We start from the raw sequence: 102,495 nt of genomic DNA on the forward strand, positions 1-102,495 counted from the left end.
ATCACGCAGGCGCCGCGCCGGCTGCAGCGCCGGGAAGGACGCCAGCTGGGCGCGGATGTCCGGGGAGGCGTTGCAGAGAATCCAGTTCGCGCCGTCGTCGGACAGCGCGATCGACGACTGGGTGCGTGGCTGCGCGATCACGCTGCCGTCGCGCACGCCCCGGCAGTTGCGGCAATTGCAGTTCCACTGGGGAAAGCCGCCACCGGCGGCCGACCCGAGAATTCGGATGTGCATGTTGGGAGCCCTGCGCTAGCCATGAGAAAAAAAGGCCCTGAAAATCAGGGCCGAAACGGCGCTAGTGGAGGCGTGGAAAAGCGCCGCATGGAGAATCAGCGGTTAGCGAAGTACAGGGTCACTTCGAAACCAAGACGCAAGTCGATGAAGCTGGGTTTAGTCCACATAGTGCTGTCCTCTCTCTTGTTCTTTCGCTGAGTGAATTTAAGAAATCTTCTGCGGCGCTGATTTGGTAACGCCTCGGAAGGTCAACCCCGTTTAATCTGACCAGGCCCAGCTACGGGGAGGCTTTCACCGCAGTCGGTTGTTGCTCCTTGGTGTAGTCCACATATTCGCGGCTCATGACATAAAGCTTGATCTTCTCCACGTCTTCTGCAGACAAGGAATCACCAAAGGAGGGCATGCCCAGGGGGCGCAGTACGCCTTCACGAACGATTTGCTGGAACATGCTGCGGCGTGAGTCGTCGGTCTTGCGCAAGTCAGGCACCAGACCTCCACTCATCGCCCCAACGCCGTGGCACACGGAGCAGTAACTGCCGTACAACTGCTGACCGGTTGCCAAGTCGGCGGCACTCGCGACGACGGGTTTCGGAGTGCGGGGAGTTGTAGCAACCGCCTTCTCCGGCAAAGGCGGGAGCGTGGCTTTTCCGTCCAGCTTGAACACCAGCAGGCGGCTGACGTTGCCGACCCCCGGCGCCTTCGCCGCATCGCCACCAATCAGAGGGGCAACACCGCCCCAGCCGGCCATGATCGCAACATACTGTTCACGCTTGTAGCTGTAGGTAATAGGGGCCGCGACGATTCCGGTCTGGGCCGAAAATGACCAGAGTTTCTCACCTTTGTCAGCCGAGTAAGCCATCAGGTTGCCGGCTGCAGTACCTTGAAATACCAAGTTGCCGGCCGTGCTCAGGGTGCCTCCATTCCAGTAGTGGGGATAGGGTACGCGCCAGGCTTCCTTCTGCTTCACCGGGTCCCAGGCAAGCAGAGCGCCGGATACCGCCTCGCGGGGGATTTCGGTGGTATCAGAGAAGGCGGCACCGGTGTTGAAACCCTTGCGACGTTGGAAGTCTTTGCCCTCATTGCGATAGACACCCGGGAGTTCCTGGTAGGGGATGTAGACTAGCCCTGTCTGTGGGTTATATGACATCGAGTGCCAATTGTGGGCGCCGAAGGGACTGGGCCACATTACGATGGGCTTTTTCTCGTAACGCACGCCAGGTGCTTCTACCGGGCGGCCCGTGGCTAAGTCGATGCGCTCGGCCCAGGTCACCTTGCCAAATTTCTCGGCAGACAGAAGCTTGCCCGTCTCACGGTCAAGTACGTAGAAGAATCCGTTCTTCGGCGCCTGCATGATGACCTTGCGTGACCTGCCATCGATTTCCAAGCTGGCCAGAGTAAGCTGCTGAGTCGCAGTGAAGTCCCAGGAATCGCCAGGAGTGACTTGGTAGTGCCACGCCAGTTTTCCGCTATCCGGGTGAACAGCGAGGATCGACGAAAGATAAAGGTTATCGCCGCCGCCAGGGCTGCGCAGCTCGCGGTTCCAAGGTGAGCCGTTGCCAGTACCGACATAGAGCAGGTCCAACTCTGGATCGTAAGCCATGCTGCCCCATGCGGTGCCACCAGCACCGCCTTTCCAGTACTGGTCGCCCTTCCATGTCTTGGCTGCCTCGGCCAGCTCAGGGTTCTCAAAGGGCTTGGCTGGGTCTCCTGGTACCGTATAGAAACGCCATACCAGTTTGCCGGACTCAGCGTCGTAAGCGGAGAAGTAACCGCGCACGCCGTATTCGGCTCCACCATTGCCGATAATGACCTTGCCCTTCACGACGCGCGGGGCGCCGGTGATGGTGTAGGGCTTGCTATTGTCGGTGGTCTGCTGGCTCCAGACTTGCTTGCCGGTCTTGGCATCAATAGCGATCAAGCGGCCATCCAGTGTGCCGATGTAGACTTTTCCGTTCCATAAAGCGACACCACGATTCACTGCATCACAGCAGGCATCGCGCGCCTTCCCCCGGTCTATCTGAGGGTCGAAGGTCCAAAGGACCTTTCCCGTCGATACATCGACGGCAAAAGCGCGGCTCCAAGACAGCGAAGCGTAGAGCACACCATCAGAGAACAAAGGAGTCGATTCCAGTCCACGGTGGTTGTCGAGATCGATGTACCAAGCTAGACCGAGCTTACCAACGTTGTAGCTAGTGATCTGCTTTAGCGGGCTGAAGCGCTGTTCGTCATAGGTACGGCCGTGACTGAGCCATTCGCTACCATCTTGTTCGCTGGCAATAATGGCGGCCTGGTCGACGGGGGCGGCGTAAGATATAGGCGCCAATAGGGCAATGAGCAGGGCGGTAGCAAGGCGGGTACGGCAACGGGATACGGGCTGCGTCTTGGTCATTTACGCAGGTCTCCTTGGTTTGCTTGTTATAGGCGGAGTATTTCGCTCACCCAACGTGAATCAGGTGACCGGACGGCGAGGGTCAGAAGATCTGCATGAGTCGCAGGTTGACACGGTTGTCTTCCTTGAAACCGTTCTCCACGGACAAATCCCGCCCGTAATTAACCATTAGCTGGGTGCCGTCAGTAACGAAATAGGAGGCGCCGACGGTGAATTTGCTGGTCTCGGGCTCATCATTAAGGTGGACACCGGCAACCTCACTTTCCCCGCCCCATAGTTTCGAGTAGCCGGCGCGAACGTCGAAGCGTTCGGTGAAGTTGTAGCGCAGGAAAACTTGTCCTTGGTACAGCTCGGACTGCTTTTGAGTCTGGCTCGCAGGGCCGAAATCATTGTTGTGCCCAAAGAAGGTCACATCTCCAACCAAATCCAGGGTGAGCTTGTCGGTTAGGCCGGTGATATAGCCGGCTTGGAGAGCTAACTTCCACCGATTCTCACCAAGGTTCACAGCCCGATCTTTGTCGTAACTACCGGTGGGCACATAGAGGAAAGGCGTGATGCCGAAGAAACGGCGATTGGCCGGATCGTTCAGCAGCCAGATTGTGGCGGCGAGGATCAAATCACCGGTGCCACTATCGCTGCCCAGGTCCTTGGTATCATCCTTTGCCTGAAGATGACCGAAGGGTAAGAGGAACTGTGGATCGACAATGTAATCGCCGAGCTTCATGAAGTGGACGCCCCGCAAAATGCCGACGTCCGAGTCCAGGCGGGCGTTGATTGGCACCTTGTGGCCATCGGAGTAGACCGTGTTGCGCTCAGCGTGCTGGTAGTAAAGCAGACCAAGGTTGGTGCCTTCAGGCAGCGCAGTGTAGTCGCCAGCATCAACATCGACTGCCTTAGCCATGGGGGAGAGGCTCACCGACAGCCCCAGCATGATTGCAAGGGAAAGTGTATTTACTAGTTCGGTCTTGTACGGTTTTGGGGAGTTGGTAATGCAATTTTTACCGCTGTTTGTCATGTAATCACCTGTATTGTTTTTATTAACATTGGTGCTGTTTCTGCCCTCGAGTTCAGGGGAGATCCGAATGCATTGCGGTATTGCACTGGTCGTGCCATGTTTTTTGTTTTTTCCTGTTTTCCTTTTACATTAATAAGTTATTGTCTAGATGCTGGGGATGTTGGGGCGTTTCGCGAAGTCGCGAAGTCTCGCTGTCTCACTCTGAGCAGCAGATCCGTATCGCACTGAGACAGATGGCTTTATTGCAACATTGGGTGCTTGTGTCCGGCCTTATGCGTATTAAGTGTTAAAGGCTGATTGGATCGTCCCCAAGTTAAAAACTGGAATGATGCGTCGACGGGTGTTTGTCCTATCGCTGACGGTTCATGAGGCTGGCCTATGCAAGCTGAGTTCGTGTCGATCTCCAGCGGCAGATTTGGTGCGCATGGCCTTATGATTGCCTGCCAGCCCATCGTTTTCCTGGCCCAGACGCATCTCTACGAGGCGAAATCGCCGCTGCTCTTCCGCCAACACCAACAGATTGAGCTTGCCCTTGCTGACTACCGCCTTACTGGGGATCTGCGACACATTGCGCTGGCCGATCAGCCGCTCTGGTGTGTCTCGTTAGATTCCCGGCATTGGCACGAATCCAGGCAACTGCTTGATCCTGTCGATCCAATGCACAATGTGTGGGTAGGGCTCAAGGTCGATACCCCCTTCTGGCGCCAGCGCAACATAGGGAAACACCGCGCAATCGGCGATGGTCGGGCGGGAAAGCGCCAGCCAGTCGTGTTTCGCCAGGTGCGCCTCCAGCAGTGGCAGGATGCGTTCAGCCCGGGCGAGGGCATCGCTCTTGTCGATACGGTAGCCGAACTTGTCTATGAGCCGTGCAGCGCATGGACCGTTCTGGATCTCGTTGGCCGCCGTCGAAAGCCATTGCATGATTTCCGCTTGTCGCTGGGGTTCTACCGGCCACCATGCCGCACCACCATAGGTGCCAGCTAGATACAACAGGATTGCCTGTGAATCGCGTAGCACCTGCTGGCCATCTACCAAGATAGGCAACTCACCCCAGGGGTTGAGGTCGATTAGCGGTGCTCGCTTGTGCTCACCCCCTAGAAAGTCCACTGAGATGATTTCCAGTTCCAAGTTCGCCAAGTGTGCGAACAGGCGGACCTTATAGCAATTACCGGAAAGTTCCAGGTCATAGAGCTTCATGGCGTTTCCTTGTTATAGGCAAATGGCTGTGGAATTCTAAGACGTTGCCGTCGGGTGCATGTATGAACGACACAACGCGACGTGACCCGATCCGCTTTGGCCGTCCGATGGTGGTGATGCCTTTTTGCGACGCACAGCGCTACAGTGACTCAAGGTTTTCCACAACGCAGGCCGACTCGGCGATACCGGGAAGTTTGATGGGCGCATCCAGCAGCACATTGTGGGCGCTGACCCAACGGCACAGTTGAAGTTCGGGTTTATAAGTGCGTCGCTGGGGATAAGCTGCTCATTCGCTTCGTAGTTGCTGAACCGCATGCTTTCGACGAACCACTGCGACTCGTACATCGCAACGGCTCGGCTGCGGTTACCGACGCGAATATTGATGTGATCACACGCTAGGATAGGTGTCGGGTTGCGGGCGCTGGTTGAAACATCGAAATTCATGGCGGTAGACCACACACACTTTGGATGCGCCCAGTGTGTCCATTGACCGCTGTTTTACCAATGCCTGTAAGCTGACAACACTATTGCAGTTGCTGCACAGACGAGGCCTGACGTTGGACCGATTGAAAGCTATGGCAACTTTGGTGCGGATTGTGGACAGCGGTAGCCTCAGTGCTGCGGCGAACATCTCCGGACAGTCCACGGCCTCAGTGGTCCGGACACTTGCGGCGCTGGAAAAACACCTTGGTGCGCGGTTACTCAATCGTAATACCCGGCGACTGGCCTTGACCGACGAAGGGGCTGAATTCGTCGCCTGGAGCCGAAGGATATTGGCGGAATTCGATGAGGTCGAACATGGCTTTGATGCTCGGCGCAAGAGCCCGGGGGGACTGTTGCGCATCACTGCACCAGTGGAGTTCGGGCGCCGGTACGTTGCGCCACTGGTCAACGAATTCCTGGCTTTGCACCCCTCTATCCAGGTGGAGCTAATCTTGCTCGATCGCTTGGTCGACTTGCTGGAGGAGGGCATAGAGCTGGCGATTCGCATCGGGCAGTTGCCGGACTCTTCTCTGGTAATGACGTCGTTGGGGTATACCCGCTATGTACATTGCGCAAGCCCGGAATACTTGTGTGCCAATGGCACGCCCCAGCAGCCGACGGACCTGCTGGATCATGCCTGCATTGCCCTTGCCCCCATAGGCAAGCAGTGGCAATTCCTGGAGCATGGCAATGTTGTGCCTCGGGCTGTTCCTGCGCGCATGACCACTAATCAGGTTCAGGTCGCCAGTTTGGCCTGCCAGCAAGGTGTCGGTATCAGCCGGTTGCTGCATTACCAAGTCGCCGACGAGTTGGCCAACGGCCGGCTGGTGCGGTTGCTTCAGACATTTGAGCTTCCTGATATTCCTATTCAGATGGTGTATCCACACGCTCGGTTGTTGTCGGCGAGGGTGCGGCAGTTCATTGATTGGGCCTCTCCGCGGTTGGGATCATCGATTCCTAAACCTGCATTATTCGGGGGATAGAGTCTCACAACGAGAGAGCGCATCCTGCTATGCCATCGCGAGTTTGAGGCCGCTACCGACCCAAAGCAGTCGTTGCCATGTTTATCCTGTATGCGGGGAGAGGCTGACCGGACTAAGAATGTGAACTTAGGCGCGGCAGCGCTTTCCACCGGTACACGTACAGGAGAACTGGCATGGAAACGCTCCGAGGTCCGCCCGCTAACTGTGCCTCGTTCGTACTGATCCTTGACGATGATCCAACCTTGGCCAGAGTTCTTGGCTTGGCGATGGAAAATTACGGCATTCCCGCAGTCGTTCTTGGAAACGCCGACAATGGTCTCGATTGGATCAATGCTAACCCTGGTCAACTGGCCCTTTTGCTCACTGACGTCTTAATGCCTGGTGAGATCGACGGTCTGGATTTAGCGCGTAAGGTTGCAGATCGCTCCCCAGACATCCCCATCATCATCATGTCTGGCGGCTCCTGGAGTCGGGATTTCCCGGCCTACCTCATTCTCGACAAGCCATTTGATCTCACGGCGCTCATGACTGTTGTTAGAGACGCCCTAGCGCTCCCCCACTGAGTAAATAGGACGCATGGTTAATGCAACACTGATATTGCAGTCCCCTTCTGGCCGATTTGGGTCATCCGCGAATGGCTGCAATTGGCCGGTAGCTGCCCTAGCGAGACGCTGCAACCGAATGGCGGACTTAAATGTTCAGGTCGTAGGCACGATCCTCAGCGTTGCGCGAAGCCCGCCGGTAGAGAGATTGCTCAACTGCACACTGCCTCCAAGTCGCTCCATGATCATCGCCACAATGGACAGGCCCAGTCCGGCGCCGTTTTGGGAACCTTTGCTGAAGAAGCGTTCGAAGACACGCTCCAGGTCTTCTTGGTCGATGCCAGGCCCCTGGTCTTCTACGTTGAGTACAATCCCATTACCTTCACGGCGCAGCGTGACATTGACTCGACCACCAGTTGGCGAGTGATTTACTGCGTTCGCGACCAGGTTCTGCAGGGCAATCCCCAAAGCGCTCGCGTCGCTTTGCAGCCAGTAGCTGCCCTCGGCGATGTCCAGCGAGGGCTCCAGGCCCTGGTCGAGGATCCAGGGCGTCATTTCCGCCAGGGTTTGCGTGGCGACCGCGGCCAGATCGACCGCCTGCCAATGGCGCTGCCCGAGGCGCGGCTCGATGCGCGCCATGGTCAGCAACTGGTTGACGACCCGGCTCAGGCGGTCGACGCCGCCCACCAGGAACCCCAGGGCCTTGTCGCGCTCGGCGGCGCTCTTTGCTTCCAGGGCGTTCTGCGCATGCAGGCGGAGGATCGCCAGGGGCGTGCGCATCTCGTGGGCGGCGTCGGCGATGAAGCGGTGCTCCCGGCGCAGCAGTTCGTCGATCTGTCCCAGCAGGCGGTTGAGCGCTGCCTGCATGGGTTCCAGCTCCCGAGGCAGCGGTACCAGTTGCAGCGGCTCCAGCGACTCGGCATGCCGCGCGCGGATGACCCGCGTCATGTTCTGCAGCGGTTGCAGCCCCCAGCCGATGGCCAGCCACACCAGTAACGCCAGCGCAAGGCTGCCGATCAGGAAGGGAAACAGGGTGTGGCGAACGATACGGCCGATGAGGTCGTCGCGCACGTCGTTGCGCTCACCGACCCAGATCACCAGCTGCCGCTCCGGCACCGGAAGCACGAAGCTGCGCCATTGCTGCTCGCCAACCTGGATATTGGAGAAGCCCGGCTCGCTGATCGGGCGGGTGAAGCTCGGGGCGCTGGCCGTGTGCACCAGCACTTCGCCGTTGATGCGCCAGACCTGGAAGGCGAGTTTGCTCTCGTAGGGGTGGCCGCCCCGATCCTTGCCCGCCTGGTTCAGCGCGTCGTTGAACGCGAGATACAGTGCATGGCGATCCCTGTCGTCCAGCGGCATGCTCATCACGCCCTGCAGGAGCCGGGCGTTCTGCGCCAGGTGCGCGTCGTAGATCTCGTCGATCTCGTGGCTGCTGTCGTGGTAGTTGTAGAGCGCGAGCAGGCTGGTGCCGACCAGCAACAGCAGCATGACCCGCCAGAGCGTGCGCTGGCGCAGCGAACTCATGCCTTGCCTTCCACCAGGTAGCCGATGCCGCGGACGGTGCGGATCAGGTCGTTGAAGAGCTTCTTGCGCAGGTGGTAGACGTTCACTTCCAGCGTGTTGCTCTCGGGTTCTTCATCCCACCCGTAGAGAAGCTGGGTCAGGCGCTCGCGCGTGAAGACCTTGCCGGGCTGGGAGAGCAGTTCATGGAGCAGGCGATACTCTTTGGGCGTCAGGATGACGGGATGCCCCTGGTAGCTGACCTGCCGGGTAGTCGGGTCGAGGGTCACCCCGGCGTGTTCGATCACCACCTTGGCGCGCCCGGCGCTGCGGCGCAGCAGGGCCCGCAGGCGAGCCTTCAGTTCGTTGAGGTCGAACGGCTTGACCAGGTAATCGTCGGCGCCGGCATCCAGGCCGGCGATGCGGTCATCGGTGGCATCCCGCGCGGTGAGAATCAGAACGGGCACCGCATCGCCCGCCGCGCGCAGCCGCCGCAGCACCTCGATGCCGTCCAGGCGGGGAAGCCCAAGGTCCAGTACGACCAGATCGAAGGTCTCCTGCTGCAAGGCGTGCCATGCGCTTGCGCCATCCTGCAGCCAGTCGATGGTGTAGCCCTCCTGGCGCAATCCGGTGCAGATACCTTCTCCCAGAGCGGGATCGTCTTCGACCACCAGCAGCCGCATGCTCAGTCCTGCTTGTCCTTGATGGTCTTGAGTAAAGCATCGATTTCGCCGCGGCGACCCTGATCGGCCATTTCGCGCCCGGGCCGTGGCGGTGCCTGGAGCGCCTTCTGCAAGGCAGCGCGCGCCTCGGCGTAATGCCCCTGGCGATAGAGGTGGTCCCCCCAGAAGTAATTGCTGTCGATACCGTCGGGGTTCAATTGCAGCGCCTTGCGCAGCAGGCCGTCGGCCTTGTCCGAATCGCCGAACCCGATCGGCCAGCCCGGTACCCGGTCATACAGTGCCCCGAGGCTGGTATAGGCCGAGCCCTGAAGTGCGCTCGGATCGAGCGCCAGGGCCTTCTCCAGGCTTGCGCGGGCGGCCTTCACCTTGCCCAGCGCACCCAGCCCACCGGTGGCGCCGGCCCAACTGCTGGTGACGATGCCGCTCCAGATCCAGGCTTCCGCGGCCTGGGGCTGCTCGCGTGTGAAGGCCTCCGCGTCGCTCGCCAGCTTTTCGAAGGCGGCCGCGCGCTGTGCCTCGGGCAACCGGTACTGGATCTGCGCCCAGCGCTGCTGGATCGCGCCGAGGTGCTGGCTGCCGGCCTGATCGAGTGCCCAGGTAAGCGGAGAGAAGGCAATGAGGCTGGCGAGTATCAGGCGTTTCATTTGCTGTGCTCCTTGGCGTTGGCATCGCTGTAACGGCGGATCAATGGGAGCTGCTTGCGCAACGCGCGGTCGACCAGGCCGGGCAGCATGCCGTTGAGGCGCACGAAGAGTTTTTCCGGCCAGCCCAGGTACAACTCGCTGCGCTGGCTCTGCACGGCCGCGAGCACGGCCCGCGCGACGTCGACCGGGTCATCCATGCCCACCTTCAGCGCCTGGTTGAGCGCGTTGGCGGCGGAGGTGTTCATCGCGGTGCGGGTGGCGCGCGGGGCGGCGTAGAGCACGTCGACCGTGGTGTCGGCCAATTCCCGCCGAAGCGCTTCGGAGAATCCGCGCAGGGCGAACTTGCTGGCGCTGTAGGTGGCGTACCCCGGATAGCCGATGGAGCCGTAGATGGAGCCGACGTTCACCACCAGCGCATGGGGCTGCTCGCGTAGCAACGGCAGCAACAGGCGAGTCAGTTGCAGCGGGGCCTTGATGTTGAGATCCAGCAGGTCGTCCAGGGTGTCCTCGTCGATCTGCTCCAGCAGGGCGAAGCGGTTCACGCCTGCGGCGTTGATCAGCACGTTCACACCACCCATGGCCCCGGCGGCGGTGACCACGTCCTGCCGCCCACTGCGGGTCCGGAGGTCGGCACACTGCCAGCGAAGCTGTTCGGGGTAGCGCTTCATGAGTGCCGCCAGGCCACCTATCTGCCTGCTGACCGCCAGCACCCGCGCGCCGCCTGCGCAGAACTGGCTGGCCAGCTCCAGGCCGATGCCGCCGCTGGCGCCGGTCAACACCACAAATGACTCAGGCAAGCGCATGCTGCACCTCGGCCTGGTGGGCTCGCGGCAGGCCGCGGAACATCTCGGTATAGAGTTGGTAGACGACCTTGGCGGAATGAATCACCGCCTCCTGGTCTTCCGGGCGATCCAGACGGTTCATCAACCCGCGATAGGTCGCCATGTGGTCCTGGTCCAGCGCGCCATGGGAGCTCAGGTAGCTGAACGCGTTCGGCGGCAGGCGCAGCCCCTGCTGGATGCTGCCGGCGGCCTGCGTGGCGAGGGCGATGCTGGTGCCCTCGAGGACATTGACCATGCCGAACAGCCCGACGGGATTGTCCCGGGCGATCAGGTCGTAGAGGAACGCCACCATCAGCTCGATCGGCAGGCTGGGACGGCTGTTGCGCACCTGCTCCAGGTCGCCGCCGCAGGCTGCGATGTCGCTGAGGATCCACTGCTCGTGGCCGTATTCCTCCTCGATGTACTCGCAGACCGCGCCGCGCAGCCATTCAAGCCGGCTGGGCAGACGAGCACCGCACGCCATCATCAGCGGCACGGTATGGCGAACGTGGTGATAGGCCTGGGTGAGGAAGGCGATGTAACCCTCCAGGCTGACAACGCCACCCAGGGCGTCGCGAATGACAGGGACGCTGAACAGCGCCTGGCGCTCCTGATTAGTGGCTGATTGGAGAGAGTCGAAGAAGTTCATGGCAGGCCTCAGGGTTGCGAGAGTTCAGTGATGAGGGGCTGGTGGCGACGGAGGATTTCCTCGCGGCGCGGCCGGCCGTTACTGGTAAGGGTTCCGTCAGCACTGCTAAAGGGGCTGGGTAGGCGTCTCCAGGCATGAACCCGTGCGTAATCGGGTAATCCGGCGTTGCATTGCTGCACGGCCTGCTCGATGACTTCGTCGCTGATGCTTGGGTCGATGGGCCAGAGCAATGCGAAGTTGCGCGGCAGCCCCTCGCCGTGAACGAAGGCCTGGAGGATTACACCTGTCTGGGAAAGCTCGGCCTCGATCCACTCGGGATTCACGTTGCGACCGAAACTGGTGATGAACTGGTTCTTCTTGCGGCCCGCCAGGTAGAGGAATCCAGCAGCGTCGAAATGGCCGAGATCGCCGGTTGGCCACCATTCCCCGTCGAAAGAAGGTTCGCCCAAGTAGCCCAGCAGAGTAGAACCGCGAACCAGCACTTCCCCGTCATCAGCGATACGCACCTGGACGTGCGGCAGAGGGCGGCCCACGCTGCCTGGATGCTGATTACCAGGGCGGTTCAGGCAAACCACGGAGGCGCATTCGGAGAGCCCGTAGCCTTCGAAGACCGGAAGCCCCACTGCTTCGGCGCGCTCCAGCAAGCTGCTCGCGACTTTGGCACCACCTACTGCGACGAATCGCAGGGGGCCGACTTTCATCATGCCGCGTTCGATGGCGGTGACCAGGCCAAGCAGGAGTTGCGGTACCAGAATCAGGCTCTCGGCGCCGCTGAGTGCAATGGTGCCGAGGAAGCGTTTCCAGTCGACCTGACTGGCGCCACCGATACCCATCTGCGCTTGCGGATAGAGCGTGATGCCGGCTCCCGCCAGTAGGGCAGCATAAATGCCGAGGTTCTCCAGCAGGACGGCCAGCGGAAGCACTGCGAGGTACTTCGAGGGCTCGGTGGGACGGCTCGCCGCTTCGAGCTCCTGTGCGACGCACAGCAGTGAAGAGGCGCTCAGGCATACGCCCTTGGGCGACCCGGTACTACCGGAGGTGTAGGTGATCTTGGCAGTGCCTGCCGGTAGATCGGCGTCGACAACGGCCGGCCGCTCCCAGAAGCGCTTGCCTGGTGTAAAACCGGCTGCTTGCAAATCTTCCGCGAAGGCGTCGTTGGCAACGGCCAGTGTCGCCTGGGTCTGCATCAAACAATGCAGGCGCTGTGCGGCACTAAAAAAGGGCGGGAGGATGACACAGGGGCGCTCAGAGAAAATTGCGGCCAGATCCCAGAAGAGCGCTTCGGGGCCGTTCTCCAATGCGAGGGCAAACGGCCCTTCGGGTTGCTCTCGCAGCCAGGCTTCGCGACGTTCAACTTCAGCCAGAAGCTGGGCATAGGTGACGTTGCCCGTGAGTCCGCGTACAGCCACTTTCGACGCATGCTCCGTGGCGTGCGCCTGCAGCACCTCACGAAAGGCATTCAGTTCATGCGGCATGGCCGGCCTCCTGCAGCAGCATCGGGAAACCCATGCGCTTGTACACACCCGTGCGCTCCAGTTCTTCATGGCCGTAACCGATGTTTCCTGCGTAGACCAGTGGATGCTGCGCGTAATAGCTGCCCCAGCTGGCCAGTTCGCCATTCAGACGACGCGGATCTGCTTCGGCGATGACGGTTGGTTCCAATCCCAATCGGTGGAAGCTGTTGACCAGGGTGGAGGCGCCGGTAAAGGCGACCCACTGCAGGTCGCGCGCAGCCAGCAGCCAGGTCACGGCAGTGATGATTACGCGCGCACTGCCAGCACTCAGGGCAGCAAGGTTGCCTACCTCGACCAACTGATCACGCGCCACAGCGCGGCCGGCAAGACGCGACACCACGCCTTCCAGCGGCTCGTCGAGGTAACGTTCGAGAAACAGCGCCCCCTGGCTGGCCGGACGCATGCCGGCCGCGGCGATCAGCCGTCCATGGCTGTCCTGCAGGCCGATCAGTTCCGGTAGAAAGTGGTGGACGTCCGCGTGGTGGATGGACTCGAAGCGCGCATGGATGAAGGCTTCAAGCTCCCCACGGTCGGAGTCGCCCTCGCGGCGCAAGGTCAGACGAGCCTGCCGCTCGATGACGGATCCAAAGTGGAATGGAAACAGTGCGCTCCATTCTTGCTGGGTCATGGATGATCCCCCCGGGGTCGTTCGATGAGGGGGATTATCAGCAGCGAATCTGAACGTAGTCTGAAGTGGCGGTACGCCGGCTCGGCGGACTGAATCAGCGGCTTGCCGGCTGGCCGGCCAATCCGGCCCCGGGTGGCGACCGAGGCGGTGTCGGTGCGCTTCAGGTTCCTTTAAGGATTGCGCGCGCAGTCTGCGTGTACAGCGCGGTTGAGGATGGCAGGAGTGCCAGGCTGGAAAACTCGGGTTCCTTTTGAGCCGCAGTGCGAAGGCTCAGGCGGAGCCACATGAGGGTGTGAAAAGAAGGACGCCGTTGTTCTGCCCTGTTTATTGGCGTACTGCTGGCAGAGTATTCAATTGGACAGTCAACTTGGCTCGGGTCGCCCGCCGACCTACCTGGTCACCGCCATAGGCTCGCTTTGCGCCGAAGCGGTCATTCAATCGCTGCGCCGGGAGCCCCGGGCCAGGGTGATCGGTATCAACACCCTGGCACGGGAGTGGAGTGCGGCCTCGGTCCTGCTGGATGCCTTCCACCAGGTTCCACCCGCCCGCGAGATTCCCGCCTATATCGCGCGGGTGCTGGAGATCTGCCAGCTGGAGCAGGTGACCCATGTGCTGCCGTTGATCGATCTGGAGGTCGATGCCTTCAACCCGCACCGGCAGGCGTTTTCCGAGCGGGGTATCACCCTGTGCATGGCACCGCCGGAAACCGTCCGCATCAGCCGGGACAAATGGCGCGTCTACGAGTTTTTTCGGGACCACCCCGTCGTACACCCCATCCCCACCTGGCGCATGGACGATCCGGACGTGGAACAGCTGCCATTCCCGCTACACGCCAAGCCGCGCGATGGACGAAGCAGCGAGGGGCTGGCGCGCATCCTCGATGCGGACGACCTGAGTTACCTTCGCCAGAAGCTCAGGAGCCGACCCTACGTGGTCCAGCCTTTGCTCGACGGCGATGTGTGCGTCGTCGACATCGTCCGGCAGCGCAGCACCGGGCAAACCGCCGCCATGGCGCGCCAGGAACTGGTGCGAACCTCCAACGGCGCTGGGGTAACAGTGCAAATGCTGAACGAACCGGCGCTGATCGATGCTGCAGCTCAGATCGCCTCAGCGCTTGATCTTGATGGCTGCATTAACATCGAGTTCCTGGTCGGTGGCAGCTGGCCTTTAGTCATGGACATCAACCCGCGTTTCTCGGGTGGGGTTGGGTTCACTCATCTTTCAGGTTACGACATGGTGACCAATCACCTGCGCTGTTTTGCAAGCGAGCTGCTGGATCCTCCGATTATCCCGACGCCCGTCATTCATGCCCGGCGATATGTGGAGACCACATTTGCAGTACCCGAAGAACGGTAAGGGTGTCACTGTTGACCAACTGATAGGAGGACAGTGGAGTTCCTAACGCTGTGCATGCATTTCCCGGCGAAGAGCACCACTAGTTAAGTACTGGATCCATCACCTGTGAAGCCTTGCCAGCAATCCAGACCTGGCGACACTCATCCTTGTCTCGAAGCACGGAGAGTGCGCTCAGAGACCATATTCTTTGTCACTGTCGCGCCGTGCTCTAGCCGAGTGCAATTGTTCATCCGAAGGGCCGGTTCGATAGACCGGCCCTTCGCTTTTTCAGCGGTCAGATGCTCGTCGAATGAATCCGATCTTCTGGGGTATCAACACCGCCGCTAGAGGCGGTTACCACCTCATAATAGCCGGTCGGGAGTAACCGCCTCTGGCCGTCTGCTGCCTTTGGCGAGAGGCAGCTACCGACCCAAAGCGGACATCAAGCCTGCTCAAGCGAAACACCGGCATATGCGACAGGCTGCTGCGCCACGGTGCGCGAGCGCAGAAGCGCACCGGCCATCGCCGTGAGACCAAGTCCGGCCGCGACAACCCAGTTCTGGTGGAGCCCGACGCAGGCCAGACTGAAGGCGATGCCCGCCCAGAAGATGCAATATGTGACCACTGTATCGCTCGCGAAAGAATGTCCGAATGGGGCGAACGATAGTGATCGGACGATCTGTGGAAAATCTGGGCATCCCCTACGCGACATAGGGGATGGCGGCACGGGGCTCAGGTTCACCAAGCGTAAAGTGCTAAGGGGCCCGGCTTTCTATCCGCCAAAGCCGGGCGGGGTCTGACGCCGTTCTGAAAGGCACCTCGACCGAATTTTTTGAGCGTAAGCGAGGGACTGAAATTGCCTTCAAACCCTCGAATTTGGCAGCTTGCCTTGTAGCAAAATTAAGGGATCGATTCGTAGCCTGGAGCCATTCGTCGGCTGGTGGCTTTTTGGTATCATATCCCTGCGTAAAATGTGCCTATAGGAATGTCTATTCAAGGAGAGTGCCACTGTCGGGCCGAACCACGCCAGAGAACTAGCGGCCAGCCATGCGCTAACTTTTCCGTTTCTTTGAGTTTGCTTTATGCCGTGCAGGCCCGTACCTAGAATCAATCTGCGCACACTGATTCTGCTATTTGCTCTACTGGCGATCCTCGCAACGCTGTTGAACGATCTCTATGCGACCTACCGGATCCAACGGGAGACGCTGGTTCACAATTCTCTGGAGTTTAATCGCGCTTACGCCGCGAAGGTTGCGCTGACTATTGGCCAGAGTTTAGGAGATGATCTTGCCCGCTTGGAGTACAGCTCCCGGATCATTGGCGAAGATTTTGATCACGAAGCCCAACGAGGTGCTGAAGCTCGCCGGCTGGCCGAACAGGACAACAGTTTTAACACCGTGATCATTGCCGACTCTCAAGGACGCATCGTTTCTTCCTTCCCCCCCTCGCTCAGCGTGAACGGACAGACCCTTCGCTCCAAAGAGCCGCTAGAAGAACGTAAGGCGATGATCAGCCCTGCGTTTAGTTCACTGGTGGGGAATCTGATCGTGTTCGTCTCGCAGCCAATATGGAGTCAAGAAGGAAAATACCTTGGCCTAGTAGGTGGGACGATTTACTTGCATAAAGACAATGCGCTCAACGAGATCATTAGCAAGCATTTCCACCAAGATTCGTCCTACGTGTACCTCGTTGATGAAAAACGCCAGCTACTCTTCCACCCAGACCCGAACCGCATCGGTGAACAAGTCGGAAGCAACGCTGCGGTTGATGCGGTGCTGCGTGGAGAAAGCGGCGCAGCTTCTGTGCGCAGTTCTACAGGCAGGGATATGCTTGCCGGTTACGCGGCTGTGCCTCACAGTGGTTGGGGAGTCATTTCACAGCAGCCACTAAGCGTACCCCTCACCACTCTTCGTACTCTGATGTGGCGAGTAGTGGTAGGCATCATCCCGATGAGTTTGCTCGGCCTGATACTGTTGTGGTGGGCTGCAACGCACATAAGCCAGCCGCTTAGCCAACTTGCTGAGTATGCGGAGCAAAGAGCTAGCGAAGAGGGCATTCGCAAAGTTCGAGCATGGTATGTCGAAGCTTGGAGAATTCGCCGAGCGATGATCATTGCTGCCATATTGACGCAGGAGCGCATAGGCAAGCTCAACCATCAAGCATACAGCGATCCGCTCACTGGTCTCGGAAATCGCCGCGTTATGGAGAGAGCGCTAGAGGATTGGCGCCTATGCGGGAAGTGCTATGCGGTAATAAGCATGGACATTGATCACTTTAAGCGGGTCAATGACATGCATGGGCACGCAGTCGGCGACAAAGTCTTGCAGGCCTTCGCGAGGCTACTTAAGCAGAACTGCCGTGACGACGACCTGGCGTGCCGGATAGGTGGAGAGGAGTTCATCTTGTTGCTCCCGCAAACCGACCTAGTTGCCGCAGCAGAGGTTGCCGAGCGCGTGCGCCATTCGTTGGAGAGCACTCCCATCCCTCCTGCTGGTCAAGTCACTCTATCTCTCGGCGTAGCCTGCTCCGAGGACGGCCAGGCTGATCCGATACAGATTCTTGCTCGCGCCGACAAATTGTTGTATCAGGCTAAGAAGGCAGGCCGCAATCGTGTGGTTGCTACTAACTCAGTTGTAGCGGGCATAGAAGTTTGAACTGTCATCGGTCATTCAGCTCGCTCGTCCGTTAATGGCCGCTATTGGCCGTTAGCTGCCGCCTTCCAGGTGCCGGTGGTACCGCGTCCAACGCTGCACATGTCATGTACTGACCAGCATGCCGAGCCGATAGTGAAGGCGCTCCTTCCCTCGCCGGAGAGCGAGCGGTTCCCGCGCGGTGATCCGCCAGCCCTCGCTCAGTAGTTCCTCTACGTGGGCGCGCAGCCCCGTCAGTTTGCGTTGTTCCTTCATCGCGAGCCCTCCAGTTGGCGGGCTCAAGAGTAGCAAGTCGCACCCAACCCAGCCCGCCGATACGCGGGCTTTTTCATGCCCGGAGAAACCCATGGACCTTCGTACCGTGCGCCGCTCGATGATCGACCCGGCGCTGTTGCTGCTGCCTGCCAAGATGGAAAGCCCGGAGGCAGTCGTCATGCTGCTGGCCATCGGGCTGCAGGAGTCGCGCTTCGAGCACCGCCGCCAGATGGGCAACGGCCCGGCGAAGTCGTTCTGGCAGGCGGAGCAGGGCGGTGGCATGGTCACCGGCCTGCTGCGTTACCGCGTGGAGGACATCCGCGACTTGGCCACCGGTTTGTGCGCAGTGCGCGGCGTGGCGCCCGCAGCGCCGGACGTGTGGAACGCCATCGAGCGCGACGACGTGCTGGCGGCCGGCCTGGCGCGCCTGCTGCTGTACACCGATCCCGCCCGCTTGCCGGATCTGGGTAAGGAATCCGCTGCCTGGGACCTGTACCTCCGGACCTGGCGGCCGGGGGCCTACGATCGCGGCACTCCAGCCCAGCGCGCCGAGTTGCGGAAGAAGTGGGCCGCGAACTACACCGCGGCGCTGGAGGTGGTCAAGTGATGGGCGGCTGGAAGTTTCTCGCCGTGGGTCTGGCTGCCGCGCTGCTACTCGCCGCCGGCGCGGGCCTGGGCGCGTGGCTAGCTGCTGGCCACTACCGCCCGCAGCTCGACGCAGCCAACGACGCCAAAGGCAAGTGTGTAATCGCCCGCGGCAACCTGGAAGAGCTGGCCAAGGAGCAGGGCACCAAGCTCGGGGAGTTGGCGAATCAGGCCGAGCAGCGGCAGGCCAAGGCAGCTCAGGCCGTCGCCGCCGCCCAGCAGCAGGCCGGCCAGCACTATGCCTCCGCCCAGCGCCTGCAACAGGAGCGCGCTGAGGGCGACCCGGCCGCCGTGGCGGAGGCACTGATCGACAAGGAGTTGGGGCTATGAAATGGCTTCTGGTGTTGGTGGTCGCGCTGGCGGGATGCGCCGGCCAGGTCGAGCCTGAGCCGCGCACGGTGCGCGTGGAGGTGCCGGTGCTGGTCCCATGCCGGGCGCCAGCAGTAGAGGTACCGATCTGGGCGACGGCATCGCTGCAGAAGGGTGACAGTTTGCAGACCAAGGTACGGGCGCTGCTGGCAGAGCTTGAGCAGCGGAAGGGCTACGAGGTGCAGTTGCTCGCGGCCATGCAGACCTGCCAGTAGTGTTCAAGTGCCTGTCCGGCGGCGTTCCAATTTGCGGAGTTGCACAAGATGCTTGGCAAAATCGACCGGTTCGAGGCCTGCACGTTGCGCGGAGGAGCAAATCCCCGCCCATGCTTTTTGTTCCTGTATCGAGCGGCGCTCTTCTAACGATGTCCCTTCAGGAATTTGGCTTTCAATCTCATCTCTAAGGGAGGGTACAAAATACAGGAAGGCCGAAGCCGCTTCTTTAAGGAATTCGTCCGGCAGCTTATTCATCGCTTGCTCCCTTTTCCTCTCTCATCCTGAGATTAGATCACGACACAAAATTGACGATCAATTCATGGCGGTACCAGCTTAGATCGTGCTGCGGGCGCTCACGGGGGCATCGATAGGAGGACAAACAGTTTTGAATGTAAACGCGCTGGACGCCCGGAAAACGAGAAGCCCCGCTGGGGAGGCGGGGCTTCAAGACATCTGCTCACTGTAAGGAGATTCATGGCTAAGCCGATCCGTCGGCTACAACTCCATGGTAGCCAGAAAGCGGCGCTCCGCCAGTTTTCCTGACACAAAGGCTAGGTGCGCCTTTCGGTTATGATCGCCACCTCGATCAATAGGTCATCGGTTTTTTTGCTGTCCAGAACGGGCGAGGCGGGGCGCGTTCGGAATCCTGATCACCTCTGTCGAGCCGACTACTGTAGGAATATCCAACGCTAAGTTATTGATTCTTATAGGGTGGACTGACCGTTTTTCAGAGAGTGTTTTTGGTCTGAAAAATATTTAGAATCAATGGGATACGCTAGTCTTGCAGTCACCTTGACATGGTGGGGGTCGTTGGTTCGAGTCCAATTGTGCCTACCAAACATAATCGCTTCGGCGATTTCAAAAAGGGCGATCCGAAAGGGTCGCCCTTTTTGTTTTGGCGTATTTTCTGCGGGCGCCCTCGGTGTAGGTAGTTCGCGTATCGCGCCGTTGCGTTCTTCCTGCCCACCCTGTCGTTCCTTTATTCCTCGATCCGGTGGCGACTCGGTCGTTGCGTTGCTGGCGGGGTGCGAGCGGGCTGTCCGGGCGCTGCTAGTTCATCGCATTCCTGCGTTCGCTGTAGGCTTCGTACTGTCGGCATTTCTGTTCGGCGTTGGCATACGCCTCATCGGGCGTCTGATCGCCGTGGTAGCCGAAGCGCACGAAATACCTGACGACGACCTGGGTATCCGCATCGAGCTTGGCGCTTCCTTCGTGGACGGCGGCAATTGCCTGCTGTTCGGTTTTGCCTTCGTTTCGATACAGGGCGCCGGCGCGTGCGAAGAGGCCTATGCCTGTGCAGAAGTCGGAAGCCTGGGCGCCGCTGGCAAGCGTCATGAGCAGGAACAACGCTGTGAGCTTCTTCATGTGACCTCACTGAGCCTGCGATCGGGTGCTCTGTCCTCCTCAGTATGGTGCTTGCGCTTGTCTTCTGCCTGCCGGGTGCGGGCGCTGGGAGGGTTTTCTCCGGCTCCGGGTTTCTCGGTGGGCCTCAGGCGGTGAAAGCGAAAAATCGCCGCGCCAAATCGTGTGGGGCGGCGATGCGCTGCTGAGTTGTCGATTCTCGTGGGGTGATTCGGGCGCGCCTGCTATGGTGGTCGTTGTCTGTGCTCGGAGGTGATGATGGGTGGTCTGCGTTCCTGGCTGTTCCTTGGTGTGTTGCTGGCGCCGCTGCCGGCGTTGGCGGAAATGCAGGTGATCTGGCCGCAGGGGTGGGAAGTCTCGCGGTCGCCGGCAGATTCGTCAGTCGATGCGCCGGTGGTGCGTCAGCGCGGTGTGCGCATGGCGCAGGACGGCTCCCAGGACCTGGTGATGGAGGTGACGCGCAGTCGACTGGCTTCCGGCGTGGCGGTCAGTGTCGAGAATGTCATCGTCGAAATGCGCAAGGCGTTGCAGAAGGATTTCATGCGTCAGGGGTTTCAAGCGGCATGCAGCAAGCCGCTGACCACCAGGCTGGGAGGGCTGGACGGTCTGGAGGTGCATTGCGGCATCAGCCAGAACGGCACTGAGGTGCTCAAGCAGACGCTGCAGGTGGCCCTGGGTGATGGCGCGGCGTATTCGCTGACCTATGCGGCGCCGGCGCAGCGCTACGCGGCGCTGATGGCAGAAATCGAGTCGGTGAAGGCAGGCATCAGCCTGAACTGAGGTGCTGCCTTTATATAGAAGGCAGAAAAGCAAAAGCCCCGCTCAGGCGGGGCTTTTTCGTTTTCAGGCTCATGCAGCGATGGTGGCTTGCACTCGCTGGATCACCGCGTTCAGCGGCGCCTCGCCCTGGTACTGCTGGGGGTAGAGGCGCTCGGTGTGCTTGGCGATGCCATGCTCGTTCACCAGGGTGAAGCTGAAACCATGCTTGCGCTTGGCCTGGATGACGCAATTCAGAGGGGCGAAGGCCGCCGAGAGGGTGCGAATCGCCTCCTGGATTTGCAGGGAGGTTTTCATTGTCTTGTCTTTCCAAATAGGTAACGGTCCTATGACCGTCGAAATCGTCAAAAGCTCCGGGTGCGATCTGAGGATGCAGAAAGCGTATGACCGGAATATGGCAGCGATTGAAAACTTGAGGTTCGGTTCGCGTCAGACTGCGGCGTTGGGTCGGGCAGATGATCTGACGTAGGCGTTATCGCTCGGGCAAATGTTCCTGGCGCGGTTGGCGTGCTCTGGAATCGATGCGGAGGATGCGCTGGCCGTGGCCCTGTAGAGCCCAGCTTCTGCCCTGGATCAGGTAGGGAGTGCTGGGAGGGGCGACCTTGGGTTTGGTGTTCGCTGGGTGGATTATAAGGATTTACGCTAACGATGGCTAGTTTTTATACAGCCGTCGGTCAGATCTTGCCGGGTGGAGCAGGTATACCGCGGAGCGGGAGCGCTCCGCGGTACCTCGATATTACTGCAGCCAGGATTCTACGGTGTCGCCGCCGTATTGTTGTTTCCAGGCTTTCAGGGTCTTGTGATTGCCGCCTTTGGTTTCGATGGTTTCGCCATTGTGCGGATTCTTGTAGACCTTCAGTTGGCGAGTGCGACGCGGTTGTTGCGCGGCAACCGGCTCGGCGGAAGTCTGCGGGTCGAGAATCTCGACGACATTGCGCAGGTTCATGCCGTACTGGTCCATCAAGGCTTGCAGTTGATCCTTGAACTCCAGTTCCTTTTTCAGGCCGCCATCGCTCTTGAGTTTTTCAAGCAGAGCGAGTTGTTCCTGGAGTTTGCGCTCGGCTTCGCGGAATTCCGCAAGTTTGGACATCTGGGTGCTCCCGTATACAGGGTGATTAGTTCGGTGCGATTCTGTGTGCTTGTGATTGTTCGCGTCAACTGAATATATGAATTGTTGCGATTGGGAAATACACACTTGCGAGGTGGGTCGTGCACAAAGGGGTAGGGGATTAAGAAAGCAGTGGACCATAATGCGCGAGCTAAAGGGCATGGTTCGGGTTTTCGTGGACTCGTCGCCCTTGTGCAATCGGTGTGCTTTATTGTGGTGCGTTGCGTGCGGGTTGTAGATGAATAACGAAATAGTGCAATACCGGGTCAATAATTATGAACTGACGTGCCAGGTCGCCGGCCAGGGCGCGCCGTTGCTGCTGGTGCATGGGTCGCTCTGCGACTATCGCTACTGGCAGGGGCAGTTCGACGCATTATCTGCCCATTACCGGGTGATAGCGCCCAGCTTGCGCCACTACTTTCCGGAAGTCTGGAATGGAGATGGTGCGGGGTTTACCACCCAGCAGCATGTGAATGATGTGTTGGCATTGCTTGATCAATTGCCTGGCCCGGCTCATCTCGTGGGGCATTCACGAGGCGGTAATATTTGTTTGCGCGTGGCGCTGGAGGCGCCTCGGAAATTACTTTCGTTGACACTGGCGGATCCTGGGGGCGACTTTGCCGATGATGTATTCGCCGCGGTAAATATCGAAAAGCCAGCATCTTCGATGGCGCGCAATCAGTTTCGTCAGCAGGCATTGGAAATGATTCGCGCGGGGTCGGTGGAGGAGGGCTTGCGACTCTTTGTCGATACCGTCAGTGGCGTGGGAGTCTGGTCGCGTTCTTCGCGGCAGTTTCGCGAGATGGCGGCCGCCAATGCCATGACCTTGATCGGACAGGTGGTTGATCATCCAGTCCCGATCAACCATCAGCAGATTGCGCAGTTGCAATTGCCTGTGTTGCTGATTGGCGGAGCCAGAAGTCCGGAACCGTTTCCGCGTATTCTGCAGGCCTTGCAGTCGACGCTCGCCGATGCGCGGTCGATCATCATTCCTGGTGCGTCGCACGGCATGAATGTGATCCGTCCCGCGTCCTTCAATCGTGCGGTTCTGGAATTTGTCGAGCAGTACTGAGTGAAGTCAGGCTTGCCGCTCGTCAGCTTCCCCAACTTGCAGTAACATCGTGCGCCTTGCCCGCTATCGTTTGCGGGCACGTTTCGATTTCTTCCAGTGATCTACGTCCGCGCGCGACTGCGCAGGGTGCCGACAAGGCGCCTGCCACTGTGAGGCAGGCTTGCCCGGCGGACGACGCTTACTGGCACATCCCAACCCATGTGGCCTTTCGTAGGGGTCACCACTAGGAGAGGAGGCGCCATGCCCATCATTACTCTTCCCGACGGTAGTCAGCGTTCCTTCGATCATCCGGTCAGCGTGACCGAGGTGGCGCAATCCATTGGCGCGGGCCTGGCAAAAGCCACCCTGGCCGGCAAGGTCAACGGCCGCCTGGTCGATGCCTGCGACATCATCGACAGCGACGCGACCCTGCAGATCATTACCCCGAAGGACGAGGACGGGCTGGAGATCATCCGTCACTCCTGCGCTCACCTGGTGGGTCACGCGGTCAAGCAGTTGTACCCGACCGCCAAGATGGTCATCGGCCCGGTGATCGACGAAGGCTTCTATTACGACATCGCCTTCGAGCGCCCCTTCACGCCCGAGGACATGGCGGCCATCGAGAAGCGCATGGCCGAGCTGATCGACAAGGACTACGACGTCATCAAGAAGATGACGCCGCGCGCCGAAGTCATCGAGACCTTCAAGGCCCGTGGTGAGGAGTACAAGCTGCGCCTCATCGACGATATGCCGGACGAGAAGGCCATGGGCCTGTACTTCCACGAGGAGTACGTGGACATGTGCCGCGGCCCGCACGTGCCGAACACCCGCTTCCTGAAGGCCTTCAAGCTCACCAAGATTTCCGGCGCCTACTGGCGCGGCGACTCGAAGAACGAGCAGCTGCAGCGCGTCTACGGCACCGCCTGGGCGGACAAGAAGCAGCTGGCCGCGTACATCCAGCGCATCGAGGAGGCCGAGAAGCGCGATCACCGCCGCATCGGCAAGCAGCTCGATCTCTTCCACCTTCAGGAAGAAGCGCCGGGCATGGTCTTCTGGCACCCGAACGGCTGGACCGTTTACCAGGTGCTCGAGCAGTACATGCGCAAGGTACAGCGCGAGCACGGCTACGTGGAAGTGCGCACCCCGCAGGTTGTCGATCGCATCCTCTGGGAGCGTTCCGGCCACTGGACCAACTACGCCGAGAACATGTTCACCACCTCGTCGGAGAGCCGTGACTTCGCGGTCAAGCCGATGAACTGCCCATGCCACGTGCAGATTTTCAACCAGGGGCTGAAGTCCTACCGCGACCTGCCGCTGCGCCTTGCCGAGTTCGGTGCGTGCCACCGCAACGAGCCGTCCGGCGCGCTGCACGGCATCATGCGCGTGCGTGGCTTCACCCAGGATGACGCCCATATCTTCTGCACCGAAGAACAGGTGAAGAAGGAAGCGGCGGACTTCATCAAGCTGACCCTGCAGGTCTATTCGGACTTCGGCTTCACCGATGTCTCGATGAAGCTGTCCACGCGTCCGGCCAAGCGCGTCGGTTCCGAGGAGCTGTGGGACCGCGCCGAAAGTGCGCTGGCCGACGCGTTGAACGAATCCGGCCTGGAGTGGGAATACCAGCCGGGCGAGGGCGCGTTCTACGGTCCCAAGATCGAGTTCACTCTGAAGGATTGCCTGGGCCGTAACTGGCAGTGCGGCACCCTGCAGTACGACCCGAACCTGCCGGAGCGTCTGGATGCCAGCTATATCGCCGAAGATAACAGCCGTACCCGCCCGGTCATGCTGCACCGCGCGATCCTCGGCTCCTTCGAGCGCTTCATCGGCATGCTGATCGAGCACTACGCTGGCCAGTTCCCGGCCTGGCTCGCGCCGACCCAGGCCGTGGTGATGAATATCACTGACAAGCAGGGCGAATGGGCCGAAGAAGTGGTGCGTCAGCTCGAGCAAAGCGGATTCCGTGCCAAGTCTGACTTGAGAAACGAGAAAATTGGCTTTAAAATCCGCGAGCATACTTTGCTCAAGGTTCCCTATCTGTTGGTTATCGGTGATAGGGAAGTTGAATCGCAGGCCGTCGCCGTACGTACGCGCGAAGGGGCAGACCTCGGCTCGATGCCGGTCGCCCAGTTCGCTGAGCTGCTCGCTCAGGCGGTTTCCCGGCGTGGTCGCCAAGACTCGGAGTAATCATTATTAAGCGTGAAATGAGACAGGATAAGCGGGCTCTCCCGAAACCGCCGATCAACGAGAACATCACCGCCCGTGAGGTTCGTCTGATTGGTGCTGACGGTCAGCAGATTGGCGTGGTCTCCCTCGACGAGGCCCTCCGTCAAGCCGACGAGGCCAAGCTGGACCTGGTGGAAATTTCTGCTGATGCGGTGCCCCCTGTCTGCCGCATCATGGACTACGGCAAGCACCTCTTCGAGAAGAAGAAGCAAGCCGCTGCTGCGAAGAAAAACCAGCACCAGCAACAGATCAAAGAAATCAAGTTTCGTCCAGGGACGGAAGAAGGGGATTACCAGGTAAAACTACGCAACCTGGTACGTTTCCTTAATGAAGGGGACAAGGCCAAGGTATCGCTTCGATTCCGTGGTCGTGAGATGGCCCACCAGGAGCTGGGCATGGAGCTGCTCAAGCGAGTCGAAAACGACCTCGCTGAAATCGGCACCGTGGAACAGCATCCTAAGCTGGAAGGACGCCAGCTGATGATGGTCATCGCTCCCAAGAAGCGTAAATAACCTCCCGGGCACTGGCAGGCCTGATGGTTATCAGTTGTTAACGAATGCGGAGTACTAAACATGCCAAAGATGAAAACCAAGAGTGGCGCCAAAAAGCGCTTCAAAGTGACTGCTGGTGGCATCAAGCACAAGCACGCTTTCAAGAGCCACATCCTGACCAAAATGACCACCAAGCGTAAGCGTCAGCTGCGCGGCACTTCGATGCTCGCTGCTTCCGACGTTCGCCGTGTAGCACGCTCCCTGCGTCTGCGTTGATTTCTGGTAGAGGATAAATAAATGGCTCGTGTTAAGCGTGGCGTGATTGCCCGTCGTCGTCACAAAAAGATTCTGAAGCTCGCAAAAGGCTACTACGGCGCGCGTTCGCGCGTGTTCCGTGTTGCCAAGCAGGCGGTAATCAAGGCTGGCCAATACGCCTACCGTGACCGTCGTCAGCGCAAGCGTCAGTTCCGCGCCCTGTGGATCGCCCGTATCAACGCTGGTGCTCGTCAGAACGGTCTGTCCTACAGCCGTCTGATCGCTGGCCTGAAAAAGGCGGCCATCGAGATCGACCGTAAGGTCCTGGCCGATCTGGCTGTGAACGAAAAAGCGGCGTTTACCGCGATTGTCGAGAAAGCGAAGGCCAGCCTGGCTTAAGCCCCACGACAGTTACCGGATCTCGGTCCGGACGTAACGTCACCGATAGGGGAAGAGCCTTACCGCTCTTCCCCTATTTTGTATCTGGAGTTGGTACATGGAAAACCTGGACGCGCTGGTTTCGCAGGCCCTGGACGCCGTGCGAAACACCGAAGACGTCAACGCCCTGGAGCAGATCCGGGTTCACTACCTCGGCAAGAAAGGCGAGCTGACCCAGGTCATGAAGACCCTGGGCGACCTGCCGGCCGAAGAGCGCCCGAAAGTCGGCGCGCTGATCAACGTCGCCAAGGAACAGGTTCAGGATGTGCTGAACGCCCGCAAGGCCGAGCTGGAGGGCGCTGCCCTCGCCGCCAAGCTGGCAGCCGAGCGTATCGACGTGACCTTGCCGGGCCGTGGCCAGTCCTCCGGCGGCCTGCATCCGGTCACCCGCACCAAGGAACGCATCGAGCAGTGCTTCACCCGCATCGGCTATGAAGTGGCCGAGGGGCCGGAAGTCGAAGACGACTACCACAACTTCGAAGCGCTCAACATTCCGGGTCACCACCCGGCTCGTGCCATGCACGACACCTTCTACTTCAATGCGAACATGCTGCTGCGCACCCATACCTCGCCGGTGCAGGTCCGCACCATGGAAAGCCAGAAGCCGCCGATTCGCATTGTCTGCCCGGGACGCGTCTACCGTTGCGACTCCGACCTGACCCACTCGCCGATGTTCCACCAGGTCGAAGGTCTGCTGGTCGATGAAGACGTCAGCTTCGCCGACCTCAAAGGCACCATCGAAGAATTCCTCCGCGCCTTCTTCGAGAAGGAATTCTCCGTCCGCTTCCGTCCGTCCTTCTTCCCCTTCACCGAGCCTTCGGCGGAAGTCGACATCCAGTGCGTGCTCTGCAGCGGCAAGGGTTGCCGCGTCTGCAAGCAAACCGGCTGGCTGGAAGTCATGGGTTGCGGCATGGTCCACCCCGACGTGCTGCGCATGTCCGGCATCGACCCGGAGAAGTACCAGGGCTTCGCCTTCGGCATGGGTATCGAGCGTCTCGCCATGCTGCGCTATGGTGTGAACGACTTGCGCCTGTTCTTCGACAACGATCTGCGGTTCCTCGGCCAGTTCCGCTAGCCCGCACGACCGTCAACGCATTCAGGAGAGCAGGATGAAATTCAGTGAACAGTGGCTGCGGAGCTGGGTAAATCCGCAGGTATCCCGTGACGAGCTGTTGGCTCGTCTGTCCATGGCGGGCCTCGAGGTCGACGCCGTGATCCCGGTTGCCGGCCAATTCAGCGGCGTCGTCGTGGGCGAAGTGCTGTCGACCGAGCAGCACCCGGACGCCGACAAGCTGCGCGTCTGCCAGGTCAGCAACGGTTCGGAGACCTTCCAGGTCGTCTGCGGCGCGCCCAACGTGCGCCCGGGCCTGAAGATTCCCTTCGCCATGATTGGCGCCGAACTGCCGGGCGACTTCAAGATCAAGAAGGCCAAGCTGCGCGGCGTTGAATCCAACGGCATGCTTTGCTCGGCCAAAGAGCTGGAAATCAGCGAAGAGAACGCCGGCCTGATGGAGCTCGCCGCGGATGCGCCGGTGGGCGCCAACATCCGCGACTACCTCGAACTGGACGACGCCTCCATCGAGATCGGCCTGACCCCGAACCGTGGCGATTGCCTGTCCCTCACCGGCCTCGCTCGCGAAGTCGGCGCGCTGTACAGCGCCGAGGTCAAGCCGGTGGTGGTCAGCGCCGTTGCCCCGCGCATCGACGAAGTGCGCAGCATCGAACTGCTGGCGTCCAAGGCCTGCCCGCGCTACTTGGGCCGCGTCATTCGCAACGTCGACCTCAGCAAGCCGACCCCCCTGTGGATGGTCGAACGCCTGCGCCGTTCCGACATTCGCAGCATCGACGCCGCCGTCGACATCACCAACTACGTGATGATCGAACTGGGCCAGCCGATGCACGCCTTCGACCTCGACGAGATCAAGGGCGGTGTGCGCGTACGCATGGCGGAGGAGGGCGAGAATCTCGTACTGCTCGACGGCCAGGAAGTCACCCTGCGTGCCGATACGCTGGTGATCGCCGACCATGAGCGCGCCCTGGCTATCGCCGGCGTGATGGGTGGCGAGCACAGCGGCGTCAGCGCCAAGACTCGCGATCTGTTCCTTGAAAGCGCCTTCTTCGACAATATCGCCGTTGCCGGCAAGGCCCGTTCCTATGGCCTGCACACCGATGCCTCGCACCGCTTCGAACGTGGCGTGGACTCGCAGCTGGCCCGCCGCGCTATGGAGCGCGCCACCGAACTGCTGCTGCAGATCGTTGGCGGCGAAGCTGGCCCCATCGTCGAGCAAGTCAGCGAAGCCGACCTGCCGAAGGTCGCGCCGGTCACCCTGCGTGCCGAGCGCGTCACCCAGATGCTGGGCATGACCCTGGAAAACGCCGAGATCGAGCGCCTGCTCACTGCCCTGGAATTCGACGTTCAGAAAGCGGGTGCCGATGCCTGGACCGTGGGTGTGCCGAGCCATCGTTTCGACGTCTCCATCGAAGTCGACTTGATCGAAGAGCTGGGTCGCCTGTACGGCTACAACCGCCTGCCGGTCCGCTACCCGCAGGCTCGCCTGGCGCCGAACACCAAGTCCGAGTCTCAGGCCGAACTGCCGGCGCTGCGCCGCCTGCTGGTCGCCCGCGACTACCAGGAAGCCATCACCTACAGTTTCATTGATCCCAAGCTGTTCCAGCTGTTCCACCCTGGCGTCGAGCCGCTGATGCTGGCCAACCCGATCTCCGCCGACATGGCCGCCATGCGCGCCTCGCTCTGGCCGGGCCTGGTGAAGTCCTTGCAGCACAACCTCAACCGCCAGCAGACCCGCGTTCGCCTGTTCGAAAGCGGCCTGCGCTTTGTTGGTCAGCTGGAAGGGCTGGTGCAGGAAAACATGCTGGCCGGTGTCGTCTGCGGTGCTCGTCAGCCGGAAGGCTGGGCCAACGGCCGCGAGAGCGTCGACTTCTTCGACGTGAAAGCCGATGTCGAAGCACTGCTGGGTAACGCCGGCGCCATCGATGCCTTCACCTTCTCCCCGGCAGAGCACCCGGCGCTGCACCCGGGCCAGACCGCCAAGATCGAGCGCGACGGCGTGCTGGTCGGCTACCTGGGCGCCCTGCACCCGGAGCTGGCCAAGGCGCTGGACCTGGATCGCCCGGTCTATGTCTTCGAACTGGTACTGGCCGAAGTCGCCAAGGGCCGCCTGCCGAAATTCAGCGAGCTGTCGCGCTTCCCCGAGGTGCGCCGTGACCTCGCGCTGATCGTCGATCTGGATACCCCGGCCGAATTCGTCCTGGCAAATATCCGAGAAACGGCAGGCGAATGGCTGACGGACCTCAGGCTCTTTGACGTCTACCACGGTAAAGGCATTGATCCGCTTAGAAAAAGCTTGGCGGTTGGCTTGACCTGGCAGCATCCATCACGCACTCTTAATGATGACGAGGTGAACGCGACTACGCAGAATATCGTCGCCTCGCTGGAACAAAGGTTCAACGCCACGTTAAGGAAGTAGCGTATGGGGGCTCTGACGAAAGCTGAAATTGCTGAACGTCTGTACGAAGAGCTGGGCCTGAATAAGCGGGAAGCCAAGGAACTGGTGGAGCTCTTCTTCGAAGAGATCCGCCAGGCGCTGGAGCATAACGAACAGGTGAAGTTGTCGGGTTTCGGCAACTTCGACTTGCGCGACAAGCGCCAGCGTCCCGGACGCAACCCGAAGACGGGAGAGGAAATCCCGATCACCGCCCGGCGCGTCGTCACCTTTCGTCCAGGGCAGAAACTGAAGGCCAGGGTTGAGGCTTATGCTGGAACCAAGTCATAACGACGAGCTGCCCCCCATTCCGGGCAAGCGCTACTTCACCATTGGTGAAGTGAGCGATCTGTGCGCGGTGAAGCCGCACGTGCTGCGGTACTGGGAACAGGAGTTCCCGCAACTCAACCCGGTCAAGCGACGAGGCAACCGGCGTTACTACCAGCGCCAGGATGTCCTCATGATTCGCCAGATCCGCGCGCTGCTCTACGACCAGGGCTTCACCATCGGCGGCGCTCGTCAGCGCCTCACCGGAGACGAAGCCCGCGAAGACGCCACCCAGTACAAGCAACTGATCCGGCAAATGATCGCCGAATTGGAAGACGTGCTGCACGTGCTGCGCAAGTAACTGAAAAAAATGAAAAAAGTACTTCTCCAATGCAATTGCTTGGGGTATAGTGCGATCCGCTTCTGGGGGAACTCGGAAGCAACGTCGGGGCGTAGCGCAGCCTGGTAGCGCACTTGCATGGGGTGCAAGGGGTCGAGTGTTCGAATCACTCCGTCCCGACCAAAAAACCCTAAAAAATCCAGTCACTTAGCGGTGACTGGATTTTTTTATGGGCGGGTGTTTTATCTATACGCTGAATTTTGTGCCACTTTTTGTGCCACCGGAATTTTGTGCTGCTTTCGAGTGTGAAGCTGGTTAGCTGTCAGCCGTCTTTGTTCAGTGGACGGAGGCTCAGCTTTTGTTCTGTGCTCTCATTGCGGGGCCTGGGATTGTCCATCTCTACAGCATTCAGTTTCCGTTTCGTATGCGCACTTCGTGCTTCTGCTGTGAAGCAGATCGCTTTTTACCTCTAAGAGCTGGGGCGGGCTGCGATGGCCGATTACGGCGTCGCGATTCCTGCTATCGGTCAATTTCAGCTATCGGCCGATTCTGTTGAAAAAGTCGGTCTCAAGGAGAACCGCTTCTCGATAGCTCAAAAAACGCTCGATTTTGGCGTCGCTAAGTAAAATCCATGACAGCGCCGCCTTCTGAGCGAGCCAGATTTCAACGTCACCAACGTTCTTTCACGGGCAAAAATCGCGGTGGGCCTTTTTCAACAGAATCGGCCAGGAGCGGCCATAGCATTGATGGATGTTTCAGGTTCAGGTATTTGCCCTACGGAGGTTGAGCAAGAAGAGGGGGCTTACCTTCGTGTCCATCGTCTGTGGGACAGTTCAGTGGGGAGCAATCGCGCGGCAATTATGCCGTTAACACCCATTGGATTGATGCGCTTGTCGATGATGGCAACGCGACATAGTATCGCTCAATCCGCCTTACGGCATGTGGCTGGGTGGAGTTTTCAGGGCATAAGGAAGGTGGCGAAATGGCGGTTCAACGCGGCAGTGAACGTGGTTCAGAGTGGCGGCAGTGGGATTTGCATATTCATACTCCTGCTTCATTTGAGTGGAAGGGGGCGAAGTTTGATCGGAACAATCCGGCCGCTCCTGCCAATACGGCCCTTGTGGATGAAATGATCCATGCGTTGAACGAAGCAGAGCCTGACGTTTTTGCGCTGATGGATTACTGGACGTTTGATGGATGGTTTGCGCTGAAGCGAAGGCTAGGTGAACCAGGCGCACCAGCACTTACCAAGGCCGTTTTTCCAGGAATTGAACTTAGGCTCGCGGCCCCTATGCGAGGTCGTTTAAACGCGCATGTCCTGTTCTCCAACGAGCTTGATGATCAGGCGCTCAAAGACTTCCTTTCTCACCTCCGACTGGCTGAAAACGGAAGGCCATTGTCGGATCGTGCTTTGATTGAATACGCGAGGGAGGTTCCAGGGTCACTGCTCAATCGTCACGGACTCAAGGCAGAGCAGGTTGTGGCTGACGATGAGTACGCATATGTGGTAGGCGCAAAAATCGCTGAGCTGACATGCGAGAGCTACAAGGAGGCGATAGCTAAGGTACCTGACGAGCAAGCTATTGGCTTTATGCCGTATGACACCAACGATGGCTTAAGCGATGTGAAATGGACAGAGCACTATGCTTTCTTCATCGGCCTGGTACGTAATTCTCCGATTTTTGAGAGCCGGAACCTGGATATTCGAGCTGCCTTTGTTGGCGAGGAAACCCCCGGTAATGCCAAGTTCTACGCCGGAATCAGGGAAGGCTTGAAGGATGTCTCAAGGCTGGTGGTAGCAGGGAGCGACGCGCATTGCTTCAAAGGCGTTGCTGGCAGCAATGACCGGCGAGGGTACGGTGATTTCCCTTCGGACAAAAAGACCTGGATCAAGGCGGACCCTACGTTTCGTGGCTTACAGCAGGCGATTAGGGAGCCTGCGAAGCGCTCGTTCATCGGTATGACGCCGCCCAAGCTTGGCGAGATCGCGGCTAACAAAACGTATTTCATCGACCATGTTCGGATAACCAAGTCCCAGGGTTCTGACCTGACGTCCCGCTGGCTGGATGAGGTCCAGCTCCCGCTAAACTCTGATCTGGTTGCGATAATCGGCAACAAAGGCAGCGGTAAGAGCGCTCTAGCTGACGTCCTCGCGTTGTTGGGCCACTCCCGCCAGACCAGCCACTTTTCGTTTCTTCGAAGAGAGCGTTTCCGAGGTCGCTCTGGTGATCCCGCGCGGCATTTCGAGGGCTCCATGCAATGGCATGATGGGACCGTTAATGTTTGTAACCTCAATGATGACCCGCCAGCGGAAAAGGTTGAGATGGTGCGCTACATCCCTCAAGGTCACTTCGAGGATCTGTGTAATGCGCACGTCACCGGAAAATCTGAGGCGTTTGAGAATGAGCTAAGAGCCGTCATCTTTTCCCACGCTGACGAAGCAATCCGCTTGGGAGCGTTGGATTTCGACCAATTGATTGAGCAGCAAGAGAGCACGTTCCGCTTGCGGTTGAACGAGTTCAGAAAAGACCTCAAGCGAGTGAATCTTGAGATCGCTAGTTACGAAAGTCAGCTTCATCCGCTGATCAAAAAGACGCTGATGGAACAACTCGCGCTCAAGCGTCGACAGGTGGCTGAACATGAAGATCTCAAGCCCGCAGACATGGAAAAGCCTTCAATCGAGTTGTCTGAAGAGCAGCAAGAGACGGCGAAAGCCCTTGAGGCAATAGCTGCCGACTTAAAGCGGTTGGATGATCAGAAAACCCAGGATACTGAAAATGTCGCGCAGCTCGCGGCAAGAATAAAAGCTGTGAAGGACGTGAGAGAGCAAGTTCACTTGCTTCAGCGAACCTATGATCAGTTTGTGCAAGACTCGAAAAGAGACCTCGATCTACTGGGTATTACCGCCTCGGATGTTGCAAAGTTTGAAGTCAATCTCGGACCGATAGGACAGCTCGAAGAAAATTTTCAGGCTGAGGAAGCTGCTCTGCGCGGCAAATACGCTGATGCTGACGGTGAGCGCCAAAGGCTATTGGACAGACTGACCGATGCGAAGGCAAGGTTGGATGCGCCACAACTGGCCTATCAGAACTATCTGCTTGCTTTCGAGGATTGGCAGCGTAAGCACCAATCTCTGTTGGGTGCCGATGATTTACCAGAAACCGTAAAAGGGCTTGAAGCCAGGATTTCTCAGCTTGATGCGGTACCTGAAATGCTGGCGGCGCATAGAGCCCTCCGGCAGAAGTTAGCAGGCGATATTTATGACATTCTCAATGCTCAGCGCCGAGCCAGAGAGGCATTGTTCAAGCCTGTCCAGGAGCTGATTCAGGGCAACAGTTTGATCCGGGATGAGTACAAGCTCCAGTTCAAGGCAAAACTTGGTGGCTCGATGGACGCGTTTGCCACGAGCCTGTTTTCTTTGCTGAAGCAGAACGTTGGCGAGTTCCGCGGTGAGGACGAGAGCTACAACACGGTTCGTCGATTGGGTGAAAACGCCGACTTTGATAAACGAGAGGACGCGATTAGTTTTGCTCAATCGTTACATGACAAGATCGCAGCTGCGGCAGCCACGATTGGCGATAAAGTTGAGTACGGCATCGATTCCATGTTGCGTAAGGATAAAAGCGCCAATGAGGTCTATGATCTCCTGTTTGACTTGTCCTACTTGGAGCCTCGTTACTCGCTGCTATTCCAAGATGCACAGATTGAGCAGTTGTCGCCTGGACAACGTGGTGCTTTGTTGCTGATTTTCTACTTGCTGGTAGATAAGGGGCGAAACCCGATAATCCTCGATCAGCCTGAAGAGAACCTTGATAACGAAACCGTGGTAAGCCTTCTCGTACCTGTTCTTACCGAGGCGAAAAAGCGTCGGCAGATCATCATGGTCACGCATAACCCTAACCTTGCTGTGGTCTGTGATGCAGAGCAGATAGTCTGGTCGAATTTTGAACGAGCGAATGGCCACAAGATTTCCTACACCGCAGGGGGAATTGAGAGTCCGGTGATTAATGGTCACACAGTGAAAGTGCTTGAGGGAACAAAGCAGGCGTTCGATAACCGCCGAATAAAATATCACTGACATTGCGAAATATTGTGCTCTCAAAACCAAACGCCTGTGTGACCGCTTCATATTTAGCGTCAGCAGGCGCACGAAAGCGGATTAACATGGATAGCAATTTTGAATTATTTTTTGGATAAGGACGTCGACCCAAGGGATATAGACTTTCAAGACGGAAGTGCCTATGGAAAAGTCGACGACATTGAAGTTCTGGATGAGCAAAATGGACTACTGATCATTTCCTACAATGCGATCCTTAAAGAAGATCTACATAATTGCGGCATTCAAAGAAAGAAGAGTTATCGGCTAGCGGACCCACTCAGCAGTTTCAGCGTAAGCCCCTATGAAAAGGCGGTAATCTTCAGGGTCGAGATTGAAACCACAGTCAAGAAGGAAGGCTTCAAGAGCATAGAGGAACTTGAAGTATCATACGAAAATAACTGGTTCAACATCTACATACTGGAATACGGAGTAGGGGCGGGTGACGCAAAACTCTATACAAATCTATTTAACCCACCTACCGATGCAAAGTTAAAGATCACAAAAGTGAAACCGTCTCATCGAAGAAAACTTAATGACGAGTTTTCGTTGGCGGCCGCTGATAAGATTTCCACCTTGGAACTTGAGCAAGAGCTAGCAAGTCGCGTTCTCAGCGCTGACTACCTGGCTATTTATGATGTAGGGCAAGGTAATTCTAATGCGTTGATTTCAAGCACTAACGAGACCTGCCCAGTTGTTTACTTTGATATGGGGTGCGGGATAGGCGCACACGCATCAACAGTCCCAGCAGGTCTGGATTTTTGCACTTGCAACAATCCTCTGGTTATTTTGTCGCACTGGGATCAAGATCATTGGGCTGGTGCATTGCGTATAAAATCCAAAGCCTTTTCCTTAACTTGGGTGGTCCCTCGGCAACAGTTAGATGCAGTGCACAAAAGTTTTGCTCATGAAATAATTTCAGCAGGTGGGAGACTGCTGGTCCTAGACATGCCCAAAGACTCCGCCGGGTCGTCGAGGCTGCCCAATAGTCAACTTCTGAAATTCACACTCGGAATTGGTTCGTCGCGAAACAATTCAGGAATAGTGTTAGCAATCGAAAATAACGATCCGCAGTTTCCTTCTAGCTGGCTACTAACGGGGGACTGCGCATATAGTCACATTCCCAAATCGCTCCAATACCCCCCGCCAGTTGCCGTAGTAGCCCCCCATCATGGCGGAGTCACTAAACTGCATAATATCGCGCCTTCCCCAGCCATCCATAATGACTATAACCGGCTTATCTACTCTTACGGACCAGATAATAAATTCCGAACAACTCAGCATCCAACCTCTAGTTCCGTCCGCATCCACGATCTCGCCGGATGGGACATGGGAATATGGAATACCGCGCCAGGAAGCTCCTCAAAAACTGGCAATGTACGCGCCACTTCCAAGCATAGTCCATCACCTTTTGAAAGAGGCGGCGTTCTGGTCGGATGGGAATCCTTACCAGCCCTACCTATGGTATGTCCTCTAGGTGCCCCCATTTCAAAGCACTGAGCACGAAATCAGGATCATCTACGCTACAGAGTGCAAATGTCCGCTATTTGCTGATTCTGTTGAAAAAGTCGATGTCGTCCAGGCTCGCTCGCGCAGCGCCGAAAAAACGCGCGTTTGACGTGTCGCTGCGCGAAATCTGGGGCAGCTCAGTGCCGAAAATTGGTTCAGATTTCAACGTAAGGCGCCTACTTTCTCGGGCAAAAATTGAAGTTGGACTTTTTCAACAGAATCGGCTGAAAGCGGCCACCGACGAGCGACTGCTTTGGCTAACTTCGGGCGCTCAAAGGTTTTTGCGAAATTAGGGGTGATTCGGATAGCAGTATGGTGCAGGCGGGACTTATGTGCTCAATGCTAATTACTTGGCTGTCCGTATTTATTCCATCTGATTTTTTTCGCTAGGAATATCATAAGTCCCAGAGCTCAATGATTGTAGAATTTTGTTTAAATGCTCTGTGATGCTCAAGTCTAATGAGATTCCTTCGTTTAGTAGCTTTTCTGCCAAAGTGAGAGCTATGAGCCTAAGCGTGGCTATCTGGCCTTCTTGTTCTTCTATTTTTCCTTTCAGTTTAGAGAGTTCTGGTCGGTGGGCTGCAGTCTTCTCGAGAGCGTTGCTGAAATTATGTAACTCCCGTGAAATGCCAATATCTTTTTTAGGTCGTCTGCTTTTGAGCTTTTCTTCAAAGTAATGCTTGTAGTGTTTTTTTGCTTCGTAGTTAAGATCAATTATTTCCTCAAGAGTCTCGGTCAGGCTTCGTTTTCCTTGTATTTTTTTGAGCGTACTAAAAGCTTCTGGTGTTATGTCGCAACTAATAGATCTTCGTTTTGATCTGTGAGAGTGCGAATTCCAGCGTTGCTTTATTTTTCTTAGATCTTCTTCCGCGAGATTGCTAAGCGCTACTATAAGTGCGAATTTATCATTCGCATTAGGGAAAGTAGTATCTATCAGCCAATCCTTGATGCCTGGGTCTTTGTTTAGCCACTCATATGTGCTTTGTTTTCTTTTCATGGTTTTCATGCTATTTTCAGATCGTATCACGTGTGATATTACGTGTGATTTGTATGGAGTGGCAATGGGGTGGAATTTCAGGATAAAGACATTTTAGAAGCTTTCTCGTTTCGCGCTTTCTTAGCGGATAGCCATATTTCACTAAGGGCGCGATACCTGCTTTTTCAGTTGGTCAGGGTCTATTCTCTAGTACGGCTAGGGCAGGTTGTTTCAGCTGGTGCACAGCAGCTAGCCAAGGACACTGGATTCAGTAAGGATGGAGTTGCACGTTGCTTGGCTGTTCTGGTTTCGAAGGGCCTTTTAGTTAAAGCGCAGGAGCCTACAGGTGGGCGCCCAAGAACCACCTATCGGCTTGATAATGGATTTGCGGAGTCTTTGCAGCAACCCAAGCGAGCTGATCTTGTCGCCCCTTTAGTGCTCAGAATTCTCAAGTCGGATGAAAAGCCCTTCAGTGATCTAACTATATCGGAGCGATCATTCTTGGCTTTTCTTTGGGGGCTGACCGATGGCTCGCGCACTGGTGTGCTGGATGGTCGAAGCATTACTAGCTTAGCTAAGGATAGCGGTAGTGATCGTTCCGATGTCATTCGGATGTTAGATAAGCTCCATGGTAAAAGGTTATTGGTATCGTCATTGTCAACTTTTACTGAGAGCGGCTCGAAAGATAAGATAAAAGCTTATTTTCTCCTTGGTCCGGATCTAATTGAATCCTGGTCTTGCGGGTTTAGCTGGAGTGTTGAGCTGAGTGGGTTGCTCGGATGGTTTGCGGGAAATGAGGATGCTTTAAGTGGCGATAGTCTGGTAAGTCTGGTTGAGCGCGGAGCTGAAGGTGTCAGCTGCCAGTGGTCTGCCGTTCGAGGTGAGCTCTCCAGGTACTGGGGTCTCACGCAAGAACGTTACTATGTGCTCATGCAGTGTTGCGTCGCGCTGTCGCATGCATTTTCCGCAACAGAAGGGGATTTCTGGGGTAGCCGTATTTTATATTCAAAAATTCAGATTGCCTTAGTAATAGAGCTAGGCCTATTAGGCATTATGAAGAGACCTGGCAATCCGGTTATTGAGGAAATCGACTCGTATGAGCTTGATTCGCGCACTCGTGCCTTGCTCAGCTTTGCCGAACAGGTATCACTGTTTTTAGTCCATGAAATGAGGCGGCTATTGCCCGTGTCGTTTCAGGCAAGAGATTTAGGGCGTGGGGCAAGGCTATGTTGCTATCCGGTGATAGCTAACGGAATTGCTTATATGCGGATGGACCTTGTAACCGAGGATGAAGACGCTGGGCATAAGTTCGGAGCGAAATTACTTGAAAATAATAAGCGCTATCAGTCGGAACTGCCGGAGCAGCTTAAGGGTGAGGTGTTGCCTTGAGGGTGCACTAATGTTGGTTAGTTAATATTATTATTAGGTGTTGGATTGTTTGTTATTGGCGTTGGTGGTGATAAGTGTGGTTTTTAGGCGTTAGTGTGTAAATATTTACCGATCAGAGTAGCTCCTATGAAACTCATCATAGGAGCTAATCATGTATTTCCAACCACCACCTGGCTCGCTTCAATGGCGAGGCCTTCCTGTCCCACCCCATGTCCTTAAGTCTGAGTATCTGGAGAACATCCACTCCTTGCTCTCAGATATTGTGATGATCCACCCACGGTGGACAGTGATCAGGGTAGATCTACACGTGCCCGCCGGATGTTTTCTGCCCCAACGGGCAATAACCGACTTCATCGAGTCCCTTAAAAGCCAACTCGAACATGTCCGGTCTGTCAAGGCTGCAGCGGGGAAGAGAGCGTACGACCCGATGCTTCGGTATGTATGGGTGCGCGAGTGGAACGGTGCTGGCTATCCGCATTATCACCTGGCGCTAATGCTGAATCATGATGCCTATTTTTCTCTGGGTGATTATACGAAGTTACAGTCAGTTGATTGCAGTTATGACCAAATGCTTGCAGGCCGTATTTTCAAGGCCTGGGGTGTGGCACTGCGCCTAGATTGGGCCGTCGCTATGAAGGGCGTTCTATTCGCACCACGCCCCGTATCGCCTCTACAGGTTCAGCACGAAGATTTTGAGAAACAGTTTCGTGCGGTCTTCTATCGCCTGAGCTATTTCGCCAAAAAGAAGAGCAAGGTGTATGGGGACGGGCAGCGTAACTTTGGCATGAGCCAGCTTAGCCGTCTTCAAACCGCACAGCCCTGAGCCATCTCATGGACTAACTATCGGAGTGCCGACCATGAGGCTGATTCGACTGAAAGAAGTGATGCGACTGACCGGTCTTGGCCGTTCTACTGTCTACAAGGTCATGAAGGAGGGGAGCTTCCCTGGCTCGGTTGCATTGGGAGGCAAGGCTGTAGCGTGGGTTGAGTCCGAGGTGCAGGAATGGATTCTGGCTCGGCTTCGGGAGCGAGATGGCCAGGCATCTCTGTAACCCTACGATGCAATCGCAGATGGGGTTGTCATCGCGCCCGTCTGCAGGTGTAGAAGGCTCCTTGACCTTGACCTTGACCTTGACCTTGACCTTGACCTTGACCTTGGCCTTGGTCTCTCAATGCAAAAAAATATCGGGCATGGATCGACGTGGGCAGCTGCTACGCTGCCCACGCTGGATCTATCCGGTGATGATCAATCTCGATGTGTGTCTTCAAGGAAGACCCGTCGCAGTTTCACAGGTATCCCTGTTCGGCGAGCGATACGCAGCCTTCAGCACCCACAACAATGTGGTCGAGCGTGCGTACGCCCACCATCTCTAGAGCCTGTTTGAGTCTACTGGTCAGCACACGGTCTGCCTGGCTGGGTTCAGGATCGCCGGAAGGGTGGTTATGCACCATCACCATTGCTGCAGCGTTGTGCTCCAGCGCAACCTTGACGACCTCCCGTGGGTAGACGCTGGCACCATCCAGGGTGCCGCGGAACAGCTCCTCGAATCGAATGACACGGTGTTTGCAGTCCAGCAGTAGCAGTGCAAATACCTCGTGTTCATAGCCCTGCAGCAGGATCTGCAGATAGCTAAAGACTTCCTTGGGTTGATGCAAGGCCTGGCCTTTACGCAGCCGCTTGCTGGCTAGGCGTTGTGCCATCTGCACGATATCGGCTTCGGTCACAGGTGCATCGGCGATATAGGTGCCAGCGGACTCGCCGGCCTTGAACTTGGCAGTCATAGGACCTCCATACGGCTGTGTTTGCAGGGGCATAAAAAAACCGCCGGACCATCGAGTGATCTGGCGGTTTGAGGGGGGATTAGCTGAACCGGTATTTCAGGTCAGCTATGTCAGTGGAGCATCAGGGCAAGCGGCCTTCGCTACACCATTGCTGCCATTCGGTGATCTGGTCGTGGATGATCGCGACTTCGTCTCCTTCTTCTTGTCGATAGGCATCGATCCAGGCATTCAAGCACGCTTCGGCATCCACTGCTGACGATGCTGGATCTGCTTTCACTCGGCCCAGCTGAAGCAGCCGGCCCTGGAACTGATATTCAACGCAAGCGTAGTTCTGGCAGTTGGTCTGGACGCTCTGCTCCCAAGCGTGTTGTTCCTCCAGAACGCTCTGCTTGGTTCCTTCGCTGTAGTTCGGGCTACTCATGATTTTGTTGAGACCCTTGTCGACAGCTCGTTTGAGCGCCGTCAGGGATTGTCGATAGCAGGTCTCAACCTCTTGGGCAGATCGCCTGGAGTCGCAGTAGGCATTGGCCTGGACGTTGATCGATGTCGCCAACAGCAGTACGGGGACAAGTGTTGTCAGGAGCTTCATGAGCATGCCTACATCAGGGGCGCTTTTTGGCGCAGATCTGAATAGGCTTCCGCGCTATTGCGGTAGACGTCTTGTAGGCTTCCAAGCCGATCTATATGACCGAACTTCTTGACCTGCTCGTTGCTGTAGGTGCCTTCCAGTCCCGACCAAACGAGCTCGATCTCTTCTCCCTTTACGACCCACTGAAAGACCTCGGCCACTGACTCTATGGCGGCGGCATCGTCAAATTGCTTCAGCTTGGCAGCGTGCTGGGCATCCAGCTCCTCAAGCTTTTTGGCAACGGAGTTTTGCAGGTTTTCATAAATCTCTTTTGCCCGATCCAGGCGCTGCTGAGCATAAGCAACAGATTCTTGCCCTCGAGCGTTCTGGACTTCGCTCAGGCGAGCGCGTTCTTCGTCAATATCGACTTGCACCTTGGCGCGTGCGGCCTCCATGGTCCGAAGCAGCTCCCGTTCGTTCTGCTTGTGCGCGGCGAATTGAGGGGAGGCTGGGTCACGCACGTAGCTGAGGAAGTAGCGCTGCGCGGCTTCAGCAACCTCTGGGCTGCCGGTGTAGTTCTGAAGCGATCGTGAAGGGGGATTTTCGGTGAGCAAGGCCTCCTGGGCCAGCAGCTCATTGAGCTGGTCGCTGTCCAAGGAGACACTGCTGGTAGGACGCGGTTTATTCAGCGCGTTTTCGGCTGCCTCCACCTCCATGCGTGCCGGTTCCAAGTGGACTTGAGCAGCACGTCTTTCCATATCGAAGCCGCTGAGTAAGTTCTCCCGGGTGCGTTGTTTTTCCCGTTCGTAGTACGACTCGATGCCGGTGATATGGCATTTGTACTGGACGAGTTCTCTGTTTCTATCATCGGTGATGACGTTCCAATCGACGCTGTCGCAAATGCTTCGATTACTGAATGCTTGGTCGACGGTGTATTGATCGTTGATTTTCATTCGACCGTTCTTGACGGTATCGATGGCGTCGTTGCATCCGGCCAGAGCCAGGGGCAGAAATGGCACGAGAATGATCTTTCGCAGGCTCATGTGATCCTCGAATGGTCTGAAAATGAAAGGGGGGGATTGAAGCGGGCTGCATCCTGCAGAGATGATTCCCTAGCTGTTTAAGTCGTGTGTAGGCATTAGAGGTTGAGATTCAACTCTTTAGGTCCTTCATGTCAATAAGTGGTTCGCCAACCATCCAGGGCGAGATGGGAGGCGACATGTCCGAGATTGATCAGAGGCACTTGGCTGAAGCTGTAGGTCGAGCGATTGCCAAGCAGCGTGTCCGCGCGGGTATGACGCAAGAGGACGTTGCCGAGCGGCTTGGTATTGGCAGCGAGGCGGTTTCCCGCATCGAGCGGGGTATCGTCATCCCCAACATTTCTCGCTTGCTGGAGTTTGCTGCCATTTTCGAGTGCGAGGCCGCGGACTTGCTGACAGAAGCAAGTCCGCGAGCCGATGACCAGGCCCAGCGAATCAGCCGCCTGCTGGCTACGGTCGCACCTGCGGATCGCCAGCTGATCCTTGGGATGGTCGAGCAGTTGGCGGATCGCCTGGCTGGGGCGTGACGGTATCGCTGAGGTGCTGGTCGAAACGTGCACCGCAGCGCAGGCAAAGGCAGTCGAATTCTCCGAAGTGATAACGCTGAACGTCCTGGGCGAACTCCCAGCTTTGGGCACACCCAGAGGTAGCGCTTTCTACGGCACTTGTAACCAGCTCCAGCCCGGCCTGAAAGTTTTCGCCGGTACTGCGGTTTCCGTGTCCACTGCGCTGGTCTCGCCTCTGCGAAAAGCCGTCCAAGAAGCCGCCTAAGGTTCCCAACAGAAGCGAGAATGCTTGCGCCTGAGCCTTGGTGATGACCAGGGTCGATTCGCAGATCAGGCATCGTGTTTCCATGGTGAGTCTCCTGATGGTTTAGGGCCTCGATTCGCTGCTGAGCGATTCCAGCTTGGCGGCCAGGGTTATGCGCTGTGAGGATGAGGGCTCGCTGATGGCGGGCGCTGGCTCGGTGAGCGGGAAGAACTCATCGACAATGGCGCTGCTGTCCTCCTCGTTGTCTTCAAAGGTGCCATTGCCTAACCCTTGTTGCGCTGCACTATCCAGCGCGCGCTGATCGAAGCCAGCTGATTGCCGTGCCTCATCCAATTGATTGGCGGCCAGCAGGTTCTCCTCCACGCTCATACCGCTACGCAGCGTGATGTCCACGTAGAAAATTGGCGTGCCATGGCTTTGCCGGGTGGACTTGCCGCGCAGACGCAGCTCCAACGCCAAGCAGGCCAGACGGTTGCCTGAAATGGCCTGGAAGTATTTCAAGCGGGCCGCGAGGGTACGAATGCTGTTGAAACCAGTGGTACGGAAGACAAAGCTGCCCAGCGGATCGTCATCGCCAATGACGACATTCAGTCGGCCATACGGCTTGCAGGCGCCACCTTTGGCCAGTGGGCAGGCATCGGGGGAGGGGCAGGGCAGTGACTGGATTCCATCCTGGCCAATGCGCTTGCAGGTTTCCCCATTACCCACACAAACCGGTCGCCCGGTTTGCCGATCGAAAAGGGTGTAGTCGGCGCGGAAATTAAGCTCGGGTTCGTTGAACATCAGGCGAATCGGGATACTGCGCAGCTTGTCTTCTTTACCCTGGCGCAGCTGGTCGTTGAGCGGGTGCAGTAGCCAGCCATCCTTGCTTTGCACCTGTGAGGTGATGGTGAACTGATCATCCTTTTCCGGCAGACGCTTGCCGTTCTTCTCAACAACTTTGCCGATGGAGATGCGCCCAATCACCGGGGGTGTCAGAGCTAGACCTTTCAACATGGTGGTTCTCCTGGAAACGAAAAAAGGCCAGCCATGCAGCGTGAACTGCACGGACTGGCCAAGGGGGGAGGGAACAGATGGAAGCGGTTGGATTCAGCCGACCAAGAAGCGCCGCGCACCGGGTTTCAGCAGCGGGTACTTGGCCTGCAGGTAGGGCTTGTCTTTGAGCAACTGGACGACGTCCAAGCCGATGCTGTCCTTGGCCTTGCGCCAGCTGACATAGCCGCTGGCGAACTCAGCCCGGCAGGCATCGCCCATGGCTTGCTGCAACATCTGCTTGAGCTCGGCCTCGCGCTTCTCCTTGTCGGCAATCGACTGTCGAACGGCTTTGAGCTCGATGAAGGCGGCGGTCAGTCCGGCATTGCGGCTGAAATCGACGACCTGGCCGTTGTCCTCTGGATAGAGGCAACGCAGGGCCGCTTCAGCAGATGCGGTGCCATCGGCCGGCGGAGGCGTATCGGTCTCCACGTACTGCCAGAACTTGCGCTCCAGCTCGATCAGGCGAGCGATCATCTGCTCATCCCGCTCGATGCGGTGGATCTCCAGCGCCTGGCCGCCGAGTAACACCGCCACGTCGGCCGTCTGTTTGCCGGTAACCGCCAACTGGTGCATGACCTGCAACTGCACATACTCGGGCACGCCTTCTTTCCAGAGGCGTGCCCCATTTATGCCGGCGGTCTTGCATTCGAGGATCTGCACGTCGTCGGCCCCGATTACCTCGCGGTCGATATTGGCCAGCATCCAGGGCAGCTCTGGATTGGGATGCTGCAGTACGGCGTTGATGCGTCGTACGCGGTTCTTGGTGCGCCTGCTGTAGTGCCAGGCCACGATGGGTTCCAGGACATTGCCCCAGTACATCGGGCTTTCCTCATCGTGGGGATCAGCCTTCGGCAAGCGAGCATCGCGTCCGGTCTTCTCCAACCACAGTTCCAGCTGCGATTTGTAGGGATTGAGGCCGACCGCAGCGGCTGCATCCGAACTGCCAATACCTTGCTTGCGGATCTGCAGCCAGTCCTCGCGTGGCAGCTCCTTGGTGCTGACCAGGCGCAGGGCAGGGCGTTTCTTGCGGGTGCTGCTGTTCAATGACGTTGCTTTCATCGTATTCACCTGCAGACATAAAAAACGCCCGGTCAGCACAAGGCTGACCGGGCGCGAGAGTGTTGTGGGTGAGGGTTAAGCGGCGAGCTGCAGCGCGGCATCCAGAGCGCGTTGTTTGATCTGAGCGCCCTGCCCGAACCAGGCAGAGTCCATGCGGTACTCGTTGCTGCGCGCACGGCGCTCGTGATCGACGTACTCGGTGACGGCGTTAAGCAGGCCCCAGGCGGTACCGCGTACCGAGTCCAGCTGACTACCGCGGCCGCGGCCTTCGTATAGCTCCTGGACCTTGCGCAATGCGCGTTCGTTGGGCAGTTGCTCCGGCAGAGCGCCGGTCGGGCTGGTTTCGCACATCACATTCATGAAGAAGCTCAGCGCCTCATGCCACTGCACCTTGCGCTCGGCCAGTGCGCGCATGCGGTACATGAAGTCATCCCATTGCGAGACAGCGATGCCGAGTTGCTTCTTCACTACCTTGGGATCGAAGCGGGTGTTGTGCGGCACCTTGATCGCCCGGCTGGAGCCGTCCAGGGCGATGGTCAGGGTGTTGTTGCAGACCACGCGCACGGTGGTTGGGGTTGCCGTGGTGGCCAAGGTGCCGTCGCAGGACGTGGCCAACAGCAGATAGCCATTCACCTGGTCGTTGCCCTTGAGCGCAGCACCCTGCCCTGTACGCGCCAGCGCCCAGAACTTGCGCCCGCCCTTGAGCACGCCGGCTGTTTCCAGCTCGTAGCCAGAGGCCTCAGTGAGATCCCGATAGAACTCCATGACCTCACGAGGCTGCACGGTGTGGTAACGCTGGGAGACTACCGACAGCGGCGACTTGTTGTCAGAACGATAGAGCACCTTCTGTTCTGGGAACGAGTGGATGGTGCCCAGGTGGCCGATGGCGTCGGACTTGAAGTGGACGGGACTTTCGAGAATCTCCCAGTCCATGCCAGCCTCACGTAGCCAAACTTCGATGGGTTGCTTCTGAGTGAGTTGATTACCCAGGCCATGCCACGGAGTAGCGCCGACATAAGCTATTTGCTCAATGAGGTGAGCCATAAAATTCTCCTTGCCAGGGGAGCTGGCGAGCGCCAATACCCGGCTTCAGTACCGAGCATCAACGTATGGGGAAATTGAGGGAACGGACGTCACACGGGAGCGCCGTACTGCAGTGCGAGGGCTAGTTTTCAGTGACCGAAAACACGTGGCCGCAGGTCTGGCATTCGAAGTTGTCAAGTACTCGGGCATCGATTTCCTCGCCCATACGAGCACCGGCCAGGCTGCCAACGGCACCTCCGGCCAGACCACCCAGAATGGCCCCAGCCAAGCCGCCGAGTGCCGCGCCAATCGGCCCGGCAACTGAGCCAAGGGTTGCGCCACTTTGGGCGCCGGTTACGGCACTGGCCGCACCGGTCGCCGCACCACCTAAGGCTCCGGCAGCGCTGCCCAGCTTGCGGGCGAGGTTGCGTGTAGCGATGCGCGGAGAGTTACAAGACGGGCAGCAGATCGACATCATTCAGACTCCTGTTGAGAGGGAAGGGGGCTGAAGAGGGCGATACTTGCCCATCTTCCCTTAGGTAATTCAGGTCTGAAATTTCTTTGAATCAGGTTAGTGTCTACAAAACTAGGGGCGATTCAGTGGCAGGTAGTTCGGAAACGAAACAGTGCCTGCAGAGTCGTAATCTTTTAGGTCAAAATTCCAGGGGCGTGTCGAGATATTGTGCTTAAGAAATTAAACGTATATGACGGGTTTATAGCGATTGGCTGGAAATTCTTAAGGGCGATCTGATGCTCACCTGTTCTGGAATAGTCGGCAACGTAACTTCCTTGCTCGATTTTTGATTAAATATCCCTGGGCGCAAGTCACATGCTTTCAAGCAGTCAACTCAGGAACAAGCTTGAGCAGCAAAGTAAAAATCCCTCCCGTTGCCAGCATTAACAGACCTAGAAGTATTTTAAACCGGAAGCGGTGTACCTGTTGTACTTGCTGGAAATGTTCACGCTCGATTGATGTCACGGCCTTCAAACCCTCCAGTTCCTTCGAAACCTCGGTAATGGCCTTGCTGTATTCCGCCTGTTGAGTGTGCAGAAGTGCAGTCACAGCTTTGAATGACGTGGCATTGTGGTGCAATAGCGTCTGCAATAAATTGGTCAGACGCTTCTCACTAGACACGATCCCGGCAGTCAGGTTGTTCAGCGAGGATTCCATACCCTCCAGCCGCAGTTGAGTGCTCTGCGCTGCGTGGGCGACCTCGTTACCGACTTTCGAAACCGCCGAACGAACTTTGTCCACTGCGTCCCCAAGGTCATCATTCGTCGTCGTGAACCCCGTATCGATTTGACGCCGAAGACCGCCGCCCTGAGCCTGAATATCACTTTTCATTTGATTGAGGTTGTCGCCTGCGATGCGTCTGGCCTCGTCAATCAAAGGTTGGTTGATCAAATCGTCGAGCAAGCGACCAAGCTCTTCACGTGCCTGCTGAATCTCAGGGTCAAGGGTTGTACGGTCCATCATTTCTCGTCTCCTTTAAGCATTTTGTCGAGCTCATACGGCAAGAGCAGCAAGTAAAAGACATCACACAGTTGCTCGACACTATTCCTGGGTCGGGCAATTGCGCCGCGTACAGCCCGGAGCTCAGCGCTGAACGCCTCGAAGATGTACTGTTTGAATTTAAGGGCGTGCTCAAGGCCTTGTGCCATTCGCTCATTGAATTGGGCATGTTGCTGCTCGGCGTCCAGCAATCGCGCCTTGGTCTCTATCAGGTTGAACTCATGACGCGCGACTTCCCGTGTCATTACCTTAAGGATCGTTTCGCTGTTACGCCTTTGTTGAATCAAATGAGCCATTGTTGTCTTGAACTGTGTACCCAGTGCTTCGGCGGCCGCATTGGCATAGGTGTAACATACGGTGCTCGCGTGCCTTCGAAGGATCGAGGCATCGGTCTGAAAGTTGCTGCTCAGCAAGTAACTGTCGGTCCAGTAACTGTCGAGCTTGTCCTCGATCGTGCGTAACGCCGTGGTAGAAGGCGGGCTAAAATCACCGACGACAAGGTCGGCGGAGGAGCATTTCAATCCCTCCCAGAGGTTACTCCAACGGCGGCGAATACGGCCTCGAAATGCGTGCAGTGCCTCCTGAAGCACGGTCACGGTTTCGCCACGGCCGAGTTCTACATCGACGTCAAAGTATCGGCTCAGGCGCTGGGGAATGGCCCCTCGATTGAAATGCCTCAATCTCCATTCATATCGACTATACAAACGCTCCAAACTTAGGTGTTCGCCTGTTGCATCACTTAGCCGGATCTCGGCTTCAAGTAGGAGTTTTTGCGCCTGGGTGATGCCGTCTTCTAGATCGTGCCGCAGGGTTTCGAATGCAGCGTTACGGTGCTTGACCTTTGCTTCTATGAAATCGCCCACCCGAAAGGCGGACCACAATCGAGCATACGGGCTGGCTGCTTCGGTAATACTGGCCAGCAGTTCACGGCGTAAAACTCCGATTACGTTACTTGCACGCTCGAAGTAAGCTTCCGAATGTTTGCGCATGCTCTCGAGTGAATCACCAAACTCAAGCGGGTAAACATGCTTCAACATTTCAGGGGGTGGGCGTTCGTCGTGGGTGCACATTTCATTGTAAAGGTGTTGCTGAACATCGTGGGCTGTTAAAGATTGCCCGTCTTGGGCCCGGCCGAACCAGGCTTGGAAACTTGCTGGAGAAAAGGTATAGGTCAATACAACGCGAAATCGGCTGGGTTGCAGCATCCAATCGTTAAGCGCCTCAAAATCGAGGGCTCGAGGATGGAGGAAGCCAAGGTTGTCCGCGCGCCCTACCAATAGGATCAAATCAGCCGATGCCACATATCGCTCGGCGATTCGCCTAACTTCGTTTTGTTCATGCTCATTGATCGCATTGATCCCCGGAATATCGATCAGCCGTAGGTCCAGGCTAAGCGCATCCTCCCCATCATTCAGAAAGAACCGCCCCGGGATGCGTACATTCAGGAGGGACGAGGCGTAGGCGCTCCCCTTCATCATCTGTTCGCGAATTTCACCAAAGCGCTCCGCGGCCTCTTCACTATTCAAGCCCGTCGTATTGTCCCCCAAGTACCACAACTCGTCAGAGGAACGCCCATAGCGAATGGGGGAGGCGGTAGACGATTTGCCCAACCATTGGCCGCCACGCAAGACTTTGGAGACTTCTGGCAACGCTTTCTTGCGAATACCGAGTAGATCAAGAATCAGCGTGGTTTTACCAACCTGGGTCGCGCCGTAGACCACGACGGTGATATGTTCAGCGCGAGTGAAGTCTCCGACCAGCTCCGGGTCCACCTCGGCGATGAAGCGGTTATAAGCACGCTGGGCCCATTCGTTGCGTTGACGAAATTTTTGCAACCAGACATCAACCACGGTCCAGGGCCTTGATCACATTGGTACGGGCCACATCCATGCGGTGCAAGTTCCGTGTCAACGAATCGTGCTTGGTCAATTCGCCCCCCAGTCCGTAAGCCAACCGCAGGTTTCGTGTCATCCGATCATCGAGGTTTTCCATCAGGTCGTCGTAGAGTTCGAGGCTTTTTTGGATATGCGTTTCGGCAAAGTGAGTCAGGCTTTCCCGAATGAAGCCTTTCTTCGCGGCATCGTACGCCTGAACCTGATTGGCCGTTTTGTAGGCGATAAAGCCAAGCGTGATTGCCCCCGCGGCCGCCATCGAGAGCGAAGCGCCCAGCCCAGCCGCCGCGCTCCCACCGGTAATGGCGTTCAACACATCGAACTGCCCATCGATGGCAACGTCTACCGCCATGATTGCGGCGATGGACTTGATCAGTGGACCGAAGGTCTTTTGAGCCTGCGGCAGCTCTCTTTCGATTTCCTGTTGCAGTTTGTTGAAATCAAAATTTACCAAGTCCTTGTTTAGCAGCTCTGGCTTGCGCAGAGCAATCGCCTGGCTGATTCGAACGTATTCCATCGTCATTGCAGGTAACTGACGCAAGACCTCTTCAAGCTGCTCGCCTTTGAGCAGTTGAAGTTCGTTACTTTCCTTCTCGGCCAGGTTCTGCCCCATCAACAGGCGCAGGTCGTGACGAAGTTCGAGAAGTTTTTCGTCCGTGATGTTCTGCCTAGCCTCCCCATGGCCGATCAGGTTCTGTAGCGACAGTTGCGGCAGAGCCAGCTTCCCTTCCTCCGGGGGCTCGATATCGAGTTCCTTCCGGGACATATCGGTGATGGCGCGATAGTCGCTGATCAATGGAGACTGTGCGTTGTCGCCCACGCTATTCCAGCAGTCAACGATACGCTCATGAAAGCGTTGCTCATGCTCGCCTGACTGGAACGCTAGGAAATTACCTACCTGACGCAACTTGGCCTTGAAACCTTCTTCTTCGGCGACGTACCGGGCCGTAGCGATACTGATGGTATGGCTGGCATAGTCCATCATGTTGTTGCGCAGTTCCTTCGAATACCCGCGACGATAGCGATCAGACGCTTTGCGAAACGCGGCTCGTACTTTCTCGACTTGGCGTTCCTTTAGGTGTTCGCTGATACCTTCACCTGCGGCTTCCTCACGAAGCGCCGCAGAAACGTTGTCCAATTCGTCATTGAGGATGCGTTCCAGCTCTTCGATCCGAACGGACTCCGAGCCCGCAGACGACAAGGCGTATTTGCCGACGACATCCATGATGCTTCGGGCCCACCGTGTCCGATAGTCGTCATCGCTCACGCCTGTACAGACAATCCGATCACGCTCTTCGCTAGGTACTCCAAACACATCGGCAACTGTGGCAGTGAGCTCCTCAATCTGCTGCCCCTCCAGTGTTTCGGTCTTGGTAACGGCAATAACGGGTTTGCGATCTGGAAAATACTTGGATCTGAGGTCATCCAGAATCCTGAGCTGGGCGTTATCGGCAATTCGAGTTCGGTCGGTCACCAGTACGCTACCCAGTGAGTGGATCAACGTGTGGCGCATCAGCCCTTGCCATTCGGCATTCTCACGGTTGAGCGTCTCGTACCCAGGTAGCAGAACAAGCCCGAAACTCTGGGCTGCGAAATACCGTTTCGGAACATACAGTTTGGTGAACAGGTAATCATCGTTCACGTCGTATGCACTCACGATGCGGCGGAAGGATGCCTTGTCGAGAGCCTCTTCTTCGCTGCCATCAGGACCAGCCTTATAACGCACTCCGACGGCATAGGGTGCGGTGCAGTCCGTTTCAAGAATAAATACCGGAACTCGCTCACCACGACCTTGATTATCAACCAACCACTCGTGTTCTCCATTGAGCTCGTAGAGCTCCCTGACAAGGCGCGTCTTGCCTGCACTCTGGCTACCCGCAACGCAGATGTAGTACAGGGACGAGAGTTCGCGGGTTATCCGCAACTTGCGTAACACAGACTTCAACGTGGTGCGGTGCGCTGAACGGCTATCGAGTCCGGCCACTACATCTAGGACACCGGCAACGGCGTGTTCAAGATTTTTGATCAGTTCGGGGGTCACTTCATTATCCTTTTGGTTTGGCCGGCGATGCGATGTACGCCAGCCTGAAGGTTTATTGGCGGGCGTCTAATTGGTTTAAGTTCTTCGCACGCATCCACTGGATAAGCAAATAGGCATTTCACCTTGTCCTATCAGGCAGGATGCCTTCGAGGCGTAGCTTCCTGTTCTGAGTCGACACCTCGGTAGAGTTCGAACATTGAGCGCAGTCGTTGTTGAATTTCGTCGACCCAGATCTGGGGGGCGTGTACTCGAATGTTGTCGTTAAGCCCAAAAATCCACCAAAGTGTTTCGCGATCCAGGGGGACCCTGACGCTTAAGCGTTGCCAATCGTGACCGGGCAGATCACTCAATGTTTGTTCACGGCTGAGTGGTGTCTCTCGTAGCAGCGATGCGACCTGTGGGTGAACGTCGGCAACCAGCTCTACGTCGATGTCGGCTTGGCGCAGGCTGAACGCGCCGTCGGCGATGTAACGATCGACCTCGAAGCTGGTGTGCAATTCGGCTGGCTCATCAAGCAACTGCACTTGCTTGATGCGATGCAGAGCGAACTGACGGAGATCGCTGTACCCCTCAACCGTAGCCAGCAAGTAACTGATGGCATGCCGCGACACTAGTCCTGCCGGATGCAGGCGAAATTGCTTGAGGACACCTTTACTGCGGCTCTGATAAGTGACCCGCAATTGTCGGCGCTCCAGCAGGGCGGCGGACACCAGTCCCCATACTTGGGAGTCCAGCGCAGCGGGCAGCAGGGTTTTTCCATTGGGGAGCGCACGGACCCGGCGTGCCCAATCTGCCAGTCCATTACCGCCAAGGCCATTGAGGAAGTTTCGGGCACGTCGGAACTGCGGACCAAGCTGGTCTAGGACTGTCTGTGGCAGCAAGGTATTGAGATGGCTTTCCGACAGGTACAGGGCCAGAGCAGTGGGGGCATCCATGTCCTCCAGATCCAGTGGCGCATCGCGAGTGAAACTCCAGCGGAATGGAGTCTCGCTGTCATCACACTGCAAAGAGAAGGGTATCGATAAGCGGTTCAAATCACGCTGAATCGATCGTAGTGTCACGGAGAAACCGCGGTCGCGGAGCTTTTCCAGCAGGGTGGGAGTTGCGATGCGCTGCGGCTCGGTGGGGATCAGGCGCAGCAACGCGAACAGCCTGAGCAGCGTATCCTTCGCTTGAGACATTGAAACTACCTTGTTTTGAAAATCAACTAATCGCCAGAGGCCTGGCGCCAAGTTGGCATCGATGCTACCCAGGTGGGTGGCGTTGTGCCAGCTTTTATGTGCCAAAGGCGACCAAAGTGATTCTGTCTTTCGCTACTTTGATCGAGATGGCTGGCCGTGGGATGGTTGTGTGTGCTCAGCGAGGGGGAGACTGGCGTGCGTCCTTCTCGCGCTTCAGTTCGCTGTATTCGCAGTACAGCTCATAGCCTTTCTTCAGTACGACAGCAAAACCAATTGCGGCGAATAGGTTCTTCATTAAACGGTCCTCTGGTTGCTCTTCGATAATTTTTACCAACCGAGCGGAAGACTGGGTCGCGTGGTTCGGACAACGATCAGTTTCCGGTGAGGTCTAGGAATTGCTCGAGACGTGCCCTGAGAACTTCCTTGTGGCTCGCAACGCGGCGCTCAAGCGAAGGGGTATGGCACTTAGGGCAACTGGTGAACCACTCGTGGCCGAGTACCAGCACGTCACTGCGGGGCAGAATGGTTTTCTTCCACGAGCAATAGGAGCAGACGAGGGTGAACGGGCGTGGGGGAATTGGCATGGTGGAGTCCGGCGGCTTTCGAATGGCGCCAGATTGCCGACTAGAGGCGACAAGTTGTGTCGCCTTGCATGAATTCGACTAGCCAACCACCAAGAGCTTTCGCTGTTCTTGTGTTCCGGAAGTGGAGGGTACGTGTGTTCTGCAGGATCAGGAGAGCCTATGGTGGATATTTGGCTTGAACGAGAGCACTTACGTTCATGCGCCGCAGGTTTGGGCGGATGCGATTAAGGAAAAACTGGAAAAGGCGCGCCAGATGTACGTTTATCCCCCTTGGGGCTGGGGCTGGGGCTGGGGCTGGGGCTGGGGCTGGGGCTGGGGCTGGGGCTGGGGCTGGGGCTGGGGCTTCGGGACTCGCCATGCTCCGAAGGGATCTATAGAAACCTCATTGGCCAATCGCCTTAAGCCAGTAACTCGGTCAGCAGCTGGCCAATGGCGCTGACGTCATCAGCGCTGGCGAGCTCGGCGAGGCCTACTCCGTGTGTTTTCCGGAAGTCCGTGCTTAGCAGCGCTTTCACTGCGCCCCCGCGGGGTACTAGCAATAGTGCGCAGTCCGGGCGCATTCCGTGCCAGCGTAAGCTGTCATGGTAGATATGTGCCGAAGCCATACCATCGAGTACCCCTTCGCGACTGGTTCTGTACTTGGCGTCCAGCAGCACGAACCTACGCTGGTCTCCCGACTGCAGGGTGATGGCGATGTCGGGGTAACGTACTTTCGAAAGGCTGGAGAAGCCGGCGTAGGGCTTCTTGTCGATGGCCGGACAGCGGACCTGGAGCCAGACTTCCAGCTTGGAGTCCAGCCCTTGGCCGCTCCAGCAGATGCAGTCGCCCCTCCGTGTCGGATAGCGACATTCCCAGACCAGATTCGAGTAGCGTGAGCGCAGTTGCTCAACGACCTTGATGTAGCACCAGCGCTCGTATATTTCCCAGGAGGGGCTGACCCACAGGCTCTCGTGCGTGGCCGCACCCTGCAGCCCGGGCCGCAGGCTATTCCAGCCGAAACGATAGGCTCGTGCATAGGCTGGGTGGGCGGAAATGGCGTTAAGGCCCGCTGCCGTGATGCGTCGAGCACTCAGGTGGCAGAAGGGCTCCATCCTTTGCTGGCGTTGCAATGTCCGGTACAAGCCATCGAGGTAGGCAATTCGTCTATTCAGGCGTGGCGCCAACTCCGAACGGGTATCGGAGTGACGTTCTGTTTCGGCAATGCGTTCGAATGCTTGTATCGTCTGACGGCAACGTAGCATCACCTTGTGGAGTACCGCTCCCAGTACCTGGTTGGCAGGGTTGTCCTGGTGCTCAAAGGCCGTGGCCACCTCGAAGGTAACCTGCGATGACGGCAAGGTCACACCTTCAGGCCCCGGCATTATCGAGCGGTTCTGCAGGGCTGCCCGAACCGCGTGCTGATCCAGGCGCCTGACTTGGTGCGCGCCGACTGCAATACGCTCCCGGCGAAGTCTGGTCAGTGGTTTCTCCGACACCTGGCGAAGGGCAGAAACCAGGGATTCGCCGTAGCGGCGAAGACGTGCATATTGCAGGTGCGGGTTCGCGTCATCGCCCTCGGCCCCGATTGAGGCCTGGGCGCTTTCGGTACCGAACAGCAGTTTGGCGTCGAAAGCGAAAATTTCGTCCAGCATCTTCGCGAAGACTTCTCGGCCGAGCTTGTCGCGGCTGGGAGCGACATCGAGCCGGTAGCAGGCCACGACGCTGCCGTGGAGGTCCGTCAACTCCGCCGATACCTCGCCGGCGAAGTAGCCTGGCTCCCAGCGCCAAACGCTTTCGCCTCCGAACAGCTGCTCCACTAGCAGTGCGTCGTCAATGTAGAGCCGATGCTCAGGCAGCACTCTGAAATGGTAGGTACCCAACTCATCGAACCCCGAGGCGAGCACGTCGGGGAGTAACGTGATGGGTGAGCCTTGTTTGTCGTGGCAGAGGAGGGTGGTCATGATCAGCGCCAGAAGCGAGCGGAGCCCAAGTGGCGCAGATCGTCGAGCATTTCCTTGACTTTAGTCGCCGAAGCCGTCAGCTCGGTTTTCGTCAGTACCTCCAGGGCCTGGCCGAAAACCTTCTGTAAGCGCGGACTGTCCTCACCGCGCAGTTTGGGCAACACTTTGGCGTAGATGGCCTGGTCTAGAGCCCGATCAAAGTCGATGACTCCGCCGCTCGCGGCCTCCTGCAGATAGCCCATGACATCGTGCAGAGTCCGCCAGCCGAAATGCAGACGCATAGGTCGTAGGGCCTGGACGAGCTCCTTGAGTAGCTGGCGAACCTTGACGAGCTGCCCACTCGGTAACGAGGACGTAGCCCAACCGGGGAAGGCGTCCACGTCGATGTCCCAGAATTCGATCACCGATGCCCGATCGAGCACCTTGTCGCTCAGCCCATGGGTGGTTTCGTCCATGTTCACGGTGCCGATGATCAGCAGATTGGCGGGGTAGGGGATCGAACTAGGCACGTCACTGATCCCGTCGCCCAGCGCATGGAGCTCGATGTGGTCGCCGGTTTCCATCGCGGACAGCAAGGGCGCCAAGTACTGCTCTGGGTGAGACAAGTTCATCTCGTCCAGCACCAGCGTGTAGGGCTTGGTGGTGTCAGCGCTGGCGCGTAGAAGGAAGTCCAGGCAGGCAGTGCGCACATAAGTGTCGGCCTCCAGCGGATTCACGTAGCCGAGCAGGCAGGAGGGGTCATGCCAGCCGGGTTGTACGGGCACTATCAACAACCCTTCATGAGGATTCTCAAGGTGTTGCCAGAGGCTCAGTGCGTATCCTCGCGCCAACTGCGTTTTGCCCGCCCCACTGAGGCCGGTGAGCACGGCCAAGTGGCGGCGAGTATGGCTCCAAAGCCCGGCATCGAGCTGGGCGATGAGTTCGCGGGGAAATTGGATGTCCGGGGCAAAGCCTTCGATGATGTCCACCAGCGGTGGGCGCTGAGCTTTGGCGGAAGTCGCCGAACTGGGCTGCTCGGCATCGCTGGACTCCGTCGCGGATGGTGTCGCCTTAAGTACGCCGGGCGTCCAGTGGATGCGCGCTACCCATTGCTCGCCCCTTTCGGACAGGTGCAGTGACTTGGTCTCGTCGAACTCCACCAGCAGTAGTGAGCGAAGCCAGCCGACCAGAGCGCTCGGCGCGAAATTGGTGGTCCAGCCGGGGTTCACCTTGCGCAGCAGATCGTTGGCCTGCTGGGTGGACATTGGCGTCTGCTTGAGCGCATGCAGCAGGTTATCGAAGCCGAGAACTCGGGTAATCATCCAGTCGATGACTTCATCCGGGTCGCCCGACTCAAGGAACGCTTCGCCACGAGGGGTGAGCTGCAGTTCACCGCCTTGCGCCCGCAGAACTCCCCACTCTGCAATCAGCGCATTAAGTTGGGTGTTCAGCGAAGATTTCTTGGCTGCAGGGTTCAGCGACTGGAGGTGCTGCATGAAGTCTTCGCGTGTGCAGCCCTCGCGTGCAAACTCGATCATCGCCAGCAGAGTAGCCAAGCCTCCGCCTATCGATAGCAGCCCCCGACGCCTACGTTCTGCAGGCAGCGGGTTGAGCATCTCCTCGCCGGTTTCCGGGTCGGCCACCTCGGTAGATTCCTGCTCCGGACTCTGAACGTATGCCACGTAAAGCAGCCACGGCAGGGTCAAGCGCTCGACTCCGGCACTAGTGAATACATCCGCTTCGGCGCCCAGCACTTCATCAAGGCGATCCAGCACCCGGCGATGCAGGATCTGGCGTGATTCGCCGCGCTGGAATACCCCCATTGCACTGGCCAGCTCCCGAAGTTTGCGTGCATGCCCGATGGTGGTGAAGAACCCCGGGCAGAGTACTGCGAACACTCGGTACATCTTCAGCTTGGGGAGGCGTTTGACCAGCGGCGTGACTGCGGTAATCAGTGCACTCCACGTCTCGGTGATCAGGGCTTCCTGCTGGGTTCGCTCAAGGCCGGGAAAGCGGGTCTTCAATCGCCACAACATTTCGACTACAGCCGGGTCCTGAGCGACCTTTGAAATGTCGACATGCCCCATCCCGGTGGACGTGACCTTCTCGCTGTCCCACAAGTTGCGCTGGAACTGTTCGCTGGCAAAGGTCGTTTCATCGACATTGCGGACCTCCTGCAGCAGCTTCAACAAGCCGGCTACCCAGTGCTGATTACCCGTGTGCGTGCGCGCCTGTTGCAAGGTTGTGTCACACGCAAGTTTCAGTTGGGTGTGGTCTTTCAGGTTCAGAACCATCGAGGAGTTATCTCCTTTGCCGAAATCAGCGCTGTCGATTGGGGGGACGGGACGTGAGATGGTGACGTCGGTGTGCGTCTAGCTATGTCGCGAGGAGTCTCGCCATCGTTCAGGCGAACTCCTGGAGCTTTTCGTGCTCTTCCAGCACCTCTTCAGTCACATGCCGCGCACGATTGCCACGCCCGCTGGGTTGCATGACCACGCGGATCGAATCTTCCATCGTCATGGCATTGTCGTCAGCGTCCTCACCAATGACGTAGGTTCGCGAGAAGGGGGCCAGGGCTTGGGCCAGTAGTTCGATCATAGTCTCGCGATCGGACATTTCGTCCTCGTCTAGCTCGAGCATCGACGCCATGATTGAGCAGTCGATCATGGTACCTGGCAACCACTCGCAGCTTGATGAATACCCGGCGCACCATTTGATGTTGGTACCCTGCATAAAAACTTCAATCGTGTCGGTTTCCGTCCCGACGAAGCAGGAGCCAAGCATGATGCCGGTGATGTTCGTGTTCTTGGAGTGCTCGCCGATTGCGAACAGTAGGTCTTCCAACTTAACGCCGCCGACCTTGCCCTTGGTGCCATGGGCGGCGATGTAGATGACTGCGTTGTTGAAGCGAGCGCTACAAAGGATTTCCAGCGCTCGGTCGAAGCTGCGTTTGTCATAGAAGTTGGCGTGGAATACCTCGGTATCGCCAGCCAGCTTGGCAATGCCCTCGACGAAGGGCAGCACGCTGGTACGGTTGCAGTCGCCGTCATCCAGCTTCCAAGGGTTTTCGAGGATCAGGACGGCTCTGTTCGAGCTGTGGTGTCTGGGCATGGTTCGACTTCCTTGTCAGGGGCTAAAAAGCATCCGAGGATGTGTAGGGCGTTAAGGCGGAGGGCAATCATCCGTGGCCGGTATGCTTCGATAATCCGTAGAGGCGACTCGTGGTATTGGCCCGCCTGGAGTCAATCGAACAGGACTGCCCTGGTAAAATCAGGGTCTGGATCGTTCTCGTCGACCAGATGCGCCATTTTCGTGAGGCGGCGAGCGAGCGCCTCATACTTCTTCCACAGGACGAGTAGGTGCTCGAAAACCTGGCAGATAACATCCTTGGCATACAGCGGAAGTCCCTTTACGTCCACGAAGTCACAGATCTCCTGAAGACGTTGGGACTCGAAATGCTCATCTAGGATGGATTGTTGTTCAATCAGCAAGTTATAGCCATCGTAGCATTCGCTACGCAGCCGATCTGCATAGCTGCAGAAGTCTTGATCGTTGTCGTCGAAGTGCTCTCGGAGGTGCTCCGGAATGTCCTGTAGGCTACGAAAACGCTGACGCTTCCCGTCACGGCGAATCCGCACGGTGAGCCACTCTAGTTCGTCGAAATCACGGCCTTCCGGGAGGAAGCCGCACAGGGTATTGGCATTCTCCGCCTCACTGATGCAATCGGAAATCTCAGTCATGGTTTCGCCCACGGCGGTCCCGGTAAAAAAGGGAGCGAGCTGTTCCTCCACTTCATGGAAGTCCCCGAGGTACTTGTAGTAGCGGGCAGCGATGCGATTGGCGTGTTGTCGGTCCATGAGAGGGCTCCCAATAGTTCATTCGAGTTCAGGTACATGGGCTCAAAGGGAGTAGCGCATCCTTGGCCTGGGGCATGGGCACGAAAGTTAAGCCTTTCGATCTACGCCTGACACCATGTTGGACTCGATGCTACCTAAGAGGGTGGCGTTGAGCCATCTTTCGTGTGTCAAGGAAGACCAAAGATCATTCTGTAGGTCACTGCATTGACCGAGATGACTGGCCCGGAGGCATGTACTCAGCGAAGGGGCGATTGGCGTGCTTCCCTTTTGCGCTTCAGTTCGATGTGCTCGCGGTACCGCTCATAGCCGGTCATCAGTACCACGACAACCCTTGGCCGCGAGCAGATGTGATAGAGCGACTCGAGCAGGTTGCCGCGAGTCTTGGCGCTCATTATCCGCTGGAAAGGTTGGCTGGTCATATAACCGCTTTTATGGCCGCGACTGCTTCGGATGCGGTAGCTTCTAGTCTGGTGAAAAGGGTCAAGTGGAGTGTTGCCGGGTGAACGAGAAGGGAAATCGGTGTCTGCAGCACTACCTGTCGATCTACGCGGTAAGCCAATCACTGAGCAGCAATGCGCAAGCACTGGATGAGTGCCTGCACCATTTTTTAGATCAGCGACCTAGCGGCAAGAACCTATCTGCGTTTGATCGTGCAGTCGGCTTAACTTCAGCTCCGTTCTGGTGGGATGTGTCGGCGGTGCAAGGTGCTGGCTTGGCCAGCCTGGCCTTGAGTCGTGTACTGCATTTTGACAATGCAATCAGCGTCGAATTGCTCGAGCATCTGGCCATACACAACCCCGAGCCCCTTAGATGGGCAATTCGCTATTCGAAGCTTTTTGAGCGGCCTGACTCGCCTCTATGGGCTTATTTGCGCGCAAGCTTGATCAGCCCCGATTGGCAGATCTTCTTTGGCGTGTGCGATCGTCTGCTTGACCAGCTCAAGCCATTTGATGAACTCATACGCCAAATGGAGGACCAGCTAAAGCCGTTATCGCTGCTGGAGTTGTTCTCGTATCTGAGCATCCTGGCTTATCAAGAGCTCGCCGGAGAGGGTACAGATATTCCCGCAGGTAAGCAGTGGGAAGCCTACAACCGCATTATCTTGAGGAAGTTGCAGGTATGCGATGAGGAGCATTTTCACCTCAGCGAGGTGCGCTTGGGTGAGTCCTTGCAGCGGCATCTTTCGCCCCTTCTCTTCGCGGGTCCCGACGCGTCGGCAGAGTGTCGATCTATCCTTGAGGCGCTGGTTGTTTTGGTCGAAGCAACGCAGGAACGGATTGACTATGAGGGTTCAATTGACTGGTTTTGCTTTGACCCCGAGTGTCGTTACCAGCTCAGGCCTGGCCAGCCCGTAATTTTCAACGAATCGAATGAAGGGGCTGCGCAGTGGAAGCGTACAGAGCGAAAGAGCGAGCTTCTCTGGCTCTACTGGATGAACCGTGCGGTTCAGGAGTATGTCGATTCCGGCATGGCCGATGAGACTATCGGCTCCGTCGAATACCACGAAGCAAACCGGGTGGCCTTCATCAAGGCTATTCGCAGCAGGCTGCAACTCCAGCAGATCTATGGGCTCGGGGAGCAACTGTCGCTCAGCGACGGGGCCCAGGTCCAATTGCACCATGTGCTTTTGGCCAGTGAGCTGACCTCAGTCTTTTTTGAGCAAGCGTTCATTCAGCCGTTTCAACGCTACTTCAGTGAGACCGGTGTGGTGGTTCACGCCCTCGGTCAGTTGGCATTGGATGGGCTGCGCACGATGGAGAATCGATTCCCCCTGACTTGGTCCGAGGCAGAGGAGAAGGTCCAACGTATCAAGGGATGGACCGTCTGCACGGAATACCCCAATGGGGACACGGAATCGGCCAAATCGATTCTGAAGTTCTGGACCAGTGATCTCAAATCGCTGTGCCAGCAGTTGAGACAGAACCCCCGGATGCCAGCCCCTAGGCTGTATGAGCTTCCTTTCTACAAACTTGGGCGCTACAGCTTTCAGTTTCCCTGGCTCGTGGCCCAGCAAAACAACCTGACAGCGGCCATAAACAACCTTCGACGGGTAGGCGCCCGGAGGGGGGATCTGCAAATGGAAACGCGGCGGGTAGAGCAGGTTCTGGCCGAAGCCTTCAAGCGCAGAGGGTTTTCTGTTGAGGTTGGCTATACGCCGCCATTGATGATGGAGGAGGACGCGGGAGAGGTTGATTTGATCTGCCATCAGGACGGTATCTTGCTTCTGCTGGAGGTAAAGTCGGGCTATCTGCGTTCGACCAGGCATGAAGTCTGGCTCCATCGGACCAATACGCTCCGTAAGGCTGCATTGCAGTTGCGCCGAAAGCGCGCAGCGATTGTGGATGCGCTGATGAGTGATTCAGGGCTGCGCTCTCGATTGGGCTACGACGGCCAGCACCCAGAAGCAGATTTGCATGCGTGGGTCGTTGATACCTCAATCGAGTTTGACGAACAGATTGTGGATGGCTTCAAGGTCGTCTCCCGAGAGGTGCTTGAGGTTGTCCTGCGTGACGAAAAAGCACTATTGCGGCCGTTGGACCAACTCGATTCAGCTGAGAAAGACTCCCTTTTTCCAGATGGTTTCTCTGCCGTTCGATTCACTCATGTCATCGAATCTGGAGAGCTCTGGCGAAGCCTCTGCTGAGCGCAGGATGGAATTGGAGAAAATTGATGCCGGTTCGATGAGGGCTGTGCTCGATTTAGAGCGGGCAATAGCGCCATTGGTTATTGTGTAGGAGTGTTCTTCCAGGCTCCGAACGTCAGTGATACAGCCAGGGCTGCAGTTCATCCAAATTGGCCACCACGATCTGTTGCGCAGTAGCCTTGGCGTGCACCTTGGTCGGGTCGATCTGATAGCGCTGCAGCACGTACTGCACCAAGGCGCCGCGGGTCTCGATCACTAACTGACTGCGTTTCATGCCGTAGTCGGTTTCGATGATGGCCTTCTGTTCAGGCTTAAGGCGCAAGTCAGGTTCGATAATTACGCTCACCGTGCTGTTCCAGCCATCGTCTCCGTCACGGTCATTCTCTGAAACGTCGTCCATCAGCTCTGGGATACCGCGGAAGCGGCTCAGCACAAAGTCGCGGTAGTCCCGATTCTTCTCGCAGTAGGCGCGCACATGCCAACGCATGCCGGTGTAGATCAGGGTGTGAGGGGCAATGAGACGGGTTTCGACGTCCGGGGTGGTGAAGGAAACATAGTCGCACTCCAGGCGCAGGCCCTCGCGGCAGGCGCGTAGAAGAGGGCGCAGCAGTTCCGGGCGCACCGTGCGATCCGGCACCTGTAGCACCTCGGTATGCGCGTAGGCCAATGCCAGACCCTCGACATGCGGGGCTCGGTCATGGTTTTGGTTCAGCAGGTGCAGGTAGGCGCTGGCGCTGTCGTCGATAAACAGAGGTTTAAATTGCCTGGAGGGTACATACCCCTTCAAATGCTTGTCATATTCCAGGTTCTTTGGCGCGTGCTCGCTGATATAGGAATTGATGTCCTTTGACGCCTGCTGGCGGCTGATGCCGAAGCTCTGTATCAGGTGATTGGTCGTCAGGCGGCCTTCCCACCAGGCTACCGTCTCGATCAGGCGATAGCGCAGGGCCAGGTCCCAGCGGACAGACTCGATTGATTGCTTGCGTTTCATCGCACCTCCATCTGCATGAAAACTTTACCTGTACAGGCAAACACTCTAGATATGTCGCTTCAGGCTACATATCTTGATGCTGTCGTTCAAGCCGCCCCGTTAGGGCCGGCTGATTGATGGAGTGTCGAGCACAAACATGATGATTTTTTTGTGGATGGTAACTGGGACGAACCGATTGTGGGGATCGTTCTGGAGCGTTCCTGCCTGGTCAACGGCAAGGCTATCCTGGTCAAGGAGGTCGGCGACTTCCATCAACTGGGCGTAGTTGTCAAAGGCGAGCTAAGTGAGACCTGGATTGATCGGGCGGGGTTGGAGCTCAATCTGATTGCTCAGGTTCCTGCTGAAGGTCAGGCCGAAGTTATGCAGTTGAAGGAAATGCGTGGGCAAATAGCGAAGGAGCACGACAGGATGAAGAAACCGGCATCGGTACAGGCCCTTGAGGATCTGGGGCGCGTCAGACTTTCCAAACACTTTTTCATGCGTGACTTTCTCTACTCGGAAATCAGCCAGATCGAAGGCATCCCCAACATTCCGGACTATCCGGATCGCGCCATCGAAGCCGGGCGAGGGTTGTGCGAGCAGTTGTTGGAGCCTCTGCAAGAATGCTTTGGGCGGATCGTTATTCGCTCCGCTTACCGGGCGCCGGCGGTCAACGCCAAGGGCGCCGAGAACAACAACCAGTACAGCTGTGCTGCCAACGAAAAAAACTACGCGGAACACATTTGGGATTATCCGGACGCCGAAGGACATCTGGGCGCGACTGCCTGCATCGTGGTACCGGCATTGCTGCCCTGGTATGAGGAGCGCAAGGACTGGACGCCGCTGGCCTGGTGGATTCACGACAATCTGCCGTACGCAAGCCAGTTCTGGTTCCCCAGGCTGGCGGCATTCAACCTGCGTTGGAGCGCAAACCCGAACATGCTACCGAGCATCAGCACCTACGTTACCAATCCTCATACCGGGGGCAAGAAAGCGCTGGTGAAGGACGGCGTAGCAATTATGGGCCTCGAAGCTCGGAAATCCGTTGTAGGACCTTGGTTGGCCAGCTTGAGAGTAGATAGTCTGTTAAAGCGCTGACACTTGTTAATCCCCGAAACATTAGCCGACTATCGATGTGTCGGTGCCATCTGAAAGGAATCAACGATGTCTCAGTTGCTCAAGATAGTTCTTATCGACTCGCTATGCGCGGGGGCCAAAGCTGAGATAGCGATTAGCGGGAACACCAGCGTCAACGGCACAAATGGCATCGGTAAGTCGTCGTTTCTGAAGCTCATACCAGTTTTTTATGGGGCTGCTCCTGGACAGTTGGTCAAGGCAGGGAGTAACCGGGAAAGCTTCGCTAACTGGTATCTGCCCAATGCCTCCAGCTATATCGTCTTCGAGTACACCAACTCCATGAATGCGCCGCGGTGCGCGATCATGCACCGCAGTGGTGACAGCTACGCCTACCGCCTCGTGGCACACGCTTGGGAGCCAAATCTGCTTTACCGGGACTATGCGTCCGGAGAACTGGTCAGGGCAGGGGAACTGATACGCCATCTAGCAGTGAAAGGTATCGACTGCAGCCCTGAGCTTCAGCCGATTCACTACCGGCACATCATCCAGTTCAACAGCGGCTACTCCCACATGGAGAAGCTGACGGATCCCCAGAAGCGAAAGCTGGTCCTGGCTCTCCGTCCCTCGTTCTCGCTGGCGCCGAAGCGGACTGACTTCAACGGTATCGACAATGTAGCGCTCGCGCTTCTGGCCAGCGCCGGTACGTTCGACACCATGAAGACCACCATGGCCGAGATCCTCGAGCAGGATAACTCTGACCTCGGCCGCACTCTGGAAACCCTGAACGCTGCTCCGTTCAACAAGGTACTGGAGAACCGAGCCGGTTATCTCCTCATGGACGACTTGAGACCTAAGGTGGTGTCACTGTCGCGACTTCGAATTGACCATCAGGCAACCACGCGCCAGCTTGGTATTCAGAAGGCCCGTGCAAACCACATCGTGACGCGGCTGAGCGAGCGCGAAGCTGCACGAATGGAAGCTCTGAGTGGGCTTACTGAGCGAGAGACGCGCATAAACGATGACGCCTACGCTCGGCGCCAGGAGCTGGCAGTAAAACGCGGCCACCTACAGGCAAACTTCACTGAGGCCACGGACTCGGTAAGTAAAATTGAGTCGGCCAAGGAGAAGTACGAACAGGCGGGAATGGCAGACCTGCTGGCGAGAGCGGACAACATTGGCGAGGTGATCTCTCAGCGCGATCTGAAGCAGGATCACCTGACCAAGCTCAACGCTAAGGGCCTAGATATCCGGCAGATCTACGACGCGCGGGCTCAGAAAGCCAAGGACGCTGCGTCAGCGCAGCGAGAGGAGGCTCACTCTCGTCACAATCTTGCGCTGGAGGCTATCCAGGGACGCCAGGATGAGCTTGAGGACAATTTACGCCGTCGTAAGGAAGACGCTGAAAAGGAACAGCGTGCTGAGCTCGAGGAGCATGAGCAGCAACGCAAACTGCTGGCCACTGCCGCCGCTCGCGCAACAGCCGAACTTGAGCATCTGAAGAAAACGAAGGTACTTCCTAGCTCCCAAGACGCCCTTGACGCAGTTCAGCACGCGATTGATGAGCAAGCTGCTCTGCTGGCCGCTTTCCAGGCCGAATTAGCAGTTGTCCGTGGAGAGGAAAAGAGCCTGCAGGATGAGCAATCCAGGCTGGTGTCTGCGTTCCAGGGGCTTGATAAGCAGCGTAGCGAAACAGCGAAGCTGCGCGACGCGCTGAAGGAGCAACTGAACGCTGGTGCAGAGACGATGCTTGGGTACCTGCGAAAGAATCATCCAAGCTGGAAAGACAGTATCGCTAGGCTGGTTCCGGTAGAGACGCTCCTGCGAACCGATCTGAACCCTGCAATGCTGGAGTCCCCCCAGCAATCTCTCTATGGGCTTGAGCTGGCGCTTCAAGGGCTATCAGTCCCAACGTTCGCCAGCGATGAAGCATTGGAACAAGAAATTGCGTCGCTAACGCTCCGTCTTGAGGGTATCCAGGCCGAGTTTGAGAGCCTGGATAAGCAGAATCGTGTTCTGGAAGATCGCTTCCGGAAGCATGCGGCTCGGTTGAGCAAGTGCCAGAACGATGAGAGCCAGGCCGGTATTGAACTCGCATCGCGGCGTGAGCAACGCAAGGCGCTGTGCGAACGAGCACAGGATGAACACAGCGCCTACGTCGAAGAGCAAGGTGCACGCGCTGCTGAAGCGCAGCGGGCCTTGGCCGAGAAAGACGAAAGTATCGCGCAACTGAGGTCGGTTCACGGGCGGCACATCTTGGAGCTGACTACGAATGAAAAGCTTGCACGTGACGACCTTGCTGAAGAGCGTGCGCGACAGACCGAGCGGCACAAGGCAGCATTGCAGCGAATCACCGAAGGGCTGAACGCAGAGCTGCAGACCATCGAGAACGACAAGTCGGTCAAGCTCCGCAGTGAGGGCATTGATGACAGGGAAAATCGCCGGCTTGAGCGAGAGATAAACCAGCTTGACTCACAAATTAAGGAGATCACTGATCAGCGATCGATTATCGAGAGCTACCGCCACTGGGTGGAGAACGTGCTACCGCAGCTCCCGATACGAATCGCCGAGATGTCTGACCTGGACGGTCAGGTAGCCAGGGTAGACAGGCAGATCGCTGACTACAACGAAGAGGTCAAAGCCCGGCTGACAGCGATTGTCGACCAGCGCAAGGCACTAACGCTGGAAGGGCAGCAGGATGAGGCCCAGGCCAGGTTACTCAGTGGTGTGCTCAACCGCCTTACTCAAGTTGATATCGTTGATCCCGGTACCTTGTTAGACGGATTTACTGCCCAGGACATCGACGAGGATGTGACCAGGTTGATACACCAGCGTGGTGTGCTCCATAAGTCCGCCTCTGAAGCTTATCGCCAGATCCTTTCTCAGTTCAGGACACGTCAACTCCTGCACACACCGCAAGGAGCTGCTATCGAGCAGATCGCTAGTCAGGCCAGCAATGCGGCAGCAGAACCTGACTTGGCTTGGCTGGAAGCGGCACCGAGCCTTCAGGAATACATCGACGTTTCGCATCCTGACCAGAAGACGAAGCTCATCATGCAGGCGAAGAACCTTTCTGATGAGCTATGTGACCGCCGTACCAAGCTGCTGGAGCTGCATCGGAGCATCCAGCAGCTTGGTCGAGATGCGACGCAGAAGGCTCGGGAGGTGCTTGGCGCATTTGCCCAGATCAAACAGTTCGAGTTCAGGGTCACATCTCGCATCCAAGAAATGTCCTTCTGGTCTGATCTATCCATCTACGATCAGCACTATCGCCGCTGGCAGGCCATGGGCGATGGCGTCATGCCTACCGAAAACTTCGTCGAGGCCCTGGAGAACGTGGCTAGGCAGATCAATGAGGGCAAGTTTACCTCTGACCTGGAGCAGTGCTTTGACGTGAGTGTGTCGTGCAACGACCAGGGCCGGACGAAGATTGCAACCAACAACTCAGAGCTGATTGAGCTCAGCAGCACCGGCCTGACCAAGATTATCGTGGCAATGATTTACGTCTCCCTGTTCGAGTTACTGCGCCAGGACGCTGATTTCTTAATGTCGATCCCCATTGATGAGGCCCTGGAGCTCTCGCCGGAGAACTATGTTGCCTTGGTCAACTACTTCAACCAGCGGGGAATCTCCATGCTGGCATGCTTCCCAGGTGGGGCGCCGGAGTTGCTTCGGCAGTTCACCAACCGCTACTTCCTGGAGAGGCAGGCTGATACCGGCACGATTGTCGTCAAGGAGTACGGACTGGACGTGCACGAGGAGCTGGATGAACTGAACGAGGCCTTGGCCGCTGAGGATGAGGTGTACCTACCGTGAGCGAGATTCGCGAAGTCCTCGAAACCCTTCTCTCTGGCGGCTTCATCTGCCAGTACGCATATCCGGAACTCCATCGTCAGCTTCGTGCGCCTGGTGTTGAGGCTGAGGTCAGGGCGGCTCTGGCGCCTCTCGGCCGGGAGCTGGGTACCATCGGCGAAGAAACTGCCCCGGACACTTACTTTTCGCGGTACGCCGATCTGTCGGACCCCAAGGATAGAGCTGCAGCTGCTGTGCAACTTGTGCAGATGCGCGACCAGCTCAAGCCCTGCCTGGAATTCATCCGCCTCTTCAATCGCTCTGGGCGCACCGATGCATGCCTAGCGCCCGGTGACACGGTGTCCTTTTCGGATCTGCTCGAGGCCATCGAGAACAATCCCACCTACAGGGATCAGCTGCGAGACCTGAGTGGCCACGAGTTCTTCAGCAAGTCCAAGAGCGCCAAGGACAACAAAGAGCGATTGGCGCTGGTGCTGCGGCCCCTGGCCGACGCGGGTTACCTGGTGAAGCGCAGTAGTGAGTCCGTGAACTACGTGGCCACTGGCAAGATGGGGTACTTCTACATGATTCTGGCCTGGGTGGCTGAGTTCAGCAGCCTAAGCCTGGATCCGGAGCCGGAACCATCTTCGACTCAGTTGGAGCAAAGAGGCCTCGAACTGTGAAGGCAGAAGACTGGGTAAGGCTAGGCGAGCACCTGAAAGCGAACGCTGATCTGCTGGAAGCTATGGCCTTGGCCGATGAAACAGGCATCACGCCCCCGGAGCGTATGACCAAGGGCCTCTCGTGGCTCATGTCCAAAGGCCTGGTGGAGGAGGACAGCGACCTGTTGCATCTCAGTGGCCTACTGCTCGACGTGGGCGCACAAATTTCTATCCAAGGGTTTGATCGCGTAGCGCCTGACCTCAAGGAGATCCTAATCAGCATTGAGGAGGGGTGCGAGGCCTACCATGGCGCCAAGGCAGCTGGCGATCCGGCCGAGACCGAGCGCCACCTGCGGCGTGTCACCAACACCACCCGCCAGGTGGTGCAGCACCTGAGAAACGAGCAGAACGTCACCAGGGCATTCATTGAGGGAGGATATGGATTCTCCGTCCGGCTCACCGACAGGATCCGCGACATCAAAAATGCGATCGATCGGCTCAAGCGACTGCACGAGAAGTTGGGCCTGTTTACACACACGGGCCTATTGCAGCTGACAAGAAGCGACCGGGCGCTGCGGGGCAAACTTATCGACGGTCTGTTGGGTGCGGTGTCCCGCAACCGCTTCGCTCTCGACGAGATGATTGGTCGGCTTGATCGGCTCAGTCTGACAGTGCGTAAGCGCAACAAGATGCGCCAGGTGGCCCAGGCCGTCGACGCTCACCTGCAGGGCGGCGGCGTAATCGATCTTGAGCCACTTCTTGAACGACTTGATGCTGCGGTTTGGGCTGGTGCTGCTCCACTTTCACTGGGCGGCAATGCGTTCTGCGACGTCCACGCCGGTGAGAACCTTGAGCAACTGGAGTTGCTGATAGCCTCACTGCCGGCACCGAAGGTCAAAGCGGCGTCAGCGGCAGCCGCCCAGGAGCGTGAATCGAAAATTGTCCCCTCAGGCGCCAATCAGGAAAAGGAGCTGGAAAAACCCTTCGTGCGTGCCCACTTGGAGGCCATGCTTCGGGAGCTGATTGCCACTGGTAAACCTCAATCGGCTACCGCTTACTGGCAAGACTGTGGTGATCCCGACATCCCTGACGGGATATGGCTCTACGCCCTGGATGGCTATGCCCAGTTGCAGGCGGCATTCGCCAAAGCCCACGGTAAGAAACTGAACTACCGCCTTGTGCCGACGATGGCGCCACATAGTCGGTTTTCGGCGAACCGGCGTGTCCTGGAGTTGACCCTGGATAGGGTGTCGAGGCGATAACGCATGCTGACCAATAAGCGCCACCTGACGGCGATCATGAACGCGGTGCGGCGCAACCAGGACAAAATCACTCTTACGGATACCTGGCGGCAGATCCACCAGCTTTACGGCGTTGGGACGAAGCTCGGTACATCGTTGCTGCTGACTGCTGCGGATCACCAGACACTGCTTGCGCTGGTGAGAAAGGACATGTCTCTGGATCCGCTGAAGCACAGCACGGCAGCGCTCGAGGGGGACAGGCTGGCTCTGGCTGCGATCTCCAGGAACGAAAAGGTCAGTGGCCGAACGGTAGGCGAGGGCCTGGTGCTGGTCGCTCATCAATCGGGCAGGGTTCTACTGCCATCCGGTAACTATCAGCACCCCCGCGGCGGCACGCTGAACGTCCAGGCCATCGACCTGCATGGTCTAGAGAAGGTGCTGCTGGTAGAGAACCTGAGCGTTATGCTCGCGGCCCACCGTTACCAAATGCCGGCAGAGCTTCAAGACGTACCTATGTTATTCCGGGGCGATCGACAGTGGTCGCCGAAGGCGGTTTCTGCTGCGAGGAAGGGGATTTCCGATTTAATCAGCTTTCCAGACTACGACCCGCAGGGCCTGATGAACTCGCTGACTGCTGGGGCTTCGGCGGTGGTGGTGCCAGCGCCGGCGACGATCGCACGCATTCTTGAGGCACGCCTCAACAAACCTGCTGATTTCGATAGGCAGTCTTCTGCAGTGGAGTGGTTAGCGAGGGGAGGGGCAGCCATCGCGGCTGATATGCTCTGCCGTCGTCTGGCGATCTCTCAGGAAACTATGGCAGACCAGGCCCTGGAACTCCTTGCGCTACCGGGTTGAGCCGAACGCGTCATCAATCCGGACAGATTCCCCGGAGGTCTGCCCCGGTTTTGATCGGAAGCATCCCTAGGAGCTGTCAACCCGCCTGAATACTTGACCTGTATGAAAGCCCATTATTGGTGCGTCCAGTTGGGCGACATATCCTGCAGCTATGCCCACTGGATGGGCAGGATAGAGCCACAGGCAGGGATGCCTAACTCAAACAGGATGGGGCATCACAGCGCAGAGGAGAAGGGCAAAGGAGTACACCACACATGCCATGCAACGATGCAGTCAACGTGGTATTCGGCAGCAGCAGGTCCAGTGGCTTCTCGATTTCGGATGCCATACCTGGAATCGTGGGGCGCAGGTGTACCTCTTTGACCGAGCGCGTTTTAAGCGGCTGTTGTTCAAGCTCTCCTCGGCTGAGCGGCAGTTGGCCGAGAAAGCCCAGAGCGCTTATGTAGTTGTGGTAGATGGCTCGGTGGTTACCGTTGGGCACAGAGGCTCAGAGTTCTGCGTCAGCAAGCCTGGTGCTCACCACCACAGACGTCGGCCGCAGCACCAAGCAGCTTGAACCGTGGAAGATGACAATTTCTGGGGGCTTAGGCGGGATGCTGGTAGTGGCTAACTGATGTTGTTTGTCTCATGCCTGCCTATCAGGCACGCTAAGAAAAATCAGAGCTACTGACGCTTGTCGCAGAGGTGGCGAGCACACTTGCTGCGGAGAAAGGGAATATGAATGAGCTTAAGCCGGGCACAAAGGTGCGGCTGAGGGATAATCCGGCGCGAATGGGCATTATCGGGGTAGGAACTGAAGGAAGTGGGCGGCGTCTTCGCCTTCAAGTTTTTCTTCTGGATGGCACGGAGGATCATTTCCCGCCAAGTGCTCTGGATCCTATCCTACATGAGAGTAACAGTCCCACTGCCTGCTTCAACGCAGGCCGTTATTCCCTAGCAAAAAATCTGCGTACAGCCATTACTCACCATCGATTGAGTGGCAAGCTGGCGAACCTCATTTACAGCTTGAAGACAACCAATACGGACTTCTACCCGCATCAGTTTAAGCCTGTACTGCAGTTCTTGGACTCACCCAGCAACGGCATTCTCATTGCCGACGAGGTTGGTCTGGGAAAAACAATTGAGGCGGGATTGATCTGGACAGAGCTAAGAGCTCGATTCGATGCGCGGCGGCTACTGGTTATCTGTCCTGCGGTGCTGCGCAACAAGTGGCGTGAAGAGTTATTAAACCGGTTTGGCATCAAGGCCGAATTGGTCAATGCCGAAGAGCTGCGTGAGCGTCTCGAAAGCATTAGAGGCAGGCCTAGGCAGGAGTTTGCATTGATCGCCAGCATGCAAGGGCTGCGTCCACCAAGCGATTACGACGCCTTAAACAATAAGCAGGGTGCGGCCAAGCTGGCTCGCTTCCTGGAGGATGCCGACCCAGCTGGTGATCCGTTGCTGCATCTGCTAGTGATAGATGAGGCTCACTACCTGCGCAACACGGGTACAAAGACCAATCTTCTGGGTCACCTGCTCAGACCTCTTGTTGAAAATCTTGTTCTGCTTTCCGCTACACCTATCCAGCTAGCAGACACTGATTTGTTCAATTTGCTGAAGTTGCTTGATGAGTCGGCCTTTCCGCACGAGTACCTGTTTGACCTGAGCATGGCCGTCACGCGTCCTATCGTGCAATTGCGTGATGCGGTATTGGCCGGTCGGGTTAATCGTGATGAGTTCTGTGTGGCCATACGTCAAGCGATGGACAACCAGTTCTTGGATGAAAGTACGCAGCTTGCGTCCATGCTCAAGCAGCCCCCCTCAGACGAAGAGCTCAAAGCACCTAATAGCCGCTCCGAGGTTGCTGATCGACTCGATCGGGTGCACCCGCTGAGCAAAATTGTTACGCGAACGCTTAAACGCGAAGTGCAAGAAAATCGGGTCATTCGCGTTCCCTTGGATTTCCGCGCTCCTCTCAACGAGGTGGAGCAAGCTTTCTACGATCGGGTGACTCAACGAGTGCGTGAGTACTGTCAAGAGAACGGCCTCTTGACGGGCTTCATCCTGACAACACCCCAGCGCCAGATGGCCAGCTGCATGCCCGCCGCTTGTCGTGCTTGGCAGGAAAAGCTAAGTCGTGGGCGTATGGCTGGGCTCGACGAAGCGATGTACGAACTGTCAGAGGACGAGAGTGATGATGAGATCGACGAGCCCCCGGTCCTCGGGAGCCTGATCGAGCAGCTAGTTGAGATATCTCAATCAGTTGGCGACTACGAGCAACTGAAGCTGCATGACAGCAAGTATCGGTTGCTACGCGATCATTTGCGCAAATATCGTGCGCAATTTCCCGGGAAGAAAGCCGTGCTCTTCTCGTTCTTCCGGCAGACTCTTGCCTACCTGCGTGAACGGCTGAGCGAGGACGGCATCTCTTGCGTCGTACTTCAAGGAGGGGATGATAAAGACGAAATACTGCGGGCTTTCAAAGCCGACTCAGGGCCCCAGGTTCTGTTGTCGTCCGAGGTCGGTTCGGAGGGAGTGGACCTGCAGTTCTCGTCTCTGTTGGTGAACTACGACCTGCCTTGGAATCCGATGAAGATCGAACAACGGATTGGTCGGGTTGATCGGTTGGGTCAGCAGTCTGAGAAGATCCTGATCTGGAACCTGATGTATGCCAACACCATTGATGAGCGCATCTATGATCGTCTGCTGATGCGTCTGGACATCTTCCGTCAGGCGCTCGGCAGCATGGAGTCCATCATTGGGCGCGTCATCAAAAAGATGACCAAGGAGCTTTTCAGTCATCAGCTCAGTCCTGAGGAAGAAACGCAACGTATCGAACAGAATCTTCAGGCCCTTGCCGAAACCAAGCTTCGGCAGGAGCGGCTGGAGGCCGAGGCTCCAAATTTGGTTGCTCATGGCGACTTCATCATGAACAAGGTACGTGCGGCTGAGCAGCTGGGGCGTTACGTGCGTTCCGATGATTTACATGCCTATGTGACGGATTTCATTCTGGACAGCTACCCGGGTACTCGCTTCATCCCTGTAGACGATGAGCTGGAGCTGTACAACGTCGAATTGTCGATGGATCTGCGGGTGCAACTCAGTCAGTTTATTCAGGATAAGGGACTGCAAGGGCAGACGCAGTTGCTTGATGCCAGGGCGCTCCCGGTACTGTTCGAGAACTGCCATCGTGCACCTTCTTCGCGTTTTGAACGTGTGGCTCAAGATCATCCATTGGTGCGGTTCGTTACCAGTCAGCTCGGTAGCCAGGATCAAGCCAACCAGCGTTATCCCATCAGTGCTGTCCAGCTGTCGCGCTTGGCATCGGAAGGTATTGAACCTGGTATCTACGCCTTCGTCGTTTCGCGTTGGAGCTTTAGTGGCGCACAGACGAATGAGCGACTGGTCTATGCCGCCAAGGCGCTTGATAGCGAGAATGGACTGGAAGCAGAGCGCGCCGAGCAGCTAGTGAATCTCGCCGCGTTAGCAGGGGAGGACTGGCCGGCAGCAAAAAATCTACTGGTGCCAAATTCGGTAGTAGATGCCTACGAAGAGTGCCGCAGCCAGATTGCTGACCAGTTTAGCGATGTCAGGCAGGCAATGCGGGATGAGAATAACGACCGCGTCAATTTATTGATCAAGCTGATTCGCGACCGCTGTGATTTGGAGGTCAAGCGTATCAATGAGCGTATGGTTGCTCTTCGGCAGTCTGGCAAAGAGCGCATGATCCCGGCTGAAAAGGGTAAGCGTGATGCCGCATTGAAGCGGCGAGAACAGCGTGAGGCGGAGCTGCGCCTCAAACAAAAGCTTGAGGCTGAGAACCACTTCGTTACAGCTGGAGTCATCAAGATCGATTGATAGGGAGGTCACATGAAGCTCGCAGGAATACTCAAGGAAGCTTTTGAGAAGGCCGGTGTGCCTTTACCGGAGACCCCGAAAAAAAAGGCCGTTCCGGTACTGGATCAGCAAAAGAAGAAAGTTGCCCGGTCTGATGCCAATCAGGAACGGAAGGCGCGGCCCAAGACTGCCAGAAAGAAAGCCAAAGCCAGTCAGCCTGCAAAGTTGGCTCCAGCGCAAAACGGCAAAAAAGTTACGTTGACGGCCAACGGAACCTGCATCACGCGTTGGTCAAGCCCGGAGCCGGTAGCCAAGGGAGCTACCAGCAAGACTGCGGCCCAATCGTATGGTGCTGAGGGGGCCAAAGGGGGCTCTACTGAGAGTGTGCGCAGTGCTCCCGATTACTCGATCACCGCCACCGCTGAGGCCTGCGTTACTTGGCATACGCTCCAGCATGGTCAGCTAGCCTCTCTCATGGAGTGGCCGCTGGAAGGGTATGAGACTCAGTTAAACAAAAGCACTGACGAAAAGTTCTTGTGCCTGGGACTGGACTTTGGCAGCTCGACGCTCAAGGCCGTCATCAGTGACGGGGAGAGGCAGATTACATACGCAGTTCCATTCAGAGATATCCAGGGCATTGAGGGCTACCTGCTGCCGTGTAGGGTTTATCTGGGTGAAAACGGATACAGCCTAGAAGGGCAGGGCCAGGTCTATCAGGATCTCAAGCTTGCTTTGTTATCTAACGCCGAGTCGTTGCAAGCTCAATTGCCTGCCGTGGGGTTTCTTGCCCTGGCGCTGAGGATGATCAGAGGCTGGTTGCTGAGCACTCACGGAGAAACCTACTCAGGAGCCATCGTCTGGGATCTTGCTATTGGGCTACCAGTTGCAAGCCGCCGTGACGAAAAAACTGTAAGACTTTACCAACTGGTAAGCACTGCGGCCTGGATCGCCTCGACCGAGAGGCAGTTGACGCCAGAGACGATAGGCCTAGCACTAAAACGAGCAGAAGCCTTGTGCAGTGGTGCCGAGGCTGAGTGTGACAGCGAAGACATTGAAGTAAGGGTGGAGCCAGAAATTGCTGCGCAAATTTATGGCTTCGTCAGTTCAGGTGCCTACGATCCTCACGCCGCCAATATCTATCTAATGGTTGATGTAGGTGCGGGAACACTGGATGCCTCTGTGTTTCGCGTCGAGCGCAAGAGGGGACAGCGCAAAGACAGCCTAGTCATCTTTAGAACCACGGTTGAGCCCCATGGAGTGATGAATTTTCACAAGAAGCGTATGGATTGGCTGCAGTCGGCGCTGGCACAAAAGCTTCCGGATAGGCTGGACCTGCGACAAGCCGTGCAGGCTATTAGTCACTTGACTGATGCCGAGGAGGCTCTTCCCAACAGGGTAGATGGGTATTTCAGCGGGGTTGATGTCCAATTCAAAGGTCGAAATCTCGATCAGCTTTTTTATGCGCAGGTGAACCGCCAGGTTGTCCAGGATACCTACCTTCACGTGGCAAATGAGAGGCTACTCGACAGGCAACAAATGGCTGGTATGCCCATGTTTCTCTGTGGTGGCGGTAGTCGTTCGGGCTTCTACGCCAAGCTGAAGAGCGACCTACATTCTGCGCGAGGATTCAGCTGGTTTGGTGTTACTCCGAAACCGTTACAGAAACCGCGAGGGCTAGTGGCGCCCGGACTGCCCCGTGCTGAATATGACCGCCTTTCCGTTGCCTTTGGCCTCAGTCAGCTCAAGCTCGATAAGTTGCTCATGGATGTACCTGCTTTGGCTGATAAACCTACGAGCATGGACTTCAGTGAACGCTATATCGAGAAGTAAATGGAATGACGCTGGTTGGTTGGACTGGGGTGCTACGTGCTGAGCAGGAAGGCTGAGTTTTTGCACGTTAGGCATTGCACGGGCTCATCGGCTGCTGCTCAGGTGGTTCTAGCCTCCGCTGCTATTGCCCCGGGGAGTGTTAGTGGGGCCTAACTTGCGGTGCAGGTGCGCCGCCCGGGGCTAATGAGTCGCGGTTTTAATGCTTTCGGCTGCCTGAATAAGGCTTTTGACTTCATCTTCGGTAAAGCTTGCTTCTTTGATATAGCGAAGCAGATTCATGACTTCGGGTTGATCATGCAGGTAGTCGACTACTTCCGGGTCCGTGGATGAGGACAAACGGAACAGCACATCGGGATCGGCTGCCAGCACCTTGGCCAGCGCCTTGATTACCTCCGGCCTTGGCGGACGCTCCTTGCCACGTTCTATGCGACTGAGATAGGCAGGGGAGATGCCTATCTTGGTCGCCGTCTCGCGCAGACCAAGGTCCTGGGCGGCTCTAAGGTCGCGTATGGTTTCACCAAAGTTTTTCATAGAGTTTAATATGCCTCGCTGTTTAGTGTTTTGCAACACGAAATTAGGCTGGTAATCTTTGGCGTTAACTGGAATTTTCTGGTGTATTCTTGCTCGGGGGCGGGAGGCTTACCCTGGTCTGGCGTTGTGCCTTGACGGTCACAAGCCCCGCAGGAGAAACGGCATGAGTGTTGATGAGGTTCTGAAGCTGAAGGACGTCGCTGCGTTACTTAAGGTCGGCGAGAAGACGGTCTATTCCATGGCCCAGGCCGGGGAACTGCCTGCTTTCAAGGTCCGAGGTCAGTGGCGATTCTCCCGAAAGGACATCGACGCATGGATAGAGCAACAGAAACACACAAGCCAAGATTTCGGCGAGGACAACCAGAAATGACACCAGCCTCGGTGAGCGGAGTTTTTAGATGAGCAGCAAGAAGAACAGCCAGGTCGAGAACACCATCTCGGCGGGATATACGCTTGACTACGTTTCCGGCAAGCAGGTCAAGGAAACAAAGAAGGAGCTGGTCCGTCAGCGGGTCGTTCGCGCCTTGATCCACGAATACGGATTCTCGCCGGAAGACATGGAGCTGGATTTCTCCATTGGCGGGCGCAAGAAGGTGGATGTGGCCATCTTCCACCACGGCAAGGAGCACACGATTGAGAATCTCAGCCGCGCCGTGATTTGCCGCCAGGAGCCGAACGTCGGCAAAAATGCCATGCGCATCCGCGACTTCGAGCAGGCCGCCAAAGACCTCGATGAGATCGAAACCATCATGCGCGAGGTCGATGCCGTTCAGTACGGCTTGTGGACCAACGGCCTGGAGTTCTTCTTTGTCGAGAAAGAGCAAAAGCGCTTCGAAACCAAGTGCAACCCCATCGGCGACTGGCCGATGGCCGAAGAGTCGGTCGGCACTAAGGAGGTCATCTCCGATGCCCATACCCGTGTCGCCGACAACGAGATGCTGAAGATCACCTTCCGGCGTTGCCACAACTTCATTCATGGCAACGAGGGCATGCCCAAGGACGCCGCCTTCTGGCAATTCCTGTACCTAATTTTCTGCAAGATGCACGACGAGAACCTGCGTGCCAAGCAGCGGCAGGCCTGGCAGCGCCGTTTCTGGGCTGGACCCAGGGAGCAGTTCGAGCCACAAGGGCGCAAAGCCATCCGCGTCCGCATCGAGGAGCTCTTCACCGAGGTCAAGAAGCAGTACAAGAATATTTTCCGAGGCAACGAGGAGATCACCCTCTCCGACCGGGCGCTGGCCTTTATCGTTTCGGAACTGGCCAAGTACGACTTCACCCGAACTGACGTCGATGCCAAGGGTGTGGCTTACCAGGAGCTGGTTGGCGTTAATCTGCGCGGCGACCGGGGCCAGTATTTTACTCCTCGAGGCGTCGTGAAGCTGGTCATCGAGATGCTCGACCCTAAAGAGACCGAGACTCTGTTGGACCCGGCCTGTGGCACCGGCGGCTTCCTGGTCGCCACCCTGGGGCACATGCTGAAGAAGTTCCGTGAAGAGCAAAACATCCAGGCCGGAAACGAGAACACCACCGAGTTCCTGAACATCCACGAACGGCTGAAAGAGTATGCCGCCGTCAATGTCTTCGGCACCGACTTCGATCCGTTCCTGATTCGCGCCGCTCAGATGAACATGGTGCTGGCGGGTGACGGCCGTGGACACATTTACAACATCAACTCGTTGGAGTTTCCGTTGGGGCATCTTGCCGATCTGCCCTCCGCCAAGAAGGAGATACCGCTGGGGTCGGTGGATATCATCGCCACCAATCCACCGTTCGGCTCCGACATCCCGATCACCGACAAACACATCCTGGAGCAATATGAGCTGGCGCACACCTGGGAACCGGATGGTGAAGGTGGCTTCCGCAATACAGGCACCCCCAAGGGAAGCGTCGCGCCCGAGATTCTCTTTATCGAGCGCTGCATCAAATGGCTCAAGCCGGGAACCGGTCGCATGGGCATCGTCCTGCCCGATGGTGTTCTTGGCAACCCGGCGGCGGAATACATCCGCTGGTGGATCATGCGCGAAACCCAGGTGCTCGCCTCCGTCGACCTGCCGGTAGAGGCCTTCATCGCCGAGGCCAACGTCAACATCCTCACCAGCCTGCTGTTCCTGCGCCGCAAGAGTGAAGAGGAAAAACGCGCCGAAGCCCTGGGCGGCATTGATGAATATCCGGTCTTCATGGCCGTAGCCGACAAGGTTGGCTTCGACCGTCGTGGCAACAAGCTCTACAAGCGCACCCCGGACGGCGAAGAGATCGTCGAGCCCAAGAAGCATATCGAGCGCATCCGCATTGGCGGGCGTTTCGTGGAACGGACCCTGACCCGCAGTGAAAAGATCGAGGACAACGATCTGCCGGTCATCGCTGAGAAGTACCGCGAATTTCTCAAGGAGCAGAACGGATGAGCGATCAAGACGACATCATTGAAGACTCACAGGATGCTGCCGAAGAGAGCAGCCCGGATAACTTCATCATTGACATCTTGACCGGCAACAAGGAAAGCGCTTCCGCCAAGAAGCTGCTGGTGCAGAAGGTTCTGCGCCAGCTCATCGAAAGCTACGGGTTTGATCGGAACGACCTGGAGGTGAACTACAATCCCCAGATCTCCGGCCAGGGGCGCAAGCGTATCGACATCGCGATTTTTCGCCCTGATGCCGAGCATAACCATGACAACCTGCAGCGGATCATTGTCTGCAAGAATCAGAAAAAGCGCGACAAGCTCCGCTCCATTACTGAGGCCGATGCCGACCTGCGCGAGCTCAAGGAGCTGCTGGAGCTGATCCCTGGCGCGACGCTGGGCATGTGGACCAATGGTCAAGAAGAGTTCCTGTTCCAGGTCGAGCGCACCCGGTTCGAGGTCCGGCCCAAGCCGCTCGGTGTCTGGCCGGCTCCGGGCGAACGCACCACCGATCTCGAACGCACCGGCGGGGTCATTCAGGTCAGTGCCGAAGTGGAGGATCTGGAAGACGCCCTGATGCGCTGCCGCCAGTATCTGAACCGCAACTTGGGACTCGACCACAAGGATTCCTTCAAGCAGTTGGCCGTGCTGATGCTGGCTAAGATCTACGACGAGACCCTGCCCACCGGCGAGCGCAAGTTCTGGATAAGGGGTGACGAGCCCTTCACCGAGGCGGGCCAGCAGGCCATTGCCCAGCGCATCAACGAATCCATTGCCGCTGCCAAAGCCTGGCAACCGAACCTGCTGACTCGTGGCTGGGAGCTGACTCTGGAACCCCACGAGAGCGCCCGCGTGGTCATGGAGCTTGCCCGTTACTCCCTGAGCGAAACCCAGCCCCGTTACCGTACTGGGGCCTTCCGTGCGGTTGCTCGCAGCGTGATGGACGGGCGAGAGGGCCGCTATCCCACGCCGCTCAATGTGGCCGAAATGGCGGTGGAGATGCTCGACCCGCAACCCGGCGAACGCATCATGGACTGCTCCAGCGGTACCGGCACTTTCCTGGCCATGACCGCCACGCACATCTTCAAGAAGAAACTGGCAGGCCTCGGCACCACGCCTGAAGAGTCCACCAACGAACAGATCCGCCAAGCGCAAAACGAAACTGCCGCCTGGGCGGCTAGCAATGCCCTCGGCTGCGACATTGATCCCTTCCTGGCCGTGGCCAGCCGCATGAACCTGCTGTTCACCATCGGCAATCCCGGTCGTGTGTTCCGCATCGATGCTCGCACCTTCCCGGACGGCGATCTGGATGGCATTGAAGCCGCTCGCCCGGCCATGCCGCTGGGCAGCATGGATATGGTTCTGCTCAACCCCTGGTTCTCGACCCAAGACACGGTCAGCGACGCCTCCATCCTGGAGCGTTACGACCTGGGCAACAACTGGGAGCGCGACGAGGAAGGTGGATTCCGCAACACCGGCAATCTAAACATCGGCGGTGTGCCGCCCGAGGTGCTGTTTATCGAACGCGCGCTGCAATGGGTGAAGCCCGGCACCGGTCGCGTGGGCATCCTGCTGCCCGACGGCTTGCTGGGCAATCCCGGCGATGAGTACGTGCGCTGGTGGATTCTGCGCCACTGCGAGGTCTTGGCCTCGGTTGACCTGCCGGTGGAGCCGTTCAAGGTCACGGTGAAGGAATATGGCCTGACGCCCGCCTTGCCGAGCCTTTTGGTATTACGCCGCCGCAGCCAGGAGGAACTGATCAATACCGAGCATCCCGAATACAGGGTCTTCATGGCCGTGGTGGATCGGGCTGGTGTCGATGCCCGGGGCAATCTCCTGTTCCAGCGAGCCCCGGATGGTGAAGAACTGGTTTTCGATGAGGAAGTGATCGAGCGAGTTCGGGAAGGTGGTGAAGTAGAAATCCGCCGGACCACACGTCGCAACCGCCGCGTTCATGACGAGCTGCCGCTGGTGGCAGAGAAATACAAGGAATTCCGCGCAACCGGCGAGGTGACGTTATGAGTAGAAAATTTCAATGCAAAGCTGTTCCAAGCACCTGGCTGGAACACAACGGTCGTCGTCTCGACTGCGGACCATATATGTCGGGTGCAATTGAGGCCAAAGAACTTCTTAAGAAGCACCGTACTGAACCGCTAGGGAGTCTTACAGCAGGCCAAAACGGTGGAATCTTCAATGGCCCTCGATTCCCGAGGATCTACGTTGATGACCCGGAAAGAGGAGTTCCATTTCTGGGAAGCACAGATATTCTTGATGCAGATTTGTCCTCCATATCCTTGCTATCGAAGAAACAAGTAGAGGGAAATCCTGCGCTGGTGGTTGATGAGGGCTGGACCCTTATTACCTGTTCAGGAACCATCGGACGGATGGCTTACGCTCGCTCAGACATGAAGGGAATGGCGGGGTCGCAGCACTTCATGCGCGTGGTCCCTAACCCAGAGAAAATCAAGCCTGGCTATCTATACGCCTATCTTTCCGGCCGTTTCGGGGTGCCGATTGTAGTATCTGGAACATATGGAGCAATTATTCAACATATTGAGCCGCACCATATCGCCGACCTTCCTGTGCCCCGTCTCAAAGCGGTGGAAAATCAAGCGCATGATCTGGTTCAGCAAGCGGCCAAATTGCGTGTGGAGGCTAGCGAGCTAATCAGTAGACAGGTAAAGGTGCTCGAAGAAGAAATTGCTGGAGGCCCCATTGTTTGGGAGCATAAGAAGCCTCAGGCATTCAGCATCGAAACAAAGACCATAAGTGGCTTCTTAAGCAGGTTAGATGCTTTTCATCATATAGGATTTGTTGGCGAAGCGGAGAAAAAGGCTCGTGTTCCACTAATACCAATTTCCGATGTGGCTGATGCACTGCGCCCGCCAATTTTCAAAAGAGTTCATGTTCAGGACGGTGGATATGAATTTCTTGGTGGCTCCGACGTCATGACCATGGGCCAGAAAAGCAATGAGAGAATTTCTGCTAGAACAAAAAATATTGAAAAATTTGTTGTAAAGCCGGGCCAAATCTTATTTCAATGCGTTGGTCAACGATATGGGATATTTGGGCGTCCAACACTTGCCAATCGCAACCTGATTGGGAAAGCGGTCTCTGAACATCAAATTCGGATAATCCCACACGACACCCGCGACGCAGGATATATCAGCATCTATTTGGCAACGGAATTTGGTCTTCGTTTCCTTCTAAAACACTCATCTGGAACATCAATCCCTGTTCTTCAAGAGGATGGCGCAAGAAAGATATCAATCTATTGGCCGGATGCCGGGCATAGGCATGCAATTAGCAAAATTGCAGAGAAAGCCTGGGAGAACCGCGCTCTGGCTGTTGAGCTGGAGGACGAGGCCCGCGCCCTCGTCGAGCGCGCCATTGAGGAGGGGGCTCGCTAATGGCAAGAGTCATACCCATCGGGCAACCCGCGAACGAATCTGAACGCCAGGCCATCGGTTTCCTTCGGGATCATCTGCCCGATGGCTGGCTGATCTTCCACAACTTCGAGATGCGCCAAGGCCAGGAGGTGTTCGAGATCGACATCGCAATCCTCGCGCCTCACGCGGTGTATCTGGTGGATGTCAAAGGGACGCGGGGCAACATCGATGTGTATGGCTCCAAGTGGTATCCGCAGGGGCGGCAACCGTTTCACTCGCCCCTCGCGAAGCTTCGTCACCACGCGAAGGTGATGGCCAGCTTCATCCGCGATAGCAATCCCGGACAGATCGAGCTGCGCAAGGCTCATGTCCATGCCGCCGTGTTGCTCACTGCCGATGACGCCGCCGTATTCGATCAGGCGGGCATCGACAGCCCGGACGTGACCGACTTCAAGCACTGCCTGAAATACTTCCGCGACGCGAGCCGCATCCCTGACAACCGGCTGGATAACATCACCCGCTTCCATTCCCAGGTCGCCAAGGCGATCACCGGCAACGCCAAGCCCAAGAGCGCGGCGCTGGTGTTCCGCGACTGGCAAGTGGAAGAGAAGCTCGGCGGCACCGACCGCTATGCCGAGTACCGCGCCAAGCACAACCTGTTGGGCAAGAGCGGCGGCATGGCCCGCCTGCGGGTCTACCAGGCCGACCCGTACCAGGACGAGGCCGCCCGCAAGGAAGAGTTCAAGAAGATCAGCAACGCCTATCGCGCCGTGGCGCACATGCCGACCCACGCCAATGTGCTGGCGGTGAAGGATCTGTTCGTCTCCGACGATGAAGACAAGGTGGTGCTGGTCACTGAGGATCTGCCTGGCCAGGCCCTGCGCCTGCACATCAACAAGGTCTCGATGGCGCTGACCTTCGATCAGAAGCTCCAAGTGATGCGCGACGTGCTGTCGGCCCTGGACCATGCGCACCGGCATGAGGTGATCCACCGCAACCTGACCCCGGACGCCATTCTGCTGACCAAGGGCGGCCAGGCCCGGGTAACCGATTTCGATTTCGCCAGGGTGGGCAAGAACCGCACCTCTACCATCGCCGATCAGGTGGTGGATGATCTGGATGCTGCCTACCAGGCTCCAGAGTGCTTCAAGGACCCGACCCAGGCCAGCATTGCCTCCGACCTCTATGCCGCCGGGCTGATCTTTTACGAACTGCTGACCGGCGAGCTGCCCTTTGAAAGCGTCGACCAGATGATGGAGGCCGATGGCAAGTTCCCCATCAAGCCCTCGGAGCACAAGCCGGACCTGCCCAAGGGGATCGACGAGTGGTTGCAGAAGTTCTGCGAGTTTGACCCCGAGGAACGGCACACGAGCGCAGCCATCGCTCGCAAGGCCCTGGATGACCTGATTCTGCCCGAGGCCAAGAACGACTCCGGCCCGGATGTGAGCGGCCCGGCCGTGGTTGTGCCACAGCTCCCGGATAACCTGATGAACTTGCCGCAGGATTTCATCCTGGCGGATCGCTTCCGTATTCAGAAAAAGTTGGGCAGCGGTGGCTTCGGCGTTGCCTATAAGGTGTTCGATTCCCTGGGCGATGTGGTGCGCGTCATCAAACTGGTGACCAAGGACCGTCGCAGCGTGTACGAACGGCTGCGCCGCGAGTACAAGACCCTGACCAATCTCCCCGAACATCCGCATGTGGTGAAGGTGATCTGGGCGGATCGCATGGCCGATGCCAAGCAGACGCCTTACATTGTCTTTGAGTATGTGGAAGGTTTGGATGTTTCCGATCTGATCGATGCCGAGGCGTTGTCGCTGGATGATGCCGTGCGCATCGTGCGCGAGGCCGCCGAGGGGCTGGCCCATCTCCACAAGCACGGCGTTTACCATCAGGACGTCAAGCCCTCCAATCTGCTATGGACGGACAAAGGCGTCCGCATCATCGATTTCAACGTCGCGGTCTCCGAGAACGATGAGGTTCAAGGTGGTGGCGGCACGCGCCGTTACCTGCCGCCGGATTACGACTACTCCTCCGAGCCGGATGCTTCGGATCGAATAGATCGTGACCTCTATGCCTTGGGCATCTCCTTCTATGAGTGCCTGACCGGCAAGTATCCATTCGACGATCCCACGCCGCCGATCAAGACTCAGCCCAGGGACCCCAAGCAGTTCAAAGGCTGCGCCGACCTCAGCTCGTCGCTGGTCAATGTGCTGGCGAAGATGATCGCGCCGGAGCGCAAGGATCGTTTTGCGTCGGCGGAGGAGTTCTTGAATGCCCTGGCCGAGGTCAAGCGCCTGCGCTCGGTGCTGACGACCGGCGAGATTGGTGCCGGACCCAAGGTGGTGTCCAAGCTGGGGTTCGAGCCGACCAAGCCCAATACCAACCCCTTTGTCACCCACCTGCTGACGCTCTATAGCCAGAGCCAGGTGTCCAACGCAGGCACCCGTGGCCTCGACGAAGTTGGCAAGGCCACCTACGTGCCGACTTATCTGGACGAAAAGCTCAAGCCCACGCTGCTCAAGGGCGAGTTCCGTTTGGTCATCATCAGCGGTAACGCCGGCGACGGCAAGACGGCCTTCATCCAGCAGTTCGAGGCCTTTGCCGAGAGCAAGGGCGCACAGATACAGCGCGGCGCGAACGGGGCTGTGTTCCAGCTTAAGGGGCATACCTACCAAAGCAACTACGACGGCAGCCAGGATGAAGGCGACGAGCGCAACGATGCCGTGCTTCAGAAGTTCTTCGCTCCCTTCGCGGGCAAGGATGCCTCCGGCTGGCCCGAGAATCAGACCCGCCTGATCGCCATCAACGAGGGACGGCTGGTCGACTTCTTCCTGGAGCATGAAGAAGAGTTCCCGTTGCTCGCCAAGCAGATCCAGCAGGGCTTGGCCGGAGCTGCTCCGGAAGGCGGTATCGCGGTTATCAACCTCAACCTGCGCTCGGTGGTCGCCGAACCCGAGGAAGGTCAGCCTTCGATTCTGGAGCGGCTGATCGCCCGCATGACGCAGCAGGAATACTGGCAGGCATGCGACAAGTGCGATCTCAAGGGCAAATGCTACGCCTATCACAACGCCCGGACCTTCCAGGACCCGGTTGCCGGTCCCAAGGTGATCGAGCGCCTGAAGATGCTCTACACCATCACTCACCTGCGCGGCCGACTGCACATCACCATGCGCGACCTTCGTTCGGCGCTGGCCTTCATGCTGGTAGGCACCCAGGATTGCGACGGCATTCACCACCTCTATCAAAACGGCGGTGAAGAAACCCAGAATCGCATCCTTGACGGTTTCTATTTCAACTCGTGGCTTGGCGGGGCGGAAGGATCCAATGACCGGCTGATTGCCTTGCTGCGCGAGATTGACGTTGCCGAAGTCAGCAATCCCGATCTGGACCGCGAGCTTGGCTTCCTCAATCCCAAGACCAAGGCCATGAGCCGCTTCTCGTTCGCGGAGCGGGCTGGGTACGACGATGAACTTGTGGCGACGCTGTTCCGCAATCTGCCTCGCGATTACTCGTCGAAGAACCGTGCTCGACTGATCGCCAAGCACCGCAATTATCTATCGCATATGCGCCGCCGCCATTTCTTTGAGCGACGTGACATCGGCTGGAAGGAGATGCTGCCATATGGAAGCATCGATCCCTTCCTGGATGCCATTGAGCAGCCGGGAGCGAAAAGCGCAGATGAGGTTACCGCCATTCTTCGAGCCATCAACCGGGGCGAAGGTCTGAGCGATCCGGCGCGTTTGGGCAACCAGTTGGCGCTGCGTGTTCGCCAGGTGGATAAGGGCACCATCCGCAGTTACCGTCTCTTTGACGGCGACCATTTCATGCTCCGCACCGAGCAGGAAACAGCGGCTCATCCTTTCCTTGAATGCCTGTCTCAGGCGCTGGTGCTGCTTTACGACTCCGGCGACGGGCACAAGGCCAGCCTGCGCATCAATCTTGACATCTATGAAATGCTGATGCGGCTCAACAACGGCTACCGTCCCAGCATCGAGGAACAGGAAGGTTTCTTGTTAAGTCTGGCGGTATTTAAAAACCTGTTATCTGCTGCACTCTATCAAGAAGTTCTGCTGACGGAAAATGGGCTCCGGTTCTACCAGATAAACAGAAAAGAGGATGGCGTATTGGCATTGGGTGTTTCTGAAAAAGGGGCTGAATATCATGTCAATCAAGGGTAGAGACAAGGAATTCAGAACACCTAAGGTCAGTTATTTGCATTGGCAGCACACGGAAATGGATCGTGTGCTGACCATGCTATTTCCTCGCCTCAAATTCAATGGCTATGGCAGTCGCAAGCCGCCACGCGCAAATATTTTGCAGCCAGAAGAATTTGCAGATGAAATGATGCTGTCCGAAGAGGTTAAGCAGTATTTTGAGGGCTTTGACGAACATCCCTCCATTGTCCACAAGTGGGTAGAGACCGAACTTCTTGATGTGGTAAATCGGGGCAAGTCGAATCAAGCTGTCGCCTCTCCGCGCCCGCTTCATGGAGAGACCTACAAATTTCGAAATGCGAAGCACTGCCGTGACTATGGGGCAGCCGAGCAGATTTATTGGATGCTCTACTATGCCCGCAAAGGCAAGGGCCAGGCCGCCCGAGACACGCTAAAACGCTTCTTTTTCCCTGGGATTGACCATGTAACCGGTAGGCATGAATCCGGCACGGTCGTCGATGTAGAAACCCAAGCGCTACTTCGCTTCGATTCTCAAGTTACTCAGGACACACAGGACTCCAAGGAGCCCGAGCGCTTTCCACCACTTCTGATCGATCAGGCCGACACCATGGCCGACGACATTCTGCGGCTATTGGCCTATGAGCCCTATATTCCTCGCTCGGTGCTGGTGGATTACCTCAAAACCCTGATGGCATTCCATCTGGCGCTCTACCACCTCAAGCTGTTGCAGATACTGCCCAAGCTGGTGAAGCAGCGCTCGGACAATGCGCTGGAGAGTTCACCTGATCCCGTCGCGCTGGTCGTGGATATGGGGGACGTCAACAATCCGCATATGGTCGAGCTGGCTCGCAAGTCCACTGACCGGCTCTATCGCCAGATTCCTGCCTTTGTGCAGGCCAATTTCGTCGTCAAGAAGCTCGATGAGATGGCGGAATACCTGAGCAAGAAGACGGGCAAGCTGGCTACTCCAGGGGGCGGCGTGTTCACCGTCGGCGATCTGGTTTCTCTACTGAAGCCCGAGCACGACGCCGAGCTCCAAGCCTACTTCAAGTTCCGCCTGGCCAGCCTGATCGAGGAATCGACCTCTGGAAACGAGGACATCGATCCGGAGATCCGGGAAGTCACCGCCATGGGCCTTGGCGAGTTCGAATCCTTCATCGAAATCCTGATGGCATATCGCGGCAAGTATCACCGCCAGTACATCACTGAGTGCCTGGACTCACTGCTGCTGAAGAACAAGGAGAACGGCCTGCTGGCCCAATCCCGAACCAAGGGAAGTCCTCGGCGGTTTGTGCTGGGAAGCAAGCTTCTTGAAGTGCTCCTTCAGGTGGCTGTGCTCACTCAGGATGACGGGCGTTTCGTGACCCGCGAGGTTCGCATTGAGGAGTTGCTGGCCTTTTTGAGAAGCCGCTACGGCCTTCACATCGACCGGCTGCCGGACGGAGCACAGGCCAACAGCAGCATCCTCGACAGACGCGCCCTGCGCCTCAACCTCGAAGCCTTCAAGCGTCGCCTGCGTGAAATCGGGTTCTACGAGGACCTGTCGGATGCCTACGTGACCCAGAAGGTATCGCCCCGCTATGCGATTGAGAGAAATGACGGAACAGATAAAAACGGGAGGCACGCATGAGTAATGCGTTCACCAAGCTTTCCCAGGATAAGTTGAACGCGGCGGTCGCTTGTCTGCTGTGCCCCCGTATCGAAGCGATCCTGGGTGACCGTGGCCCAGGCCACTGCATGCGGGTCACCGATCTCGATGACGAGGTAATGGAGTCGGTCTGCAAGGAACTACGTCGGACCCGGCCCGACGGAAACATCTTTATCCTCGGCAGCCATGATCAGGAGGGCCAGCCCTTCCGAGTCACTTCCACCAAACTGGTGGAGTTGCGCAACCCGGACGCGAACGGCGAGCTGCGTCAGCCTTTGCTGGTCTTCATACCGACTTCGCTTCGCACCAGCGCCGAGGACTCTTTCGGTGTGGCGACCTTCGAGGAGCTGACCTTCGCCGGTATCTACGAGGACCTTATCGACTCGCTGCTTGATCGGCTCCCGACAACACTGGTTGGCCATGCTCGCGATCTTTTGGGCATCCTCACCGAGGAGGAGTGGCTGTTTGCCGACCATGTTTCCCGCGTGCGGTACCTGCTCACTGCGCTCGAAAACGGGATTGATGGAGAAACCCTCGGGGCCAGCCTGTATGAATTGACGTTGATTCCAGACTTCAAGCTCTTTGCCGATCCCGGCATGGTCAATGGCAAGATTCGTCGTAACCTCGGCAGCGTCCGCAGTCTGATGGCCTCGCACAAGTCGGTTCGTGGTCGTATCGCCGATCTGGGACTCAGCGACAAGGCATTGGAGTCGCGACTATTCACCTACTTTGAAAAATACGATGTCCAGGAGCCCGAATCCTGGACGCCGCCCATCGCGACCGACAAGAGCTGGTGGAGCATTTCTTTCGACAAATGGACGTTCCAGGAAGAGCTTTCGCTGGACAAGGTCCTGCTGACAGTGCTGGAGACCGACTTGCCGGTCGTTCAGGAGGATGAGACCGACGACCAACTCTCCGGCCTCATCGGGCAACAGGTTCTGGTGCCGAACGACCGCCGCAAAATGAACGTGGTGTTCGAGGTTAGCCCTCACCCCGGCAAGGTCAGCGGGCTTGATCATTTTACGGTTCAGATCATTTCGCAGAATGACGGCCCGGTAGGAAAATCTAAAAAAGTCAAGGCCTGGACGCCGAACCGCCTGCAATGCACGACCAACTTGGTCAAGCTCAATAAGATCGAATTCGAGGAAGGATGGCATTTCATCCGTGTAATGCCTTGGACGGCCGATGGCGATCCGATTCCGCTGGACGCGGATTCCGCCTCCGAGGGCGCAAGACGTTCCTACGAGAGCGAACCTTTCTACGTCCTGCCCGGTGGCAACATCGAGGAAGAGCCACCGCAACGCGCCATACCCATTGAGCAGAGCCTGGAGCATGCGCGTTTCCGGCTGCAACTGACTGCCCTGGGCGATGAACGCGATCCCGATGATATCGCCATCAGTGGTGTCGCCTGGGCCGAGGGCGGTCGCTCCAAGAAGACCTCTCGCCAGGAAACCCTACACGCAAAATTCGGTCGTGAGGGCGCGGTTCAGATCCCGCTTTCGCGTATGCTCAAAACCATCGAGCAGCGCGTCTTGGCGGAGCCCAAGCACCCGTCAGGCTGGCGAATGCAGATCAATCTGGATACCGCTGAGCCGCCTTCCGAGGTTGGACTCACGCTGCCATCTTCCGCCGCGATGGCTTCCTTCCTGGCTGCCCGCGAAGAGTTTTTTGCAGCAGTGCGCAAAGACACTGCCGAGCTGATTATGCAGGGGCTTTCGTTCCGCGACTCGGAAAGGGAATGCCTCGCGTATGCTGAAAGCTACCTTGACTTGGTCAGGAACCTCATCCGTCAGGCCGAGACGACTTCTGGTGCCGAGCGTCAGCAGCACTTGCAAGCGCTCAGAAATGTGCTGGCCGTCGATTCCATTCATGTCATCTTGACCGACTTCGGTGGAAGGCACCGGGAGGCTGTTTTGGTCTCCCCAACCCATCCGCTCCGTGCCTTGTGGCTGAGCAGTTGGGTCGCCCTGGGTAAGGATTGGATTGAGAAGATCAAGTCAGGCGGGAAGGATCACATTCCTCACGTCCGTTCCGCGCTGTTGGATGGCCTTTTGCCCTCTGCCTATCCGGTCGGTATTCCCGTCGAGGATGGCCGCATTTTCACTCCGGTGGACAACCTGAATGCTTTCTGGGCGCTCTACGCCCCGACGACCGAGGAAAATTCCCGTGGTCTGATGGCGGAAATCTGTTCAGCTCTCGGCTTGGCCGAGCCCTCTGCGGCGGGATCAGATATTTCCGGACAAGTCATTGCGGACAAGATCGAGCGCTATCTCTCTCAGCATCCCTATGTTCGAGAGTTATCACTGAACATCTTCAACCCCGGGGCCGGCTCGGTGATTGCGGAGGCTCTGCTATCGCTCCAGCAGAAGCGCGAGCATGCCGATTTGCGCTATGACGTGCGGCTCTTTACCACCGATCCCGATTCACCTGTTCTGGGCGAGGCACTTGAGTCGATGGTCCGTCCCGGAGCCACGGTAAACGAGGCCGCCGACGCATTTGCGACCTCAACGGGCAGCCATCTGTTCTCCAAGCTGAACTTGGCCAAGCACCCACTGAATGAATTCCATGCAAATTCCAAGGAGTTCCCGGCGCACATCAGTGTTCTTCTGGATGTGTTTCCCGCCGAGGAGCTTTCCATTGCGGAGAAGCCGATGGGGGTGACCCCGCTGCATGGGCTGATACAGGACTTCGACACTGAATTCGTTGATGACGATTCGGGGACCTTCTGGAACAAGCGGCCGATTGTCGGGCGCTCCCTCGGCGCGGACAACCATGCGGCGTGCTTCGATTTGCTGTCGTCCCTGAGCCGACACCTCTGTTTTGCTACCTCAGCGGTTGCTGCTTCTGGTGCCAGCTTCAAAGCTGTGCCTGTGGTGACCCTTGGCCTCGATGTGGCCCAACGAGAACTGATCTACGAGGTTCACCAGATCAGCGACTGGGTGTTCACCATTGACCGAAATATGGGGATTGAGTTCTTCGACCATGGCGGCCGGAAGAATAGACCGGACTATCTGATTGACTATGTGCCGGGAGCCAGCTCCCAGGCGACACACAACCTGATCATCTCGTCGCGCTCAAATGATGAACTGGAGGCGATGCTGAAGCCGGTGCTGCTTGAGCATGGCTTGTCCGCCGACGGCGAGCAGTCGGTTCAGATCCTGGCAAATCTGCGGTCGCTGTCCGGTCAACTTGCCCTAAAGCTGATTTCTGCTCGCACACAACAGGCGGAAGCACTTGGCCTGGCCTTGGCTCGGCTCTACCTCGAATATCAGGGCGCATTGAGCAATCAGGTCATTGTGCCGTTGGATGCGCACACTGACCTTTACCGCTCAAGCGGTGAGTCAGACGATGTCAATGATGCAATCAGCCTGCAACGCACCGACTTGGGATTGTTCGACCTGGATTTGAACACCAGAACGATCACTTGCAACCTGGTCGAGGTGAAATGCTATTCGCAAGTGGGCGACTTTGCGGCCTTCAACCAACTGAAGGAACGGATTTCCGCCCAGATCAATCAGAGCGAGCGCATCCTCCAGCGCCACTTTGACCCGGCCTTGAAGAAGCCGGACCGGCCGGATAGGTTGCTCAAGAGCCGGGAGTTGGCTCAGATCCTTCGTTTCTATCTAGAGCGCTCACTGCGTTACGGGATCTTTGATGCGACTGCTGCGCAGGAAGCACGAGGGTTACTTGAATCCATCGAGCAGGGCTACTCGCTTCAGTTCAGACGCTGCGCCCTGATCTTCGACTTCGACAAGACCGGAACCGAGGCCCCGGACAACGAGGTTGGCATTGAATTCCACCGCATCGGTAAGGATCTCATTCGCGCCTTACTGGAGAACTGCCGCAAGCCTGTTTCCGTCGAGATTGAGGAGGAACCGACTGTGCACCTCCTGAGCGAGCAGTTTATACCGAGCGTGCCGAAGCTCGAGACAGCCGCTTTCATCGCACCCAAGAGAGCCCGGTCAACGTCCTGGACGGTGGATGAGCTCTGGGACGAAGAGCCGAAGGCACCAATCACCCAGCCAACACCACCTGCTGGAGAGGAAACGCCCGCACCTGCCCAAGAGGAAAACGAAGAGCAGGCTGAACCTGTCGAGCAAACATCTCGAACTTCCACCATTGCGCCTAAAGAAGAAAAAGAAGACGAGCAGCCCGCCGCCGTTGCTGTTGAGCCGGCGGAACCTGTTCAACCCGAGTATGAAGCGCCGGAACATCCGACACCCGAGCCTGCGCCTCAAGCCGAGGTCAGCTATGACATTATGCTGGGCGTTAATGGTGACTCACCCCAGTACGGATTGCTCGGAGAGGTTTCCGGCAGGAAAATCGCGCTGGACCTCAACCATACCCACACGATCAGTCTCTTTGGGGTTCAAGGCGGCGGCAAGAGCTACACCCTTGGAACAGTCATTGAGATGGTCTCCATGCCGCTTCAGCACATCAATGTGCTGCCAAGTCCGCTCGCCACGGTCATCTTCCATTACAGCCCGACGCAGGATTATGCGCCGGAGTTTACCTCGATGATCAATGCCAACTCGGTGGATGAAGAGATCCGCATCCTTCGTGAGCGTTACAAGGCCAACCCGGAAGCCCTGAAGGATGTCCTGATTCTTACCCCGGCAAACAAGGTGGATGATCGCCGGGCCGAGTACCCGGATATCGAAGTTAAGCCGCTTGCTTTTTCTGCCTCCGAACTCAAGGCGGCGCACTGGAAATTCCTGATGGGAGCGATTGGCAGCCAGAGCATGTATATGCGGCAAATCAATCTCATCATGAGGGGGCTGCGGGACAACCTGACCTTAGATGCCCTGCGAGCAGGCATCGATAACTCTGGTCTATCCGATCACCTGAAAGAGCTGGCCCAGACGCGTCTGCTGTTCGCCAGCGAATATATCGATGATAACCAGCGGCTCCAGGATCTGATTCGTCCAGGCCGGTTGATCATCGTGGATCTGCGAGATGAATACATCGAAAAGGACGAGGCCCTCGGACTGTTCGTGGTGATGCTGCAAATTTTCTCGGAAGCAACCTATCAAGGAAGTGCCTTCAACAAGCTCGTGGTTTTCGATGAAGCTCATAAGTACATCGAGAACGATGACCTGGTTTCCGGCCTGGTAGAGGTTGTCCGTGAGATGCGACACAAGGGGACCAGCATCATGGTAGCCTCTCAGGATCCGCCATCGGTCCCTGTCTCTCTGATCGAGCTGTCATCGCAGATCATCATGCACAAATTCAACTCGCCCGCCTGGCTGAAGCATATCCAGAAGGCAAATGCTGCCCTTGGTGAGTTGACCTCCGACAAGATGAGCCATCTCGGAACCGGCGAAGCCTATGTGTGGTCGAGCAAGGCCTCGGACGACTCCTTCACCCGGGGCGCGGTGAAGATCAAGTGCCGTCCTCGCATCACGCAGCATGGAGGTAGCACCAAAACGGCTGTGGGTCGGTAAAGGAAATTTTTTATGGAGCGGTAAGCGAAGCTGGAAGGCTAGTAGTTTGGCAACAGCGCACTATAGCGCTCTCCTCTGCGCCGGCGGTCACATAGGCTGGCCCTTTAAGTAGGTGTACGGATTGTGTCCGTCCAGGCGTTTAGGATGTTTTCTGGAGAATCGTTTCTAATTTATCTCCAAGAAGCCACCAGGCATCGGTTTTCTCCTTTGCATAGTCGTGATGGAGGTAGTGTCTGCGCACTTTGGAGCCGCCGAGTAAGTGGTTCTGGCAGCGGTCAATGATTTCCAGAGTGACTCCGAGCTCCTGCATCATCGTTGCACCGGTGCGGCGCAGGTCATGCGGAGTCCACTCGCCCTTGGTGCCCTTACTCAGTACCAGTGAGTCGTTATGATGGCGGCCCGCTAAGGGCTTGCTGCGGTTCTTGAAACGACACTGTCGGTCTCCGACGAGCTTGCTGACTGTCTTGGTGTCAACGTGATTTTTGCCATCCTTGCTGGGGAAGCAGAACGGTGTATCGCTAGTTTCTTTGTGCAGCCGCTTGAACTGCTCAAGCGCAAAGGCTGAGAGAAAGACGTGGTGATCCTGGCGTTTACCCTTATGCCCCTTGGTCGCTTCGGCCGGGATGAACCAAGTGCCTTTCTCCAGATCCACGTGGCGCCATTCCGATTTGAGCAGTTCACCGATGCGGCAGAGGGTGCTCAGGCAGATCCATACGGCGCATTGCACGCGCAGATTAACTGGACGGATGCCGGAGTATTTTTGGCCGGCGGGTAAGGCCTCGTAATCACGCTCCAGGCACTCGAAGATGTCACGCAGCTCGCGAATCTCATCTGGCGAAAGCAGTCGGTCGCGCTGTTCTTCGTAGTCGTGATCCAGCAGTTTGCTCACGTCGATTAGGTCGGCGGGATTGCCGTCCGCCATTAGGGTGCGCCACGGCTTACGTTTTTCTCCCCAGCGCAGCATCTGACCGATGTCCTTGCTGCGGATCACGACGGTACGGTTCAGGCCGCGTGCTTTGACTGAGCGTAGGACGGTGAGTAAATCTTTCTCTGTCAGGCTGCGAAGCGGCTTCTTGCCAATGAAGGGGAGTACGTCTTTTTTGAAGCTCCGGATCAGTTCCGCATTGCCATCCTGCCGAGAGACGCCGTCGCGTATCCATTCGTCAAACAGGTCTGCCACTGTTTTGTTTTCGGCGGCTTCACGTTCGGCCTCAGCAATCGTAGCGACAATGGCCGCTTGTGCCTCGATCCGTGCTGCTTTGGCGGCAAGGGTAGGGTGCAGACCTTTCGTAACAAGAGTCCGGGCTTCGTCTCGCTCAGATCGGATCTGCGCCAAGCTTTTCTTCGGCCAACTGCCCAGTCGCTTTCGGGTTCTGGAGCCATCCAGTTTGAATTCATAGCTGAACTGAACCGTGACTCCGCGTACGCCAGCTCGCACCTCGGCAACCAGCCCACCATCCTCTCGGAAGACCTTTCCATGATCTTCAGCAGTGAAAGCCTCCAGTTGTTTGATCGTCAGCTTGGCCACTCTCTACCCCTAGTAAATTTTTTCGCGCCCGAATTTTGTGCCACTTTTGTGCCACCAAAACGCTTGGCTGGTGGTGGACGATGGTGGACGCTACAGGAAGGTAAAATAGCCTGAAAGGCCCGTAAATACTAGGTTTTGAGTTGTTTGTGGTTGTCCATGGTGATCTATGGAAATCCACCAAATAAGCGCATGGGGTGCAAGGGGTCGAGTGTTCGAATCACTCCGTCCCGACCAAAAATCCCTAGAAAATCCAGTCACTTAGCGGTGACTGGATTTTTTTGTGGTTGGGTATTTTGTGTGTGCTTCGAATTTTGCCCCACTTTTTGCCCCACCGGAAAATCTCGCGGTTTGAGGCTGTTTATGCGGTGTTCCTGAAGTCGAGCACTTCCAAGTATTCCAGCCATGCTAGCGAGTCACTAGAGCTCTATCCCTCGCAGCACGCGAATCTGCTTCTTCAGATACAGGTCCTTCTCATCCTCCATCTGCAGCAGGATTTCTAAGACACGGGCTCTGGATAGCTCGTGCTCTTTGGAGAACCTGTCCAGTCGCTTGATGGCTTTGTCGCTCAGGATGGCTGTGGTTCTACCTGGCACTCCGCGACACCGCTACCTACCACCCGGAGAACATCATTCCTGCGACCATGCGTGACCGTATGGCCGAGAGCATTGAGGAATTCGGAGTGACGAGGGATCAGGTGAGGGACCATCAGAACTACCTACTGATCCCTGAGAAGCACTTCTCCTGGATATCGGAGAGCGAACGCCAGCTGTCTTGGATTAAGCGCAAATTGACCCGTGAAATGGCGGACGAGCGAATCTATTCGCCGGCGCTATCCGAGAGGGAACTGTTGATAGCCACGATCGACTGCGCTGAATCGCCCCCAAGGGGAAAGACGTCATTTCTGGCAAGCCTGAAGCGCGCATGGGACGAGCAGCGGCAACTGGACCAGCAGTGGGACTGGATCAAGGAGCGGAACGAACGAGAAGCCTGTTTGCACGTATGGGAGTGGCTGAGCAAACACCTTTCCAACCAGGTGTTCCCCAACCCTCGTCCTGAAAGCCATCAGCACCTACTGATTACTCTCGACTCGTTTACGTGGAAGCACGAGGCGACTCGCGAGTTCATCACCGACAGCAAGCGCCTGGGCAATACACTGGCCGCGTGGTTCAGAGAATTGTTCAGCGGCGTTTACGATGACGCCTACGCTCTCAAGCGCCTGGGCATCGGGATGGTGCATGTGCGGATCGGCTTGCCGGTGCGCTACCCGCTGGCGATGCTCGATGTAATCGCGCAGCATGGCGAGAAGGTTGCTGCCATCAAGGGACCCGAAGCGGTCGCGGCGTTCCGCAAGATCCTTGCGCTGGACGTGGCGACCTTCAACCAGTCGTACGAAAGCAAGCAGCTCAGCCACTTGGCGGAGCTGACCGGCAGCGAGCGCCTGGCCCGCCGCCTGCTGGCCGGTATGTGAAGCCCCGGCCTGGACTTGTTCAAGCAAGGCACCGAAGGATCCTCGCCAAGTCATCAGGACTTGGCGTCGACCAACTCCCGCCCTGAAAGCGATGCATCCCGTCTTGGCCTATTTGGCGTGCTCCCTAAACGAGAGCGAAAAGGGCAGAGCGCTTCGCCAGCACCCAGATGGACAACTTCAACCACCGCCTGGAGCAGCTGCACCGCGCGTCTTGCGACCGTGATTCGTTCAACGCCAATGTGAGCCGCGGACGCGACAACGTGAGCCTGGGCAGCTTGGGCAGTGCGTTACGCGATGAACTCGAAGGCAAAGGTGCCGATCCGGACGACGATGAGCAGCGTCGAAAGGAAAAGGACAGTGCTCGCGCCAGCGCCGGCGAATGCACCGAGCAAGCCGTGGCCTTCTGGACCGACGGTTTCGTCAACACCGGCTCCAACAAGGCCCGAGGCGCCAAGGACAACAGCTTCACCACCTTCGGACTCAGCGCCGGCATGGACTATCGCCTCTCGCCACATGCAGTGATCGGCATCGGTATTGGCTACGGTAACGACCGCACCGACATCGGCGAGCATGATTCCCGTAGTGAAGGCGATGCACTGGGGCTGGCGGCCTACCTGAGCGCCAACCCGTTATCAGAGGTCTATATCGACGCCCTGCTGGGCTACAACCGCATCAGTTTCGACTCGCGGCGCTTCGTCACGGCCGACCCGTCCAACGGCTATGCCGACGGCTCCCGCGATGCCGATCAGTTGTTCGCCTCGCTCACTGCGAGCTACGAGTACCGCCAGGGGGCGCTGTCACTGGCTCCATACGTCCGGGTCAACAGCAGTTTCACTCGTCTCGACGGGTACAGCGAGCATGGCGGCGGGATCTATGCGCTGTCCTATGAGCAGCAGGACCTGCGCTACTTCACCTCGTTCCTGGGCTGGCGTACCAGCTACGACATCCAGACCAGGCTGGGAGTACTCACCCCTCGTTTGGGCCTGGCCTGGGGGCACAACTTCAACCGTAACCAGGATTATCGGATGCGGTACGCCGATCAGGGCAATGAAGGTGTGCTCTATCTGCTGTCACCTGACCCGGTGGACACCAACTTCATCGACATGGACTCTGGCCTGGACCTGAGCCTCGGCCGTGCTTGGCGCGTCGCACTGTCCTTCAAGACCGCCCTGGGCACCAACGAGCGCAACGAGATGGCTGACCTACCTGTTCAACTGGGTGGCCTGGTTCATGTTCCTCTCCTGGCTGCCCACCGTGCTGAAGACCGCCGGCCTGCCGGTAGAGCAGGCGCCGTTGGGTACCGTCACGGTCAATGCGGTGTTCATCCTCTGCGCCATCCCGCTGTCGATCCTGCTGCCGCGCCTGAACACCCGCAACGTGCTGCTCGGCCTGTTCGCCCTCGGCGTACTGGTCAGCCTTGGCCTGTCCCTGAGCGGCGACAACTGGGTGCTGGTGTTCCTGCTGGTCGGCGCTGCGGGCCTGGGCATTGGCGGGCAGCAGATCGCCCTCAACTACCTGGTGGTTTCCGCCTACCCGACCAGCCTGCGCGCCACCGCCACCGGCTGGGCCATCGGCCTTGGCCGGGTGGGCGCCATCATCGGTTCCGCCCTGGGCGGAACCTTCCTCGAATGGGGCGGCGTCGCCGGTTTCTACCTGGCGCTGGCCATTCCCCTTCTGCTGGCGCTGGTCGCCGTGGCCCTTATCCGCGGCAGCGAGAAGCCCTCGGGCGGGCTCGTGGCCGCACACTGACAGGAGAACGTCATGTCCCGTTTCGACAACAAGGTTGCCCTCGTCACTGGCGCCGCCCAGGGTATCGGCCGGCGCGTCGCTGAGCGGCTGGTGGAAGAGGGCGCCAAGGTTATTGCCGTGGACCGCTCCGAGATCGTCCATGAGCTGCAGGACGCCCTCGGCCAGCACGGCGAGGTTCTGACCCTGACCGCCGACCTGGAACGCTTCGCCGACTGCCAGGGCGTGATCGCCCAGGCGCTTGCGCGTTTCGGCCGCCTCGACATCCTCGTCAACAACGTCGGCGGCACCATCTGGGCCAAGCCATTTGAGCACTACGCCGAAGAGGAAATCGAAGCGGAGGTGCGCCGCTCGCTGTTCCCCACCCTGTGGTGCTGCCGCGCGGCGCTGGTGCCGATGCTTGAGCAGGGCGCGGGCGCCATCGTCAACGTGTCGTCCATCGCCACCCGAGGGGTGAACCGCGTGCCCTACGGTGCCGCGAAGGGCGGCGTGAATGCGCTGACCGCCTGCCTGGCCTTCGAGACCGCCGAGCGCGGTGTGCGGGTCAATGCCACCGCGCCCGGCGGCACCGAAGCGCCGCCCCGGCGCATTCCGCGCAACACCGCTCAGCAGAGCGAACAGGAGAAGGCCTGGTACCAGCAGATCGTCGACCAGACTGTCGATAGCAGCCTGATGAAGCGCTACGGAACCATCGATGAACAGGTCGGCGCGATCCTATTCCTCGCTTCCGACGAGGCCAGCTACATCACAGGCGTTACCCTGCCGGTGGGAGGTGGGGATCTCGGGTAGTTTGAGTCTCGACGGATCGGTACCAGGTATGTGTTTGGAGTGCGATCGTCCAGGTGGATGAGCGAGAAGCGTCCGCATCGCCCGCATTGCTGCCCCTGACGAGAGGCAGCTAGCGACCCAAAGCAGTCGTTGCCATGTTTATCCTGTATGCGGGGAGAGGCTGACCAGACTAAGAATGTGAACTTAGGCGCGGCAGCGCTTTCCACCGGTACACGTACAGGAGAACTGGCATGGAAACGCTCCGAGGTCCGCCCGCTAACTGTGCCTCGTTCGTACTGATCCTTGACGATGATCCAACCTTGGCCAGAGTTCTTGGCTTGGCGATGGAAAATTACGGCATTCCCGCAGTCGTTCTTGGAAACGCCGACAATGGTCTCGATTGGATCAATGCTAACCCTGGTCAACTGGCCCTTTTGCTCACTGACGTCTTAATGCCTGGTGAGATCGACGGTCTGGATTTAGCGCGTAAGGTTGCAGATCGCTCCCCAGACATCCCCATCATCATCATGTCTGGCGGCTCCTGGAGTCGGGATTTCCCGGCCTACCTCATTCTCGACAAGCCATTTGATCTCACGGCGCTCATGACTGTTGTTAGAGACGCCCTAGCGCTCCCCCACTGAGTAAATAGGACGCATGGTTAATGCAACACTGATATTGCAGTCCCCTTCTGGCCGATTTGGGTCATCCGCGAATGGCTGCAATTGGCCGGTTGCTGCCATCGAGCAGCAACGAAGTCGCACGCCTGTCTGACGAGCATTTGCCCAGGCTTTGCCGGGGGGTTGTAGGCGATGCGGTAAGAAGCGCGCCCATTCAGGGCGCGCATACCTTTATTCGAAGCGGAAGGAAGCGCCATAAGCGCTCTGTGGCAGGCGATCACTGCGATCGGCACGCAGGCGGAACGGAAGGTCCCGCTTTGTGCATGGGTGCGATAGAGGCCGCGCTTCTGCAGTTCGGGGATCACCAGCTCGGCGAAGTCGTCGAAGGTGCCGGGACTGATCAGCGGATTGAGCATGTAGCCGCTCGTGCCGGAGAGGCGGGCGTGCTCTTCGATGCGGTCGGCCACCTGCTCCGGTGTGCCCACCAGGATCAGATCGGTTCCACGGGTCACCTGGGCGAAGCGCTTGCGCACATCGCCGGCGGTCAGCGGCTGGCCGCTGCCGTCGGGGCGCATGACGTAGGACGTCAGCCCCTGGGTCTCGGTGGTCAGCGGCTCGTTGTCGGCGTAGCGGTCGAGATCGATGCCGGTGTCCCCGGCATAGCTCACCAATTGCGCCTGCAGGTGATAGTTGCTCTGCAACTGGTCGTACTTCTTCTGCGCCTCGATGGCCGTGCGGGCGGTGACGATGCGCAGCACGGTGAGCGATTTGATGTCGTCCTGGGTACGGCCGCGAGCCTCGGCCTGGGACCAGATGTCCTCGAGACCGGCGCGGATCTCCTCCGGGCGCGACTTGGCGATGAAGATCAGTTCGGCATGCTTGGCCGCGAAGGCACGGCCGCGCTCGGACCATCCCGCCTGGATCAGCACGGGCGTGCGCTGCGGGGAGGGCGCGCAGAGGTGCGCGCCCTGCACCCGGTAGTGCTCGCCATGGTGTTCGATGGGGCGAACGCGGTCGCCCCGGGCATAGGTCTGTCCGTGCTTGTCGGCCACCAGGGCGTCGTCCGCCCAGCTGCCTTCCCAGAGCTTGTACACCACATCGAGGAATTCCTCGGCGCGGGCGTAGCGGTCGCCGTGGCGGATCATCTCGTCGAGGCCGAAGTTGCGCGCCGCGCTGCTCAGGTAGGAGGTGACGACGTTCCAGCCGACGCGGCCGTTGCTCAGGTGGTCGAGGGTGCTCAGGCGCCGGGCGTGGCTGAACGGGTGTTCGTAGGTGGTGCTGATGGTCACGCCGAAGGCCAGGCGTTCGGTCACCGCCGCGAGCGCCGGCAGATGCAGCAGCGGGTCGTTGGCGGGCGCCTCCACCGCCCACTTCAGCGCGGCCTCGTGGGAGCCGCCGTAGACGTCATACAGCCCGAGCACGTCGGCGAAGAACAGCATGTCGAGGTTGGCCTGTTCGGCACTGCGCGCCAGGTCGGTCCAGTAGCCGAGAGTGTTGATGCGCAGGCGCTCGTCGGCCGGGTGGGTCCAGAGGCTGGGCGCGCCGCCGCAGCCGACGCTGGCTTGTTCATAGAGGGCGAAGAGCAGGGGTTTGGGGTCGGACATGCGGGTTTCCAGAAGAGCGATGGTCGAAGGCGCGCGCGAGTTCAGCGGCGTGTGTCGTAGGCGCGGCCGTAATGGCGCTCCAGTCGGGCCTGGATCAGCTCCAGCCCGATGGACATCAGCCAGTAGAGCAGGGCGGCGGCACTGAGCATTTCGATGTAGCGGTAGGAGGCGCGACCGTAGGACTGGGCGAGGAACATCACCTCCCAGACGCCCATCACCGAGACCAGCGACGAATCCTTGAGCATCGAGATGAACTGGTTGGTCGTCGGCGGAATGATGGTGCGCATGGCCTGCGGCAGGACGATGCGCCAGAAGGTCAGGGTGCGGTTCATCCCCAGCGCTGCGGCGGCTTCGCGTTGCCCCTGTGGCACGCCGATGATGCCGGCGCGGAAGATCTCGCTCAGGTAGGCGCCGTAGTTGAGCGATAGCGCCAGGATGCCCGCGCTGATGGCGCCCGGCACCACACCCAGCTGCGGCAGGCCCAGGTAGATCAGCAGTATCTGGATCAGCAGCGGCGTGCCGCGGAAGAAGGACGCGTAGAAGCTGGCCACGCCGAAGGCGACGGCGCTGCTCGACAAGCGGGCCAGCGCGGTGATGAAACCCAGCAGCAGCGAGACCCAGATCGAGCAGAAGCTGAGGAACAGCGTCAGCGCCGCGCCCTGGAGGAACCCGTTGGGGGCGAGGTTGATGCCCACTAGGTTGCGCCACTTGTCGAGGATGATCGCCAGCTTCAGGTCGAAGCTCAGGAAAAACGCCACGCACAGGAGCAGCATGACCGCCCAGGTGAGGTAGAGCCGGGTACGGAAGCCGAACAGGCGCGCCAGCAGCGGTTCTGCCGGCGCGTCGCGCAGTCGGGAGGGGGGAGTCTGGAACGCGCTCATTGGGTGATGTCTGAACCGATCCATTTGTTCGAGATGCGGGCGAGCGTGCCGTCCTGGCGCAGCTGGCCGATGATCTCGGCGACTTTGGCGTTCCACTGCGGGTCCAGCGCATTCGCGCCATCTCAGTTCAGGTCGTCAAACCTAGTCACGGGATTGACCGTGACGGGCGGAGGATGGAGGAGGGGTTGCCGACGCGGCAACCTGCAAAAGCGCGTAGGAATTCGGGAAGCGCGCGCTGGGGATGTGAGGTTCAGCGGTGCCTTCTTTATATAGGCAGCAAGACGCAGTTGGCTGGAAGCCGTTGATGCGCCGGTGCGGAGCGGGTGCGGGAGCGTGCTGCTTTTTTATAATAGAGGGGAGGATGGGGGAGCCCCTTTGTCATCTTTCTGCAAAAAGTCGTTGACGGGCCTTTTAAACTCCCTATAATGCGCACCACTCCCAGCGACGAAGCGCTGAAAGAACTTGAAAATCAAGTGCTTACAGAGATTCGAAGTTGAGAGTGGTGATCAGGCAGGTGATTCACTTGCCGCTCTTCACTGGCTGCTCCGGCAGCGAGCTGAAAAGAAGGTCGCCGAGGTGGTTGACAGCGACATTGATCGCTGTAGAATGCGCCTC

General features: G+C 57.6%; 80 protein-coding genes, 2 tRNA genes and 3 pseudogenes. 46 read left to right on the forward strand and 39 right to left on the reverse strand.

The features are described from left to right. The 5 genes and pseudogenes from ACNFIA_RS28695 to ACNFIA_RS28715 form a co-directional block, all read right to left on the reverse strand. Nucleotides 1–234, reverse strand: a pseudogene (locus ACNFIA_RS28695) (pyrroloquinoline quinone biosynthesis protein B); the annotation flags it as partial. A gap of 95 nt (nucleotides 235–329) precedes the next feature. Beyond that, nucleotides 330–401: a pyrroloquinoline quinone precursor peptide PqqA gene (gene pqqA / locus ACNFIA_RS28700; protein ID WP_124174561.1), complete on the reverse strand. Its 72-nt coding sequence runs from the start codon at nucleotides 399–401 to the stop codon at nucleotides 330–332. A gap of 110 nt (nucleotides 402–511) precedes the next feature. Beyond that, on the reverse strand, nucleotides 512–2,623 hold the full coding sequence (locus tag ACNFIA_RS28705; protein ID WP_416790428.1) for a PQQ-dependent dehydrogenase, methanol/ethanol family: 2,112 nt from the start codon (nucleotides 2,621–2,623) through the stop codon (nucleotides 512–514). Nucleotides 2,624–2,705: 82 nt separating this feature from the next. After that, nucleotides 2,706–3,638 (reverse strand): transporter, encoded by a 933-nt coding sequence (locus ACNFIA_RS28710; protein WP_416790430.1) that lies wholly within the window; start codon nucleotides 3,636–3,638, stop codon nucleotides 2,706–2,708. Nucleotides 3,639–4,241: 603 nt separating this feature from the next. Further along, nucleotides 4,242–4,835 carry a glutathione S-transferase family protein gene (locus ACNFIA_RS28715; protein WP_416790432.1) on the reverse strand — a complete coding sequence of 198 codons (594 nt, stop codon included), beginning with the start codon at nucleotides 4,833–4,835 and terminating at the stop codon, nucleotides 4,242–4,244. A 557-nt stretch (nucleotides 4,836–5,392) separates the two neighbouring features. Here ACNFIA_RS28715 and ACNFIA_RS28720 point away from each other — a divergent pair. Together ACNFIA_RS28720 and ACNFIA_RS28725 are read left to right on the forward strand one after the other, a co-directional pair. Then, complete coding sequence (locus tag ACNFIA_RS28720) at nucleotides 5,393–6,301, forward strand: LysR family transcriptional regulator (RefSeq protein ID WP_416790533.1); 909 nt, start codon at nucleotides 5,393–5,395, stop codon at nucleotides 6,299–6,301. 173 nt (nucleotides 6,302–6,474) lie between these two features. Further along, nucleotides 6,475–6,864, forward strand: a complete 390-nt coding sequence (locus ACNFIA_RS28725) for a response regulator (protein ID WP_416790434.1) — start codon at nucleotides 6,475–6,477, stop codon at nucleotides 6,862–6,864. Between the two features lie 135 nt (nucleotides 6,865–6,999). Here the strand turns inward: ACNFIA_RS28725 and ACNFIA_RS28730 are convergent, their stop codons facing one another. From ACNFIA_RS28730 to ACNFIA_RS28760, 7 genes are read right to left on the reverse strand one after another with little or no spacing between them, the layout of a single operon-like run. Continuing rightward, entirely contained in the window at nucleotides 7,000–8,367 is a 1,368-nt protein-coding gene (locus ACNFIA_RS28730) for an ATP-binding protein (RefSeq protein ID WP_416790436.1), read from the reverse strand. Further along, complete coding sequence (locus ACNFIA_RS28735; protein ID WP_259754919.1) at nucleotides 8,364–9,026, reverse strand: response regulator transcription factor; 663 nt, start codon at nucleotides 9,024–9,026, stop codon at nucleotides 8,364–8,366. Before ACNFIA_RS28735 ends, ACNFIA_RS28730 begins: the two co-directional genes overlap by 4 nt. Before the next feature lie 2 nt (nucleotides 9,027–9,028). Then, entirely contained in the window at nucleotides 9,029–9,670 is a 642-nt protein-coding gene (locus ACNFIA_RS28740; RefSeq protein ID WP_416790437.1) for a tetratricopeptide repeat protein, read from the reverse strand. Then, nucleotides 9,667–10,473: an SDR family oxidoreductase gene (locus ACNFIA_RS28745; RefSeq protein WP_416790438.1), complete on the reverse strand. Its 807-nt coding sequence runs from the start codon at nucleotides 10,471–10,473 to the stop codon at nucleotides 9,667–9,669. The genes ACNFIA_RS28740 and ACNFIA_RS28745 overlap by 4 nt, the downstream gene beginning before the upstream one ends. Next, the gene (locus tag ACNFIA_RS28750) at nucleotides 10,460–11,140 is read right to left on the reverse strand and encodes a TenA family transcriptional regulator (RefSeq protein WP_416790441.1); all 681 of its coding nucleotides are present in this window, start codon (nucleotides 11,138–11,140) and stop codon (nucleotides 10,460–10,462) included. The genes ACNFIA_RS28745 and ACNFIA_RS28750 overlap by 14 nt, the downstream gene beginning before the upstream one ends. An 8-nt stretch (nucleotides 11,141–11,148) precedes the next feature. Next, the gene (locus ACNFIA_RS28755) at nucleotides 11,149–12,615 is read right to left on the reverse strand and encodes an AMP-binding protein (protein ID WP_416790442.1); all 1,467 of its coding nucleotides are present in this window, start codon (nucleotides 12,613–12,615) and stop codon (nucleotides 11,149–11,151) included. Further along, a complete protein-coding gene (locus ACNFIA_RS28760; protein WP_416790444.1) occupies nucleotides 12,605–13,282 on the reverse strand; it encodes a thermostable hemolysin in 678 nt (225 codons plus the stop codon). Before ACNFIA_RS28760 ends, ACNFIA_RS28755 begins: the two co-directional genes overlap by 11 nt. Nucleotides 13,283–13,636: 354 nt before the next feature. Here ACNFIA_RS28760 and ACNFIA_RS28765 point away from each other — a divergent pair, with 354 nt between their 5' ends. Further along, entirely contained in the window at nucleotides 13,637–14,638 is a 1,002-nt protein-coding gene (locus ACNFIA_RS28765) for an ATP-grasp domain-containing protein (RefSeq protein ID WP_416790445.1), read from the forward strand. Nucleotides 14,639–15,780: 1,142 nt separating this feature from the next. Further along, nucleotides 15,781–17,271, forward strand: coding sequence for a diguanylate cyclase (locus tag ACNFIA_RS28770; RefSeq protein ID WP_416790446.1), 1,491 nt, complete (start codon nucleotides 15,781–15,783; stop codon nucleotides 17,269–17,271). A gap of 102 nt (nucleotides 17,272–17,373) precedes the next feature. Here the strand turns inward: ACNFIA_RS28770 and ACNFIA_RS28775 are convergent, their stop codons facing one another. Then, nucleotides 17,374–17,523, reverse strand: coding sequence for a hypothetical protein (locus ACNFIA_RS28775; protein ID WP_416790447.1), 150 nt, complete (start codon nucleotides 17,521–17,523; stop codon nucleotides 17,374–17,376). Between the two features lie 91 nt (nucleotides 17,524–17,614). On the opposite strand from ACNFIA_RS28775, the gene ACNFIA_RS28780 reads away from it, so the two are divergent. Genes ACNFIA_RS28780 through ACNFIA_RS28790 form a run of 3 tightly spaced genes read left to right on the forward strand, consistent with a single transcriptional unit; the run spans nucleotide 17,615 to nucleotide 18,752 of the window. Next, nucleotides 17,615–18,130 carry a hypothetical protein gene (locus tag ACNFIA_RS28780; protein WP_416790449.1) on the forward strand — a complete coding sequence of 172 codons (516 nt, stop codon included), beginning with the start codon at nucleotides 17,615–17,617 and terminating at the stop codon, nucleotides 18,128–18,130. Continuing rightward, the gene (locus ACNFIA_RS28785; RefSeq protein WP_416790450.1) at nucleotides 18,130–18,498 is read left to right on the forward strand and encodes a hypothetical protein; all 369 of its coding nucleotides are present in this window, start codon (nucleotides 18,130–18,132) and stop codon (nucleotides 18,496–18,498) included. Before ACNFIA_RS28780 ends, ACNFIA_RS28785 begins: the two co-directional genes overlap by 1 nt. Further along, a complete protein-coding gene (locus ACNFIA_RS28790) occupies nucleotides 18,495–18,752 on the forward strand; it encodes a hypothetical protein (RefSeq protein ID WP_416790451.1) in 258 nt (85 codons plus the stop codon). The genes ACNFIA_RS28785 and ACNFIA_RS28790 overlap by 4 nt, the downstream gene beginning before the upstream one ends. 3 nt (nucleotides 18,753–18,755) lie before the next feature. Here the strand turns inward: ACNFIA_RS28790 and ACNFIA_RS28795 are convergent, their stop codons facing one another. After that, the gene (locus ACNFIA_RS28795) at nucleotides 18,756–19,007 is read right to left on the reverse strand and encodes a hypothetical protein (RefSeq protein WP_416790452.1); all 252 of its coding nucleotides are present in this window, start codon (nucleotides 19,005–19,007) and stop codon (nucleotides 18,756–18,758) included. 512 nt (nucleotides 19,008–19,519) lie between these two features. On the opposite strand from ACNFIA_RS28795, the gene ACNFIA_RS28800 reads away from it, so the two are divergent. After that, nucleotides 19,520–19,589: transfer RNA gene (locus ACNFIA_RS28800), tRNA-Ser, on the forward strand. Between the two features lie 213 nt (nucleotides 19,590–19,802). Here the strand turns inward: ACNFIA_RS28800 and ACNFIA_RS28805 are convergent. Further along, nucleotides 19,803–20,117 (reverse strand): hypothetical protein, encoded by a 315-nt coding sequence (locus tag ACNFIA_RS28805; protein WP_259753993.1) that lies wholly within the window; start codon nucleotides 20,115–20,117, stop codon nucleotides 19,803–19,805. Between the two features lie 255 nt (nucleotides 20,118–20,372). Between ACNFIA_RS28805 and ACNFIA_RS28810 the strand changes: the two genes are divergently transcribed. Further along, nucleotides 20,373–20,894: a DUF4946 domain-containing protein gene (locus tag ACNFIA_RS28810; protein WP_416790453.1), complete on the forward strand. Its 522-nt coding sequence runs from the start codon at nucleotides 20,373–20,375 to the stop codon at nucleotides 20,892–20,894. Between the two features lie 69 nt (nucleotides 20,895–20,963). Here the strand turns inward: ACNFIA_RS28810 and ACNFIA_RS28815 are convergent, their stop codons facing one another. Next, nucleotides 20,964–21,188 carry a hypothetical protein gene (locus ACNFIA_RS28815; RefSeq protein WP_259753995.1) on the reverse strand — a complete coding sequence of 75 codons (225 nt, stop codon included), beginning with the start codon at nucleotides 21,186–21,188 and terminating at the stop codon, nucleotides 20,964–20,966. Nucleotides 21,189–21,627: 439 nt separating this feature from the next. After that, nucleotides 21,628–21,981: a histone-like nucleoid-structuring protein, MvaT/MvaU family gene (locus ACNFIA_RS28820; protein WP_259753997.1), complete on the reverse strand. Its 354-nt coding sequence runs from the start codon at nucleotides 21,979–21,981 to the stop codon at nucleotides 21,628–21,630. 256 nt (nucleotides 21,982–22,237) lie between these two features. On the opposite strand from ACNFIA_RS28820, the gene ACNFIA_RS28825 reads away from it, so the two are divergent. The 13 genes from ACNFIA_RS28825 (at nucleotide 22,238) to ACNFIA_RS28885 (ending at nucleotide 36,163) form a co-directional block, all read left to right on the forward strand. Further along, nucleotides 22,238–23,071, forward strand: coding sequence for an alpha/beta fold hydrolase (locus tag ACNFIA_RS28825; protein WP_416790455.1), 834 nt, complete (start codon nucleotides 22,238–22,240; stop codon nucleotides 23,069–23,071). A gap of 240 nt (nucleotides 23,072–23,311) precedes the next feature. After that, on the forward strand, nucleotides 23,312–25,234 hold the full coding sequence (gene thrS, locus ACNFIA_RS28830) for a threonine--tRNA ligase (RefSeq protein ID WP_259754000.1): 1,923 nt from the start codon (nucleotides 23,312–23,314) through the stop codon (nucleotides 25,232–25,234). After that, nucleotides 25,234–25,785, forward strand: coding sequence for a translation initiation factor IF-3 (gene infC / locus ACNFIA_RS28835; RefSeq protein ID WP_178119621.1), 552 nt, complete (start codon nucleotides 25,234–25,236; stop codon nucleotides 25,783–25,785). Before thrS ends, infC begins: the two co-directional genes overlap by 1 nt. Nucleotides 25,786–25,845: 60 nt before the next feature. Then, the gene (gene rpmI / locus ACNFIA_RS28840) at nucleotides 25,846–26,040 is read left to right on the forward strand and encodes a 50S ribosomal protein L35 (RefSeq protein WP_017516491.1); all 195 of its coding nucleotides are present in this window, start codon (nucleotides 25,846–25,848) and stop codon (nucleotides 26,038–26,040) included. Between the two features lie 21 nt (nucleotides 26,041–26,061). Further along, nucleotides 26,062–26,418 (forward strand): 50S ribosomal protein L20, encoded by a 357-nt coding sequence (gene rplT / locus ACNFIA_RS28845; protein WP_003099086.1) that lies wholly within the window; start codon nucleotides 26,062–26,064, stop codon nucleotides 26,416–26,418. A gap of 97 nt (nucleotides 26,419–26,515) precedes the next feature. Next, on the forward strand, nucleotides 26,516–27,532 hold the full coding sequence (gene pheS, locus ACNFIA_RS28850; protein ID WP_259754001.1) for a phenylalanine--tRNA ligase subunit alpha: 1,017 nt from the start codon (nucleotides 26,516–26,518) through the stop codon (nucleotides 27,530–27,532). Nucleotides 27,533–27,566: 34 nt separating this feature from the next. Further along, complete coding sequence (gene pheT, locus ACNFIA_RS28855) at nucleotides 27,567–29,945, forward strand: phenylalanine--tRNA ligase subunit beta (protein WP_416790456.1); 2,379 nt, start codon at nucleotides 27,567–27,569, stop codon at nucleotides 29,943–29,945. Nucleotides 29,946–29,948: 3 nt separating this feature from the next. Continuing rightward, nucleotides 29,949–30,251: an integration host factor subunit alpha gene (ihfA, locus tag ACNFIA_RS28860; protein WP_003090661.1), complete on the forward strand. Its 303-nt coding sequence runs from the start codon at nucleotides 29,949–29,951 to the stop codon at nucleotides 30,249–30,251. Next, nucleotides 30,232–30,588, forward strand: a complete 357-nt coding sequence (locus tag ACNFIA_RS28865; RefSeq protein ID WP_015476661.1) for a MerR family transcriptional regulator — start codon at nucleotides 30,232–30,234, stop codon at nucleotides 30,586–30,588. The genes ihfA and ACNFIA_RS28865 overlap by 20 nt, the downstream gene beginning before the upstream one ends. 85 nt (nucleotides 30,589–30,673) lie before the next feature. Continuing rightward, nucleotides 30,674–30,750: transfer RNA gene (locus ACNFIA_RS28870), tRNA-Pro, on the forward strand. Between the two features lie 308 nt (nucleotides 30,751–31,058). Next, the gene (locus tag ACNFIA_RS28875) at nucleotides 31,059–31,193 is read left to right on the forward strand and encodes a hypothetical protein (protein ID WP_416790457.1); all 135 of its coding nucleotides are present in this window, start codon (nucleotides 31,059–31,061) and stop codon (nucleotides 31,191–31,193) included. Between the two features lie 356 nt (nucleotides 31,194–31,549). Continuing rightward, nucleotides 31,550–34,645 carry a TrlF family AAA-like ATPase gene (locus tag ACNFIA_RS28880; protein WP_416790458.1) on the forward strand — a complete coding sequence of 1,032 codons (3,096 nt, stop codon included), beginning with the start codon at nucleotides 31,550–31,552 and terminating at the stop codon, nucleotides 34,643–34,645. 99 nt (nucleotides 34,646–34,744) lie between these two features. Further along, on the forward strand, nucleotides 34,745–36,163 hold the full coding sequence (locus ACNFIA_RS28885) for a hypothetical protein (RefSeq protein WP_416790459.1): 1,419 nt from the start codon (nucleotides 34,745–34,747) through the stop codon (nucleotides 36,161–36,163). Between the two features lie 373 nt (nucleotides 36,164–36,536). On the opposite strand, the gene ACNFIA_RS28890 is transcribed toward ACNFIA_RS28885, so the two are convergent. Continuing rightward, nucleotides 36,537–37,178, reverse strand: coding sequence for a hypothetical protein (locus ACNFIA_RS28890; protein WP_416790460.1), 642 nt, complete (start codon nucleotides 37,176–37,178; stop codon nucleotides 36,537–36,539). Nucleotides 37,179–37,238: 60 nt separating this feature from the next. Between ACNFIA_RS28890 and ACNFIA_RS28895 the strand changes: the two genes are divergently transcribed. The 3 genes from ACNFIA_RS28895 to ACNFIA_RS28905 all read left to right on the forward strand — a co-directional run bounded on the left by ACNFIA_RS28895 (nucleotide 37,239) and on the right by ACNFIA_RS28905 (nucleotide 39,589). Beyond that, nucleotides 37,239–38,537 carry a hypothetical protein gene (locus ACNFIA_RS28895; RefSeq protein ID WP_416790462.1) on the forward strand — a complete coding sequence of 433 codons (1,299 nt, stop codon included), beginning with the start codon at nucleotides 37,239–37,241 and terminating at the stop codon, nucleotides 38,535–38,537. Between the two features lie 151 nt (nucleotides 38,538–38,688). Continuing rightward, the gene (locus ACNFIA_RS28900; RefSeq protein WP_416790463.1) at nucleotides 38,689–39,360 is read left to right on the forward strand and encodes an inovirus Gp2 family protein; all 672 of its coding nucleotides are present in this window, start codon (nucleotides 38,689–38,691) and stop codon (nucleotides 39,358–39,360) included. A gap of 34 nt (nucleotides 39,361–39,394) precedes the next feature. After that, nucleotides 39,395–39,589 carry an AlpA family transcriptional regulator gene (locus tag ACNFIA_RS28905; protein WP_124984804.1) on the forward strand — a complete coding sequence of 65 codons (195 nt, stop codon included), beginning with the start codon at nucleotides 39,395–39,397 and terminating at the stop codon, nucleotides 39,587–39,589. A gap of 235 nt (nucleotides 39,590–39,824) precedes the next feature. Here the strand turns inward: ACNFIA_RS28905 and radC are convergent, their stop codons facing one another. The 3 genes from radC to ACNFIA_RS28920 form a co-directional block, all read right to left on the reverse strand. Next, nucleotides 39,825–40,319 carry a RadC family protein gene (gene radC, locus ACNFIA_RS28910; protein ID WP_124984803.1) on the reverse strand — a complete coding sequence of 165 codons (495 nt, stop codon included), beginning with the start codon at nucleotides 40,317–40,319 and terminating at the stop codon, nucleotides 39,825–39,827. 121 nt (nucleotides 40,320–40,440) lie between these two features. Beyond that, the gene (locus ACNFIA_RS28915) at nucleotides 40,441–40,914 is read right to left on the reverse strand and encodes a hypothetical protein (protein ID WP_416790464.1); all 474 of its coding nucleotides are present in this window, start codon (nucleotides 40,912–40,914) and stop codon (nucleotides 40,441–40,443) included. Nucleotides 40,915–40,916: 2 nt separating this feature from the next. Beyond that, the gene (locus ACNFIA_RS28920; RefSeq protein ID WP_416790466.1) at nucleotides 40,917–41,930 is read right to left on the reverse strand and encodes a hypothetical protein; all 1,014 of its coding nucleotides are present in this window, start codon (nucleotides 41,928–41,930) and stop codon (nucleotides 40,917–40,919) included. Nucleotides 41,931–42,106: 176 nt separating this feature from the next. On the opposite strand from ACNFIA_RS28920, the gene ACNFIA_RS28925 reads away from it, so the two are divergent. Beyond that, nucleotides 42,107–42,454, forward strand: a complete 348-nt coding sequence (locus tag ACNFIA_RS28925) for a helix-turn-helix domain-containing protein (protein WP_416790467.1) — start codon at nucleotides 42,107–42,109, stop codon at nucleotides 42,452–42,454. A 346-nt stretch (nucleotides 42,455–42,800) separates the two neighbouring features. On the opposite strand, the gene ACNFIA_RS28930 is transcribed toward ACNFIA_RS28925, so the two are convergent. The 13 genes from ACNFIA_RS28930 to ACNFIA_RS28990 all read right to left on the reverse strand — a co-directional run bounded on the left by ACNFIA_RS28930 (nucleotide 42,801) and on the right by ACNFIA_RS28990 (nucleotide 59,221). Next, nucleotides 42,801–43,694: a hydrolase or metal-binding protein gene (locus tag ACNFIA_RS28930; protein WP_416790469.1), complete on the reverse strand. Its 894-nt coding sequence runs from the start codon at nucleotides 43,692–43,694 to the stop codon at nucleotides 42,801–42,803. Between the two features lie 93 nt (nucleotides 43,695–43,787). Next, nucleotides 43,788–44,792 (reverse strand): YqaJ viral recombinase family protein, encoded by a 1,005-nt coding sequence (locus tag ACNFIA_RS28935; protein ID WP_416790536.1) that lies wholly within the window; start codon nucleotides 44,790–44,792, stop codon nucleotides 43,788–43,790. Nucleotides 44,793–44,867: 75 nt separating this feature from the next. Beyond that, nucleotides 44,868–45,836, reverse strand: coding sequence for a DUF932 domain-containing protein (locus ACNFIA_RS28940; protein WP_416790471.1), 969 nt, complete (start codon nucleotides 45,834–45,836; stop codon nucleotides 44,868–44,870). Nucleotides 45,837–45,957: 121 nt separating this feature from the next. Continuing rightward, nucleotides 45,958–46,293 carry a hypothetical protein gene (locus ACNFIA_RS28945; RefSeq protein WP_416790472.1) on the reverse strand — a complete coding sequence of 112 codons (336 nt, stop codon included), beginning with the start codon at nucleotides 46,291–46,293 and terminating at the stop codon, nucleotides 45,958–45,960. Nucleotides 46,294–46,650: 357 nt separating this feature from the next. Then, on the reverse strand, nucleotides 46,651–47,292 hold the full coding sequence (locus ACNFIA_RS28950) for a hypothetical protein (protein WP_416790473.1): 642 nt from the start codon (nucleotides 47,290–47,292) through the stop codon (nucleotides 46,651–46,653). Then, complete coding sequence (locus ACNFIA_RS28955) at nucleotides 47,289–49,178, reverse strand: dynamin family protein (protein ID WP_416790474.1); 1,890 nt, start codon at nucleotides 49,176–49,178, stop codon at nucleotides 47,289–47,291. The genes ACNFIA_RS28950 and ACNFIA_RS28955 overlap by 4 nt, the downstream gene beginning before the upstream one ends. Beyond that, the gene (locus ACNFIA_RS28960; RefSeq protein ID WP_416790476.1) at nucleotides 49,171–51,261 is read right to left on the reverse strand and encodes a hypothetical protein; all 2,091 of its coding nucleotides are present in this window, start codon (nucleotides 51,259–51,261) and stop codon (nucleotides 49,171–49,173) included. The genes ACNFIA_RS28955 and ACNFIA_RS28960 overlap by 8 nt, the downstream gene beginning before the upstream one ends. 131 nt (nucleotides 51,262–51,392) lie before the next feature. Further along, nucleotides 51,393–52,442, reverse strand: a complete 1,050-nt coding sequence (locus tag ACNFIA_RS28965) for a helix-turn-helix transcriptional regulator (protein WP_416790478.1) — start codon at nucleotides 52,440–52,442, stop codon at nucleotides 51,393–51,395. 982 nt (nucleotides 52,443–53,424) lie between these two features. Beyond that, nucleotides 53,425–54,966, reverse strand: a complete 1,542-nt coding sequence (locus ACNFIA_RS28970) for a hypothetical protein (RefSeq protein ID WP_416790480.1) — start codon at nucleotides 54,964–54,966, stop codon at nucleotides 53,425–53,427. Nucleotides 54,967–54,968: 2 nt separating this feature from the next. Continuing rightward, nucleotides 54,969–57,239 (reverse strand): McrB family protein, encoded by a 2,271-nt coding sequence (locus tag ACNFIA_RS28975; protein WP_416790483.1) that lies wholly within the window; start codon nucleotides 57,237–57,239, stop codon nucleotides 54,969–54,971. Nucleotides 57,240–57,348: 109 nt separating this feature from the next. Continuing rightward, nucleotides 57,349–58,056 carry a hypothetical protein gene (locus tag ACNFIA_RS28980; RefSeq protein WP_416790485.1) on the reverse strand — a complete coding sequence of 236 codons (708 nt, stop codon included), beginning with the start codon at nucleotides 58,054–58,056 and terminating at the stop codon, nucleotides 57,349–57,351. 131 nt (nucleotides 58,057–58,187) lie between these two features. Next, the gene (locus ACNFIA_RS28985; RefSeq protein WP_416790487.1) at nucleotides 58,188–58,802 is read right to left on the reverse strand and encodes a hypothetical protein; all 615 of its coding nucleotides are present in this window, start codon (nucleotides 58,800–58,802) and stop codon (nucleotides 58,188–58,190) included. 236 nt (nucleotides 58,803–59,038) lie between these two features. Then, complete coding sequence (locus tag ACNFIA_RS28990) at nucleotides 59,039–59,221, reverse strand: hypothetical protein (RefSeq protein WP_416790489.1); 183 nt, start codon at nucleotides 59,219–59,221, stop codon at nucleotides 59,039–59,041. 80 nt (nucleotides 59,222–59,301) lie between these two features. Between ACNFIA_RS28990 and ACNFIA_RS28995 the strand changes: the two genes are divergently transcribed. Then, entirely contained in the window at nucleotides 59,302–61,446 is a 2,145-nt protein-coding gene (locus tag ACNFIA_RS28995; protein ID WP_416790490.1) for an NERD domain-containing protein, read from the forward strand. 115 nt (nucleotides 61,447–61,561) lie between these two features. On the opposite strand, the gene ACNFIA_RS29000 is transcribed toward ACNFIA_RS28995, so the two are convergent. After that, nucleotides 61,562–62,437 carry a WYL domain-containing protein gene (locus ACNFIA_RS29000; RefSeq protein WP_416790492.1) on the reverse strand — a complete coding sequence of 292 codons (876 nt, stop codon included), beginning with the start codon at nucleotides 62,435–62,437 and terminating at the stop codon, nucleotides 61,562–61,564. A gap of 408 nt (nucleotides 62,438–62,845) precedes the next feature. On the opposite strand from ACNFIA_RS29000, the gene ACNFIA_RS29005 reads away from it, so the two are divergent. From ACNFIA_RS29005 to ACNFIA_RS29035, 7 genes are all read left to right on the forward strand, one after another. Then, entirely contained in the window at nucleotides 62,846–63,514 is a 669-nt protein-coding gene (locus tag ACNFIA_RS29005) for a peptidase M15 (RefSeq protein ID WP_416790538.1), read from the forward strand. Nucleotides 63,515–63,580: 66 nt separating this feature from the next. Next, nucleotides 63,581–67,306, forward strand: a complete 3,726-nt coding sequence (locus tag ACNFIA_RS29010; RefSeq protein WP_416790494.1) for an ATP-binding protein — start codon at nucleotides 63,581–63,583, stop codon at nucleotides 67,304–67,306. Next, nucleotides 67,303–67,965, forward strand: a complete 663-nt coding sequence (locus ACNFIA_RS29015; RefSeq protein ID WP_416790496.1) for a hypothetical protein — start codon at nucleotides 67,303–67,305, stop codon at nucleotides 67,963–67,965. Before ACNFIA_RS29010 ends, ACNFIA_RS29015 begins: the two co-directional genes overlap by 4 nt. Beyond that, the gene (locus ACNFIA_RS29020; RefSeq protein ID WP_416790498.1) at nucleotides 67,962–69,206 is read left to right on the forward strand and encodes a hypothetical protein; all 1,245 of its coding nucleotides are present in this window, start codon (nucleotides 67,962–67,964) and stop codon (nucleotides 69,204–69,206) included. Before ACNFIA_RS29015 ends, ACNFIA_RS29020 begins: the two co-directional genes overlap by 4 nt. 3 nt (nucleotides 69,207–69,209) lie before the next feature. Beyond that, nucleotides 69,210–70,040 (forward strand): hypothetical protein, encoded by an 831-nt coding sequence (locus ACNFIA_RS29025; protein WP_416790500.1) that lies wholly within the window; start codon nucleotides 69,210–69,212, stop codon nucleotides 70,038–70,040. Nucleotides 70,041–70,757: 717 nt separating this feature from the next. Then, nucleotides 70,758–73,877, forward strand: coding sequence for an SNF2-related protein (locus ACNFIA_RS29030; protein ID WP_416790502.1), 3,120 nt, complete (start codon nucleotides 70,758–70,760; stop codon nucleotides 73,875–73,877). A 12-nt stretch (nucleotides 73,878–73,889) separates the two neighbouring features. Then, nucleotides 73,890–75,686: a hypothetical protein gene (locus ACNFIA_RS29035; protein WP_416790504.1), complete on the forward strand. Its 1,797-nt coding sequence runs from the start codon at nucleotides 73,890–73,892 to the stop codon at nucleotides 75,684–75,686. A 180-nt stretch (nucleotides 75,687–75,866) separates the two neighbouring features. Here the strand turns inward: ACNFIA_RS29035 and ACNFIA_RS29040 are convergent, their stop codons facing one another. Next, entirely contained in the window at nucleotides 75,867–76,217 is a 351-nt protein-coding gene (locus ACNFIA_RS29040; RefSeq protein ID WP_416790506.1) for a helix-turn-helix domain-containing protein, read from the reverse strand. A 163-nt stretch (nucleotides 76,218–76,380) separates the two neighbouring features. Between ACNFIA_RS29040 and mads1 the strand changes: the two genes are divergently transcribed. The 7 genes from mads1 to mads8 are packed head-to-tail and all read left to right on the forward strand — an operon-like array spanning nucleotide 76,381 to nucleotide 93,268. Then, nucleotides 76,381–76,587 carry a methylation-associated defense system helix-turn-helix domain-containing protein MAD1 gene (mads1, locus tag ACNFIA_RS29045; protein WP_416790508.1) on the forward strand — a complete coding sequence of 69 codons (207 nt, stop codon included), beginning with the start codon at nucleotides 76,381–76,383 and terminating at the stop codon, nucleotides 76,585–76,587. 28 nt (nucleotides 76,588–76,615) lie between these two features. Continuing rightward, nucleotides 76,616–78,619 carry a methylation-associated defense system DNA methyltransferase MAD2 gene (gene mads2, locus ACNFIA_RS29050; RefSeq protein WP_416790510.1) on the forward strand — a complete coding sequence of 668 codons (2,004 nt, stop codon included), beginning with the start codon at nucleotides 76,616–76,618 and terminating at the stop codon, nucleotides 78,617–78,619. Continuing rightward, nucleotides 78,616–80,634 (forward strand): methylation-associated defense system DNA methyltransferase MAD2, encoded by a 2,019-nt coding sequence (mads2, locus tag ACNFIA_RS29055; protein ID WP_416790512.1) that lies wholly within the window; start codon nucleotides 78,616–78,618, stop codon nucleotides 80,632–80,634. Before mads2 (ACNFIA_RS29050) ends, mads2 (ACNFIA_RS29055) begins: the two co-directional genes overlap by 4 nt. Beyond that, nucleotides 80,631–82,022, forward strand: coding sequence for a methylation-associated defense system restriction endonuclease subunit S MAD5 (gene mads5 / locus ACNFIA_RS29060; protein WP_416790514.1), 1,392 nt, complete (start codon nucleotides 80,631–80,633; stop codon nucleotides 82,020–82,022). The genes mads2 (ACNFIA_RS29055) and mads5 overlap by 4 nt, the downstream gene beginning before the upstream one ends. Beyond that, on the forward strand, nucleotides 82,022–86,179 hold the full coding sequence (gene mads6 / locus ACNFIA_RS29065) for a methylation-associated defense system protein kinase MAD6 (protein WP_416790516.1): 4,158 nt from the start codon (nucleotides 82,022–82,024) through the stop codon (nucleotides 86,177–86,179). Before mads5 ends, mads6 begins: the two co-directional genes overlap by 1 nt. Beyond that, nucleotides 86,163–87,806, forward strand: a complete 1,644-nt coding sequence (gene mads7 / locus ACNFIA_RS29070; RefSeq protein ID WP_416790518.1) for a methylation-associated defense system protein MAD7 — start codon at nucleotides 86,163–86,165, stop codon at nucleotides 87,804–87,806. The genes mads6 and mads7 overlap by 17 nt, the downstream gene beginning before the upstream one ends. Continuing rightward, nucleotides 87,803–93,268 (forward strand): methylation-associated defense system ATP-binding protein MAD8, encoded by a 5,466-nt coding sequence (gene mads8, locus ACNFIA_RS29075; protein ID WP_416790520.1) that lies wholly within the window; start codon nucleotides 87,803–87,805, stop codon nucleotides 93,266–93,268. Before mads7 ends, mads8 begins: the two co-directional genes overlap by 4 nt. 139 nt (nucleotides 93,269–93,407) lie before the next feature. Here mads8 and ACNFIA_RS29080 read toward each other — a convergent pair whose 3' ends face one another. Further along, complete coding sequence (locus ACNFIA_RS29080; protein WP_416790522.1) at nucleotides 93,408–94,796, reverse strand: tyrosine-type recombinase/integrase; 1,389 nt, start codon at nucleotides 94,794–94,796, stop codon at nucleotides 93,408–93,410. A gap of 652 nt (nucleotides 94,797–95,448) precedes the next feature. Between ACNFIA_RS29080 and ACNFIA_RS29085 the strand changes: the two genes are divergently transcribed. From ACNFIA_RS29085 to ACNFIA_RS29105, 5 genes and pseudogenes are all read left to right on the forward strand, one after another. Further along, nucleotides 95,449–96,264: a protoglobin domain-containing protein gene (locus tag ACNFIA_RS29085; RefSeq protein ID WP_416790524.1), complete on the forward strand. Its 816-nt coding sequence runs from the start codon at nucleotides 95,449–95,451 to the stop codon at nucleotides 96,262–96,264. Nucleotides 96,265–96,431: 167 nt separating this feature from the next. Further along, a pseudogene (locus ACNFIA_RS29090) lies at nucleotides 96,432–97,388 on the forward strand (autotransporter outer membrane beta-barrel domain-containing protein); the annotation flags it as partial. Nucleotides 97,389–97,398: 10 nt separating this feature from the next. Then, entirely contained in the window at nucleotides 97,399–98,013 is a 615-nt protein-coding gene (locus ACNFIA_RS29095) for an MFS transporter (protein WP_416790526.1), read from the forward strand. A 12-nt stretch (nucleotides 98,014–98,025) separates the two neighbouring features. Then, the gene (locus ACNFIA_RS29100; RefSeq protein WP_416790528.1) at nucleotides 98,026–98,799 is read left to right on the forward strand and encodes a 1,6-dihydroxycyclohexa-2,4-diene-1-carboxylate dehydrogenase; all 774 of its coding nucleotides are present in this window, start codon (nucleotides 98,026–98,028) and stop codon (nucleotides 98,797–98,799) included. Between the two features lie 230 nt (nucleotides 98,800–99,029). After that, nucleotides 99,030–99,419, forward strand: coding sequence for a response regulator (locus ACNFIA_RS29105; protein ID WP_416790434.1), 390 nt, complete (start codon nucleotides 99,030–99,032; stop codon nucleotides 99,417–99,419). A gap of 207 nt (nucleotides 99,420–99,626) precedes the next feature. Here the strand turns inward: ACNFIA_RS29105 and ACNFIA_RS29110 are convergent. Beyond that, nucleotides 99,627–100,999 (reverse strand): annotated as a pseudogene (locus ACNFIA_RS29110) (LLM class flavin-dependent oxidoreductase). Between the two features lie 41 nt (nucleotides 101,000–101,040). Beyond that, a complete protein-coding gene (locus tag ACNFIA_RS29115; protein WP_416790530.1) occupies nucleotides 101,041–101,880 on the reverse strand; it encodes an amino acid ABC transporter permease in 840 nt (279 codons plus the stop codon). Between the last annotated feature and the right edge of the window lie 615 nt (nucleotides 101,881–102,495).

Source organism: Pseudomonas sp. NY15437 (genome assembly GCF_048068435.1).
GTDB classification, from domain to species: domain Bacteria; phylum Pseudomonadota; class Gammaproteobacteria; order Pseudomonadales; family Pseudomonadaceae; genus Pseudomonas; species Pseudomonas nitroreducens_B.

Coding starts and splice junctions, on each gene's coding strand:
- ACNFIA_RS28935 (WP_416790536.1), bottom strand. CDS start 44,792: ATGAAAGCAACGTCATTGAACAGCAGCACCCGCAAGAAACGCCCTGCC.
- ACNFIA_RS29005 (WP_416790538.1), top strand. CDS start 62,846: ATGAAGAAACCGGCATCGGTACAGGCCCTTGAGGATCTGGGGCGCGTC.
- ACNFIA_RS28810 (WP_416790453.1), top strand. CDS start 20,373: ATGGGTGGTCTGCGTTCCTGGCTGTTCCTTGGTGTGTTGCTGGCGCCG.
- thrS (WP_259754000.1), top strand. CDS start 23,312: ATGCCCATCATTACTCTTCCCGACGGTAGTCAGCGTTCCTTCGATCAT.
- ACNFIA_RS28825 (WP_416790455.1), top strand. CDS start 22,238: ATGAATAACGAAATAGTGCAATACCGGGTCAATAATTATGAACTGACG.
- ACNFIA_RS29105 (WP_416790434.1), top strand. CDS start 99,030: ATGGAAACGCTCCGAGGTCCGCCCGCTAACTGTGCCTCGTTCGTACTG.
- ACNFIA_RS28775 (WP_416790447.1), bottom strand. CDS start 17,523: ATGAAGGAACAACGCAAACTGACGGGGCTGCGCGCCCACGTAGAGGAA.
- ACNFIA_RS28900 (WP_416790463.1), top strand. CDS start 38,689: ATGTATTTCCAACCACCACCTGGCTCGCTTCAATGGCGAGGCCTTCCT.
- ACNFIA_RS28930 (WP_416790469.1), bottom strand. CDS start 43,694: ATGTTGAAAGGTCTAGCTCTGACACCCCCGGTGATTGGGCGCATCTCC.
- ACNFIA_RS28980 (WP_416790485.1), bottom strand. CDS start 58,056: ATGCCCAGACACCACAGCTCGAACAGAGCCGTCCTGATCCTCGAAAAC.
- ACNFIA_RS29010 (WP_416790494.1), top strand. CDS start 63,581: ATGTCTCAGTTGCTCAAGATAGTTCTTATCGACTCGCTATGCGCGGGG.
- rplT (WP_003099086.1), top strand. CDS start 26,062: ATGGCTCGTGTTAAGCGTGGCGTGATTGCCCGTCGTCGTCACAAAAAG.
- ACNFIA_RS28970 (WP_416790480.1), bottom strand. CDS start 54,966: ATGACCACCCTCCTCTGCCACGACAAACAAGGCTCACCCATCACGTTA.
- ACNFIA_RS28740 (WP_416790437.1), bottom strand. CDS start 9,670: ATGAAACGCCTGATACTCGCCAGCCTCATTGCCTTCTCTCCGCTTACC.
- ACNFIA_RS28725 (WP_416790434.1), top strand. CDS start 6,475: ATGGAAACGCTCCGAGGTCCGCCCGCTAACTGTGCCTCGTTCGTACTG.
- pheT (WP_416790456.1), top strand. CDS start 27,567: ATGAAATTCAGTGAACAGTGGCTGCGGAGCTGGGTAAATCCGCAGGTA.
- ACNFIA_RS28945 (WP_416790472.1), bottom strand. CDS start 46,293: ATGATGTCGATCTGCTGCCCGTCTTGTAACTCTCCGCGCATCGCTACA.
- mads7 (WP_416790518.1), top strand. CDS start 86,163: ATGTCAATCAAGGGTAGAGACAAGGAATTCAGAACACCTAAGGTCAGT.
- ACNFIA_RS29100 (WP_416790528.1), top strand. CDS start 98,026: ATGTCCCGTTTCGACAACAAGGTTGCCCTCGTCACTGGCGCCGCCCAG.
- ACNFIA_RS28915 (WP_416790464.1), bottom strand. CDS start 40,914: ATGCTCATGAAGCTCCTGACAACACTTGTCCCCGTACTGCTGTTGGCG.
- mads6 (WP_416790516.1), top strand. CDS start 82,022: ATGGCAAGAGTCATACCCATCGGGCAACCCGCGAACGAATCTGAACGC.
- mads1 (WP_416790508.1), top strand. CDS start 76,381: ATGAGTGTTGATGAGGTTCTGAAGCTGAAGGACGTCGCTGCGTTACTT.
- ACNFIA_RS29035 (WP_416790504.1), top strand. CDS start 73,890: ATGAAGCTCGCAGGAATACTCAAGGAAGCTTTTGAGAAGGCCGGTGTG.
- ACNFIA_RS28785 (WP_416790450.1), top strand. CDS start 18,130: ATGGGCGGCTGGAAGTTTCTCGCCGTGGGTCTGGCTGCCGCGCTGCTA.
- ACNFIA_RS28925 (WP_416790467.1), top strand. CDS start 42,107: ATGTCCGAGATTGATCAGAGGCACTTGGCTGAAGCTGTAGGTCGAGCG.
- ACNFIA_RS28985 (WP_416790487.1), bottom strand. CDS start 58,802: ATGGACCGACAACACGCCAATCGCATCGCTGCCCGCTACTACAAGTAC.
- ACNFIA_RS28730 (WP_416790436.1), bottom strand. CDS start 8,367: ATGAGTTCGCTGCGCCAGCGCACGCTCTGGCGGGTCATGCTGCTGTTG.
- ACNFIA_RS28950 (WP_416790473.1), bottom strand. CDS start 47,292: ATGATGGACCGTACAACCCTTGACCCTGAGATTCAGCAGGCACGTGAA.
- ACNFIA_RS28880 (WP_416790458.1), top strand. CDS start 31,550: ATGGCGGTTCAACGCGGCAGTGAACGTGGTTCAGAGTGGCGGCAGTGG.
- mads5 (WP_416790514.1), top strand. CDS start 80,631: ATGAGTAGAAAATTTCAATGCAAAGCTGTTCCAAGCACCTGGCTGGAA.
- mads8 (WP_416790520.1), top strand. CDS start 87,803: ATGAGTAATGCGTTCACCAAGCTTTCCCAGGATAAGTTGAACGCGGCG.
- ACNFIA_RS28940 (WP_416790471.1), bottom strand. CDS start 45,836: ATGGCTCACCTCATTGAGCAAATAGCTTATGTCGGCGCTACTCCGTGG.
- ACNFIA_RS28865 (WP_015476661.1), top strand. CDS start 30,232: ATGCTGGAACCAAGTCATAACGACGAGCTGCCCCCCATTCCGGGCAAG.
- ACNFIA_RS28975 (WP_416790483.1), bottom strand. CDS start 57,239: ATGGTTCTGAACCTGAAAGACCACACCCAACTGAAACTTGCGTGTGAC.
- radC (WP_124984803.1), bottom strand. CDS start 40,319: ATGACTGCCAAGTTCAAGGCCGGCGAGTCCGCTGGCACCTATATCGCC.
- ACNFIA_RS28990 (WP_416790489.1), bottom strand. CDS start 59,221: ATGACCAGCCAACCTTTCCAGCGGATAATGAGCGCCAAGACTCGCGGC.
- ACNFIA_RS28805 (WP_259753993.1), bottom strand. CDS start 20,117: ATGAAGAAGCTCACAGCGTTGTTCCTGCTCATGACGCTTGCCAGCGGC.
- ACNFIA_RS29040 (WP_416790506.1), bottom strand. CDS start 76,217: ATGAAAAACTTTGGTGAAACCATACGCGACCTTAGAGCCGCCCAGGAC.
- ACNFIA_RS28710 (WP_416790430.1), bottom strand. CDS start 3,638: ATGACAAACAGCGGTAAAAATTGCATTACCAACTCCCCAAAACCGTAC.
- ACNFIA_RS28790 (WP_416790451.1), top strand. CDS start 18,495: ATGAAATGGCTTCTGGTGTTGGTGGTCGCGCTGGCGGGATGCGCCGGC.
- ACNFIA_RS28815 (WP_259753995.1), bottom strand. CDS start 21,188: ATGAAAACCTCCCTGCAAATCCAGGAGGCGATTCGCACCCTCTCGGCG.
- rpmI (WP_017516491.1), top strand. CDS start 25,846: ATGCCAAAGATGAAAACCAAGAGTGGCGCCAAAAAGCGCTTCAAAGTG.
- ACNFIA_RS29115 (WP_416790530.1), bottom strand. CDS start 101,880: ATGAGCGCGTTCCAGACTCCCCCCTCCCGACTGCGCGACGCGCCGGCA.
- ACNFIA_RS28760 (WP_416790444.1), bottom strand. CDS start 13,282: ATGACCCAGCAAGAATGGAGCGCACTGTTTCCATTCCACTTTGGATCC.
- mads2 (WP_416790510.1), top strand. CDS start 76,616: ATGAGCAGCAAGAAGAACAGCCAGGTCGAGAACACCATCTCGGCGGGA.
- ACNFIA_RS29085 (WP_416790524.1), top strand. CDS start 95,449: ATGGCCGAGAGCATTGAGGAATTCGGAGTGACGAGGGATCAGGTGAGG.
- ACNFIA_RS28745 (WP_416790438.1), bottom strand. CDS start 10,473: ATGCGCTTGCCTGAGTCATTTGTGGTGTTGACCGGCGCCAGCGGCGGC.
- ACNFIA_RS28920 (WP_416790466.1), bottom strand. CDS start 41,930: ATGAGCCTGCGAAAGATCATTCTCGTGCCATTTCTGCCCCTGGCTCTG.
- ACNFIA_RS29025 (WP_416790500.1), top strand. CDS start 69,210: ATGCTGACCAATAAGCGCCACCTGACGGCGATCATGAACGCGGTGCGG.
- ACNFIA_RS28905 (WP_124984804.1), top strand. CDS start 39,395: ATGAGGCTGATTCGACTGAAAGAAGTGATGCGACTGACCGGTCTTGGC.
- ACNFIA_RS28735 (WP_259754919.1), bottom strand. CDS start 9,026: ATGCGGCTGCTGGTGGTCGAAGACGATCCCGCTCTGGGAGAAGGTATC.
- ACNFIA_RS28780 (WP_416790449.1), top strand. CDS start 17,615: ATGGACCTTCGTACCGTGCGCCGCTCGATGATCGACCCGGCGCTGTTG.
- ACNFIA_RS28705 (WP_416790428.1), bottom strand. CDS start 2,623: ATGACCAAGACGCAGCCCGTATCCCGTTGCCGTACCCGCCTTGCTACC.
- ACNFIA_RS28965 (WP_416790478.1), bottom strand. CDS start 52,442: ATGTCTCAAGCGAAGGATACGCTGCTCAGGCTGTTCGCGTTGCTGCGC.
- ACNFIA_RS29030 (WP_416790502.1), top strand. CDS start 70,758: ATGAATGAGCTTAAGCCGGGCACAAAGGTGCGGCTGAGGGATAATCCG.
- ACNFIA_RS28750 (WP_416790441.1), bottom strand. CDS start 11,140: ATGAACTTCTTCGACTCTCTCCAATCAGCCACTAATCAGGAGCGCCAG.
- ACNFIA_RS28795 (WP_416790452.1), bottom strand. CDS start 19,007: ATGAATAAGCTGCCGGACGAATTCCTTAAAGAAGCGGCTTCGGCCTTC.
- ACNFIA_RS28715 (WP_416790432.1), bottom strand. CDS start 4,835: ATGAAGCTCTATGACCTGGAACTTTCCGGTAATTGCTATAAGGTCCGC.
- ACNFIA_RS29000 (WP_416790492.1), bottom strand. CDS start 62,437: ATGAAACGCAAGCAATCAATCGAGTCTGTCCGCTGGGACCTGGCCCTG.
- ihfA (WP_003090661.1), top strand. CDS start 29,949: ATGGGGGCTCTGACGAAAGCTGAAATTGCTGAACGTCTGTACGAAGAG.
- ACNFIA_RS28755 (WP_416790442.1), bottom strand. CDS start 12,615: ATGCCGCATGAACTGAATGCCTTTCGTGAGGTGCTGCAGGCGCACGCC.
- ACNFIA_RS28875 (WP_416790457.1), top strand. CDS start 31,059: ATGGCCGATTACGGCGTCGCGATTCCTGCTATCGGTCAATTTCAGCTA.
- pheS (WP_259754001.1), top strand. CDS start 26,516: ATGGAAAACCTGGACGCGCTGGTTTCGCAGGCCCTGGACGCCGTGCGA.
- ACNFIA_RS28890 (WP_416790460.1), bottom strand. CDS start 37,178: ATGAAAACCATGAAAAGAAAACAAAGCACATATGAGTGGCTAAACAAA.
- mads2 (WP_416790512.1), top strand. CDS start 78,616: ATGAGCGATCAAGACGACATCATTGAAGACTCACAGGATGCTGCCGAA.
- ACNFIA_RS28820 (WP_259753997.1), bottom strand. CDS start 21,981: ATGTCCAAACTTGCGGAATTCCGCGAAGCCGAGCGCAAACTCCAGGAA.